The sequence below is a fragment of the Candidatus Saccharibacteria bacterium genome (assembly GCA_016432585.1).
Classification (GTDB): domain Bacteria; phylum Patescibacteriota; class Saccharimonadia; order Saccharimonadales; family Saccharimonadaceae.
Genome location: CP066696.1, coordinates 515192 through 627329, shown reverse-complemented (window position 1 = coordinate 627329; position 112138 = coordinate 515192). Strand labels below are relative to the sequence as shown.

General features: G+C 49.0%; 126 protein-coding genes, 2 tRNA genes and 1 other annotated feature (2 of these 129 cut by a window edge). Of the genes, 60 read left to right on the top strand and 68 right to left on the bottom strand.

The genetic code is table 11. From position 1 onward, the window contains the following. Positions 1–5 carry the 5' portion of a hypothetical protein gene (locus HZB75_03435; protein ID QQG50561.1) on the bottom strand. The gene continues 1228 nt to the left of window position 1, outside the view, so the window shows 5 of its 1233 coding nt (coding positions 1–5); it begins with the start codon at positions 3–5; its stop codon lies beyond the left edge, outside the window. 563 nt (positions 6–568) lie between these two features. Here HZB75_03435 and HZB75_03430 point away from each other — a divergent pair. Beyond that, on the top strand, positions 569–796 hold the full coding sequence (locus tag HZB75_03430) for a hypothetical protein (protein QQG50560.1): 228 nt from the start codon (positions 569–571) through the stop codon (positions 794–796). Between the two features lie 120 nt (positions 797–916). On the opposite strand, the gene HZB75_03425 is transcribed toward HZB75_03430, so the two are convergent. Next, positions 917–4198, bottom strand: a complete 3282-nt coding sequence (locus tag HZB75_03425; GenBank protein QQG50559.1) for an ATP-dependent helicase — start codon at positions 4196–4198, stop codon at positions 917–919. 126 nt (positions 4199–4324) lie between these two features. On the opposite strand from HZB75_03425, the gene HZB75_03420 reads away from it, so the two are divergent. Beyond that, entirely contained in the window at positions 4325–4477 is a 153-nt protein-coding gene (locus HZB75_03420; GenBank protein ID QQG50558.1) for a hypothetical protein, read from the top strand. Positions 4478–4654: 177 nt separating this feature from the next. Here HZB75_03420 and HZB75_03415 read toward each other — a convergent pair whose 3' ends face one another. Further along, positions 4655–4813, bottom strand: a complete 159-nt coding sequence (locus tag HZB75_03415; GenBank protein QQG50557.1) for a hypothetical protein — start codon at positions 4811–4813, stop codon at positions 4655–4657. 300 nt (positions 4814–5113) lie between these two features. Between HZB75_03415 and HZB75_03410 the strand changes: the two genes are divergently transcribed. Further along, complete coding sequence (locus tag HZB75_03410; protein ID QQG50556.1) at positions 5114–5602, top strand: hypothetical protein; 489 nt, start codon at positions 5114–5116, stop codon at positions 5600–5602. On the opposite strand, the gene HZB75_03405 is transcribed toward HZB75_03410, so the two are convergent. Genes HZB75_03405 through HZB75_03395 form a run of 3 tightly spaced genes read right to left on the bottom strand, consistent with a single transcriptional unit; the run spans position 5599 to position 10054 of the window. Next, entirely contained in the window at positions 5599–6462 is an 864-nt protein-coding gene (locus HZB75_03405) for a hypothetical protein (GenBank protein QQG50555.1), read from the bottom strand. The genes HZB75_03410 and HZB75_03405 overlap by 4 nt on opposite strands. Positions 6463–6473: 11 nt before the next feature. Next, positions 6474–7769, bottom strand: coding sequence for a class I SAM-dependent RNA methyltransferase (locus HZB75_03400; protein ID QQG50554.1), 1296 nt, complete (start codon positions 7767–7769; stop codon positions 6474–6476). Between the two features lie 56 nt (positions 7770–7825). Further along, on the bottom strand, positions 7826–10054 hold the full coding sequence (locus tag HZB75_03395) for an excinuclease ABC subunit UvrA (protein QQG50553.1): 2229 nt from the start codon (positions 10052–10054) through the stop codon (positions 7826–7828). A gap of 115 nt (positions 10055–10169) precedes the next feature. On the opposite strand from HZB75_03395, the gene HZB75_03390 reads away from it, so the two are divergent. Both HZB75_03390 and HZB75_03385 read left to right on the top strand, forming a co-directional pair. Then, positions 10170–10244: transfer RNA gene (locus HZB75_03390), tRNA-Gln, on the top strand. A 501-nt stretch (positions 10245–10745) separates the two neighbouring features. Then, positions 10746–13058: an SGNH/GDSL hydrolase family protein gene (locus tag HZB75_03385; protein ID QQG50552.1), complete on the top strand. Its 2313-nt coding sequence runs from the start codon at positions 10746–10748 to the stop codon at positions 13056–13058. Positions 13059–13711: 653 nt separating this feature from the next. On the opposite strand, the gene HZB75_03380 is transcribed toward HZB75_03385, so the two are convergent. Continuing rightward, positions 13712–13975: a hypothetical protein gene (locus tag HZB75_03380; GenBank protein QQG50551.1), complete on the bottom strand. Its 264-nt coding sequence runs from the start codon at positions 13973–13975 to the stop codon at positions 13712–13714. Positions 13976–14200: 225 nt separating this feature from the next. On the opposite strand from HZB75_03380, the gene HZB75_03375 reads away from it, so the two are divergent. From HZB75_03375 to HZB75_03355, 5 genes are all read left to right on the top strand, one after another. Continuing rightward, entirely contained in the window at positions 14201–14533 is a 333-nt protein-coding gene (locus tag HZB75_03375; protein ID QQG50550.1) for a hypothetical protein, read from the top strand. Beyond that, complete coding sequence (locus tag HZB75_03370; protein QQG50549.1) at positions 14533–16128, top strand: hypothetical protein; 1596 nt, start codon at positions 14533–14535, stop codon at positions 16126–16128. The genes HZB75_03375 and HZB75_03370 overlap by 1 nt, the downstream gene beginning before the upstream one ends. A gap of 38 nt (positions 16129–16166) precedes the next feature. After that, positions 16167–16463 (top strand): hypothetical protein, encoded by a 297-nt coding sequence (locus HZB75_03365; GenBank protein QQG50548.1) that lies wholly within the window; start codon positions 16167–16169, stop codon positions 16461–16463. A gap of 40 nt (positions 16464–16503) precedes the next feature. Then, positions 16504–17181: an AraC family transcriptional regulator gene (locus HZB75_03360; GenBank protein QQG50547.1), complete on the top strand. Its 678-nt coding sequence runs from the start codon at positions 16504–16506 to the stop codon at positions 17179–17181. 77 nt (positions 17182–17258) lie between these two features. Continuing rightward, the gene (locus HZB75_03355) at positions 17259–17624 is read left to right on the top strand and encodes a VOC family protein (protein QQG50546.1); all 366 of its coding nucleotides are present in this window, start codon (positions 17259–17261) and stop codon (positions 17622–17624) included. Positions 17625–17634: 10 nt separating this feature from the next. Here HZB75_03355 and HZB75_03350 read toward each other — a convergent pair whose 3' ends face one another. Then, positions 17635–18204 carry a dihydrofolate reductase family protein gene (locus HZB75_03350; protein ID QQG50545.1) on the bottom strand — a complete coding sequence of 190 codons (570 nt, stop codon included), beginning with the start codon at positions 18202–18204 and terminating at the stop codon, positions 17635–17637. A gap of 93 nt (positions 18205–18297) precedes the next feature. Between HZB75_03350 and HZB75_03345 the strand changes: the two genes are divergently transcribed. Genes HZB75_03345 through HZB75_03335 form a run of 3 tightly spaced genes read left to right on the top strand, consistent with a single transcriptional unit; the run spans position 18298 to position 20667 of the window. After that, positions 18298–18951, top strand: a complete 654-nt coding sequence (locus tag HZB75_03345) for a TetR family transcriptional regulator (protein QQG50544.1) — start codon at positions 18298–18300, stop codon at positions 18949–18951. Continuing rightward, positions 18948–19919, top strand: coding sequence for an ATP-binding cassette domain-containing protein (locus tag HZB75_03340; protein QQG50543.1), 972 nt, complete (start codon positions 18948–18950; stop codon positions 19917–19919). Before HZB75_03345 ends, HZB75_03340 begins: the two co-directional genes overlap by 4 nt. A 22-nt stretch (positions 19920–19941) precedes the next feature. Then, the gene (locus HZB75_03335; protein QQG51364.1) at positions 19942–20667 is read left to right on the top strand and encodes an ABC transporter permease; all 726 of its coding nucleotides are present in this window, start codon (positions 19942–19944) and stop codon (positions 20665–20667) included. A 22-nt stretch (positions 20668–20689) separates the two neighbouring features. Here HZB75_03335 and HZB75_03330 read toward each other — a convergent pair whose 3' ends face one another. Further along, complete coding sequence (locus HZB75_03330) at positions 20690–21520, bottom strand: SDR family oxidoreductase (GenBank protein ID QQG50542.1); 831 nt, start codon at positions 21518–21520, stop codon at positions 20690–20692. Positions 21521–21619: 99 nt separating this feature from the next. Here HZB75_03330 and HZB75_03325 point away from each other — a divergent pair, with 99 nt between their 5' ends. The 4 genes from HZB75_03325 (at position 21620) to HZB75_03310 (ending at position 24798) form a co-directional block, all read left to right on the top strand. Further along, a complete protein-coding gene (locus HZB75_03325) occupies positions 21620–22114 on the top strand; it encodes an isoprenylcysteine carboxylmethyltransferase family protein (GenBank protein QQG50541.1) in 495 nt (164 codons plus the stop codon). Between the two features lie 104 nt (positions 22115–22218). Further along, positions 22219–23094 (top strand): hypothetical protein, encoded by an 876-nt coding sequence (locus HZB75_03320; GenBank protein ID QQG50540.1) that lies wholly within the window; start codon positions 22219–22221, stop codon positions 23092–23094. Between the two features lie 17 nt (positions 23095–23111). Next, the gene (locus HZB75_03315; protein QQG50539.1) at positions 23112–24041 is read left to right on the top strand and encodes a hypothetical protein; all 930 of its coding nucleotides are present in this window, start codon (positions 23112–23114) and stop codon (positions 24039–24041) included. A 94-nt stretch (positions 24042–24135) separates the two neighbouring features. Next, positions 24136–24798 (top strand): SDR family NAD(P)-dependent oxidoreductase, encoded by a 663-nt coding sequence (locus tag HZB75_03310; protein ID QQG50538.1) that lies wholly within the window; start codon positions 24136–24138, stop codon positions 24796–24798. Here HZB75_03310 and HZB75_03305 read toward each other — a convergent pair. The 3 genes from HZB75_03305 to HZB75_03295 form a co-directional block, all read right to left on the bottom strand. After that, positions 24795–25148, bottom strand: a complete 354-nt coding sequence (locus HZB75_03305; protein ID QQG50537.1) for a DUF2200 domain-containing protein — start codon at positions 25146–25148, stop codon at positions 24795–24797. The genes HZB75_03310 and HZB75_03305 overlap by 4 nt on opposite strands. 129 nt (positions 25149–25277) lie before the next feature. Then, the gene (locus HZB75_03300) at positions 25278–25823 is read right to left on the bottom strand and encodes a hypothetical protein (GenBank protein QQG50536.1); all 546 of its coding nucleotides are present in this window, start codon (positions 25821–25823) and stop codon (positions 25278–25280) included. A 96-nt stretch (positions 25824–25919) separates the two neighbouring features. Beyond that, positions 25920–26135, bottom strand: a complete 216-nt coding sequence (locus HZB75_03295; GenBank protein QQG50535.1) for a hypothetical protein — start codon at positions 26133–26135, stop codon at positions 25920–25922. 65 nt (positions 26136–26200) lie between these two features. Between HZB75_03295 and HZB75_03290 the strand changes: the two genes are divergently transcribed. The 3 genes from HZB75_03290 to HZB75_03280 all read left to right on the top strand — a co-directional run bounded on the left by HZB75_03290 (position 26201) and on the right by HZB75_03280 (position 28968). Further along, positions 26201–26371: a hypothetical protein gene (locus tag HZB75_03290; GenBank protein QQG50534.1), complete on the top strand. Its 171-nt coding sequence runs from the start codon at positions 26201–26203 to the stop codon at positions 26369–26371. Positions 26372–26373: 2 nt separating this feature from the next. Beyond that, positions 26374–27624 (top strand): FAD-dependent oxidoreductase, encoded by a 1251-nt coding sequence (locus HZB75_03285; GenBank protein QQG50533.1) that lies wholly within the window; start codon positions 26374–26376, stop codon positions 27622–27624. 129 nt (positions 27625–27753) lie between these two features. Then, entirely contained in the window at positions 27754–28968 is a 1215-nt protein-coding gene (locus tag HZB75_03280; protein ID QQG50532.1) for an MFS transporter, read from the top strand. Positions 28969–29083: 115 nt separating this feature from the next. Here HZB75_03280 and HZB75_03275 read toward each other — a convergent pair whose 3' ends face one another. After that, positions 29084–29545, bottom strand: a complete 462-nt coding sequence (locus tag HZB75_03275; protein ID QQG50531.1) for a hypothetical protein — start codon at positions 29543–29545, stop codon at positions 29084–29086. Positions 29546–29625: 80 nt separating this feature from the next. Between HZB75_03275 and HZB75_03270 the strand changes: the two genes are divergently transcribed. Next, the gene (locus HZB75_03270; GenBank protein QQG50530.1) at positions 29626–30078 is read left to right on the top strand and encodes an NUDIX hydrolase; all 453 of its coding nucleotides are present in this window, start codon (positions 29626–29628) and stop codon (positions 30076–30078) included. Here the strand turns inward: HZB75_03270 and HZB75_03265 are convergent. Both HZB75_03265 and HZB75_03260 read right to left on the bottom strand, forming a co-directional pair. Continuing rightward, positions 30075–30350 (bottom strand): DUF2277 domain-containing protein, encoded by a 276-nt coding sequence (locus HZB75_03265; GenBank protein ID QQG50529.1) that lies wholly within the window; start codon positions 30348–30350, stop codon positions 30075–30077. The two genes, HZB75_03270 and HZB75_03265, sit on opposite strands and share 4 nt — an antisense overlap. An 8-nt stretch (positions 30351–30358) precedes the next feature. After that, on the bottom strand, positions 30359–31087 hold the full coding sequence (locus tag HZB75_03260; GenBank protein QQG50528.1) for a VIT family protein: 729 nt from the start codon (positions 31085–31087) through the stop codon (positions 30359–30361). A 74-nt stretch (positions 31088–31161) separates the two neighbouring features. Between HZB75_03260 and HZB75_03255 the strand changes: the two genes are divergently transcribed. From HZB75_03255 to HZB75_03225, 7 genes are all read left to right on the top strand, one after another. Further along, positions 31162–31815, top strand: a complete 654-nt coding sequence (locus HZB75_03255; GenBank protein ID QQG50527.1) for a hypothetical protein — start codon at positions 31162–31164, stop codon at positions 31813–31815. A gap of 34 nt (positions 31816–31849) precedes the next feature. Further along, the gene (locus HZB75_03250) at positions 31850–32704 is read left to right on the top strand and encodes a hypothetical protein (protein QQG50526.1); all 855 of its coding nucleotides are present in this window, start codon (positions 31850–31852) and stop codon (positions 32702–32704) included. A 1-nt stretch (position 32705) separates the two neighbouring features. Further along, positions 32706–33488, top strand: a complete 783-nt coding sequence (locus HZB75_03245) for a YaaA family protein (protein ID QQG50525.1) — start codon at positions 32706–32708, stop codon at positions 33486–33488. An 85-nt stretch (positions 33489–33573) separates the two neighbouring features. Then, positions 33574–34059: a hypothetical protein gene (locus tag HZB75_03240; protein QQG50524.1), complete on the top strand. Its 486-nt coding sequence runs from the start codon at positions 33574–33576 to the stop codon at positions 34057–34059. A 175-nt stretch (positions 34060–34234) separates the two neighbouring features. Then, positions 34235–34738, top strand: a complete 504-nt coding sequence (locus HZB75_03235; GenBank protein ID QQG50523.1) for a hypothetical protein — start codon at positions 34235–34237, stop codon at positions 34736–34738. A 57-nt stretch (positions 34739–34795) separates the two neighbouring features. After that, positions 34796–35602, top strand: coding sequence for a hypothetical protein (locus HZB75_03230; protein ID QQG50522.1), 807 nt, complete (start codon positions 34796–34798; stop codon positions 35600–35602). A 57-nt stretch (positions 35603–35659) separates the two neighbouring features. After that, positions 35660–36778 (top strand): cation:proton antiporter, encoded by a 1119-nt coding sequence (locus HZB75_03225; GenBank protein ID QQG50521.1) that lies wholly within the window; start codon positions 35660–35662, stop codon positions 36776–36778. On the opposite strand, the gene HZB75_03220 is transcribed toward HZB75_03225, so the two are convergent. After that, a complete protein-coding gene (locus tag HZB75_03220) occupies positions 36770–38119 on the bottom strand; it encodes an FAD-binding oxidoreductase (protein QQG50520.1) in 1350 nt (449 codons plus the stop codon). The two genes, HZB75_03225 and HZB75_03220, sit on opposite strands and share 9 nt — an antisense overlap. A 237-nt stretch (positions 38120–38356) precedes the next feature. On the opposite strand from HZB75_03220, the gene HZB75_03215 reads away from it, so the two are divergent. After that, positions 38357–38611: a hypothetical protein gene (locus HZB75_03215; GenBank protein QQG50519.1), complete on the top strand. Its 255-nt coding sequence runs from the start codon at positions 38357–38359 to the stop codon at positions 38609–38611. A gap of 422 nt (positions 38612–39033) precedes the next feature. After that, positions 39034–41364, top strand: a complete 2331-nt coding sequence (locus tag HZB75_03210) for an HAD-IC family P-type ATPase (GenBank protein QQG50518.1) — start codon at positions 39034–39036, stop codon at positions 41362–41364. On the opposite strand, the gene HZB75_03205 is transcribed toward HZB75_03210, so the two are convergent. The 7 genes from HZB75_03205 to HZB75_03175 all read right to left on the bottom strand — a co-directional run bounded on the left by HZB75_03205 (position 41361) and on the right by HZB75_03175 (position 48666). Continuing rightward, positions 41361–43886 (bottom strand): cation-transporting P-type ATPase, encoded by a 2526-nt coding sequence (locus HZB75_03205; protein ID QQG50517.1) that lies wholly within the window; start codon positions 43884–43886, stop codon positions 41361–41363. The genes HZB75_03210 and HZB75_03205 overlap by 4 nt on opposite strands. Before the next feature lie 98 nt (positions 43887–43984). After that, positions 43985–44452 (bottom strand): GreA/GreB family elongation factor, encoded by a 468-nt coding sequence (locus HZB75_03200; protein ID QQG50516.1) that lies wholly within the window; start codon positions 44450–44452, stop codon positions 43985–43987. Between the two features lie 111 nt (positions 44453–44563). Next, the gene (locus HZB75_03195; protein ID QQG50515.1) at positions 44564–45238 is read right to left on the bottom strand and encodes an ABC transporter ATP-binding protein; all 675 of its coding nucleotides are present in this window, start codon (positions 45236–45238) and stop codon (positions 44564–44566) included. Positions 45239–45246: 8 nt separating this feature from the next. Continuing rightward, positions 45247–46572: an ABC transporter permease gene (locus tag HZB75_03190; GenBank protein ID QQG50514.1), complete on the bottom strand. Its 1326-nt coding sequence runs from the start codon at positions 46570–46572 to the stop codon at positions 45247–45249. A gap of 41 nt (positions 46573–46613) precedes the next feature. After that, on the bottom strand, positions 46614–47621 hold the full coding sequence (locus tag HZB75_03185; GenBank protein ID QQG50513.1) for a hypothetical protein: 1008 nt from the start codon (positions 47619–47621) through the stop codon (positions 46614–46616). A gap of 8 nt (positions 47622–47629) precedes the next feature. Then, on the bottom strand, positions 47630–48307 hold the full coding sequence (locus HZB75_03180; GenBank protein ID QQG50512.1) for a response regulator transcription factor: 678 nt from the start codon (positions 48305–48307) through the stop codon (positions 47630–47632). Between the two features lie 35 nt (positions 48308–48342). Continuing rightward, a complete protein-coding gene (locus HZB75_03175; GenBank protein QQG50511.1) occupies positions 48343–48666 on the bottom strand; it encodes a helix-turn-helix transcriptional regulator in 324 nt (107 codons plus the stop codon). Positions 48667–48770: 104 nt separating this feature from the next. On the opposite strand from HZB75_03175, the gene HZB75_03170 reads away from it, so the two are divergent. Further along, positions 48771–48917 carry a hypothetical protein gene (locus HZB75_03170; GenBank protein ID QQG50510.1) on the top strand — a complete coding sequence of 49 codons (147 nt, stop codon included), beginning with the start codon at positions 48771–48773 and terminating at the stop codon, positions 48915–48917. On the opposite strand, the gene HZB75_03165 is transcribed toward HZB75_03170, so the two are convergent. Genes HZB75_03165 through HZB75_03155 form a run of 3 tightly spaced genes read right to left on the bottom strand, consistent with a single transcriptional unit; the run spans position 48914 to position 51546 of the window. Continuing rightward, a complete protein-coding gene (locus tag HZB75_03165) occupies positions 48914–50128 on the bottom strand; it encodes an ABC transporter permease (protein ID QQG50509.1) in 1215 nt (404 codons plus the stop codon). The genes HZB75_03170 and HZB75_03165 overlap by 4 nt on opposite strands. Then, entirely contained in the window at positions 50128–51000 is an 873-nt protein-coding gene (locus tag HZB75_03160; GenBank protein QQG51363.1) for an ATP-binding cassette domain-containing protein, read from the bottom strand. Before HZB75_03160 ends, HZB75_03165 begins: the two co-directional genes overlap by 1 nt. A 51-nt stretch (positions 51001–51051) precedes the next feature. Beyond that, a complete protein-coding gene (locus HZB75_03155; GenBank protein ID QQG50508.1) occupies positions 51052–51546 on the bottom strand; it encodes a YajQ family cyclic di-GMP-binding protein in 495 nt (164 codons plus the stop codon). Between the two features lie 20 nt (positions 51547–51566). Between HZB75_03155 and HZB75_03150 the strand changes: the two genes are divergently transcribed. From HZB75_03150 to HZB75_03135, 4 genes are all read left to right on the top strand, one after another. After that, a complete protein-coding gene (locus HZB75_03150) occupies positions 51567–52103 on the top strand; it encodes a phosphatase PAP2 family protein (protein QQG50507.1) in 537 nt (178 codons plus the stop codon). Continuing rightward, a complete protein-coding gene (locus tag HZB75_03145) occupies positions 52100–52948 on the top strand; it encodes a hypothetical protein (GenBank protein ID QQG50506.1) in 849 nt (282 codons plus the stop codon). The genes HZB75_03150 and HZB75_03145 overlap by 4 nt, the downstream gene beginning before the upstream one ends. Positions 52949–53019: 71 nt before the next feature. Beyond that, positions 53020–53520 (top strand): hypothetical protein, encoded by a 501-nt coding sequence (locus HZB75_03140; protein QQG50505.1) that lies wholly within the window; start codon positions 53020–53022, stop codon positions 53518–53520. Between the two features lie 121 nt (positions 53521–53641). Continuing rightward, positions 53642–54778 (top strand): AI-2E family transporter, encoded by a 1137-nt coding sequence (locus HZB75_03135; protein ID QQG50504.1) that lies wholly within the window; start codon positions 53642–53644, stop codon positions 54776–54778. Positions 54779–54781: 3 nt separating this feature from the next. On the opposite strand, the gene HZB75_03130 is transcribed toward HZB75_03135, so the two are convergent. The 16 genes from HZB75_03130 to HZB75_03055 all read right to left on the bottom strand — a co-directional run bounded on the left by HZB75_03130 (position 54782) and on the right by HZB75_03055 (position 69706). Continuing rightward, positions 54782–56233, bottom strand: a complete 1452-nt coding sequence (locus HZB75_03130) for a cysteine--tRNA ligase (protein QQG50503.1) — start codon at positions 56231–56233, stop codon at positions 54782–54784. After that, positions 56214–57215, bottom strand: coding sequence for a DHH family phosphoesterase (locus HZB75_03125; protein ID QQG50502.1), 1002 nt, complete (start codon positions 57213–57215; stop codon positions 56214–56216). The genes HZB75_03130 and HZB75_03125 overlap by 20 nt, the downstream gene beginning before the upstream one ends. Continuing rightward, on the bottom strand, positions 57215–57829 hold the full coding sequence (gene recR / locus HZB75_03120) for a recombination protein RecR (GenBank protein QQG50501.1): 615 nt from the start codon (positions 57827–57829) through the stop codon (positions 57215–57217). The genes HZB75_03125 and recR overlap by 1 nt, the downstream gene beginning before the upstream one ends. Before the next feature lie 11 nt (positions 57830–57840). After that, the gene (locus HZB75_03115) at positions 57841–58131 is read right to left on the bottom strand and encodes a YbaB/EbfC family nucleoid-associated protein (GenBank protein QQG50500.1); all 291 of its coding nucleotides are present in this window, start codon (positions 58129–58131) and stop codon (positions 57841–57843) included. A 38-nt stretch (positions 58132–58169) separates the two neighbouring features. After that, positions 58170–59630 carry a glycosyltransferase family 39 protein gene (locus HZB75_03110; GenBank protein QQG50499.1) on the bottom strand — a complete coding sequence of 487 codons (1461 nt, stop codon included), beginning with the start codon at positions 59628–59630 and terminating at the stop codon, positions 58170–58172. A gap of 24 nt (positions 59631–59654) precedes the next feature. Next, entirely contained in the window at positions 59655–61004 is a 1350-nt protein-coding gene (gene dnaB, locus HZB75_03105; protein QQG50498.1) for a replicative DNA helicase, read from the bottom strand. Positions 61005–61020: 16 nt separating this feature from the next. Further along, entirely contained in the window at positions 61021–62478 is a 1458-nt protein-coding gene (gene dnaX, locus HZB75_03100) for a DNA polymerase III subunit gamma/tau (GenBank protein QQG50497.1), read from the bottom strand. 79 nt (positions 62479–62557) lie between these two features. Continuing rightward, entirely contained in the window at positions 62558–63439 is an 882-nt protein-coding gene (locus HZB75_03095) for a DUF2797 domain-containing protein (protein QQG50496.1), read from the bottom strand. A 5-nt stretch (positions 63440–63444) separates the two neighbouring features. Continuing rightward, a complete protein-coding gene (locus HZB75_03090) occupies positions 63445–63960 on the bottom strand; it encodes a hypothetical protein (GenBank protein ID QQG50495.1) in 516 nt (171 codons plus the stop codon). 81 nt (positions 63961–64041) lie between these two features. Then, positions 64042–64548, bottom strand: coding sequence for a prepilin-type N-terminal cleavage/methylation domain-containing protein (locus HZB75_03085; GenBank protein ID QQG50494.1), 507 nt, complete (start codon positions 64546–64548; stop codon positions 64042–64044). Between the two features lie 91 nt (positions 64549–64639). Then, positions 64640–66172: a threonine ammonia-lyase, biosynthetic gene (gene ilvA, locus HZB75_03080; protein ID QQG51362.1), complete on the bottom strand. Its 1533-nt coding sequence runs from the start codon at positions 66170–66172 to the stop codon at positions 64640–64642. A gap of 11 nt (positions 66173–66183) precedes the next feature. Next, complete coding sequence (locus tag HZB75_03075) at positions 66184–66552, bottom strand: RidA family protein (GenBank protein QQG50493.1); 369 nt, start codon at positions 66550–66552, stop codon at positions 66184–66186. Positions 66553–66556: 4 nt separating this feature from the next. Beyond that, positions 66557–66805 carry an acetolactate synthase small subunit gene (gene ilvN, locus HZB75_03070; GenBank protein QQG50492.1) on the bottom strand — a complete coding sequence of 83 codons (249 nt, stop codon included), beginning with the start codon at positions 66803–66805 and terminating at the stop codon, positions 66557–66559. Beyond that, positions 66805–68535: a biosynthetic-type acetolactate synthase large subunit gene (gene ilvB / locus HZB75_03065; protein QQG50491.1), complete on the bottom strand. Its 1731-nt coding sequence runs from the start codon at positions 68533–68535 to the stop codon at positions 66805–66807. Before ilvB ends, ilvN begins: the two co-directional genes overlap by 1 nt. Before the next feature lie 245 nt (positions 68536–68780). Next, on the bottom strand, positions 68781–69152 hold the full coding sequence (gene rplL / locus HZB75_03060; GenBank protein QQG50490.1) for a 50S ribosomal protein L7/L12: 372 nt from the start codon (positions 69150–69152) through the stop codon (positions 68781–68783). Positions 69153–69181: 29 nt separating this feature from the next. Continuing rightward, positions 69182–69706: a 50S ribosomal protein L10 gene (locus tag HZB75_03055; GenBank protein ID QQG51361.1), complete on the bottom strand. Its 525-nt coding sequence runs from the start codon at positions 69704–69706 to the stop codon at positions 69182–69184. A gap of 61 nt (positions 69707–69767) precedes the next feature. Continuing rightward, positions 69768–69900 (bottom strand) — a sequence feature (ribosomal protein L10 leader region). 88 nt (positions 69901–69988) lie between these two features. Between HZB75_03055 and HZB75_03050 the strand changes: the two genes are divergently transcribed. Beyond that, the gene (locus HZB75_03050; protein QQG50489.1) at positions 69989–70888 is read left to right on the top strand and encodes a hypothetical protein; all 900 of its coding nucleotides are present in this window, start codon (positions 69989–69991) and stop codon (positions 70886–70888) included. Here the strand turns inward: HZB75_03050 and tmk are convergent. Together tmk and HZB75_03040 are read right to left on the bottom strand one after the other, a co-directional pair. Continuing rightward, positions 70881–71552, bottom strand: coding sequence for a dTMP kinase (tmk, locus tag HZB75_03045; protein ID QQG50488.1), 672 nt, complete (start codon positions 71550–71552; stop codon positions 70881–70883). The two genes, HZB75_03050 and tmk, sit on opposite strands and share 8 nt — an antisense overlap. Continuing rightward, positions 71552–72271, bottom strand: coding sequence for a deoxycytidine triphosphate deaminase (locus tag HZB75_03040; protein QQG50487.1), 720 nt, complete (start codon positions 72269–72271; stop codon positions 71552–71554). Before HZB75_03040 ends, tmk begins: the two co-directional genes overlap by 1 nt. Before the next feature lie 108 nt (positions 72272–72379). Here HZB75_03040 and HZB75_03035 point away from each other — a divergent pair, with 108 nt between their 5' ends. Continuing rightward, positions 72380–72871, top strand: coding sequence for a dihydrofolate reductase (locus tag HZB75_03035; protein ID QQG50486.1), 492 nt, complete (start codon positions 72380–72382; stop codon positions 72869–72871). Here HZB75_03035 and thyA read toward each other — a convergent pair. Further along, a complete protein-coding gene (gene thyA, locus HZB75_03030) occupies positions 72868–73785 on the bottom strand; it encodes a thymidylate synthase (GenBank protein QQG50485.1) in 918 nt (305 codons plus the stop codon). The two genes, HZB75_03035 and thyA, sit on opposite strands and share 4 nt — an antisense overlap. Positions 73786–73905: 120 nt before the next feature. Beyond that, positions 73906–74880 (bottom strand): 50S ribosomal protein L1, encoded by a 975-nt coding sequence (gene rplA, locus HZB75_03025; GenBank protein QQG50484.1) that lies wholly within the window; start codon positions 74878–74880, stop codon positions 73906–73908. A 161-nt stretch (positions 74881–75041) separates the two neighbouring features. Here rplA and HZB75_03020 point away from each other — a divergent pair, with 161 nt between their 5' ends. Together HZB75_03020 and HZB75_03015 are read left to right on the top strand one after the other, a co-directional pair. Continuing rightward, complete coding sequence (locus HZB75_03020) at positions 75042–75395, top strand: hypothetical protein (protein QQG50483.1); 354 nt, start codon at positions 75042–75044, stop codon at positions 75393–75395. Positions 75396–75530: 135 nt separating this feature from the next. Next, entirely contained in the window at positions 75531–75833 is a 303-nt protein-coding gene (locus HZB75_03015) for a hypothetical protein (GenBank protein ID QQG50482.1), read from the top strand. Between the two features lie 106 nt (positions 75834–75939). On the opposite strand, the gene HZB75_03010 is transcribed toward HZB75_03015, so the two are convergent. From HZB75_03010 to HZB75_02980, 7 genes are all read right to left on the bottom strand, one after another. After that, the gene (locus tag HZB75_03010; GenBank protein ID QQG50481.1) at positions 75940–76194 is read right to left on the bottom strand and encodes a hypothetical protein; all 255 of its coding nucleotides are present in this window, start codon (positions 76192–76194) and stop codon (positions 75940–75942) included. 314 nt (positions 76195–76508) lie between these two features. Beyond that, positions 76509–77039 (bottom strand): NUDIX domain-containing protein, encoded by a 531-nt coding sequence (locus HZB75_03005; GenBank protein QQG50480.1) that lies wholly within the window; start codon positions 77037–77039, stop codon positions 76509–76511. 9 nt (positions 77040–77048) lie between these two features. Then, a complete protein-coding gene (locus HZB75_03000; GenBank protein QQG50479.1) occupies positions 77049–77555 on the bottom strand; it encodes a prepilin-type N-terminal cleavage/methylation domain-containing protein in 507 nt (168 codons plus the stop codon). Continuing rightward, on the bottom strand, positions 77552–80005 hold the full coding sequence (gene ligD, locus HZB75_02995; GenBank protein ID QQG50478.1) for a DNA ligase D: 2454 nt from the start codon (positions 80003–80005) through the stop codon (positions 77552–77554). The genes HZB75_03000 and ligD overlap by 4 nt, the downstream gene beginning before the upstream one ends. A gap of 3 nt (positions 80006–80008) precedes the next feature. Next, positions 80009–80773 carry a Ku protein gene (locus HZB75_02990; GenBank protein QQG50477.1) on the bottom strand — a complete coding sequence of 255 codons (765 nt, stop codon included), beginning with the start codon at positions 80771–80773 and terminating at the stop codon, positions 80009–80011. Positions 80774–80867: 94 nt separating this feature from the next. Next, entirely contained in the window at positions 80868–81293 is a 426-nt protein-coding gene (locus HZB75_02985; GenBank protein QQG50476.1) for a 50S ribosomal protein L11, read from the bottom strand. 185 nt (positions 81294–81478) lie between these two features. Further along, a complete protein-coding gene (locus HZB75_02980; GenBank protein QQG50475.1) occupies positions 81479–81955 on the bottom strand; it encodes a hypothetical protein in 477 nt (158 codons plus the stop codon). A gap of 155 nt (positions 81956–82110) precedes the next feature. Here HZB75_02980 and eno point away from each other — a divergent pair, with 155 nt between their 5' ends. Continuing rightward, complete coding sequence (gene eno / locus HZB75_02975; GenBank protein ID QQG50474.1) at positions 82111–83400, top strand: phosphopyruvate hydratase; 1290 nt, start codon at positions 82111–82113, stop codon at positions 83398–83400. Next, a complete protein-coding gene (locus HZB75_02970; protein QQG51360.1) occupies positions 83397–84026 on the top strand; it encodes a 2,3-diphosphoglycerate-dependent phosphoglycerate mutase in 630 nt (209 codons plus the stop codon). Before eno ends, HZB75_02970 begins: the two co-directional genes overlap by 4 nt. A 73-nt stretch (positions 84027–84099) precedes the next feature. Here HZB75_02970 and HZB75_02965 read toward each other — a convergent pair whose 3' ends face one another. From HZB75_02965 to secE, 3 genes are all read right to left on the bottom strand, one after another. Continuing rightward, a complete protein-coding gene (locus tag HZB75_02965) occupies positions 84100–84366 on the bottom strand; it encodes a hypothetical protein (GenBank protein ID QQG50473.1) in 267 nt (88 codons plus the stop codon). A gap of 105 nt (positions 84367–84471) precedes the next feature. Next, positions 84472–85017, bottom strand: a complete 546-nt coding sequence (gene nusG / locus HZB75_02960; GenBank protein QQG50472.1) for a transcription termination/antitermination protein NusG — start codon at positions 85015–85017, stop codon at positions 84472–84474. 7 nt (positions 85018–85024) lie between these two features. Beyond that, positions 85025–85369 carry a preprotein translocase subunit SecE gene (secE, locus tag HZB75_02955; protein QQG50471.1) on the bottom strand — a complete coding sequence of 115 codons (345 nt, stop codon included), beginning with the start codon at positions 85367–85369 and terminating at the stop codon, positions 85025–85027. A gap of 110 nt (positions 85370–85479) precedes the next feature. On the opposite strand from secE, the gene HZB75_02950 reads away from it, so the two are divergent. Then, complete coding sequence (locus HZB75_02950; protein ID QQG50470.1) at positions 85480–86610, top strand: glycosyltransferase family 2 protein; 1131 nt, start codon at positions 85480–85482, stop codon at positions 86608–86610. Positions 86611–86644: 34 nt separating this feature from the next. On the opposite strand, the gene HZB75_02945 is transcribed toward HZB75_02950, so the two are convergent. The 3 genes from HZB75_02945 to HZB75_02935 are packed head-to-tail and all read right to left on the bottom strand — an operon-like array spanning position 86645 to position 89602. Next, positions 86645–88276 carry a hypothetical protein gene (locus tag HZB75_02945; protein ID QQG50469.1) on the bottom strand — a complete coding sequence of 544 codons (1632 nt, stop codon included), beginning with the start codon at positions 88274–88276 and terminating at the stop codon, positions 86645–86647. Between the two features lie 34 nt (positions 88277–88310). After that, positions 88311–89006: a M48 family metallopeptidase gene (locus tag HZB75_02940; protein ID QQG50468.1), complete on the bottom strand. Its 696-nt coding sequence runs from the start codon at positions 89004–89006 to the stop codon at positions 88311–88313. A gap of 8 nt (positions 89007–89014) precedes the next feature. Beyond that, complete coding sequence (locus HZB75_02935; GenBank protein ID QQG50467.1) at positions 89015–89602, bottom strand: AAA family ATPase; 588 nt, start codon at positions 89600–89602, stop codon at positions 89015–89017. Between the two features lie 141 nt (positions 89603–89743). Between HZB75_02935 and HZB75_02930 the strand changes: the two genes are divergently transcribed. Together HZB75_02930 and HZB75_02925 are read left to right on the top strand one after the other, a co-directional pair. Further along, positions 89744–91087: a PKD domain-containing protein gene (locus tag HZB75_02930; GenBank protein ID QQG50466.1), complete on the top strand. Its 1344-nt coding sequence runs from the start codon at positions 89744–89746 to the stop codon at positions 91085–91087. A gap of 65 nt (positions 91088–91152) precedes the next feature. Continuing rightward, a complete protein-coding gene (locus tag HZB75_02925) occupies positions 91153–92214 on the top strand; it encodes a DUF475 domain-containing protein (GenBank protein QQG50465.1) in 1062 nt (353 codons plus the stop codon). A gap of 23 nt (positions 92215–92237) precedes the next feature. Here the strand turns inward: HZB75_02925 and HZB75_02920 are convergent, their stop codons facing one another. Both HZB75_02920 and HZB75_02915 read right to left on the bottom strand, forming a co-directional pair. After that, positions 92238–92795, bottom strand: a complete 558-nt coding sequence (locus HZB75_02920; protein ID QQG50464.1) for an NUDIX domain-containing protein — start codon at positions 92793–92795, stop codon at positions 92238–92240. Further along, a complete protein-coding gene (locus HZB75_02915; GenBank protein QQG51359.1) occupies positions 92795–93133 on the bottom strand; it encodes a nucleotide pyrophosphohydrolase in 339 nt (112 codons plus the stop codon). The genes HZB75_02920 and HZB75_02915 overlap by 1 nt, the downstream gene beginning before the upstream one ends. A gap of 144 nt (positions 93134–93277) precedes the next feature. On the opposite strand from HZB75_02915, the gene HZB75_02910 reads away from it, so the two are divergent. The 8 genes from HZB75_02910 (at position 93278) to HZB75_02875 (ending at position 97339) form a co-directional block, all read left to right on the top strand. Continuing rightward, positions 93278–93353: transfer RNA gene (locus HZB75_02910), tRNA-Trp, on the top strand. A gap of 60 nt (positions 93354–93413) precedes the next feature. Further along, positions 93414–93866, top strand: coding sequence for an NUDIX domain-containing protein (locus HZB75_02905; protein QQG50463.1), 453 nt, complete (start codon positions 93414–93416; stop codon positions 93864–93866). A gap of 29 nt (positions 93867–93895) precedes the next feature. Continuing rightward, positions 93896–94426, top strand: coding sequence for a histidine phosphatase family protein (locus HZB75_02900; protein ID QQG50462.1), 531 nt, complete (start codon positions 93896–93898; stop codon positions 94424–94426). 21 nt (positions 94427–94447) lie between these two features. Next, on the top strand, positions 94448–94852 hold the full coding sequence (locus tag HZB75_02895) for an NUDIX domain-containing protein (protein QQG50461.1): 405 nt from the start codon (positions 94448–94450) through the stop codon (positions 94850–94852). Positions 94853–94896: 44 nt separating this feature from the next. Next, positions 94897–95640: an alpha/beta hydrolase gene (locus HZB75_02890; protein ID QQG50460.1), complete on the top strand. Its 744-nt coding sequence runs from the start codon at positions 94897–94899 to the stop codon at positions 95638–95640. A gap of 31 nt (positions 95641–95671) precedes the next feature. After that, complete coding sequence (locus HZB75_02885; GenBank protein QQG50459.1) at positions 95672–96280, top strand: Pr6Pr family membrane protein; 609 nt, start codon at positions 95672–95674, stop codon at positions 96278–96280. After that, positions 96277–96819, top strand: a complete 543-nt coding sequence (locus tag HZB75_02880; protein ID QQG50458.1) for an AAA family ATPase — start codon at positions 96277–96279, stop codon at positions 96817–96819. Before HZB75_02885 ends, HZB75_02880 begins: the two co-directional genes overlap by 4 nt. A gap of 34 nt (positions 96820–96853) precedes the next feature. Then, entirely contained in the window at positions 96854–97339 is a 486-nt protein-coding gene (locus HZB75_02875; GenBank protein ID QQG50457.1) for an NUDIX domain-containing protein, read from the top strand. A 55-nt stretch (positions 97340–97394) separates the two neighbouring features. Here HZB75_02875 and HZB75_02870 read toward each other — a convergent pair whose 3' ends face one another. Continuing rightward, positions 97395–97808, bottom strand: coding sequence for a hypothetical protein (locus HZB75_02870; GenBank protein ID QQG50456.1), 414 nt, complete (start codon positions 97806–97808; stop codon positions 97395–97397). A gap of 91 nt (positions 97809–97899) precedes the next feature. Between HZB75_02870 and HZB75_02865 the strand changes: the two genes are divergently transcribed. From HZB75_02865 to HZB75_02845, 5 genes are all read left to right on the top strand, one after another. Beyond that, positions 97900–98547: a hypothetical protein gene (locus HZB75_02865; GenBank protein ID QQG50455.1), complete on the top strand. Its 648-nt coding sequence runs from the start codon at positions 97900–97902 to the stop codon at positions 98545–98547. A 23-nt stretch (positions 98548–98570) separates the two neighbouring features. After that, complete coding sequence (locus HZB75_02860) at positions 98571–99080, top strand: hypothetical protein (GenBank protein ID QQG50454.1); 510 nt, start codon at positions 98571–98573, stop codon at positions 99078–99080. Between the two features lies 1 nt (position 99081). After that, positions 99082–99378 (top strand): hypothetical protein, encoded by a 297-nt coding sequence (locus HZB75_02855; GenBank protein ID QQG50453.1) that lies wholly within the window; start codon positions 99082–99084, stop codon positions 99376–99378. A 69-nt stretch (positions 99379–99447) separates the two neighbouring features. Beyond that, positions 99448–100344 (top strand): ABC transporter ATP-binding protein, encoded by an 897-nt coding sequence (locus HZB75_02850; GenBank protein ID QQG50452.1) that lies wholly within the window; start codon positions 99448–99450, stop codon positions 100342–100344. Between the two features lie 3 nt (positions 100345–100347). Then, positions 100348–101976, top strand: coding sequence for an anibiotic ABC transporter (locus HZB75_02845; protein ID QQG50451.1), 1629 nt, complete (start codon positions 100348–100350; stop codon positions 101974–101976). Between the two features lie 119 nt (positions 101977–102095). On the opposite strand, the gene HZB75_02840 is transcribed toward HZB75_02845, so the two are convergent. Next, positions 102096–102314, bottom strand: coding sequence for a hypothetical protein (locus tag HZB75_02840; GenBank protein ID QQG50450.1), 219 nt, complete (start codon positions 102312–102314; stop codon positions 102096–102098). Between the two features lie 112 nt (positions 102315–102426). Between HZB75_02840 and HZB75_02835 the strand changes: the two genes are divergently transcribed. Beyond that, positions 102427–103005, top strand: coding sequence for a YdeI/OmpD-associated family protein (locus tag HZB75_02835; GenBank protein QQG50449.1), 579 nt, complete (start codon positions 102427–102429; stop codon positions 103003–103005). Between the two features lie 52 nt (positions 103006–103057). On the opposite strand, the gene HZB75_02830 is transcribed toward HZB75_02835, so the two are convergent. From HZB75_02830 to HZB75_02810, 5 genes are all read right to left on the bottom strand, one after another. After that, entirely contained in the window at positions 103058–104221 is a 1164-nt protein-coding gene (locus tag HZB75_02830) for a quinone-dependent dihydroorotate dehydrogenase (GenBank protein QQG50448.1), read from the bottom strand. 64 nt (positions 104222–104285) lie between these two features. Further along, positions 104286–105224: a mechanosensitive ion channel gene (locus HZB75_02825; protein QQG50447.1), complete on the bottom strand. Its 939-nt coding sequence runs from the start codon at positions 105222–105224 to the stop codon at positions 104286–104288. Positions 105225–105278: 54 nt separating this feature from the next. Beyond that, the gene (locus HZB75_02820) at positions 105279–107273 is read right to left on the bottom strand and encodes a hypothetical protein (protein QQG50446.1); all 1995 of its coding nucleotides are present in this window, start codon (positions 107271–107273) and stop codon (positions 105279–105281) included. A gap of 2 nt (positions 107274–107275) precedes the next feature. Next, a complete protein-coding gene (locus HZB75_02815; GenBank protein QQG50445.1) occupies positions 107276–108001 on the bottom strand; it encodes an HlyD family efflux transporter periplasmic adaptor subunit in 726 nt (241 codons plus the stop codon). Between the two features lies 1 nt (position 108002). Beyond that, positions 108003–109643: a glycosyltransferase gene (locus HZB75_02810; protein ID QQG50444.1), complete on the bottom strand. Its 1641-nt coding sequence runs from the start codon at positions 109641–109643 to the stop codon at positions 108003–108005. 310 nt (positions 109644–109953) lie between these two features. Between HZB75_02810 and HZB75_02805 the strand changes: the two genes are divergently transcribed. Both HZB75_02805 and HZB75_02800 read left to right on the top strand, forming a co-directional pair. Next, positions 109954–111105, top strand: coding sequence for a glycosyltransferase family 4 protein (locus tag HZB75_02805; GenBank protein ID QQG50443.1), 1152 nt, complete (start codon positions 109954–109956; stop codon positions 111103–111105). Then, positions 111102–112138 carry the 5' portion of a glycoside hydrolase family 57 protein gene (locus HZB75_02800; GenBank protein ID QQG50442.1) on the top strand. The gene runs 193 nt beyond the window's last position, so 1037 of the gene's 1230 nt are visible here — the first part of the coding sequence; its start codon is at positions 111102–111104; the stop codon falls past the right edge of the window. Before HZB75_02805 ends, HZB75_02800 begins: the two co-directional genes overlap by 4 nt.

The window sequence follows — 112138 nt, the reverse complement described above, 5'->3', positions numbered from 1 at the left end:
ATCATATCACACCATAAGCACCTAGGGCATTCGTTCGCTTTCCTCCGAGACAACATCTCGAGGAGGAAAGCGAACGCCGCCGCGGTTGCCTATTTGGGATTGACTTTGCATTTGACGATTGTGCATTTGGCCCCTCGGCAAGTCTGGCACTTGCTGAAGGTGGTGTATCGTTTTTGACAGCAGGGACATAGCTTTACCTCCGGATCGGGTAACCGCGATCCAGACGTGGACTCACTCATGTCTCCTCCTCGGTTTTCGGTCGTTCGTGAGGGGGCAGCGCCCTTGTGGCGGCTCGCCCCATTTCGTCATCGCGCTTGCACACTTCTCGGACGATCTCGCGATCCTCCTCGTTGCCAACGCCATGGCGCACGGCGGAAATAGCCGCCCATATCTGGTTGTCGTTTGATTTTGGCATGCTCTTCCCCTATCCAAGGTCCGCTTGCGGCACTCCAAAAAAGGAGCATACTTGTTAGTATACGCCGACCATGTGTATATACAACGTCTCCCGCTATTCACAATGTCGTATTATGAACAATGAGAGACGGACAGGAATAGTCCGATTTTGCGAATGGACAGGGGTGTCCAGACGTCTCAAGCACCGCTAGGTGCGGGTGGCGCAGCTCGGCTTGTGGCCGGTGTTGCTGCACGCGTTGCACGTCAGGGCGCCTGCGATTCCCCGGTGGGTGTTGTCGCAGCACCACTGGCAGTCGGATGTCAGCTTCTTGCTGGCATCGACATTAGCCGGCTTCGTGCGCGGTTTCGCGGACATGCCGCTCACCGTCCTCTCGAAATGTAGCGCACGCAATGAGTATGCGTACTATTCCTGTCGGGCCCGTGAGTATTCGCTCGACCGAAGTCAAAAAAAGCTCAGAGCACTATCTATAATAGAATAAAATCTAGTATTAGTCAATAAGCTCTATGATTCGAGAAGATCAGCTTCAAACTGTAGCATACCTTTGTATGACGGCTCGTAGTGGCTTGTATCCGGGAGGTCGAGAGTAATGATATGTTGCCAGATTTTTTGAATAAGTAGTGCGAACTGATCAAGATCGTCGCTACTAAACTGCGCTTCGAGTGCAATGATTTCGCCGGATTGTGTTGGCTCGACAAATTGCAAAATCCCCTTTTCGTGCGTGTATTTATTGAAATCACGCGAATGTTTAATAAGAAGGTTGTAGAACATGAGCTGCTGTTTGTACTTGTGAAGTTTAATTTTTTCGTAGTCGGTTTTGCCGGTCCAGCTACGAAGCGGTTTGCCTGTTTTGTAGTCGGTAACGATAATCGAATCACCGTTAAAATCAACAAGGTCAAGTGAGCCCGTGAGGTGCGCTTCGCCTAGGAACACGCCTTGGTTTGCAAAACTTAGCTCGGTTTTTTGGGTAGGTGCGAACTCTTTTAGCTTGGCATCGAGGAACACCGATAATGTGTCGCTGCCCTTTTGTGAATAGGTTTGGAAGTCTTTGTCGTCGAGCCGCTGCGCTTTTAAGTTCTCTTCGAAATCATGAAGAATGTCTTCTATTGGCCGGTGTTTGCCGGTGGCGGTAAGATGCGAATGTGCCTGCTGAAGCGTAGCGTGAATTGCCGAACCGTACGCGGCGCTTGGGCTAATCGCCTGCGGAAAACGCAAAAGATTATTCATAAGGAACGCTTCTGGTCCGCCGCGCGACACATCAAGAAAATTGTTTAAGTGGGTGCTGCTAAGTTTGTAGTTTTCGAGGACTGGCGCCAAAAGCTCGCGCATCGTGGGCTTAATCGGCGAAACAAGTGGCTGATACCAGGCGATTTCGGCGTCGTGCACGAGTGTTTCGATAGACGAATGAAGATGTGGCTCTGAAGCAATCCATAGGTCGCCTGTTAAAAAACTACCGCGAAGCGTCGATTTATTACTGCTGTCGGTAAGGCTATAGCTTATAACAAGCCGTGCGCGGGCACGTGTCATGGCAACAAAGAACAGGCGCAGGCGCTCGTCGAACGTATCGCCCGACGGTGCCAGTGGAAGGTTTTCGGGGTAGCCAATAAGCCGGCTACGTGTGCGAACGCGCTCGCCCCAGGCGTTATCGACAGCACCCACGATATACACCGTATCAAATTCGAGCCCCTTCGATTTATGAGCGGTCATAAGTGTTACGGCGTCGGTTGCGTGGGTCGATCGCGGGCGAACACTGGTAATAGTGCTGCCTAGGCGCCGGTGCATTCGAATAAATTCAAGGAAAGACTGAATCGTTGGAACGTCTTTTGGCCGGTACTCGCGCAGCTTTGTGCGAATTGTTCGTAGGGCTTCGAGATACGACAGATAGGCATCGGGCTCCTCGGCGATTGTATCCGTATTGAAAAAATATTCGTAGAGGGGCGATATAAACGTGGCGGTCTCGGGCTCTTTTGCGGTAAGACGTGGTGACCCAATAATAACATCGAGCATTTGTTCGAGTGGAGTGTGCGCGAGCATTTGCGATGAAGCTACGAGCCATGCATGCAGCGGAAGGAGGTCTGGCGTGACGGCCATAATTTCCATCCAGGTTTGGTGATTTTGCTGGGAGCGCAGGCTTAGCCGCCAAATCTCTTGAGGGTCAAGTTTAAACGCTGGGTGCGCGAGCATTTGTGGCAACATGCTGTTTGCGTCGGCGTGGCGTTGTTCGTAAAGTGCCACCAGCGTGCCGGCGACATGCTCGATAAGCATGATAATATCCATATCAAGCAGATTGTCGCGGCGCTCGTAATTGACACGGATCCCCTTTTCGGCAAAGTACGGCAGTAGTGCGATAATCTCGTGATGTCGTCGAGCAAGAACAGCGATCGATCCGGCGGATTCGCCATCTTTTAATGCGGCCTCGATACTGCTAGCAAGCCAAGCTCGTTCATCGTTTATCGCGGGTAGCTCTACCAGCTCAACGCTTCCCTGCTCCATGCGGTGTGGGGTAAGTTGTTTGTTGAGTTCGGGAATATGGTTTTCGAGGCGGTCCTGGCCAAGCGTAATAACGCTTCGGGCATGTTCAAGGATAACGCCGCTTGAGCGGTAGTTATCGGTAAGCGTAATAAGCTCGGTCTCGCCAAAGGTGTCACGGAACGTGCTAATATTACCCACATTGGCACCCTGAAAGCTGTAAATCGCTTGGTCGTCGTCGCCAACAACAAGAATATTAGGCCTTCCGTTATTTGCCTCGTTGCTTGTAAGGTCGAACAAAATACGCATTTGCGCCATGTTGGTGTCCTGAAATTCGTCCACCATAATGTACTGGAACTTTTCTTGCAGGTTGAAGCGAAGCTCGGGAAAAACCTCCATGGCATGAACGACGCGCAAAATCATATCGTCGAAATCGTACAGTTCGGCCTCTTGCATGCGTGAAAGATATTGATAATAAATATAACTAACGGCACGAAGTTTCTGGCTGCGACTGCGAGATTTTAGAACAAAGTTTCCCTGCTCATCTTTTTTCATCCAGGTGTTGCGCCAGGCGGTAATTGGTTTTGTCGAATTGGTTGCTTCGCTGGCTGCTATCGCCTCTTCGAGGGCGTCGGCGAGTATGCGCGACAGTAGCGAAATGCCGGGCAGTGTTATTTCGTCGCCACAGGTACGTGCCTGGTCGACAATAGGAATAAGCAGTGGCACAGTGCTTTTTGAAAGCCGGCCGGCAAAAACCTGGGCAAGCAGTGGCTCGACCGTATCGATAACGTGGTCGTTAGCATCAAGAACTGCCAGTAATTCGTCGCTGGTAAGACCACTTCGTTTTAGCTCGGATATAACAGTGAGCGTATCGCCGATATGGGTATATTCGCCGTTCATTTTGCTGGCGAGTGGATTGCTATACTCTAACTCGTCGAAAATCGCGCGAAGTATTTCGTGGCTGCTAAGTTCATCGGCCGCTCTAAAATTGGCGCCGTGATAAAAAAATTCGCCATTTTGATTGATGATTTCTGTACCAAAACTGTGGAATGTATGGATCGCCACTTTGTAAGCGTCGGCTCCAATGATTTTAGTAAGACGCTGGCGCATGGCAGTTGCGCCGCTTTCGGTAAACGTAAGGCACAGAATGTTACTTGGCAGAACGTCGGTTTTTTTAAGAATATTTGCCGCGCGCATGCTGAGTAGCTCGGTTTTGCCGGTTCCTGGCCCGGCAATTACCATAACAGGCCCGTCGATATGATCGACTGCTTGTTTTTGCGCCGGGTTTAGTTTGTTGTAGCGCGTCGTAAAATCCATTATCTCTATTGTAGCGTAAAGTCGTCACTTTAGGTTATAGAGATAGGCGTATGTTTGGCTGCTTGCTTTTCGCCCTAACGGGGCTCATCGGCACGACGATTGTATTCGTGGAAGCAGGCATGGCAAGTGAAAGAAGTAAGAAGACAAGAAGAGGTAGCCAGCGGCTACTGCCACTTGAACACTCATTCTTTTGCTCATCATGCCTGCTCGGCGCTAGGGCTCGACGCTGCCGAGCTTACGACATATTCTGTCGTAGGCACCGTCGTTGGTCGCCCTTAGCGAGACGCGAACGAAGTCGCCGCGGTCGGGAATGGTGACCGGGCCATGTTCGACGTTCTGGAAGTGAATCGGTCCGACCTGAGCGATTGCCGCTCGGATCTCGTCCTCGCTTGTGTTTGGTGGTAGGAAGAGACTGTACTGCTTCATAGTTCGCCTCTCTGAGTTGGCGGGGTGATGTCAGTGGGTCTCGGTGACGGTTGTCACTACCCAGCTCTGCGACTTCCTGTCGTAGGTCTTGGTGACCGACACGAATCCCGGCAGGGACTCGGCGTTGGTGACTGCCTGGTCGGCGTCCTCGCTGGAGAACCCGGAGTTGACGTCGATGTTCTTGACCAAGGTCGTTTCCTTTCGGTATCGTCCCGGCGGGTTGCCGGCTCCTCATGGAGATTGCATGATGAAAATCACACATGACGAACGACGAACATATTGGATATGTGCGCGGTTCGTCTTGCGTGAATCTTCTTTTTTCTTATCACTTGTCAAGGTGTGATTTGGAAATCAATATTCAACAAATCAGATCTATATAATACCACATATGCTTATATATTGCAATAGACGTCTCGTAAATAACACAGATTTGCATATTATGTAATAACATGGTGTCAAAGTGTTACTAAAGTGGTACAATAAGGATATATGCAAGAAGAAGTCTACGATGACATGGCGCTTGAGCGTATATCAAAAGAGCGTTTTGGCCTGGAAGTTGAAATAAGCCAGGTTATTTTGCGGGATATCGAGATCAGCCGCACGACATCTGCTACGGTGTTTCTTACGAAGAAAAAACAGCTTTTGGTATATATTAGTGGCAATTCACGACTGCTTCTTGGTGATATCAAAAAACTTATTGCTCGCATGGGGTTAAAGGCGGAGCTTTATCTGCCGCCAAAAGGACAGCCCGATTATTTTGATGCGGTAGGGCGCGAAAAATTCCGCGATGTTTTTCCGGGCCGTTCGCATATTAGCGACGACGATATTTTGTTTTATCGAACACTCGCGCCGTACAACCCTGCCCTTGTCCTTATTAGCGAAGTGAAAAACGGCGAAATCTATAAATACGACAGCGACTCGCACAGTGGTTGGCGAGTTGCCGCTAAATTTGCGTACCGTCGTATAAAAACAAGCTAGGCTAAAACGTTCGAGCCTACGCCAAGACCGTGGCGCGATGCTGCGCTGTCGCTTTTGTGAAAACCATCGTCGCTCCACTGCACGACAAGTTCGATAAATCGATCACCGTCTTTGCCTGAGCTGCCAATAACGAGTGCCGAAGTGTTTTTTGGTACGTCGGCAAGCCTGCGAACGCAAACGGCAGACTGTCCATCGGCGAGCGTCACAGTCTTGCCTTCTTCGAAATCAATATCCGAGGCGCGAAGTGTTGTTTTTGCATTTCCAAATGCATCAATACACCAGACCATACCGTTTGAATTGTCAAATGTTTCAACTGGGGCGGTCGTTGCGGGAACGTCGCGGCCACTGGTAAGCCAATACGCGGCAAGCGGCAAAAATTCGTAGCTGCGGAACTGTGTTTGACTGACATGAGTCGCCTGTTCCTGGGTGAGCTCACCCCACTCCACGGCAGCTTTCATGACCGTTGGAATATCCATTAGCTGCACATCGCTTACCAGCCCGCGGGCTTTTGCGAGGCCAAGGCTACGGCCGGCGTAGGTGCTAACAACCAGCGTTCCGTTAATACGAAAATAGCAAAACGGCGTGCCGTTATCCCACTTCTTTTTAACCGCATCGCCACGTGGCGCAACATTTACCAAAATAACCGATTCGAGGTTTTTGTCGCTACGGGATTTTGGCAAGTTAGTAAGCGCGTCGAGCTGATCGATAAGATTACCAGCGGCTTCAATATCTGGTGCTTCGCGGCCAACGCCAAGGAATGTTGGCTGAATGCCAAATAAGCTCGAAAAACGCAATTGTTGGCGCGCGCGAGCATTGTCGTCGGCGCAATCGGTAATAATTGCTGCGGTAGTAATGTTCATAGATTCCTCCGTTACTTTAAATCAAGCACAATAAGATGTTCGATATGTGGTGTACGCGGGAAAAAGTTGTAGCCACGGTGCGCGCGAATGCCGTATTTTTCGGCGAGGCGTGCGACGTCGCGTGCCTGAGTAACCGGGTTACAGCTAAGGTAGATGATTCGGGCTGGCTGCGCTTCAAGTAGTTTTTTAACCACGTCTTCGTGCAGGCCTGCGCGTGGCGGGTCCACGATAATCGTCGCGTCGGCAGTGATGTTTTCGAGTACTTGCTCGCTTGGTGCAAGAATCGCTTTTGCCGCGTTTTCGCGTTGCAGCGCAGTAATGTTACGCTCCATTTCGCGGACCGCGTGTTCGTTGATTTCTACCATAGTGATATTGTCGCCGCCAATCGTAAGGCCAATCGTGCCAACGCCGCTATACAAATCGACGGTTGGTTTGCTTGGCTCTACCCACTCTTTCATATCAAGAAGCGCCTGCTCGTATACAGGGATATTAATCTGGAAAAACCCTTCTACGGCATACGTAAACGGAACATCTAAAATCGTGTCGGTAAGCGTTACGGTTCCCCAGCTTTGCATGCGGTGTGTAATAACGCTCGCCGGGCTTTTTGGGTTGCTAAAGATAAGCTCGAAGCCTGCAATGCCCAGCGATTTTAGCTCGTCTTCGGTAAATACGGCAAATTCTTCGTCTTTTACGTATAGTTGGGCAACGGTATTGCCGTTTTGATCGCAGCGGATGATAACGGTTTTAAGCGTAAATGCCTGAGTGCCGCGTGCGCGCAAAACGTCGCGAACAGCATGTGCAGCAGTGTTGATTGCAGGGTTTGCTAGGCTCGTGCCGTCTACCGGTAGTTTACCGTGCGTGCCACGCCTAAAAAACGCAAGATCCAGCTGTGCGGATTCTTTATCCCACCACCAGCTGAATTCGATTTTATTGCGATAGGCAAGCTCGCGGCCGTCGGTATAGACATCGATAGGTTCGGGTACAACAATATCGTGAAGTTCAAATGCTTCCTCGATAAGCGCTGCTTTGTAGTGCTGCTCGGCGTCAAAGGTCATGATTTGCCACGGGCTGGTAGAAAGATAACTTTCGCCGTCGACTGGTTCGACACGCTGGGCGCTGGGTTCGTGTACTTCGGTAACGATACCTTCAATAAAGCTCGACTTCTTTTTCGTAACAAGAATATCTACCTTCTCGCCAGGTAGTCCGCCCCATACCAGGGCTTTCTTGCCGTAGTCGAGCTGCCCAAGGGTCTGCCCGCCGCCAATGATTTTATCTAGGGTGAGCGTTTTAATAAGTGGTTGTTTCATATCTATTCAGTATATGCAATTTATTGTATAAGTGAAAGCTACAAAACTGTAAGCTACTAGATATACTTTGCGGTAATTGAACGCTCGATCTTTTTAAGGTCGCTTGGCGTGCCTTCAAACACTACCTCTCCACCACCCGATCCAGCCTCGGGACCGATGTCGATAATCCAATCTGCCTGACGAATAACATCGATATTATGCTCGATAACGACCACGGTGTTGCCACTATCGACAAGACGGTTCAAAATCGCCAGCAGGTGTGCGATATCAGAGGTGTGAAGCCCTGTCGTTGGCTCGTCGAGCACATAGATACTGCCCTCTTTGTGAAGCTCGCCGGCGAGTTTTATACGCTGGCACTCACCGCCCGAAAGCGTGCTAAGCGGCTGTCCGAGCGTAAGGTAGTCGAGTCCGACATCGTGAAGTGCCTGTAGCTGCTTGCTTACCTCACGGTTTTCAAAAAAGTCTACGGCGTCACTAATCGTCATGTCCAGAACGTCGGTAATATTTTTGCCGTTTAGCGTGTAGCCGAGTACTTCTTCTTTAAATCGCTTGCCTTCGCAAATCTCGCAGAGCACCTTTGCCTCTTCAACATACGCAAGCTCAACGGCGACATAGCCTGTTCCCTGGCAGTTTTCGCATGCGCCCTTAGAGTTGAAGCTAAACAGGCTTGCGTCGACATTGTTTGCTTTTGCAAAACTTTTGCGAATCGCATCCATCACGCCGGTGTATGTAAGAACATTCGACCTGCTAGAGGCGGATACTGGCGCTTGATCGATAACGATTGAATCTGGGTAGTTGCGCACGAAAGTCTGGTTGATAAGCGAGCTTTTACCCGACCCGGCCACGCCAGTTACGGCGGTAAGAACTCCTTTTGGAATATCAACGCTGACGTTTTTCAGGTTGTTCGTGGTGGCGCCGCTAATAGAAAGCGCGCCTTTGCCGGTGCGGACATCTGTTTTAATTGGCAGTTCATTGTTAAGTGCTGTGCCGGTAAGAGTCGAAGATTTTAGGAGGTCGGCGTAGCTTCCCTCGAACATAATTTGCCCACCGCCCGATCCTGCCTTTGGCCCAACATCAACAACGTGATCGGCAACTTTAATAACATCTGGGTCGTGTTCGACCACAATAACCGTATTGCCTAGATCTCGTAATTTTTTAAGTAGTTCGTTTAAGCGGTGAACGTCGCGTGGGTGCAGACCGACACTTGGTTCATCGAAAATATACATAACGTCGCTAAGCGTGCCGTTGAGGTACTTCACAATTTTGATACGCTGCGATTCACCGCCCGAAAGCGTATCGGTGGCGCGGTCGAGGCTTAGGTAATCGAGGCCGATATCCACCAAATGCTCTAGGCGCTCAAGTAGCATTGCTTTTAGATTTGCAACGCGCGGTTCATCGATTGCCCGTATCGTTTCGATAAGTGTATCTACCTGCATGGCAGACAGGTCGGCGATATTGTAACCGTTAATTTTGCTAGCAAGCGCCTCTTGGCTAAGGCGCGCGCCGTGGCAAAGCGTACACATTCCCATGCTAAGGTATGGTTTTACCGCTTTTTGCGTGCGCTCCGAAAGCGTTGTAAGATCGCGCATGATATATTTATGCGCAAATCTGTCGGCGATCCCTTCCATTGTTAGGTTCATGCCGGCCATTTTTACCTTTTGCGGTTTGCCGTGCAGCAGCTCGTTCATCTCGGCTTCGGTAAAGTCACTTAGTTTTTTGTCGTTGTCGAACACGCCAGACTCTACAATAACTTTCCAGTACCAGCCGTCGACCGCATAGTCGGGCATTTTTATCGCCCCTTCGTTAAGCGATTTTGAATAGTCGAGCGCGGCGTCGGTATCAAGCGCCATTTGGCGGCCAAGTCCCTTACATTCCGGGCACATGCCCTGCGGGTTGTTAAACGAAAACAGATAGACATGTTCGAGGTTTGGCTGTCCAATCCTTGCAAATAGCCGTCGCAAAATAGAGGCAATGTCAGTTACGGTGCCAACGGTCGAGCTAGACCCACCACCAAGTTTGCGCTGGTCAACAATAACCGGCATATTAAGGTTTTCAATTCTGTCGGCCTCGGGCTGCTTTACCTTAGGTAAAAACGTGCGGATAAACATACTAAAGTTTTCATTTAGCAGGCGCTGAGCTTCGGCGGCGACCGTATCGAATACGATCGAAGACTTGCCCGATCCCGAAACACCGGTAAAGATGGTAATTTTGCGTTTTGGTATGCGAAGCGACACGTTTTTAAGGTTGTTTTCGCGCGCGCCAACGATCTCTATAAATTCTTCCATCTTCGCTCCTTTTTTATTCGGGGTATCAAATAATAATATCGCAGCTTGGCGCATATGACTACCCTCGCCAGCCTATGGATTTAATAGATGAGAATATGGTATACTAGCAAAGCTTTGGGGTGTCGCCAAGTGGTAAGGCACATGGTTTTGGTCCATGCATTCGGGGGTTCGAATCCCTCCACCCCAGCCAAGAAAAGAGTCGAGCATTTGCTCGGCTTTTTTCTTGATTTGTGGCTGAGGTTTTGAATCCCCGGTTTTGCTAAAGCAAAACGACGCGGGGTTCGGCGAAGTGAGCAAAATGAAGAAAAGCAGCGCTAGCTATTTTTCTGAATGCGCGAACGGAGGAGGCTTTAGCCGATATCCCTCCTGCTTGTAAAAAAGATAGTCGTCTGTGTTGGGTGAGGTCCTTTATGGAATCCCTCCACCCCAGCCAAGAAATCATTACAGATATAAAAATGCTTGAAAGATAGCATTTTTTTATTTCTCATAAATCCAATCCAGCTGTTATGTGGGCTCGAATCCTTATCGCGGATCATGCACCTCTATACAAAAAATGGATATAATGGTATAAGTAATACGACTCTTCAGTCGCAACAGGACGAACAGGATGGGTGTGCCGTAAGGCGCTCCTTTTTTTGTTTGTCTCGCTCATCAACAATTCGGTTCAACAAGCGAAAGATGGTGGAACGTCATGCAAAAGTCACGACGCACACCAGTACTGCTGAGTCTCCTCAGCTTGCTGGCGTCGCTGATGATCCTGATCCCTTCGGGGGTCGCCAACGCGGCGGAATCGATCCCGACCCTGCAGTGGCCTTCGGTCACTATCGGGGCGACGGACGGCTCTCCCGTGACGAGTCCCAACGGTGACATTACCGTACCCTGCCAGCCTGGAAGTTCTGGAAGTGACCTGGTCACCTACGGCGCTACCGGGCAGCTGGTGCGCCAGATCGACCGAACCACGGTCGTCGACGGCGTCCCGAACTGCATCACTGCGCCGACCGCCGACAAGAACGGTCACGTCTACGGACGGCCGTACGGCAAGGTCGGTAGCACGTGGAAGTTCGGGGCAAACCTGCTGGCGTACAACGGCAACACGCTGAAGTGGAAATACCCACTGGCGTGTAGCTCGGGCGTACCGTCCTACGAGGTCGGTGCCAACGGCAACATCTACTCGACCGCAAGGATGAGTGATGGATCGGTGCATCTCATCGGGCTCAGCCCGGAGGTCGCGGTCGGCCAGACGGAGCCCACCAAGGTTCTGGACATCTCTATCCCGACGAACTGCACCACGATTCTCCGTACCTACAAGGACGGCGTCGTGGTGCACGCTCAGTCGGGTGGACACGCTCTGTACTACAGCTACGGCGGCAAGTTCCTGGGGCAGGCCACTATCGGCTCGCTCTGGGATGAGAAGATCGACGCCGAAGGGCGTCTCTTCGTCGCATCCGTGATGTCCTCGGGCGGTGTGCAGGGTTACGGGGTCTCAAGGTACGATCCCAACAAGGGAGACGTGCGCTGGACGGCCGCCGCTTCAACAACTGGAGCAGCAGTCAATGACATCACGCTGTCACCCCTCCCTGGAGGGGCTGTGGCGGCACTCATCACCGAGCAGAAGATGCTCAGTGGTGGGTTGCCGGCCTCACCGACGGTGTGGGTCAAGACTCTGGTGGTGATCAACGCCGCCGGAGTAAAGGTGTACTCGGAACAACTTGAGAACACCTACGCTGGCGGCACGTTCGGCAACGGCTACCTCGCCTCCGAGAGTGGAGGTAAGGTGGTGGTAACTCGGGAGCTAGCGGTCAATACCGGCCTCAGTAACCCGACAACCGTTCCCGGTGTCGCTGTTCGGGTCTTCGACCCGTCAAGCAACACCTGGACGTACAGTCAGGGCATCATCGGTGATCTGACCAAGTCCGGCGGTCCGAGCGGCTACAAGCTCGAATCCATGGACCTGATCGCCTCGCAACCGGTAAACAACACCCTCTATGTGAGGGCGGAATGCACCAACAACTGCGACGGCAGCAAGAAGCTGTTCGCTGTTGCTGTGACGGGCATGGGCACGAGCTATCCTCAAGGGGATATTCTCGTCGCCAACACTCCGGCGCAACCAGCGCCGGGAGCCTACGTGGCACTTGGCGACTCCTACTCTTCCGGAGAGGGAGTCGAGCCTTTCGAGGACGGTAGCGATACCTCAGCGGACAAGTGTCATCGAAGCGAGCTGGCCTACGCCAAGTTGGTCAGCCGCAATCCAAAGGTCAAGGCTGACCTGACAACGGGAGAGTTCGCGGCATGTTCCGGTGCGAAGACTGAGCATGTTCAGCTCACACCTACGCCCAACGACCCACCCACCTACAACACGGAGCCGCTTCAAGTCACGAACCTGAATGTCAACACGAAGGTCGTGACGATCACGATCGGCGGGAACAACATCGGGTTCGTGGACTTCGGAACGGCGTGCGCCAACCCGACCAGTACCTGTCGAATCGGCAGTAGTGCTCATACCACGGCTGTCGGCAAGATCAACAACGAGCTGCCGTCCGAACTCGAGGATACCTACAGGAAGATTCTCGACGAGGCTCCGGCGGCCCAGGTCTACGTGCTGGACTACCCGCAGGTGGCTCCGATCAAGACGACCGGTGATCCGCAAGACCCTCGATGCTCGTACTTGTACGACAGCGGGTACGACTCGACGGGTACAATCCCGATGTACTGGGCCGACGCTCAAGCGGCTCGCGATGTCGTGACCAAGTTGGACGACAAGATTGCAGACGTCGTCGACACAGTCCGTGGGATCAATACGGACTACTCCCAGCGGCTTCACTACGTGTCTGTCAATGAGAACGGTTCCCCGTTCGATGGACATACTGTGTGTGCTGATCCTGAAAGTTCCTACTTCCACAACCTCGATCAGTGGGCTGGGCATCCGGCCTACACGCTTCACCCGAACGAATATGGTCAGCAGGCCTACGCAGATATTGCAGTGGCTGCGATGCTGACGCCGTAAGACTGAATGACTGAAGAGTCAAAACCCTCAGCTCCAGTTCCGCCAACCAGGTGGAGCTGAGCTGAGGGTTTCTTCATATCATTTTATGTTTTTTCCTATCTAACCCCTAAGGCCGTGGATAGAGATACCGGTAAAAACAATAAGCCAAAAGGCAATAAAGAATAGTAAACCGGCAGCAACTAGTGTTATGCCAAATTTAGCTTCTCGTGACATTTTATTCTCATATATAAAACCTATTGGGAGTATAAATGCTCCGGTGATGATGGGACTGTAAAGTATAAAATTAGCCAATGCCACTCCATCCGCGCAGCTAGTGGGGCTAATTGCGCACGGCAGGTCGCTTAGCCATGTCGTAATTGCAAGAAGCAGAGCCCAACCAAAAGTCAGAATGCTGCCTGCAGTAATTAAGATTGATCTAAGATGCTTTGGTTGTACCGTTGCTTTAGGCTTGTTTATCATAATATTAATACTAGCATCTAAGAGTACGCCATCCAAATACCCTTGAGTAGGAAGAATACGCGCAGATGATTAAAAATGCTATTAAAGGGGTGGGCTGTTTTATGGACTTTGGTGTAAAAGAGGAAACACCCCGGCCACACTACAGGCACGAGGTGTCTCTTGTAGTATGGTGCGGGGTGGAAGCGCGGGCAGCGCTAGATGAAGTTGAGTGGATTGGGGAAGATCGCGTTGCAGAGGACGTCGAACTGTTCGGGCGTCAGGCGTTGACCGTGGGCGTATGTCTGCAGGTCCTCACCCAGTGCATCGACCACTTCCTGAAGGTTGTCGCTCTTTCGCAGAGCGGCAGCGCGATCGATGTCGATCACACCAGCCTCCAGGGCGATCCGAACGCAGTGGTCGCGGAAGCCGCGAGTAAGCACCGTGGCAGCGATCTCCAGTCGGCTCTCTTCTGAACTCATACGAGACTCTCCCGATACGGGGTGTCGGCTTACAGTGTTCATTTTATTTATAACATACTCTAACATATATGTCAATAGAGGTGCTTGCGCACATTGATTGTGGTTGAGGGCTATCCAGCGCTAGCCTGATCCGGAGGGGGTGTGTTCTTGAAACTGGGCGGTTTTTAAATCCATTAGCGTTTTTGCTATACTATCTTTATAGCGTTTAAGTAGAAAGGTAGCATCGTGGCACGATTACCCGAACCAGGCGGTGACGACGGGCAATGGGGGCTCCTTCTTAACGAGTACTTAAGCGTATCGCATAATCCTAGTGGAACACTTAAGGCTGACAGTATTTCGAGTGCCGCTCCCGATGCCTCGTCTTCAACAAAGGGCGTCGTGCAACTTGCTAGTTCCAGCGAAGCTATTGCTGGAACGGATACAACAAAGGCGGTGACTGCTGCCGGGGTGAACGCAGCCATAACTGCGGTTGCGAATCCAATTATTTTCGTTGATGCATTAAGCGAAATTCCTCCGGGAACTCCGGTTGATACGCTGGTAATCGTAAGGGCGGCCTAATGGCGGCGCCATCGGTAGTCGGTTCTTTTACATCTTTCATCGGTGTAACGTCTGCTGGTGTTGCCTTAGTTTCAATTCCCCGCCCTTCTGGTGTCGTAGACGGCGATTATATTGTCGTTTTTGTGCGTAATCAAAGCTCTACGGCATCCGCCGAGCCGTCAAGCCCTGGGTTCGATCACTTAGGAACGGCGTTTCTGGCGAATAATACATCGTTTAGGGTGAACGGATACTATGGTCATGCAGTAACGGACGCCTCGTCTGAGCCTGCTAACTACGTGTTCTCGGTTACTACTACGACCGGAACTAATCGGTGTATAGTCTTGGCATTTATTGTTCGCGGAGTGGATCTTGTGAACCCAGTGGCTGGTTTTTACGATAGTTATAGTGGAAATGCAGTACTAAATGGAGCTTCGGCGACAATTGGCCGAGAGGTTGGATCTTATACGGCTGCCGACCCTCCGGTGCTTGCTCTTTTTGCGGCCGGATCGGAGTTTACGGCAAATAATGACCATATCCCTCTCACGTATCCGACGGGATATACAGAAGCCGCGCAAGCGGTGACATCGGCAAATATTACTGTATCAAGGACATATACTTGGGTGGGTGCTCAAGAGGTGGCTGCATCGCCAGTGGGCGCAGTAAGTATGACTTGGGGTTCCCCAACAGCAGCTGTTGCTCAGGGTATTGCGCTACGAGGGGGTGTCGATCCGCCAGATCCAACTGGAGCGGGATATCCCGAGGCCGATGGCAACGGGGCTGAAACGCGCCTCTACTATACGTCTATAGATGGTCCGCGCACTCCTGCGAACGTTATTCCGGTTCGACGTGGATTTAACTCTGTAGCCGAGATGCTCGCAACCCCTGGGTTTACGTGGGCGCATCGAGGCGGGTCTGCTTCATATCCCGAAATGTCACTCTTTGCCTATACTCAGGCGGTTGTGCGGGGCTACGGTGTGTTGGAAGTTTCGTTAGCCCGAACAAGTGATGGCGTGTGGTTTGGTCTTCACGATATCTCAACCGATCGAACCTCGGGCGGAACCTATGGAAATGCCTCGAGTCAAACATGGGCACAAATTCAAGCGCAGCAAAACCTTATTGGACCTGGCGATCCACAGCCGTATATGCGTTGGGAAGAAATTGTCGCCGCCTACGGAAGCACTCATATTTTTGTTATAGACCCAAAATACACTCTTGGTTCGTACCGAACTGAATTTTTAAACATGGTCTCTAACGACTTGGCCTCTGAAAGAGTGATTATTAAATATAGCGGCGGCGGTTCAGGTGCAACAGCACTATCTACAGCCGCCCAGGCTCTGGGTTTTGAAACGTGGGGCTACTTCTATGCGGAGGATGCGTCGGCTGCCCAAGGAGGCAACGGCAATCTTCAAACCTGGGGTCCTTATTGGACACTTATTGGCATGGTCCGTAGCGCATCGCAGGCTATTTGGAATGAAGCGATTGCACTTGGAAAGCCTGTTATTGGACATGTTATTACCGACCAAGCGACCTACGACGAAGCAATATCGAAGGGCGCTGCAGGGGTTCATGTAAGTGGAGCCTCAGTCGTAGAGCCAGTATCTTGGTGGACGCAGTAGTTACTCCTCTCGATCCGTAATGCTTTATACTAAATGTCATGACAAAACCAAATACAGCTAACAATAGTCTTAAGTACGAGGCACTGACGATCAGTATTACTATCATGGCATTGGCTGTATTGCTTATTGGGTGGGTTGCAATAATTAGCAAAAATGCACTGTACCTAGTGTATGCTCTTCCGTACTCTGTAGCTATAGGATGTTCTTATGCTGTTTTGAAGAATAAGATCAAATCAGAAGTATTAAGGCGGATTATCATCCTTTTGGATATTATTGGCGTGGGGTCGGTACTCTATTTCCTTTGGATATATATTACGTTCGTGAATACCTTTTAGTAGATAAGCCCCTGAACATACTTTCGTATAGAATAGATACATGACCCAAAAACACACCAGCCGGTTGTCGGCGAGCCCTTTAATTGCCCGCGTGTGGCATACGCAAAACATTACCGATGGCGTGTATATTGCAACGCCCGATTGCGCGTGGGATTTGCTTGCCCTGCAATTGCAAGATGGCACCCGGATGATGATGCTCGCGGGACAACAGACGAAGTATTTGCCTGTGCCCTACGCTGCTGGCACAAGCGCTGTAGTTATTTCTTTTACGGCAAGTGCGTACTTGGCGGGATTTAAGGGTGATGAATTGGTCGATGCGACAATTATGTTGCCAAACGATACTGCGGGGCGTTTTATTTTGCTGGATCATGCATTTGAGTTTCCCGAATACGACACGGCAGAAAAACTTGTAGAGGCAATGGTTTCTGCGGGGATTTTGAAGCAAGATGATGTAGTGGCTTCGGTACTCGAAGGCCGCCCCAAAGCTATGTCGAGTCGCACGATGCAGCGGCATTTCCACGAGGTGACGGGCATTAGTCGTAAGGCGCTGGGCAAAATACGGCGAGCGCAAGACGCAGTGGCAATGCTACAGGCCGGAACGGTAACCGCCGAAGTGGCGGCCGAGGTGGGCTATACTGATCAGTCCCACCTTACCAAAGATCTCAAAAAGATCATGGGCGCGGGATCGTCGGCCACCGGCTATATTCACAAGTTATAGATTGTCGTTTTTTTACAAAACTCACCCTTGCTGTGCGTGTTTAAATACATGTATCAACAAAGCAAAGGAGAAACAATATGAAAATGAAATTAGAACTTGTACCAGTGCCGGTGACAAATGTAGATAAAGCAATCGATTTTTATACGAACAAAGTAGGCTTTAATCTTGATCACGACCACCGCGTTAGCGAATCTGTGCGGTTTGTGCAGCTAACGCCAGAGGGTTCGGCTTGTTCGATTGTTATCGGCGAAGGCGTTACCGAGATGAAGCCGGGTAGCCAACAGGGTCTTCAGGTGGTTGTCGACGACACGCAGGCGGTCTACGATGAGCTGAAAAAGAACGGTGTCGAGGCTTCAGAGGTACAAACCATGCCATGGGGAATCTTTACCTTTTTCAGTGATCCAGATGGAAATACGTGGTCGGTACAGCAGCTTATTAAATAGTCGTGCTCTTTTAAATCTTGCCTAAAACAATATGCGTTGCCTGCGGGCTTTGGCTAGCACCCAGGTTTTTAAACTCTACGCGCTGGTCGCTTAAGTGATCAAAAAGATAGAGGCCTTGTTTTAGCAAAACCGGTGCAACGTGCAGATAGATTTCGTCGTACCATCCGTTTTCGATACAAGCTGCAACCGTACTGCCGCCACCCATAACCCAAATATCCTTTTCGCCTGCGGTCTTTTTTGCCTGGGCGATGGTATCTTCTAGGCCGGTGGTTATATAGGTAAAGCCCTCTTTTTCTGTGTTTGGCAGCGCGTAGGTGTCAACGAAAGCCGGAATATCAAATGGTGTCTTGCCTTCCCATGCGTCGTCTATTGCAATAGCGTAGGTGCGACCACCAACAACGACAGCCCCTGCGTTGTCGTGTACTGCCGCTAATACCGCGTCGTCGACGCTGGTTTTGGCGCTAAAAAGCCAGTCGTGCAAACGCTCGCCACCCTCGCCTAGCGGGTTTTCGATACTAATATTTGGACCGGCAACAAACCCGTCGAGTGACATGGTGATTTCAAGGATAATTTTGCTCATATAATATTACTTTATCACGCGCGTAAATTTTGGACACCAATCGTTTAACAATAAAATCTTGTATATATTGAACGCATATGTTATATTTTGGTCATGCATTCAAAAAATAATACAGATGACCAATCTGCGCCAGTGCGTAGTTTTATTGAACAAGCGCGTCGCGCCCAGATTGTCGAGGCGACGATTGAGGTTTTGGCTGACTACGGCTATATCAACCTTTCGTTTAATCGAATTGCCAAGCACGCAAAAATCAGCCCAAGCCTGATATCGTATCATTTTAAAGATAAAAAAGAGCTTCTGTACGAAGTTTTAATGACTATTTCGATGGATCGCATTCAGCATGTGCAGGCGGTTGTTGATGCCGCACCAACCGCGGCCGACAAGCTGCGAGTGGCGATAGAAGCCGACCTGGCACATATGGGTACGCACCCGAAGCGTTTTCCGGCAATCGTTGAAATATCGTTTAATTCCCGCGACGCTAACGGTCGCATAACCTACATGGCCGACGAAAACGACGAGCCGCAGGCCGATCCTGCGACGAAACTTCTTGAGGATATTATGTCCGCGGGTCAAAAAAGCGGCGAATTTGGCGAGTTCGACGTAGAACATGCCGCGCTTATTATTGATGCCGCGCGCGATAACTTTTTGGCACTTTTGCCACTGCGACCCAACGCCGATCTGGAACGATTTAGTAATAACCTTGTAGAAACGGCGCTTATGATTGTGAAAAAAGGAGACAAAAAATGAACGGTGAATTGGCAATCGAAGCCAAAGGCATAACAAAATTCTACGGCAAACGAACGATACTAAAAGACATTAATTTGCGCGTTAAAAAAGGATCGGTCTTTGCGGTCCTTGGACCAAACGGTGCCGGAAAAACGACAGCCGTGCGGATACTTAGCACGCTCACGAAGCTTGATAGCGGCGAAGTGTATGTGGCAGGTCACGCACTTGCCCTGGAAGTTGGCGCTATTCGATCAAAGATCAGCCTTACGGGCCAATATGCGGCAGTCGACGAAAAACTGACGGGTCGTGAAAACATGTCCATGATTGGCGAGCTGTGCGGTATTAATAAAAAAGAGACGAAAGAGCGCACTCAGCAGCTCCTCGCGCAGTTTGATCTGCTGGATGATGCAGATAAAATATCTGGTACGTATTCTGGCGGCATGCGTCGTAAGCTCGACCTAGCGATGAGCCTTATTAACTCGCCCGAGATAATCTTTTTAGACGAACCTACGACGGGTCTCGACCCTAGAAGTCGCCGCGCAATGTGGGAGATTATTGGTGGGCTTCGCAAAAAAGGCGTGACTATCTTTTTGACGACGCAATACCTGGAAGAGGCCGATCAACTTGCTGATACGATTATCGTTATTGATGATGGTGTTGTGGTTGCCGAGGGTACGCCCGAAGAGCTAAAGCGTCGCGTTGGGGATCGCTCGCTGCAACTGACATTTGCAACCCAAAAAGAGGCCGAAGTGGCAGCTAGCTTGTTCAAGCCTGGCGATGTATTGTCGAAAAAAGGCGGAGTGACGGTTAGTATTAAGACCGACGGTAGTGTTGCTCACACTAAAAAAGTGATGGACACCTTGCATGCCGCCGGATCAAACCCTAGCGACATGACATTTCACGCGCCATCGCTCGACGAAGTATTTTTTGCTCTTACTGGCAACAACGATAAAAAGAAGGATGACAGCCATGAAAACGAAGCTATTTAAAGGTACGCGAAATTCTTGGACAATGATAAAGCGATCGATTAAGCACGATCTTCGTAGTGTCGATGCATTGGCGATGTCAATAATTCTTCCTGTCATGCTCCTCGTTCTTTTTACCACGATTTTTGGTGGCGCAATCAACACGGGTACTGAATATATAAACTACGTTGTTCCTGGCGTTTTTATGGTGTGCCTGAGTTTTGGCACGGCGGGCACGGCCGTTAGTGTGTGCGATGACAATATGAAAGGAATTATCGATCGCTTTCGTTCGATGCCAATCAATAGCTCATCTGTTTTAACAGGGCATGTTGTTGCAAGTATGATACGCAATACATTTGCCATGATTGTCGTTTCCCTTTTGGCGATTGCCCTTGGTTTTCGGCCCACTGCAGATTTTGCTGATTGGCTAGGCGTTTTTGGAATTCTTTGGCTGTTAATGTTGGCCTTAACGTGGGCGGCAGCGGCATTTGGCTTGTTTGTAAAAAACATCGAAGCGGCCGGATCGTTTATGTTTACAACGATGCTATTCCCCTACCTTAGCAGCAGCTTCGTGCTTATTTCGACATTGCCAGACTGGCTTGAGGGTTTTGCCCGCGAACAGCCTATCAATCACGCTGTCGAGGCAATCCGTGCGCTTCTTTTGAACGGCACTGTAGGAGACCACGCATGGATTACTGCTATTTGGTGTCTGGGTATCACTGCCGTTATGTATGCGATTGCGCGCATGTTGTTTCAGCGCCAGACTGCGTAAGGCTGAGGTTGTGTTACGCTCCTCATTCTCGGCTGATGTGATTGAAAAATGCTGCATCAGGGTCGTTAAGTACGCTTCGCTTTGACGGTCTAAGCTCAACCGGTAGGGCGACCTTACTGAAGCCACCGTCGACTAGGCGGTTGTCGCCAGTTGTATACTTAGCAAAACAGAGGTTGATGATTTCGTGCGCTACTTCTTCTGGACGTCCCCTCCTGCCGAGAGGCGTGTTGTGGTTGATGGCGCGGATTCGCTCTTCGCCAGCCGACTCCGCCGATCCCATGCCCTCTGTAGCTATGGCGCCCGGTGATACTGCATTAACACGAATCCCAAACGGACCCCCAGCCACAGCAAAAGCCTTGACCATGCCAAGAATGGTGTTTTTCTGTATATTGTAGACACTAGGCGCTCCTTCTACGATAAGTGCCTGTGTAGATGCTACAAACGTAATACAGCCGCCATGTTTCTGCATATGGTTCATTATACGTCGGGTAAGATGGAACGGCCCCTGCACGTTTACCTGTTCCATGTTTGCAATACCCTGTTCAGACATCTCCATGATATGGCCGTCAAGTACTTCGATGCCAACATTATTTATAAGTATGTCGATCTTTTTATTGGAATCGATGGCCTCGTGATATGCGCGGTCGATATCTTGTTTATTGCCCATATCGCAATGTATGAAGTGGATGTTTGTGCCCTGTGCGGCGACCATTTGTCCGGCCTCATCATCGATGTCAAAAATAATTACAGTGGCCTCTGCTTGCGCGAGTTGTTCGGCGGTAGCTCGCCCAATGCCGTTTGCGCCACCTGTTACAATTGCTGTTTTGCCTCTAAGAGATAATATAATGGCCATTCAACGTCTCCTTCTACGTCGTAGTTATAATTGCACAGTGCAGAACTTTGCACAATACCGATTATGCTGGTATATTTTGGTATACTAACGACATGATTAATGAGTACTATCAAGGGATACATCGCAGCTTATATTATGAAAAATAAACCGCTAAATACACTTCCCGACCTTACGCTTTTTGCATCAATAATCATCGCTCTTCTTTTGGGCAAGTTATTTCCCGATACTCAGCTGTCGGCTGCTACGGTCAGTTCTGTCGTAGGCGCGGTCCTTATCGTTGGGAGTTTAGGCCTTAGCATGGCAATTCTCGCGTTCATGATACGGCGTGGCGGCTCGACCGATGTGGTCAAAACTTCCAAATTACTTATTACAGACAAGTATTTTCGTTTGAGCCGCAACCCGCTTTACCTGGTTGAGCTTCTATTCGTTGTCGGCGTGGCTACTTTTGCTGGTTCGCCGGTTTCGTTTATCGGACCAGCTATTTATTTTTTGGTGCTAAACTTTGTTGTTATTCCGCACGAAGAACGAGAGCTTGAAAAAGTGTTTGGCAACAAGTACTTGCAGTATAAACAATCGACCCGAAGGTGGCTTTAGGTGGCTTCTGTCGGCTGGACTGTCTAGACAAAATAAGAGTAATATGATAAAAAACACTAGTACGCTACCGGTAACCCGCCGGTAGTTGTTTGTACATTAGACGCATGCGTGTGTCTGTGATTGAGGAGGTGAAATACGTGGCTCCGCGAAAGCTGCCCGGCACTGCACTTCGCCACGCGTCGCTTAGCGATCCAGGGCGCAGTGCCCTGTCTCGTCGCGACCTTGTACGGCTTGCCGCGTCCCGGCGAGAGTGCATTGTGCGCGTTACCGGAGGGGCCGCTCTTATGAGCGAAACCGAAGGTGACGGCGTTGGTCTTCTTCTCGCCAATGCGCTAGGAGGATCAGCATGTGACGCCGCAGTGATTGCTGGCGCCACCATGACCATCAACCGTCCAACGCCAGGCCTATGTCTGGCGTGCGACGAACACCGAGTTCACTGCCCTGACCACGGTTTCGGACACATTACGCCCCGGCCGGGGGTCATGGATACACTCATGCAACTCTCGGCTATGGGCGCGCCTGCCCGAACCATCGGCATTGTTCCTACTATCGGTGACCTGTCGCTTTACGGCGGGTTTATGATGGTGAGTAACACGCCAGGGCACGGCTCGTACACGGTGGTCGATGGACGCTGTCCAGTTTGTCTTCTGCTTCAGTTCTCGACCGACAGGCCGGGACTGACGTGGGACGACGAATGGCGAGTGTCGATCGACTACATGGAACTGCTTCGAAACGAGGCGCAGTATTCGTCGCTTCACCTTGCCTTCAATGGAGGAAGAGTGACGCGCAACGAATGCCTGCACGTGGCTGCACTCCCCCCGGGTGACAGTCCGTGGCAGCTGCTCCTCGTGGAAGATTCTGGTCGGACTGCCACCGAGTTGGCGAACGATCGGGACTTCCGCAGTACGTATCCTCACGTGGTCTCGTGCAGCAAGCGCGAGCTCGTGACCGTCGTCCGTCAAATGGGCTTTGCGCCCTAAGTGAAGTGGAGAAAGCGATGACTATTCGCTACGACGAGTTCTTTGTCCCGGGCGAGGCCCGGGACACTCGGCTCGTTTCGAGTGTCAGCGGCCGCAACGTGGCCCTGGTGGTCAGCGACGTGAACGAGGAGGTTCCCGCTCCGGTCGTCCTTCGTACCATGAAGGGCGTCGAGGGCAACCTCAACGTCGCCGGTGCAACGACTATCCGCACAGAGGCCGAACGCCTGGCGCTGTTCGACCTGGTGGTCCGCCTGTTCGGTGGCAATCCGGCGGAGCCGTTCCGGCTCAACCAGATCGCCCTCGGCAGCGGCGGTACGCGAGTCCTGGACGGAACCAATCCCCTCACCGGTTCGATGACCGCAGTAGAGGCGCCAGGCCTGGCGTACGCCATCGCCCGGCGCCTCTACCCGGATCAGCCGGAGTTGTGGCCCCGCACCTGGGGCCACACTCCCCGTACCAACGAAACCCTCGGCTATGGCGGGGAGCATTCCAGCTTCCAGCTCGCCGAGGATCTCGACAAGAGCGCCATTCCCAATCCGCTGCTACACCTCCTCTGGATTCTTCAGAAAGGTGCCAGCACTCCGGCGGGCTGGAATGGCGATCTGCCCAAGTACATCGAACTGCTCCGGCTGTTCGCCGATTCCGGCGTCGGCCGGTCGGGGATGCTGGTGCTGAGTGGGGGTGGAGTCACTGCAGAAGAAGTGCTGCTCGCGCTCCGCGACGACATCCCGGTGCTCGGCGCTGTGGGCAGTGGTCGCGCGGCGGATGATCTCGTTCATCTGAAGAACGGCAACCTCGACTCGGTCGCCGAAGACGGGATCCGCAAGCACTACCAGACGATCCTCGACGAGGGGCTCGACCTGAGCCTCGTTCGACTCTTCAACACCGCCAGCCCCCGCGAGGGACAGCAGTGGCTCGAGGAGATGGGCTTCGGGGTCAGGCTCTGATCACAAGACCAGCACGCGTCTACGTTCGCGCCGGAATGGGAGAGTTTCTCATTCCGGCGCGACACCGACTTTCGGATTTTGCTATACTTATAGAATGAATACGCTTATTATTGGTGGAACTTCGGGTTTAGGTTTAGAATTAGCGAAAGATATGCAAATTTCGGGTGACGATGTGTACGTAACAGGAAGGCGCAAGCTGGATGAGCCGTCGCTTCATTACGAATCTTTTGATCTCTCTGCCCCAGATTTACCTCAACGACTCAACGATTTTATAACAAAAATGCCAGAGATCACTACCCTAGTGTATGCGGCCGGTTACTTTCAGGAAGGCAGTGTGACCGATCTAACTGAAAAGCAAATAGAAGAAATGATAGACGTCGGTGGTCGTGGTCTCATTTATGCGGTGCAAGCCGTGCTAGCAAAGCAAGGCAAGCTGAGGGAACTTATTACTATTACGTCTACGTCGCAGTGGACGCCTCGCAAGCTAGAGCCCATATATAATTTTGCAAAAGCAGGAGCTGCTCATTTTAGTAATGCTATGGCCGAGGATGGTCGCATCGCTAAGGTATTAGTAGCTGGCCCTGCCGGAATGGATACGGCATTTTGGGAAGGTACCGACCATGACGTTAGCAGTATGCTTGACCCCGCATGGGTGGCGGGGGAAGTAATGAAGCTTCGCGGTGACGACTATAGGTATCGTTTTGCTAAAATAATGCGTGAGCCAGCTAGGGTCGAAATAGTGGAGACAAGGGCCTAGCTGTCGGTTCGAAGGATCTTTTCGATCGCCTTTCCCCGTGCGAGTTCGTCGATAAGCTTATCGAGGTAGCGAATTTCGCGCATCGTTGGCTCTTCGATATCCTCTACGCGAACGCCACAAATTACACCTTTAATTAACGTGCGCGCGGGGTTGAGTTTGGGCGCCTCTGCGAAAAAAGTTTCGAGATCGGTCTGTTTTTCAAGCTGTTTCGCAAGCGTTTTTTGCGTATGGCCGGTCAGCCAAAAGATAATTGTGTCGACCTCTTCTTTGGTATGCCCTTTATTCTCGGCTTTAGTTATATAAAGCGGATAAATACGAGCGAAACTGATACTGTAAATTCGAGGCTTCATACTGAATTTAATTCTAGCATGAAATAGCCCAGCCGGTAGCCGGCAGGGCGTATTCCAGTCAAAAAGTAGATTTGTCAATGGTCGATCGGCCGGCCCGGGAGCGAGCGCTCCGCGGGCCAGCCAGTCGACCTACGAGGCCATTCGGGTGGCGGCGAGTTCGGCGATCTTCACCAGTGCGTCCTGGCTCACGTTGGGGCCGAGGTACGACACGAAGGTGATCAGGCCGTTATCGGGCCGCACCATGACGACGTTGCCACCCTCTCGGATGATGGTGTCCCAGCCGTCGCCCACGGTGATGTGGGATTCGGCGTGCTGGTCCTGCCACTGAGTGGCGGTCTCTGACTCCTTGATCCGGTAGATCTCGAGGACCTTGAACTCGTCATCCTCGGCCACGTAGTAGCGGCAGAGGTATTCACCCGGAAGCGGTTCGTCCTCCAGGAGCGGCTTGCTGTCGGTGCGGATGATCGCCTGCCCGAGAAGGGGCTGAACATCTGCGATCGGCAGAAGCTCGCAGACCGGGGTCGTGTTGAGCGGCTTCTTCTGCGGAGCTTCCGCGGAAGTTGTGGCCGAGCTGGCGCTGCTGCCGTCGCTCGTGTTCCCGCCGCATGCGCTGACGGGTGTGGACAGCAGAAGCGCAGCGACCAATGCCACTGTCGCCCTCTTGATGGAAAGCATGAGATCCCTCTCGTCGGTGGCCTCTGTAGGCCGTGTCTGCACGGTATGTGCATAGTAACTATACAATAATCAAATAATATTTACAATAAGGCGACTTTATTGATTGGTAAATGTATCGCCACCAGGAACCGAACATCGTTCAGGGTAGCTATCCTGAATAGGATATCCTGCTGCTGCACATTCATCGAAGCTGCGTATTTTACTAGGTACCGGGTTGCCAGTGAATACTTGTATGGCTGCATACCCTACAAGCGCAATGGCTACTATTGCAAAAACTATTGATAAAAACTTTCGTAAAGTGCTTGTTGTCATGTCGTTATTCTAGCATGTAGTAAATCGCTACCAAAGTACATAAGCGACATGGTATACTAGCGCTTATGTTGACAATATTTGCTCATGCGGGTCACTCGCATTCAATGAATGATTTTGATCACTGTCTTCCGGTAATGATCGGCGCTGGCATCGTTATTGTGGTGCTTGTCGCTGTTATTGTCTATTTTTTGATTGCTTGGCAGCCAAAAGCCAAAACTAAAAACAAGAAAAAATAATCATGCTATACGACGTTATTATTGTTGGAGCTGGTGCGGCGGGCCTCGCGGCAGCGCAAGAATTACGCAAGCAAAACATAACGAATGTCTTGGTTATTGATGCCCAAGACTATGTTGGCGGGCGAATTAAAACATGGTACGGCTGGGGTATGCCTATCGAGATTGGCGCCGAATTTATTCATGGTGATCACACAGCAACATGGCAGTATGTTGAGGAGCTTAACCTCGCTACTATTCGGGCAGATGGCGCGGTGCGCTTGGTTGATAAAAATGGTCACAGTATGTCAGCTGAACAAAAGCAAGCGTACGACGCTATCATGGAATCATTGGCGCAAAGTGGCGCGAAAGGAATCTCGGTAGCAGATCATATCGCCGCAAATAAAGACATAGCGCCTATCATAAAACAGCTTGCCGAGATCTCGGTTGGCGATTACGAAGGTGGTGATGCCGCCAGCCTAGATAGCGGCGCGTTTGCCGATATGTTGCGTGAAACCAAAGACAATGGCGAAAACTTTATTCCCGTAGGTGGCTATCAGCCTATTGTGAAGCGCCTGGCAAAAAATCTTCTTGTCCGTCTTCAGGCAGTAGTGAAAGCGATCGATTACCATGAACAGGGTGTTGCGATTACCCTGACAAATGGCGAAGTGTTGTATGCGAAAAAATGCATAGTTACTGTCTCTCTTGGGGTTTTGAAAAGTGGCGACATCACCTTTTCTCCCGCGTTGCCAGCAAAATTTCAGCAGAGTGTTAAAAAGCTTGGTATGGGAAACGCCATGAAGTTAATTCTTCGGTTTCGTGATGCGGAACTTGCGCGCGAACTATTTAATTACGCCGATGGCGAAAGCGCCGCGCTACAAACAATCACCAACTGGTGGTCGAGCGCCGCCGATCCACATGTTCTTGTGGGCTACTGCGGTGGCAGCAGAGCCGCGGCGGTTTTAATGATGGACCCGCAGGATCTTATTGCAAACATAATGGCCGATCTTGGCGCTATCGTTGGCCGAGACCTGCAAGATGATATCGTGGCGTATAAAATTGCGCGCTGGGACAACAACCCATTTACCAAGGGTGCTTATAGTAATCACCCTGTCGGCGCTTCGCTAAGTGACCACACCGCACTAACAGAGCCAATCAGCGAGCGCTTGTTCTTTGCCGGCGAAGCCACTGCTTTAAACGGTAATTATGCAACGGTTCATGGTGCAATAGAGAGCGGTTGGCGTGCGGCCAAAGACGTGGTTAAAACTCTCGAGTAATCCTACTAGAAAAATATTTATTGCTGTGAATACTACAGTATTCAGTTTTATATCGACGCACTATACTATGAACAAGCTTTGAGAGGCTGAAACAAAAAAATACTTAAAACAAAAACGGAGGTTTTTTAAATGTTCCTTAAAATACGTAACAAAACAGGTGCCCCGCTTGATCGGACGGCGCGTCTGTATCTTGCGGTGAAGTTTTTTAGCACGCTCTATTTCACCTATCCAATATTTTACGAGTACGCGTCGCAGGCAATCACACCAGTCCAGGTTGGACTATTCTTTAGTACTATAGGGGTCTTTGGGCTGATTGCTGAAATCCCAACAAGTATAATTGCCGATAAATACAGTCGAAAATTTTGTGCACTCGCGGGCATGTCGCTGCTGCTTGTTGCGCCGTTGATTGTATTTTTCGGGCACGATTTTTCGGCGTATATGCTGGCAGCTCTGTTCTATGGTCTTGGTCGCGCGTTTTTGAGTGGCACGCTCGAGGCGATGGTGTATGATCACGCCAATGTCACCAAAGCGGCATACCGAAGAGTGAATGCTTACGAAATAACCTACGGACAAGCCGGAATTCTCGCAAGTGCGGCGGTTGGCGGCATGTTGTTTTCGTTTAATGCCGCCCTTCCCTTTATGGTCGAGGCTTTCACTGGGTTTCTTTGCGTCGTTCTTATCTTTTTTATGCAAGAACGCTACAAGGACGGCCACGTAAAATCAACGGCGACACATAGGCAACATTTTTTTCGAAGTGTCAGCTATCTTATGGAAACCACTTTTCTTCGCGTGATTGTGCTTATGGGCGTTATCTTTTCTGTCATGCTGGGAATGTGTATTCAGTTTGTAAACGAAGCGGCTATGATCGAGTATGGCTTCGAGGCTACAACGCGTGGGTTTATCGTTTCGGGTGCGGGAATTGTGGTGCTGGCTATATTGAACCTATTTTTATTGAAAATACTCAAAACTGATATCGCGCGCGTTGCGTACATGGGGTTTGGCGCTGTGCTTACCTACGGAATTCTTAGTGTTCCTATAGTGCCACTTTTTCTCGTAGGGTATATTTTTTGGTGCTGTCTTAATGCGACAAGCTCGTTTCTTCGAGTGATCATTCAAGATCAGATACCCGCCTCACATCGTTCTACGATCCTAAGCAACTTTAAGACACTTGCGATTTTAGTAGGACTCGGTGCAAGCACGGCGACGGGCTTGTTGGTTCAGCGGGCGGGTACACCCCGAGGCGCCTATATGGTTTTTGCCGCCATCGCACTCGCTATTCTTTTGCCCTGTACGTATTGGCTTATCCGGCATCTTAAGAACGAGTCGACGGGAGTCATTGCCTAGAGGAAACTGTAAAATCTCCAAGATATGACGAAAGCCCCTGGAGCGCAGGGACTTTCGTCGACTTGCGCCCCTAGAGGCTTGTAGTGCACTTGCTAGCGAGAAGGCCGTGAGGCGATCAGCCTTCGGCGGCGCATTTCTCGGGCGTCTGAACGGCGGCCTTCGTGAACTCCACGATGTTGCCGAAGTTCGTCGGCGTGTTCCAGCGCTCGCCCTTGACGGTGACGTCGTAGGTGACCGGGCCGTTCTTGATCTCGCGCATCATCTGCCCGTAGTCGTTGGCGGTGTCCCGGCGCTTGACGCCGAACCAGCTGTCCGCCATCTTGTACGTGTCGTTCGACGCGTAGATCCGGTACTCGTGACCGTCGCTCGTCTTGCTGTCCTCCATGTCGCAGACCGTGATGGTCTCGGTGTGGAGGCCCTGCTTGGGACCGGTGTACCAGTAGATGGTCCACGACAGGCCCGCCAGCAGGACGAGAGCGAGCAGCAGAGCGCCGATCGGTCCGAGCGAGGAGTTGGAGCTCCGGTTGCTGTAGCGACCGTAGGACATGGCGTTCCTTCCGTCGGTGACTTTCGTCATTGCGTGCAATCTAGTGCTCGAATATAATACTACATCTAAGTTTATATGTCAATAGCTGGAGTGTGTAGTATACTAGCCACATGTCTGAAAAAACTTCTCTAGGTATTATCAATCATAAAACTTCAACGCGAAAAACTGATTATCTGTATAGGATCTCGATAAAGGGCTATGTGCGTAATAGTATTGGCGAGGTCCTTGTCGTAAAGGAATCTGGGCGCGATTGGTGGGATTTACCGGGCGGCGGTATGGATCATAGCGAGAACATTCGCTTGGCGATCGCTCGAGAAATGAAAGAAGAGGTAAATCTTGAAGGTGATTTTACGTACAAAATACTTCATGTCGATGAACCGGCGTACCTAAAGGCGCACGATTTTTGGCAGGTCCGATTGATATTTGCAGTAAAGCCAGAGCTGATGCAATTTAGCGCTGGTGAAGATGGCGACGAGGTAGCATTTATTGATCCTATGACTTTTGAAAAGTCGGAGTCGGAGGTTGAGCGTCGAATCTATCGTTACGCGAAACTTATGAACTAGGCTCCGGTTCCAAAACGCTTTTCGTTCCGTTCTTTTGCCTTGTGTGCTTCTTCTTCCCTGTTTTTAGGATCGGCATTCGTCTCTAGTGAATCGAGTAGTTTTTTGCATGCTGCTGCGACATCTGCGATTCCTTGATTAAAGGCGGCTTCGTTTACCTGCGACGGCTCGTGAAAGCCACTCACCTTGCGTACGAACTGCAAGGCAGATGCGTGAATTTCCTCGTCGGTTGCGGGTGGGTCAAAATTGAAAAGTGGTTTTATATTTCGGCACATAGCTTCTCCTAAATTGTGAGCCCTACGAGATTACCAATGCCATATGTTACAATCATGGCAATCATGCCACCGGCAACCACCCGAAGCGTAGCGCGGGTTTTGCTTGCGCCGCCAACATAGGCGCTAAGACTACCTGTTAGCATGAGGGCAAAAATAACAGCTACGAACGCCAGTGGAACCCGAAGTGGTTCGGGCGGAATAACGACCGCGGCAATAGGAATCGCGGCGCCGGCAAGAAACGAGAGCGCCGATGCAACTGCTGCATGCCAAGGGCTAGTAAGATTGTCTGGATCGAGCCCATGCTCGGCGTCGAGGTGAGCGCCGATTGCGTCGTGATCTGAGAGTTCTTTTGCAACCAGTGCTGCAGTTTGCTGCGAAAGTCCCTTTTCTTCGTAGATTTTTGCAAGTTCTTTTTGTTCTTCGTCGGGAAAATGCGCATGCTCTTCGCGCTCCTGGGCGATTAGCGCCCTTTCAGTATCGCGCTGACTACTAACCGAAACGTACTCGCCCGCCGCCATAGATAGCGCGCCCGCAACAACGCCGGCAATACCCGACATAAGAATAACTGTTTGCGAATTGGTAGCCCCCGCAACACCCACAACAAGTCCGGCAATCGAGACAATACCGTCGTTTGCGCCAAGCACCGCGGCACGCAGCTGGTTCATTTTATTGTTTGGAGTTGCATGATGCTCTGGATATTGGCGAGGTTTTGAAGTATCGGTTTTTGTCAGTTTCATATCATTAGTATAGCATTTCTGGCGGGTCTTTTGCCGACTGGCAAATGCTCGGCCGGCACTATATACTGGCATGTATGACCTACTTTATTACTCGCCGCGAACTCATTCACGCGCAAATAGCTCTTTTTGCTTCAATCTTGCTGCAACTTGCCGTATGGCAAATTAATGGTGAGCTTTTGGTTGGGCTGCAGTACCTACTGCTTCCTATCGAGGTTGCTCTTGTTCTTTTGATCGGCTTTACGGTTAACCGCCACAAAACCTATCGTCATTTTATGCAGCGCTTATCGGTGCTGACGCTTCTTGCGCTGATGTCGATTGGCAACGCGAGTTCGTTGATTCTCGTACTTCAAATGCTGGTTGTGACGCACGCAACTATTAGCGGCATCGAGCTTCTAGGTGCGGCAATCGCAATTTTTATGACGAATATCATAGTGTTTGCGCTGTGGTATTGGGAGATTGATGCGCCTGGCCTGTCGCGAAAGCGCTGGTCTAAAAGTGATAAGGATTTCCAGTTTCCTCAACAAGATATGAAAAGCGAGTTTCCTGGCTGGCGGCCCCAGTTTTTTGACTATTTCTACCTTTCGCTGTCAAATGCCGTCAACTTTGCCCCGGCAGACGCAAAGCCGTTAACGCACGCGGCTAAGATTCTTATGGGGTCGCAGGCGCTTATCTCGGTATTAACGCTGGCGCTTGTGGTGGCAAGATCGGTAAGTATTTTAGGTTCATAGTTTTCGCTACTTAAGGCCGTGGTATGATAGCTGTATGAATAAAGCGTTAGTGACTTCTAGCAAGGTGAAGAAAATTATCGTTAGTGTGATTTTTGCTCTTTATCTCATGCAGCTCGTGGCTAATGTTGGGCTGGCATCACAGTATTCTTTTTATCAGTATGCATCGCAAGGTGTTGCTGTAGGGTTGTATATTTCAATCGTATTTACTCCGCTTGTCTTTTTGATTGCCTATATGGCGCTTCGCCGTCGCGTGACACCCCGGTTCGAGCTTTTTTATCAATCTGCGCTATGGTCACTAGTCAGCTTATTCCTACTTTCGTTCGTTATTGTTTTGCTACGTTATCTCGTTGAGCCGTATGTTGATATGAGCGCGTGGCGGGAGTTTGCATCGCCAAGCGTAACGATAGCTATAATACTTGGACTACTTGGCTATTACTTACGAGGCGGTCATACGCAAGCGCTGCTGAATAAAATCATAGTGTCTACGGCGCTACTCTACCTTGCTACGCTAGCAATTCGGCCGTTTTTGGCGATATACCGAGCGTTTATGTATGTCAATTCTGGTGGGTCCGATATTATCTTCGACCTAATATTCGCAACGTTCCCTATGGTGTACCATAACTTTGCGCCACTTGTTTTTATCCTACTTCTCACACTGATTGGTTATGTGCTTGTTAGGGTTGGAAGCGTGCGTCGTCGCTCTTTCAATATAATAGTTAGTTGTGCTATTGCTGTGCTTACGGCTGAAACAATACAGCAATTTGGCAATTTTTTTATCTCGGATTCAAATAATAACCCGTTTTATATAAGCATTCATGTAGTGTCGTACGCTATTGCGACGGGCGTATTCCTCTCTTCTGTGAGATTCCTGCAAAAATCTAAGGACTAGTATGTATATTCTTATTCACTCATCGAAAACAATGCGGCCGCCAGGAACAGGATTGGCCATTTCTGAACGTCCGGCGCTTGCAACAAAAACGCACGAGCTAGCCCAATATCTGAAGTCTCTGACGCCCGCCCAGATTGCGAAAACGATGAAGATATCGAATAAGTTGGCAATCATCACACACGAGCTTGCCGCCGGCTGGACGGATGATGCTGCACGCCAGCGCGCAGCGGTCGATAGTTTTCTGGGTGATATCTACAGTGGACTTCAGGTTGCGAGTTGGACGAACGAGGATCGTCGCTATGCAAACAAGACGCTTCGCATTCTTTCGGGACTATATGGCATCTTGCGGCCTCTCGATGGTATTTATCCGTATCGCCTAGAAATGGGGTACCGGCTTCCGGGTGATCGTTTTAAAAACCTTTACGACTTTTGGGGCAGTTCTGTAGCAGAGACAATCCCAGGAGACGAGACGATTATTAATTTGGCGGCGGTCGAGTACTCTAAACCTGTGACAAAATACCACGATCCACAACTTGTTGTGACGCCCGAATTTTTAACGGTTAATCCAAAAACGCATGAACCAGGCTTTGTGGTGGTTCATACAAAGATTGCTCGTGGCGCATTTGCCTCGTGGTTGATTCGAAACCGTATCACAAAGCCTGTTGATATTTTGAAATTCGATGAACTTAATTATCGATACGATAAAAAGCTCAGTACTCCAGCGCGACCCGTTTTCGTTTGCGAAACGTTCGGCGGCATTGGCTTAAGTGTTCGTTTAAGCTAGCCCGACATCTGTTACGGATTGACTTTATTCTAGAAATATGCTATTATAGTAAAGGAAGTATCACCTACGAACCCTGGAGGTTCCGTTGCACCTTGACACACTCGACCTTAACGGCGCATCGCGCCAGATCGGTCTGATGCTCGTTGTTCTTGTAGTCTCTTGGGTCGCCTCGATGCGGATTGCCGAGGGGCGCACCAAGCGCTACACGCACCTCTATCAGATCTATCCGATCGTTTTTCTTTCGGGTCTCATGATGCTGGTCGCCTACGGAGTGCGTACCCCTTGCCGCCCCGATTACTACATCGGGTGCGGCGTCAACATGGGGACGTACCTGGGCTTCGGCCTTGCTGGCGCCATGCTGATCTTTGGCCTCGTAATGGCGCTGGCATGGAAGATCCCCGTGGGCTGGCTTGTTGCTGGAATCGCCGTGTACTACGGCGAGTACATGCAGCAGTTCTACCACGTGCTGACTCCGTGGCCGCGCCTCGGAATCATCTTCGTCGCTGCGTGTGCCGCAGTTCCGTGGGTGGTCTCGGTGTTTCGCTGGGTCCGCGCGGCATGCCGGCCGTAGCAGTAACAAAGACGCGCCTGGGCCGGATTATTTTTCCGGTTCAGGCTGGTGGCATGGGTGATACTTCCAGCTACCATGTATTTTAAAGCAACTCCCTTTTGGGAGTTTTTTGTTATGCGGAGTATCACAGAAAATCTAGAAATAGCAGACTATACTACATAAAAAAGGAGGATATATGAGAATGCCACCAACATACACTAGTAGTAACGAAACCGGTTGTTGCCCTGTTCCGAACGTAGACGCCTGGGATAATAAGGAAGTGACATTCGAGAATAAACTCTTTGTTCGTATGTACACGCGAAGCTTTTTATTTGTGCCGCTGAATATGGGTAAGGTTATGGCAAAACTTCAGGAACTCGCTAGCGCTACTGGTACAGCGCTGCCTATGGAAGACGGCATGATTCTTAGCAGAGATGTATCCCCCTGGAAGGCCGAGCAGTTATATGGTGTTAGTAAGTCCATAGAAGGTGCTGACATGGTGACGCTTAGCGGTTCGTACGTCACGAAAGTTTTTAATGGTCCATATAAAAACGCCGCCAGATGGCACGCAGAAATGCAAGATCTTGTCGTGGAGCATGGTAGTAAGGCAACTGATATCTACTTTTTCTATACAACTTGTCCAAAATGTGCCAAGCATTACGGCAATAATTACGTTATAGGTTTTGCAAAACTCTCATAATTTAACATCTTAGCCTATGGTCGTATGCTATGCTGAAGGAACGAAAGTTTTTTAGGCATGACAAATTATATTTTAGAAAACAGAGCAGTTATTGCGGGCATAAAACGTGCGTGCGAAAAATATGGCATACGCTATAGCGCCTTCTCAGACGAATGGATTATTCGATTAACCCTGGGTGATGCGCGCCAGTTTGTTCTTGGCTATAACTTTGACTGCAATGGCCAGGCCTCCGCTGCAATCGCCCGAGACAAAGCAGCAACGCATGATCTATTAAAAGAAAACGGGGTTGCCAGTATGCGGCACGAATTACTTAGTACGCCCGATTCCCCACTTCCCAACAAGAGATTGGTCGACGAAATGATAAAGCGGCACGAGAGTATTGTTATTAAGCCTGTGCTTGGGAGTCGCGGCGAAAACGTTGCGCGTTTTTGGTCGGCAGACGACGCAATGCGCTACATGGAGAGTTCGAATATACCCTCGTGGGCGATTGCCCCGTACGAGGCGATTGTGTCTGAGACACGTCTTATTGTACTAGACGGTGTGGTGAGCATTGCCTATGAAAAAACAAACCCTCGCGAAATCGGAGGGCTTAAAATGTACAACTTACACCTTGGGGCAGACGCAAAAAAACTTTCCATCTCTGATCTTGATGCTGATATGGTTGCTATAGCGAGGGCCGCAATGGATGCGATTGGACTGCGCCTTGGTGCCGTGGATATTATTAAGACTGCTGAAGGCGAAATGAGTGTTATAGAGATAAACAGTGGGTTCTCGCTCGAACATTATGTCAAACAGTCCGCTGAATACCGCGAAGAAGTCGAGCTCTTTTACGAAAATCTGACATGTCGGCTGTTTAATTTCTAAAGCCATTACTAGCATTTACGGCGGCGTAGTGTAGGTGTATGATATGAAGAACGCGCTATGTTTGATCGATTAAAATTCATGACATTTCTTGTTATTGCCGCTTTGGCGGGGCTTATTCTTGCCGTTGTATTTGGTTGGCAGGGGCTTGAGCATTCGCCATGGTATATTTTGGTGGCAAGTGCCCTTCTATGCTTTGGTCTGTATATGGCGGTATACGGTATCGACCGCCAAGAGGCAAAGCGTCACTGGCGAATCGTCCTTATTGCGGTGACGTTTGGTGTGCTTTGTAAATATTTGATTATTTTTGGCGCGACATATTTAGTGACTCAAAGTTGGCAGTATGCAGTACTAAGTATGGCGCTGGCGCAGATTGACCCGCTGTCTGTTGCGGCCCTGAGCAGCGACAAGCGTATGACAAAGCGCACGCGAACTATCTTGAATATGTGGGCGTCGTTCGACGATCCTATGACGGCAATTGCAACGCCACTTTTGCTTGGTGCCGCTGCAACATTGGCGCACCAAAAAATAGCCGAGGGATCGAGCTGGGTTGACGTTCTTGTGAGTATTACACCATTTGCGGGAACGCTTCTTATGGTCGGCTTGCTTGCGCTTTATCGTCGCATGAAATCAAAAAACGTTCATGCAATTCTGCAGGAAAAACTAGATAATCACGAGTCTGGCAAAAACGTTATCTCGGGCTTAACTGCCATTATCGCGATTCCTATGCGCCTTTACAGTATGGCCGCACTTGCCGGATGGTTCGTTCGCCCGTCTTGGCTAGGCGCTGGCCGCCGCGCCGAGTTTGCGCTTAACATTGCACTGTATAGCGCGACGTTTTTGCTTGGTATTTTACTGGCCGGAGGTGTCGATATTGTCGGCGGCATAACGCTGGGTGTTGCAACATACGGGTCGCAAATAGTAGTGGCGTGGCTTGTTATGTGGGCGGCGTTACTGGTAAGTAAAAAAGAGAATCACTCAAAAAGCAAATTATCGCGCCGCGATACGTGGCATCTGGCGCTTAGCCAGCAAAACGGTATTACGGCAATTGTTTTAGCGCTCAACCTAGAGCCTGTCATTAACGGTAGCGTTGCGGTAGTGTCGCTTGCGATCGTAACAGTGAATGCCCTCAACGCCGTTTGTAACGGTCTTTTCGACCGCTATAGCAAACTAGCGTAGTTCGCTATCTGGCGCGATATTGTAGTTTCGGTGGAAGATATTTTCAGGGTCGTACTGACGCTTTAGCGCGACAAGCTTATTGAATGTTGCTGGAGGATAGGCTGCTGTCGATTCGACTGACGTCCACTCATTGAAGAAATTGATATAGGCGCCTTGGCCAAATTTGGCAATTGCGCGCCACGGCTCCAGTGCGGAATCAATTTCGGATTGCGATGCTGCAGGGCTCATAAAAACAGGAGCAATAATAAGCGCTTCGCTTGCGCGGTGGGCAAATGCTGTTGCGTCTTTACTTACCCTATTCATGGCGCCACCGACACTTCGTATTTGCAGCATTTGCGTGTCGTTTTTTACGATAGTGTCAATAAGCTCATCGCTGAAATCGCTAATCAGCGCGTCATTAACAAGAACCTGGAAGCCTTGGGGTGGATGTGCATCTTCGAGCACTTCGGCATAGGGCTTTTTCTGTATGTCGTCGCTAAGAACGGTGCCGAAATCTTTTAAGGCTGCAATCACCTTTGTTGCCTCTTCTTGATTATCGCTAGCGTAACACGCAAGCAAAACAAGCGCGGCTGGCTGCCCGCCAAATGCCGGCATGCTTGGCATTGGCATGATCATTGTCGATAGGTCTTCGGACGCTGTTCGCATGTAATCGCGCCATTTTTTTAGTATTTCGCCGCGTTCGGCAAAATCGTAAACGATCGACCCGGCGTATACCTCGCCTATAGGGTGAGCCTCGAACTCAAAGCTTGTAACGATACCAAAATTACCGCCACCGCCACGGATTCCCCAAAATAGATCTGGGTTTGTAGTTTTGCTTGCCTGCAAGATTTCACCAGATGCTGTAACGACAGTGGCGCCAACGAGGCTGTCGATCGTGAGACCGTACTTACGAACCATCCATCCGATACCTCCGGCTGTGGCAAGCCCACCAACGCCAACCGTATTCGTATCGCCCGATGAAATTGCCAGGCCAAGTTTTTGCAGTTGGTCGGCTGTAGGTCCCCAGTGCGCGCCGCCTTCTATGCGAACAGTATTTTTTGCAGTATCGATAACTTCTACTTTGTTCAAATGCATAAGGTCGATAATAATACCACTGTCGTTTGTGCTGTGGCCTGCACCGCTATGCCCACCGCTGCGAACCGAAATAACAAGGGTATGCTCTTTCGCAAATTTCACACTCTCGGCAACGGCGACGTCGGTTCGGGGCCTTACGACAATTGCAGGTGCTCCTTTTGCCATGAATACCGTGCTCGCGCTTTCGTATTCTGGGCTTTCTGGCAGGATAATATCACCATCGAAATGTGATTGGAACGCGTGAACTGAAGATGTGTCGAATGTCATAGACTAATAATAACAACCATGAAGTTATATGAAAATCTATGATTTTGATCACGCTTGTGGTAAATAGGGGCTCTAAAAAACAAACTGCCGGGTTCCCATGGTGGTGGGAACCCGGCGGGCCGCTTCCGGTGAGGTTGTCACTCGGTGGGCGGGGTCGTCTCCAGATCTTCTGAAGGCGGTGCGGATGCTGTCGGCTGGTCCGTTGGAACCGGCGGCGTACTCGCGGGCGGCTGCGTAGTGGCAGACGCCGTTGGTGTTGGCATGGACGGTTCGGAGGAAGGGGCGGTGGGCGGATTGCTGGGCGTTGCGGATGGCGTTTCGGGTGTTGCTGCCGGCGGTGTGGCCGGAATGTCAACGACCGGAACGATACCGTCGCCGTTTTGCGTGGGCGCAGGATCTTGCGTTGGCACGGTGCGCGGCGTGGTCTTGGTGGGTGTCGGCGAAGCCTTGGGAGTGTTCTTGGGCTTCGGTGACGCGCTGGCGGTTGCCTGAGGCTGGTCGCCAGCGAACGGCGTGGCCGGGACGCTGAGCTGGCCTGCTTGGTACGCGATCAGTACCCCGCTGATGCTCAGAAGGCCGAACGCGGCAACCAACAGCAGGCGCGCGAACCATCCGAAGAGTGGCGGCGGAGTTCCCTGGTAGGGAGGCTCCGGCGGGTCTGCGGGAAGGCCGCGAGGGCTGAGTGCTACCGGCAACTCCACTGTGTCCGTCTGCAGCGCGGGCAACGGCATGGTGTCTGTAATGCGCGGCAGGGGTTGAGTAGGAGTGTCGTCGGGCGTGAGCATGAGGATTTTCCTCCGAATTGTCGCGGTCAGGTGCGAGGACATGCGAATGCACTTATATACATTATAACACAAAACGAGAAATATTGCAATACAGAACCGATGAGCGCCGGTTTGCTATACTGAAAGAAGATGAAAGATTTTCTTATTATATTGCGCCGCAATTTCGTGTCTCCTATTGTGATTGCAATTCTGACACTCGCGACAATTCTTTTGCTTTTGGGTGAGTTTCGTGACGCATGGTTTATCTCGGTTGTTATTGTTCTTAATACCCTTTTTGCGATTGTTCAGGAGGTTCGTGCGCAGCGGGCTCTTAAAAAACTTGAACTAATGAGCGCGCCTCATGCAAGGCGTAAACTGGCCGACGGCACCTTTGAGGAGATTATGTATGATCAGTTGATCGTTGGTGACATTATTGAGTTGCGATCGGGTGATGACGTGCCGGCGGATTGTCTTTTACTCGAAAGCCGTGGGCTCGAAGTAGACGAAAGTATGCTGACTGGTGAGTCGGCGTCGGTAGAAAAAGAAAAAGATATGCAGGTTTTGGCGGCAAGTGCCGTTGTTGCGGGTGCTGCCCTAGCGAAAGTAACGGCTGTTGGCGACAACACAAAAGCCGGTCAAATGACAGCCTCATTAAAACGCTATACCCCGCAGCTCACTCCGCTTCAGCGAGCGATTAACCGTGCAATCACAATACTTACGTATGGTGCGCTTGGCCTTGCGGCGCTTATTTTTATTGTGTATTTTGCGTCGGGTAAAGATGCCATACTGATATTTAAGACCATTACATCGGCAGCGGTAACTGTTGTTCCCGAAGGGTTGTTACTGGCAAGCTCCCTGCTACTTGCGTTTGGATCATTGCGGCTAGCCCAGGCCAAAGTTTTGCCGCAAAAGCTTGCCGCGATAGAGGCAATGGCACTGCTTTCGGTGCTTTGTGTCGATAAAACAGGTACGCTAACGAGTGATGAAATAACGTTCGATTCACTAGATTTGTTTACTGCAAAAAGCGACGCCGAGCGCGCGAAGTGGAATGATATTGTTGGTGTGGTCGCGGCGGGGACGTCTGGCGGCAATGCAACGGGCGATGCACTTATAGCTGCCTTGCCTGCGCCCAAAGGCTACACTGTTAAAGCGACGCTTGCCTTTTCGTCTGAACGAAAAATGAGCGGCGTACGGTTTGTTTTAAATGGCGAAACGCACACTGTTTTAATAGGAGCACCCGAGTTTTTATCGAAGCTCGCACCGCTTACCGCGCGACACAAAAAACAAATAGAGTTGCTAGCGCAAGAAGGTCGCCGAGTGCTGCTTGTGGCTTCGTTTAGCGACCATAAGACACCATTTAAGGAGCTTGCGTCTGGCTCCGGAACTGCGGTTGGCCTTGCAATTCTTAATAATCCTCTGCGTGCGGGTGTCGAAAAGACAGTCGCATATCTTCAGGATAACGACGTGAGTATTCGCGTTATTAGCGGTGATAATCCGCAAACGGTACGTTATATCGCTGCCAAGGCCGGTATTCGCGACAGTGCGGCGGTTATGACAGGCGCCGAGCTTGCCGAACTTTCTGATAAACAATGGAATGCGAAAGTGCTCGCCACCACTATTTTTGCGCGGGTATTGCCAGAGCAAAAAGAGCGCCTTATCGCCACGTTTAAAGAAAGTGGTAAGTTTACGGGTATGGTTGGCGATGGCGTCAACGATGCGCTTGCACTTAAAAAAGCAGATCTTGGCGTTGCTATGTATGCAGGCGTGGCGGCGAGCAGGCGCGTGGCCGATATTGTGCTGCTAGATAACTCGTTTGCGTCGCTGCCACTTGGTATGAAACTAGGCAATCGTATTATGCAGGCGATTGAAATTATTGCCGTGCTGTTCTTTCATAAAATTATATTTGGCGTGGTGTTGTTGCTTGCGACGCTGGCGCTCGGTATGGTGTATCCGTTCCAGCCTCGCCATGTAACATTTATGAATATCTTTCTTGTGACGATGCCGACGGTTATGTGGACACTATTTCCTCCCCGACCGCATCACCGTGTGCAGCCGCAACATTTTTGGCGTGATACGTTACTGGCGGTTGCACCAATCGCTGCTGTTTCGGGAGTTGCAGTTACCTTTATTTACTGGGCGATGACTCAACTGTACCCAAACAACCCTGCCGAAGTAGCGACAACGACAGTGATTGTTGCAACGTTCTTTGGTGTCTTTCTGGTGTTTTTGGCATCGAAAATGCTGGCCGTTATGTACGATGCGCCTGCCCGAACAGCACGGCTTTTGTATGTTGCTGCAGCGACAGTTGTTGCGCTTGCAAGCTTTGGATGGGGTTTCGCGCGTGATTTCTTCGACTTTACAAGCCCTAGCTGGACATATGCATGGCCAGCTTTATTTGTTGTTGCGATTGCTGCTATTTTGCAATATGTTTTGGCCGTTCGAGCCGGTGCAAAATTGCGCCAAGCTCATTACAATATTTAACGATTCGTTCGATTAAGATATTTTCGACCGATAAACTTGTGAATTTCTACAAAAAGAATCGGCACAATAAACGCGATTGCGCCAGTAACTGCAAGATCGTTTATTGCAACCGGTGATACATGAAGGAATTGCCCAAGCGGGCCGAACAGAACGAGCATTTGAAGCGTGATAGCGATTGAAAGGCCGGCAACGAATTTGCCGTTAAATGTTCTGATACGGACGAAAATTGACTCTTCATCGCTGCGGGCGTTAAATGCGTTTGCCCACTGCATAGTAACAAGCGCACTAAACGCGATCGTGCGACCGTATTCGTGACCAAACTGCGCACTAAAGAATGCGTACATGCTGATAGTGAGCATGGCCATGGTGAGCGCAACAAGGATCATGCGTGAGATAAGAAACTTGCTAAGGATTGGCGCGTTAGGCTGCGCGGGCTTTTTTGTCATGTTGGTTTTTTCGCCTGGTTCGAGTCCAAGAGGAATAACCAAAGCCGTGTCGGTAACAAGGTTGACCCAAAGGATTTGCACAGGAACGAGCGGAATCGGTAGCCCGATAGCGAGCGAGCCGATCATGGTAATTACCTCGCCAGCGTTTGTAGAGAGCAGATAAAACAGCATTCGGCGTATGTTAGCAAAAATCGTTCTTCCCTCGTGCATGGCATCGACAATACTTTTGAAGTTGTCGTTTAGAAGGATGATGTCGCCTGCGTCTTTGGCGATTCCTGCCCCGCTGCCCATAGCAACGCCCACATGTGCGTTAGCAAGTGCTGGAACATCGTTAACACCATCACCTGTCATTGCGGTAATATTGTTCTTTTTGAGCAGTTCAAGAATACGATACTTATGTTCGGGGACAACGCGCGAGAAAACGCGGGTGTTCTCGATAATTTTTTCGAGCTGTTCGTCGCTCATAACATTCATGCGTCGGCTATCAAACACTTGGTCACGGCTTGTTACCATGCCAAGCTGCTTGCCAATATGGTACGCCGTTTCAAAATGATCGCCAGTAATCATACGAACGGTGACGCCCGCGCGCAGAGCGGCCTGGATTGATTTTTTCGCCTCGGGACGTAGAATATCGGCAATGGCAACGTAGCCGTCGAATTCGAGAGGGTGCCTGCCCTTTAGGTCGTCGAAGTCCTCAATTGGCTTTGAAAGATCGCTATGCGCGACGGCGACAACGCGGTAGCCGCTTGCTGTCAGCTTGTGAAGTTCGGCACTTGCGATTTCACGCTCATTTTCAGTAAGATCACAGCGAGCAAGTACATGCTCGGGCGCACCTTTAATTGCCAGGTGATAATCGCTGCCGTTATGCCATACATTGCCGCTCATAGCGACAGATTGATCAAATGGAAGCGTGGCAAACGGCTGGTATGCGGGCTCTTTAGTGCCCTTTTCTTCTGCAAAATTTGCAAGAGCTGTGTCGAGTGGGTCGTGTGTTTTGTGTGATGAATGATTAACAGCGTACGCGATAGAACGAATGAATTTGCGCGTGTCTTTATGAAACTGCCATGTTTCTTGCACGGTAAGTTGGTTTTTTGTCAGTGTTCCTGTTTTGTCGGTGGCGATGGTAGTAATAACACCGATTGTTTCGATAGAGCGCATGGTACGGATAAGCGCTTTTTTTGCAGCCATGCGGCGCATTCCCAGAACAAGAACGACGGATATGGCCACTGGCAGGCTTTCTGGAACGGCGCTAACCGAAAGCGCCAACACGAACTTTAGACTCTCGGTAAGTTCCATTCCGCGTGCGAGAGCAAGCATAAAAGCGACAGTTGCAACTGCGCCGACAACAGCGATGATTTGTGTTAGAAGTTTGTCGATTTTTTTCTGGACAGGGCTTTCGGTCGCCGAATCTTTCGTGAGGGCCGCCAGCTGGCCAAACTCGGTGTCGTTGCCGGTGGTGGTAACAATCGCTATAGCGGTGCCCGCGACGACAAACGAACCCTGGAAGAGCATATTGCTTTGCTCGTAGACTTCCTTCCCCTCGCCGAGTGGCTCGGACTGCTTGTCGATTGGTAGCGATTCGCCGGTAAGCTGCGATTCATCGACCCGCAACGAGCGAGATTCGATGATTCGGGCGTCAGCTGGAATCTTTTCACCTTCGGTGAGCGTGATAATATCGCCAGGTACGAGGAGGCTGGAGTCTATCTCGGTTTCTTTGCCGTCGCGAAGAACATCGACCGCCTGGGCTTCGTGCTTTCGCAGTGATCGCAAAATCCGCTCCGTTGAAAAGCGCTGAATATAATAAATAGTTGCGCTTGCCGCCATGATTGTGCCGATAATACCCGCATCGAGATAGTCTTTGTGCCAAACACTGATAAGCGCTGCAATAAAAAGAACGAGCATAAAAACGTTAGCAAATGGCTCGATAAGCTTTCGCCATAGGGGCTCGCCGGTGATTTTTATGGCGTTTGGCCCGTAAATACGCAGCCGCTCTTTTGCTTCGCTGATAGCAAGGCCACTGGCCGACGTTTTTAGTTCGCTATATGTTTCGCGAACGGTTTTTGTGTAGTAAAGCATTAGTAGTATTATAACAAACCTTGGGGCTGTTTATGTGTATGGATAGAGAAAGAAAAAAGGACGGAGCTTTCCGTCCCTTTTTCCCATGTGTCGAATCGTCAGGTGATACTTACGAGCTGGAGTTTGTTGGTTCGTACCCCGGCCGACCATTCAACGATATCTTGTATTTGTTTGCCTAGAAGACTTTGCCCGAGGGGGCTGACAGCTGATATTCGGCCATCGCTAGGGTTGGCCTCGATACTCTCGACGATTGTGTAGCGGACGATGCGGCCGCTTGTATCGAGAAGATCAACAACCGACCCTATTGCAACCTTGAGGGCGTCACGCTTGCGCGGGAATAGCTTGGCGGCCGCGAGGGTTGCCTTTTTGTCGGCTAGCTCGCTTTCGACGATCTCTAGCGTGGCTAGGTGTTCGGCTCGTGCGAGGCGTTCATCGTGGCTATCCGTCTTGTCCAGTTCGCGCAGCTTAGCTCTTGTGTCGTGCGCGTCACGCTCGAGCCGGGCAACTTCTTTCTTTAGTTCCTTCATGCCTTTTTTGCTAAGAAAAATTGTTTTTCCAGAGTTCATACTATTCCTCCTTTTTCGTGTTGTGCAGTATATTGTTCCACTGCAGTGATAGTATGAAATATTATGCTGAGCTATTTCTTAAAAATAGGCAATGTTGCTAAAAGCACGACGCTATTTATTGGCGACAAGCTTGCCATCTTTTAGCGTGAAGGTTCTGTCGGTTCTACCTGCTATATCAAGGTCGTGAGTAACGGCGATGATAGTCGTATTTTTTGTTCGAGAAAGGCTGTGAAGAAGATCAAAGATCTTTCTCCCTGTCTCGCTATCTAGGTTACCGGTTGGCTCGTCGGCGAGTATGATTGCCGGTTCGTTAGCGAGTGCCCTAGCGATCGATACACGCTGTTGCTGGCCGCCGCTAAGACGTGCTGGTTTTCGGAGCTGTTCGGATGCCTCGAGGCCGACGCTTTCAAGAAGATCCTCGGCGCGGCTGCGTCGATTCTTGGCCGATACCCCGCCAAATTCGAGTGCTAACATAACGTTTTCAAGCGCACTAAGATTTGGTATGAGGTTGTAGTGCTGAAACACGAACCCGATTTTTTTAGCTCGATAACTGGTTTGTTTCGCGCCGGAAAGCTTTGTAATATCGACGTCGTCTACTTCTATTTTGCCACTTGTTGGGGCGTCGAGCGCGCCAAGCAGACTAAGAAGTGTTGATTTGCCGCTTCCGCTTTTGCCGATAATTGAAACGAACTGGCCGGTTTCGAGCGCAAAGTTTATATCCTCTATAGCGTGCACTGTGCCCTGTGCTGCTTCGAATGATTTTGTAAGATTTGTAACTGTTAACATAGTAGCTCCTATTCTGTCCTCAGTACTTCGGCGGGGCGAATACGTGCAATAGACCATGCAGGCACCGCGCTTCCGACGATAGCGATAAGAATGATAATTCCTGCGCTAGCGGCAAAAGTTTCAGGCGTGAGGCTGCTAGTGACATTAGTGACATTTGTTTGTAATTGCGAGCCGACAGACTTAAAGACTGCACCGCCTGCGCCACGTGGCGGTCCCTGCTGGGTTGAATCGTCACTGCTGCTTACGAGCGATTGTGTCATAGGCCCGCTGGCTGCTATGCCAATACCGAGGCCAATAATTCCACCGATAACAGTAAGGGTGAGTGCTTCGGATACGAACTGGCCAATAACCTTGCGGTTTGTGCCGCCAATTGCTTTTATAACGCCAATCTCGCGGCGGCGTTCGCGAACAATCATGATCATAGAAAGTAACACAATCACCGATCCGGCAATGGCCGCGCCAATAACACCAGCAAGTGCTAGGTTCGCGATGCTTTCAAGTGGTTTTATGCTGTTTTCTGCCTGTTCCTGCTGACTGGTGATATCTGCCTTGTCGCCTAGTGCTGTTTTAAGATCAGTAACGGCGGTCGCGACGTTGTCGCTACTGTCGGCTGTCGCGGTAACACTACTTACGGCACCTGCTTGGTCGGTGATTGTTTGGAGTGTCGCAAGTGGTATAATCAATCCGCTGTCCTGGAACTCGTTATCGGTTGTGTAAATACCCTTAACGGTAAATGTTTTGTCGTGCATGGTGAATGTTTCACCAACCGTCAATCCGTTCTTTTCGGCGAGTTTGCTTCCGATAAGTGCGGTATAGTCAGACGATGAGCCATCGATCGTCTCGCCACTGGTTATTTTGTCGCTCGCGACGGTTGCGGATGGATCTGTCGTTCCGGTAACGGCAGTGCGTGGTGTCATGACTTTTACGTCTGGCATAGCAGCTCCGCCCGATGGCGCGTTGCTCGAATCGAATCGCTGGAAGCGCTTTCCTAGGTTGCCGAGTTCAAGCGACGGCGTAAGGTTCGTGTCGTCCTCGCCAAGCTGGTCGGTCAGCGATGCGACCACGCTGTCGATGTGTGCGGTCTCTTTAATCTTGGTAACTTGATCGGCGGTTAGCGCATCGCCACCGCCCATGCCACCCATAAAGCCAGCCGGGTTAATGGTAATTTGCGTTGCGGTACTCGACTTTACCTCGTCGATTTTTGCGTTAACACTGGTGCGTGCAACCAGCATTGCGAGGACAAGCCCTGTGCTGATTGCAAGCATCGCGAGTATCGCCACCGATCTAACGGGGCTGCGGAATGCATTGCGCATTCCCCTTGTGATGACATTCATGTAGTCTCCTTGGTTAGTTTACTACTTGAAGATAACAGGGGTTACTGATTAATTGCTTGGCTTTTGCTGAGATTTGGCAGTAAAACGCGAAAAGTTGTTGGTTGGTTGACGCCACTTGAAACGGTGAGCTCGCCGCTGTGAAGCTCGACGATTTTTTTAGCAAGCGAAAGCCCAAGGCCATAGCCCTTCTTTTCGCCGCCAGTCCGTGAAGAATCGGCGCGATAAAACCGATCAAATATATGCGGAAGAACCTCCTCGGAAATGCCCGGGCCGTCATTTGTAATTTCAAAGCCGGACATTTGTTTGGTGCTTACAAGCTGGACCCGCACAAGCGATTTCTCGGGACTATATTTTACGGCGTTGTCGAGCAGAATCGTGAGAAGCTCCTCGATACTCGCCTTATTGGCAATAATTGTGTGAGTCTTTTTGCCAGTCAGGCTAATGCGCTTGCCTGTTTTATCGAGGCGATCAATAACAGGCTGCACAATCGCATCGAGCGCTATTTTTTCGCGCTTAATATTTTCGTGATCGAGCTGGGAAATCTGAAGAAGTGTTTGGGATAATTTTGTCAGCTTATCTACTTCTTCGAGATTGCTTTCAAGCAGTTCGCGCATTTCTTCGTTTGTCAGTTTTGGATCCCGAAGCGCAACTTCGAGCTCGGTTTTCATGCTCGCAAGCGGCGTGCGAAGCTCGTGCGAGGCGTCGCTTGTAAAGCGCGATTGTGCCTCGTGGGCTTCTTCGATTGGCGTGAGAGTTCGGCGCGCAAGATAGTAGCTGCCGATACCACCGGCAAGCCAAATAGCCAAATTGGTTATCATGAGTGACGTAACGAGGCTTACTTCGGCTTCGTGGATTTGGTTATCGCGGAACTGGTTAAAATTGAACCGGTCGTCATTTATGATAATGCGCGATGATTTTTGTAGAAAGTCGAGCCTTGTACGAACTTCTGACGTAGAGATTGAATAAATAATAACGCTAAACAACAAACTTATAATAACCAGTATCGATAAATACCAGGCTGTTAGTTTGAATGTTGCCGAGCGAAACATGAAAGCGGCTAAGCCTTTGCCTGTAGTTTATAGCCAAAGCCACGGACTGTATGGATAAGCTGCTCGCTAAATGGTTGGTCGATTTTTGCGCGAAGATACTTTATATATACCTCGACAGTGTTCGGCAAGATATCCGCGTCGTAATCCCAAACGTGCGATATGATCAGTTCTTTTGGAAGTGGTCGGCCTTGGTTGCGAAGAAGATATTCGAGGAGCGCGAACTCTTTTCCGGTTAGTTGAATTTGCGTGTCACCTCGCTTTACCTCGAAAGTAACGGTGTTAAGGGATAAATCACCTGCCGTAAGTGTTGTGGACTGCTGCTCTTTTGGCCGGCGCAGTAGTGCCCGTACTCGCGCTAAAAGCTCTTCTAGCGCGAAGGGCTTTACTAAATAATCGTCGGCGCCGTTATCGAGGCCATCGGTACGGTCTTTAATACCAGCAAGCGCTGTAAGAAAAATAACTGGCGTGTGAATTTTTGCTTCACGCATGGCTTTTACGATAGCAATCCCATCGTAGGCTCCTGGCAACATTCGGTCGATAATTGCCACATCGTAAGGTTCGGTCGTTGCCATTGCATGGCCTTCATCGCCATCGAAAGCAACATCAACAGCATAGCTTTCTTGCTCGAGTGCCTTTTTTAGCGCTCGTGCGATTTTATGTTCATCTTCAATTAACAATATTCTCATGGTAGTTAGTATAGCGTGGCTATCTGAGGAGAGTCTTAAGAATTGGCAAGATCATATTTTTCACCCCATTTTTGCATATCTAGCAATATTGGTAGCAAATCTTGTCCTTTTTGAGTCAGTTGGTATTCACAGCGACTACTAGAACCGGGTATTACACGCTCGACGATATTGTTTTCCTCTAGGTACGCGAGTCGCGACGAAAGGGTGCGTGGGTTGATACCGCCGGTAAGCTCTTGTAGCTGGCAAAAACGAACAACCTTTTCGTTTATAAAGTATCGCAAGAGATGTGGCGTCCACTTGTCGCCTAAAATATTAGTAGCCGCTTCGACACAGCCCACGGTTTGAGTCGCCGTTTCCATATGTAATACTATACATTCTCTAGTAACTTTGGTCAATTTGTTTTCGACCATACCCCGCGTATGCGTATATTGTTCATGCTTATCGCTTGCGCTACACTGAGGCTATGGTTAAAAAAACTCGGGCTACGCCTGCAAAAAAGCACATGACAAAGGAAAACTTCTATCCAAATAAAATGGGTCTTCTTGTGGCGGCGGTTGCCGTTACGCTTTTGGTGCTTATTTGCGCAATGACGATTTCTGGCCGCTACTAGCTTTTACGGCGCATTACTTCTTGCATGCTTAGTTTGCGGCTGTATTCAAGCGCGCCAAACCTAAAGATGCGTACGCCAATTGAAATAACGACTACTGTTGTCACGGCTAAAATGGAAAGCGATATAAGTGCTTCGGTGACACTTAGGTTCCCTACTGCGTTTCTAAGGAGTAATGGGATTGGTGCGGTGAGTGGAAAATAGCTGAGTATCTGCACGACAATTGATTCTGGCGAACTAATAAATAGCGGCGCTGCGTAGAGTGGCCCGAAAACAAGCGCCATTGCGGCACCAAAGAAACTACCCGCTTCCTTTGCGGTTGGCATTGCAGCGCCAAGCGTCATAAGGATTCCGGTAAACATAAAGAAGCTGACGGCGAATATGACGGCGCCTAGCGTAATGCGGATAGGATCGAGCGGAATTGCCGCAAGGTCAAACTGAGGTAACGACAGCTGATCGCGGAACAAGAAGTAGCCGATAATAACCGGTAGTAAAATCACCAGCATCTGTATGAGTGCCAACGCTATGAGCGACAGCAGCTTGCCTACAAGAAGTGTCGTTGGTTTGATCGTTGCAAGGATCATTTCGATCACGCGGTTTTCTTTCTCTTCGGTGATGCTCGTGAGGATCTGATTGCCAAATGTCGCGATCATAAAGTAGAACAACACGAGGAAAATACCCGGTGCGATAAGCTTCATGAAGCCTTGGTCAATCTCGCCTTCCGATGTATAGGTGACGGAATTGAATTTTATCTTGTCTTGTAACGCCGTTTGGACACTTGGGGTAGCCTGCGCTGCCGCGGATTGCTTTAGTAGTTCGCGGGCAAAATCTTGGTAGCGGTTATTCTTGAACAACCCTACATCTTGGCCATACGTTTCAACGCTATCTTTGCTGATATCCTTTGGGTAATAAAAATAGCCATCGAGCTTACCTGTTTTAACCGCGGCTTCACCTTCCTCTTTCGTCTCGATTGTTTTTGCGCCAATAGCTGCTAGCGTCTCTTTGGGAATAATCCCAGATTTATCGGTAACGCCGATTGCAAACTGCTCTGTTGCGAGCTTTTCTGCCTGATCGTTTGTTGTTTTGTTAGAGAAATAAATAATCACACCAACGAGCCCTACGATAAGGGGTACGGCAAATGCTGCAATCCAAAAACTTTTCTTTTTCAGGGTGCGGACTATTTCGAATCGTATGACTGTACCAAGATTGTGCATTAGTTTGTCTCCTTTGCGGTGTCGCCATATACCGTTACGAAAATATCATCGAGCGATGGGCGCTTTAGCTCGAACTTAGTGCAAGCGACGCCTGCCGTAGTAAGCGAGCGCTGAATTGCTAAAAGGTCAGCGACTGGCTCGAGAAGCGTCGTGTGCCCTTCTTTGCGAATGTATTTATATAGCTTGTCGTTTTTTGGAACGGGGTTGTCTGAGATGATTTCCAGCATTTTGCCGCCAAACTCATCTTTTACTTCGTCGACGGTACCGTAAAGCCGACTTTCGCCATCTTTTAGTAGAAGAATACGATCGCACAGGCGCTCGACTTCTTCCATTTGGTGGGTGACAAATATAACCGTCGCACCCTCTGCTTGGTGCTCCTCGATAATGTCCATGAGTAGTCGGCGGTTGACTGGATCGAAGCCTTTAGCAGGCTCGTCGAGAATAAGCAGCTGGGGGTCGCCCATAACGGCAATACCCACCTGGATTTTTTGTTGCATACCGCCCGAAAGTTTATCGAGATTTGTGGACGCCTCGTTTTCTAGGTTGACGCGCTTTAAAAAGTTCATCGACCAACTACGCGCTTCATTGCGGGATAGGCCTTTTAGCTGACCAAAATACGTCATTATGTCGATAACTTTTTCTTTTTTGTAGAGGCCACGTTCTTCCGGAAGATACCCAAGGCGCACGCCGCCATCTACACGATACGGCTCGCCGTTTATAAGAAGCTCGCCGCCGGTCGGCATATAAATACCAAGAAGTGCGCGGATTGTCGTGGTTTTGCCCGACCCGTTACTACCAAGAAGCCCAAACGTTTCGCCTTTATTTATAGTAAGAGAAAGATCTTTGATGACGGTCTTTTTGCCGAAATCCATGCGAAAGTGATCGATTGTAATAAGTGGAGTGTTGCTCATATAACCTCGTATCTAGCGGTAATTAATGTAATGCAGTGGAAAGTCGAACTCGGTAGTATTTAGAAGTGCGATAACGTTTTGCAGCTCATCTTTGCTAGCGCTTGTCACGCGTACGCTGTCACCCTGGATTTGCGCCTTCACTTTTGGAGCCTGTTCGCGGAGTAACTTGGTGATTTGTTTTGAATCGTCTTGTGTAAGGCCCTGCTTAAAAGGGATTTCCCATGTTGTTTTTAGGTTACTTTCAACAGGCGTTTTAGAAAGATCTAGCACCTTCGCGCTTTGTTCGCGTGCGGCAAGCTTTTTGCGCACGATATCAAGGACGGCGTCGCATTGCCATTGTCCTGCACCGGTGATTTTAAAACCTGTCTTGTCGGGCATCCACTCAATTGCTGCGGGGGTACCTTTAAAGTCATAACGGTTTCCTATTTCGCGCTCGGTCCCGGCAAAGACGTTGTTCATCTCTGCCTTATCGAAGTCGCTAACGATATCAAAAGAAAAACTTGGCATATATCCATTATACTAGAAACATGAGACCTTTGTTGCATAAGTTTGACGAGCGTATTAAGAAGATTGTTGATCGTTGGCCGGCGAACGCCAGGTTTGTTATGCAATTTGCGACAACGATTGGCCAGCCGGTATTTACTGTTGGTATTTCTGTGTTTGCTATTGGGCTGGGTTGGAATGGCGCCAACTCTGCGCTAATGTATTCGGGAATTATTGCCCTAACGGTATTAGTGCTAAGTACGATCATAAAACTTCTTTTAAAGCGCAGCCGGCCTTTGACGGAATATGTTACAAGAATGTGGATGAAAACATATAGCTTGCCAAGTGGTCACGCCGTTGGCGCGATCGCTTCGTACGGGCTAGTGGGATATGTTGTTTCGCGCCCTCTTGTTGGAATAGAGGCTATCGCTTCCCTGCTATTTTTCACCCTTATTATTGCGATGATAGGTATTTCTCGTATTTATCTTGGAGCGCATTACGCAACCGACGTCGTGGCGGGTTGGTTACTTGGCGGTGTTGCGCTCGTTATTATTGTTGGTGTCTTGCAGCCTACGTTATGAAAGTAGTCGTTGTTTATAATATGAAATCTGGCGGCAATAAGTCGCTGAATGATTTAAAGAAAGCTTGCGACGCAGCGGAGATTGATGTTGAAAAGTACATTGCCGTTAGCGCAAAGCTTCGCGCAAATCTAAAACCATATATCAAAAAGAATGCGGTTATCGTAGGTATAGGCGGCGACGGAACCTTGAGTGCAGTTGCGGGAATGCTAGCTGGTACCGAGGCTATTTTTGCTCCAATTGCGGGCGGCACACTCAACCATTTTACAAAAGACCTTGGCGTTGATCAGGATCTCGAGAGTGCTCTGGGTAATGTAGCAAAAAAACGTCTTCATGTTATTGATACGGCGGTTTGTAATGGACGGGTGTTTATAAATAATTCTAGTATAGGAGTGTACCCCTCGTCATTACAGGTGCGTGAGCGGTTTGAGGGATATATCGGCAAGTGGCTAGCGGCGATCATGGCAGGCTTCCATGCGTTTTTTAGCCTAAGGACATACAGGGTAAAAATTAACAACGAGATGATTAATACGCCCTTTGTATTTATTGGCAACGGAGTATACGACATTAGTACGCCTGGTATTGCCCAGCGCACAGATATAAAACACGGCACTCTGAGTGTGTTTGTTGCCAAGACTGTATCACGCTGGAAGCTGCTAAAAATTGCCCTTCTTGCAGTTATTGGCCGGGCGGCGATGCTCGATGAATTCGACGTCTTTACGACCAAAAGCCTTACGATATCATCGCGCCGAGCTAGGCTTTCTGTGTCGACTGATGGCGAATTGGGTCATGAGCCGACGCCTTTAAAATACGAAATTCAGCCCAAGTCGCTGCGCGTTTATTATTGATAGTCATGATGTTTCAAATGTGCTATAACTATAGTTCGTAGCCCCTCAGCTACCCATTCAGGAGGTGTAATGTGGACCGTTCGACCCCGGTACTCGAAAGACCTTCTTTCGACTCCGTAACGGCACTACTGATGGCGGATGTCGATATCGAAGGCGGCACCGCCAACTCCGAGCAGATCGAGGCGACAGCACGGCACATTCTGTCGCTTCATGTCCCGGGAACGCCCGAGGTGTGGTTTCTTGCGGGCGGCGAGAAGTGCAAGATCACTGCGCGCGCTCTCGCAAGAAAACTCGGATCAGGTGTGTCCGTTCTCGACTACAGCAACGAAGGCACGCTCGACTTTCGCTTCAGGCGAGAAGGTCTGCTCAAGCTGCCGTTTCATCCGCCGATCACCGGGCCGATCGTTCTCGTGACGCACTATCGTCATGCTCAGCGCATTCTCGAAAGTGCGGGTGCGAAGCGGTCTGAAGACCGCATACTGTTGAAGACGCGGGTGTACCCGGTGCAGGTCGACGACCGTCAGCGGATCCATCGCTCATCGCTTCTCGTCGATGCTCCCGAGCTCGGCTGATGTCGCGTGGGCAACGCTAGAGGGCTGCAAGACGCCCCGGTACCCTGCGGTACTGGGGCAAGCTCCCTGAAAACGCTTGTCAGGCGGCGATATAGAAGAATAATGCTATAATAACGACATTATGAAAGTACGAATTGATATCGACACGAAAACATTTGTGCGCTTTTGGCTAGTGGTGATTGGTTTTGCGTTTGCAATCCTTGCCGTTTACAGTGCGCGGACTGCCCTAATACTTCTTGGCATTGCATTCTTTCTTGCCATGGCGCTCAATGCTCCAGTTAGCTACCTAGCAAAACATATGCCAGGCAAAAGTCGCGTTGCAGGTACGGCAACGGCCTTCGTGTTGGTTATCGCCGTTCTTGGCGTATTTGCATTTTTGGTAGCTCCGCCAATCGTGCAGCAAACGGTAAAATTTGCCGAAACAGTTCCAGGGCTCGTAGAAGGTGCAACCAGCCAATGGCACGGTTTTAACGATCTTGTCGATAAGTATCACCTTCAGCCACAGGTCGATGCCGCTTTTGCGTCGATTAAAGACAATACTATCGGTTGGGCGACGCAGGCTAGTGGTAATATTCTTGATGGAATTGGCTCGCTGGCGTCGATCGTTGTTTCAACCTTCCTTGTTCTTGTTCTTTCATTCCTTATGCTTATCGAAGGTCCAATGTGGCTCAAGCGTATCTGGGGTGTTTATAACGACCAAGATCGTATGGAAGCTCATCGAAACCTTGTTCACCGGATGTACAATGTCGTTACGGGATATGTCACGGGCCAACTGACGGTATCTATGATTGGCGCTACGACGGCGGGAATTGTCGTGTTTATCCTTAGCCTTGTATTCCCTGCCGTGCCGAGTAACCTGGCATTGCCAACGGTAGCTATCGCGTTCACGCTTTCATTGATTCCAATGTTTGGTGCAACGATCGCTGGAGTTTTGATTTCGATCCTTTTGGCATTCAACGACGTTTCGGCGGGAATTGCCTTTGCCGTGTTCTTTATTGTCTACCAACAGATAGAAAACAACTTTATCTCGCCAACGATTCAAGCGCGCAAGCTTGAGCTTTCGGCACTTACTGTTCTTGGATCAGTAACAATCGGGTTGTATGTATTTGGTCTTGCCGGAGGTATTATTTCGATTCCTATCGCCGGTTGTATTAAGGTATTGCTCGAGGATTACCTAGAGCGCGCCAAAAAGAACCGCGAAAAAAGCGAACGTCCAATCGCAAAACTTGTTAAAAAATTACAGCAAGACGACGCTTAAAAACTAAGCGTCGTATTCCCAGATTGTCCCGCTAGAGGTATCGCGTACTGCGATACCTTGTTTTTTAAGCTCGTCTCGAAGGCGGTCGGATTCTTGCCAGTTCTTTTCGTCTCGGGCGCGCTGCCTTTCGAGGATAGTTTGTTTTTGCTCGTCGCTAATATCGGGCGTACTCGATTTTAGCTGAAGTCCCAGAAGATCGTCGATGGCGTCGAGGAGCTGATCGAGCCCGTGTTGGTGAATAATATTTAGCGATTTATCATCGAGTTCGCTGAATGCTTGGTCGACAACGCGAAGAGCTTCGGGCGTGTTGAGGTTGCTATTTAGCGCTTCTTTCATTGCTCCGATTGCGGCAACGAGCGTAATTTCGTCTTTTTTATCGTAGTCGATTGTGTCGTAGATTTGCCAGCGCAGGCTTGCGATGTTTTTCCAGTGTGCAAGCCGGTTTTTGGCGGCGGCTAGGTTCTCGAACGTAAAATTACCCTCGTTACTATACTGGCCTTGCAGCACAAACATACGGTAATCAAGCGCGGAAAAACCTTTTTCTGCCAATGTCTGTAGGGTGTAGCCGTTTTCCAGACTTTTGCTGATCTTTGTGCCGTTTACCTTGATATGGTTGTTGTGTAACCATATGTGTGCGAACTGAAGCCCGCTCGCAGCTTCGGACTGAGCGATCTCGTTTGTATGATGTACGGGAATGTGGTCGATCCCGCCAGTGTGAATATCGATTGTTGGCCCTAAAATACTCATAGCCATCGCCGAACATTCAAGATGCCAGCCCGGAAAGCCCATCTTTTTGTCGCTAGATTCAACATCTAAAAGATCAGTCGGCGTTTCCCACTGCATATCGCGTGTTTCGCCGCTTGGCGTAAATTTCCAAAGTGCGAAATCACTCGGGTTTCGCTTTTCGGCATTAAACTCTACTCGTGCGCCAGCTTTTTGCGCCTCAAGGTCGAGCCCGGCAAAATCTGCATAGGTGGGAAACATGCTTGTGTCGAAGTAAATCCCGTCGTCTATTTGATACGTAAAGCCCTTTTCTTTTAGAATGCGGACTAAATCGAGCTGCTGCGGAATAAAATCTGTCGCTTTCGTAAGATGTTCGGGCGCAATAAGGCCAAGTTTTTCCATGCCCTCGACAAAATCTTCGGCATAAAACTCGGCAACTTCCCAGGCTGTCTTACCCTCGCGCTGCGCACCTTTTTCGAGCTTGTCCTGACCTTCATCGGCGTCACTTGTAAGGTGTCCGACGTCGGTAATATTCATGACCCGCTCTACCTTGTAGCCGTTAGCAATAAGGGTTCGCACAAGAATATCCCAGTAGATAAACGAGGCCCAGTTACCTACGTGTAGGTAATCGTAGACGGTCGGGCCGCAGGTGTAAAGCGATACTAGCTCGCTATTGATAGGGGTGAAATCCTCTAGCTTTCGCGTGAGTGTGTTATGAAGCTTTAGTGTCATCTGCGTGGGCCTTTAGCGCCTTGTCGGCGGCAATTACAAGTTCTGGTACAATCTTATCGTACTGCTCGTAGGCGCGGAACCCAGCGGCGTATTTGTGTCCGCCACCACCAAAATAACCCGCAACTTCTTCAGCAATCGGCAAATTGCCACGCAACTTTCCGGTGATTTTACCATCTGGGTAGGTTTTAATCGCCACGCCGAGTTCGACACCTTCTACGAGGCGCATTTCATCGAGCACAAGAACGCTCGGATTGTATTGGTCGCTATATGCCTGAATTTCTTCCCATGGGATATGGATAAGCGCCAGTTTGCCATCTAGTAGGTATTCGATACGGCTCAAAAGCAAGCCTTTGTAGGCAAGGATTTCGGGCGATTTCTTCATGAATTCGCGACGCCTGCCTTCGATAGCCGATGGCGACGCGCCAAGTTCGACTAATTTACCGGCGACAAAAAAGCTTGCTGGCGTGACATTTTGGGTTGATAACCCAAGGCTATCTGAAAGAATGGCCACTAGCATGTTTTCGGCCGCCTGCGCGTTGATTTGCCAGTTATTGTGGGTTGCGAGGCCATAGAGTACTTCGCTAGTCGCTACGGCTTCTTCGACGGCTAATGCAGTGTGGTCGAAGCTGAGTGTTGATTTTGTTGTGTGGTGATCGATAACAAGTACGGGGTGCGATTCGAGAAAATGACGAATACCAGGAGTTTCAAGAACTTTTGTAATAAGAACATCGGCGCTCGTATCAACGATAATTGCAAGATCGGCCTTGTCGTCGAAATCGCCAACTACCCTATCCCAGCCGGTAATGTAACGCATGTACTTTGGAATTTCAACAGGGCAATAAAGCGTAATATCCTTGCCTAGGTCGCCAAGAATTTCCTCGAGTGCCAAGCTGCTTCCCAAGCTGTCGCCGTCTGGGTTTTCCGCCTGAATGATGATTATTCTTTTTGCTTCATTGATAAGCCTGCTTGCTTCGTCGTACATTATAAAATCCTTCTTCCTTCAAGTGCGTGAGAGAGTGTAATTTGATCGGCATACTCTAGATCAACGCCTACTGGAATGCCACGCGCCAGTCGGCTCATTTTAATTTCGTAGCCCTGCTCCTGTAGGTATCGCTGAAGGAATAGGGCTGTCGATTCACCTTCTACGCTGGCGTTCGTAGCAATGATTATCTCCTCGACAGAATCTTCGCTGAGTCGCTTTAGTAGCTCGGGAATATGAAGCTGCTCGGGACCGATACCGTCGATTGGCGAGATTGCCCCACCCAACACATGGTAAGTGCCATGAAACTGGCCGGTTCGTTCGAGCGCGATAATATCAAGAGGTTCCTCGACAACGGCAATAACATGCTTGTCGCGAGACGTGTCGCTGTAAAGTGGTGAGACGTCTTGGTCGGCGTCGATTAATGCAAACGTTACCGGGCACGTTTTAACACCACTGTGTAGTTCGGCAATTGTTCGCGCAAGTTTTGCAGCTGTGTTGGTGTCGCTACGCAACAAAAAATACGCATAACGCTCGGCAGTCCGGGCACCAACGCCCGGAAGCCGACCAAGTTCATCAATAGCACGTGTGAGTGCCGCTGGAAGAAGCTGCGACAAAGTGTGTCCCCTTAAAGTCCAAGATTACCGAGACCACCCATAAGTGGTTTCATTTTTTCTGCGGCAACTTCTTGTGCTTTCGCAAGTCCATCGCGAACGGCGATTTCAATCCAGTGCTCAAGTTCTGCAATATCATCAAGATCAACCATTGCTGGGTCGATCTTAACACTCTTGATCTTTAGTTCGCCGTTAATCTGAACGACAACCGCGCCATCACCTGCTTCGACTTCGATAATTTCTTTTGCAAGATCTTTCTGCGCTTTACGCAGTTGGTTCAACATTTTCATTTGGTCAAATGCCATTATTTTGCTCCTCCGTCATTTTACTTATCCAGTATACGTTATTTTGCACCAGTTTTATAGATGTAAAATCGATCAGAATCACCTGTCATGCTGTCGGTGAGAATAGTTTGTGGTGGCTGTGGAAGAGCTTGGGGCTGAGTTTTTCTAGATGCAATAACGAGTGGAGCCGGCGCCTCTGGGATGGACGAAACGACGGATACTTTTTCGTGGTGCTTGGCGATCACCTCGTAGAATGGCTTCTCGTCTTCTGAGGCCACAAGCATGGTTGGTTCACGATCTTTTTTGTTCAATTCATCTGTAATGATACGAAGATCCTGCGAGAAGTTACTAGCGGTTTGAGGTGCGTAAAGGTAGCCATAAACATAGCGGTCGATGCCCGAAAATATAAGGCCACCGATAAGGACCGCTAGAGGGATAAGCCCTGCTATTCGGGCGTACGGATTACGAGGAAAGAGCTTATACCAATTATTCAAAAGCGTACTGATTCCCATCGCCATTAACAAGAAGACTGGAACAAATGTCACACTAACGAGATTTGGGTTGAGTACGAGCACAGGAAGCAACAGGACGATCCACGTCACTGTGATATAGCTGCGGGCTGTATATTTGGTGGTGGCAAGCCGCAAAATACCCAAAAGAATGAGAATCATTGAACCCAGGCTGTAGATTGGACTCATGAGCGCACTACTGTTTGGAGTTAAGAAGTCGATGTACTGTTTAATAAGCTGAATAGCATTTGCGCCAATATTTGACATTGTTTGTGGAATACCAAGAAGTGTTAATCCAATAGATTGATCTTTCCATATCGCATACATAAGAGGAATCGTAATGACAAGTGCGCTAGCCCCGGCAATAAGTAGTTTTGTTTTTGAAAGACGCCGCACGATAAACCGCAGATGCGGATGAAGGATGATGGCGCTGAGGAGTGCAATAAGAATGTGGATACTAAGAGGGGTGTAGAGGCTGAGGGCTGCAATAGCAAACAGACTGATTTTCCAAAGGCCGCTAAACTTGGCTTTGCGAGAGACCTTAAGTGCCGCTACCAAAAGCCAAGTGGAAAGCAGCAGGTACATAATATTCTCGGTACCGCTTTGGGCGACAAATAGAAATTGACCTGTGGTAATAACAAGAATGGTCGTAATAATAGCAACATTCGCACGAAACCACATGCGAAGTAGCATAAGAATTCCTGCGGCCGTTACAAGACCGAGAAGTAGTGACGGCAGTTTAATCGCAAGCAGTGTAAGACCAAAAAGTTCAATACTTGCCCGCTGTAAAAGATGGTATGGCAAGTTAATAATGGCCGTTGGATCAAAACTGTCGAGCGAGAAAGATAGTGCGTTGCTTGTCACGACAGATTGTTGCTCGGCAACACTCAGCCCGCCGGGTATGTACAGGCCGGCAACAGCAAGTAATCCGGCGATAGTAAGCCCAATCAGCCCGTAGCCAAGGACGTAGCGCCAGCGGTAAAGCGTGTAATCTGTTACTTGTGTGCCCATAAATTACTTACGATTATAGCACGATTATTGGTCGTGGCGTTTATCTAACGACATAAATCGCAGGCGCTCAGGGTGGAAGTAGAGCTCTACCTTGCCAACGGGGCCGTTACGATGCTTTGCAATGATAAGGTCGGTGATATTTTCGCGCTCAGTCTCGGGGTTGTAATATGCTTCGCGGTAAATAAACATAACGATGTCGGCATCCTGCTCGATCGATCCCGATTCGCGCAGGTCGGCAAGCTGTGGAATTTGCGGGCTTCGGTTTTCGACGGATCGACTAAGCTGACTCAGTGCGATAACGGGCACATTAAGCTCGCGGGCAATAAGTTTAAGGCCACGCGAAATCTCGCTCACCTCTTGCACGCGGTTGCCGTTGTCGCGGCCACTTCCCTGCATAAGCTGAAGGTAGTCGATAATAATAAGACCAAGTGGCGCATCGTGCGCGGCGCGACGAGCCTTTGTGCGCATTTCGAGCACAGAAAGACCTGGTGTGTCGTCGAGGTAAATTGGCGCTTCGGCCATTTCTCCCATGGCCTCGCTCAGTTTACTAAAGTCGTCGTCGCTAAGGTTACCCGTGCGGATATTCCAGGCGTCGACACCGCTGGCGTCGGCAAGCATACGGTCAACCAACTGTTCCTTGCTCATCTCGAGGCTAAAGAACAACACCGATTGCTTGGCAACGGTCGCAACGTTATACGCGAGGTTCGTTACGAGGGTTGTCTTACCCATGGCAGGACGCGCAGCAAGGATAATAAGGTCGCTCCGCTGCAGACCTGCTGTCATGTTGTCGAGATCGCGCCAGCCCGTACGCACGCCACGAAGCGCCCCTTTATTGCGATGAAGCTCTTCCATGCGGTCAAAGCTATCGGTAAGAATCGTTTCGATGCTCGTAAGGTCTTGCTTGAGTGATTGGTCGCTCACGCTAAATAATTCGGCCTCGGCCTTTTCTAACAGTTCTTGGGTTGTCGTGTCCTCATCAAACCCAAGCTCTGATATCTCGGAACTTGCCTTAATAAGGCGCCGGCGAACGGCCTTTTGCGCTACCATTTCTGCGTACGCTTCGGCGTGAGCGGCGGTTGGAACATAATTTGTTAGCTCCGTAAGGTACGCGGCGCCGCCAACAAGATCTAGTTCGTCTTTTTTCTTTAGCTCATCGGTAAGTGTTAGTAGGTCGACGGGGCGGTGATGCTCGAATAGTCGCATCATGCCGCCAAAAATTGCGGCGTGACGTTTGTCGTAAAAGTCTTTTGGGGTGACGTGTTCTGATATATCGGCAAGCGTTTCTTCGTCAATTAAAACCGCACCGAGCAAACTTTTCTCGGCGTCGATATTTTGTGGTGGAATTTTTCCGGCGGGCACTTCTCTTGCAGACATAAAAACTTTAAACGCGCTACTCGGCGACGTTCACCTCTTCTCCTCCACCCATAATAGCAGCAACAGCCGCTGCAGTGCTATCTTTTGGCGGTGGTGGCGTTCCTATTGTTTCGATTGTCATGCCGCCAGCGCCTGTTTCGGCGAGGGCCTTAAAAAGATTGCCTCTATGTTTGGCGTCGTCGAGCTTCTTTTTGTAGAAGGCGTTTCCGGTGTAAAGAACCAGTGTGTCATCGCTTCGTTCATAGCTGCACTTTGAGAGAACGCTATATATTGCAACGAAGTTTTGATGTGCATACTCAAGGAGTTGCTCCCAATTTAGATCATTGCCCGTTCCCATTGGTGTCGGGGCGTCTTGTTTGGCGGGCGTCTGTTTTTGGGTGGCCGGTGCCGCTGGTTTAGCTGGCGATTTGTGGCTTATCGGGGTTTGCGAAACAATTTTTGGAGCCGGCTTTGTCGCCTGTTTTTCAAGTTCGGCAATTGGTGCGCTTACTTCGAGCGGCGGCGCTGCTAGTGCGGCGACCTTTGGCCTGACAGTATGTGCCGCTAGTACGGTAAGGAGCTTAATGTTCGGCTGTGATGATTTCGCAACTTCAAGCAGCTGATCAAGAAGCGTAATGAACTGAGGCTTTTCGGCGATAGTGGAACGCACTGTCTGAATCAACTGACTTACAAGAACACTTGGCTGAATGCCGCTTTTGTCGCTTTCGTCGAGCAGGTCAACGATCACTTTAAGGTCCTTGGCTTCGTAGGCGGCTAAAAGTTTATCGACATGGTCGGCGGGAGCCAGACCGAGAGAATCTTCAACTAACTTTCGTGTAATTCCCTCTTTACTATCTGCTAGGCTGCGAAGTTGGTCGAGTAAGCTAATGCTGTCGCGAAAACTACCGTCTCCGCGCGTGGCGATAAGTTCAAGTGCGCCGTCGTCGATTTTGATTTTTTCTCCGGTAGCGATGTGCCGAAGGTGGTCGATCGCGTCTTTTTGCGAAATTGCGCGAAGGCTAAAACGCTGGGTGCGGCTAATAATTGTAGCGGGCAGCTTATCGACATCGGTGGTTGCTAAAATAAATACGGCATGTTCTGGCGGTTCTTCAAGCGTTTTTAGAAGTGCGTTGAATGCCGCTTTGGAAAGCATGTGAACCTCGTCGATAATATACACCTTTTTGGTTGCCGAAACAGGGGCGATTTGCACTTTTTCGCGAAGGTCGCGGACATCCTCGACGCCATTATTGCTTGCGGCATCTATTTCTATAATGTCAAGATGAGTCGCCGTTTCGTCGTACGGTAATTTGTTTATTTCGTAGGCTAGGATTCTTGCAATTGAGGTTTTGCCAACGCCACGTGGTCCGGTAAGCAAGTAGGCATGAGCAACGCGCCCTTGTTCGAGGCTGCGCGCTAAAACATTAGTAACATGGGACTGCCCCATGACTTCGCTCAGCGATTTACTGCGATATTTACGATACAACGCCTTGGACATTGTGTTTGTTTCCCCTCACTTTTTCTACTGTCTATTGTACGCTGTTTTGCGTGCAATGTGTGTTGTCGTTTTTAAAAAGTTAGAATAGGGATATTTGCCGTGCGGGCATTGGGATTGTCGTTTCACTTTCTGAAATGGTAACTGGATACCCCACTAACTTTTTAAGGGGAAGAAAAACAGGCGTGTCTTGATGATCGCAGAACAATACAGAGCCAAGCATGCCAGTGACTTTTCCAGAAACGAAGCTGTGTTCGGTGCAGTCGTAGGCATCGCTGAGGGCGGGTTTTCCGCTTGGAAAAAATATGTCGTCGAGGTGAAGAATATTGTCTTGTTGAAACTTCGATCCGATTGTTTTTTCGATTCCGTCCTTGACGGTTAAAAGCTCGGTCGCTGCGGCTTTGGTGTCGTATGGTTGTGAAAGCGAGGCGATCTTTTTACGCAGTTGAATAGTCTCGGCTATTCCTGGTAGTGCGGCAATTTTGGCTTCGTACTGGCGTGCGATATGCGCGCTTGGAAACGTTTCGAGAATAATTGCCGACCTCGCACCTTGTTCGAGAAGGCGCGAATTGCCCCTGGCTGCGTGTGAGATTCCCACCTTTACCGTACCTTGCCCAAAGTGTGCAAGGTACAAAAGGTGTGGCTCAAGGTTTCTTGCCTCTTGCTGGTCGGATACGCTTGTGGCATTGTAAAATGCCGGGTTGAATCCGGTGCGCTTTTGACACGCCGAACACTGTTCGTATTTACTTTCAACTGTTTGATTGTCTGGGCATGTAAACCGCTCGCCGGTCGTTATATCCCGCCATCCCACGCAAAACCGACTGCTTGTATCAAACCGCAGCGTTAGTGTTTTGCCCAGGGGCGATATGTCTATGTATTCGCCATCCTTTTGTAAAGAAATGCAAGGCGTTTGACTCCGGTCGAATCCCACGTTTGTCAGCAGATACGTTCCCACCTCTGCCATGAGTACTAAAGAGCTGCTTCAACAGCCGCCCAGGTTGCTTCTGGGTTGTCTTCTGGAACAATAATGGTAACTTGGTCGCCTTCGTTAATACGGAAGTAGGTAACGCTTGCAAGAAGAATACGGTATTCGCGGCCGTTTGCCTCAACGTAGTACGCGCCGTCGTGCTGCACAAGCGTGCCAATGATTTGGCGGCGTGCAGTTGGACCAATTTGCTTGTAGATAAATCCACCGTCGTCAGCAATCGTCAGTTTAAGAATATCGCCCTCGACAAGCTTTGATTTACTTGCATAGTTTGCAGGAACTGGGTAACTTTTTCCGTCGGGGCCAATCATAATTTGGCCATCAAACACACCTTCGACTACTTTGCCACTTACGTCTTCTTGGCTGTTTCGAGGAGTGACAACATTGCCATCATCGCCAACAATACTAATAAGCAGCTCTTTCGCCGCTGCTAGGTTCGTCTCTGCTTCTTGTATCAGCGAGCGGAGCCGCTTTACTTGTTTTTCTGGTAGGTCAGACATGGTAACTCGCAATTTCCTTTTGTCTATTTTTGTAGTGATATCTCTCTTATATATACCAGCCACTGCCCCTAAAGTCAATGTTTATCCGGTATGGACCCAGTCCTGCCACGTGTTAACGTTGTACATGCCATTCGACACAAGCCCCATGCCTAAGGTTGAGCAAAGTGTCGAGGTAAAACTGGCTGCGGTAAGGCTGTGTGTGGCGAGACCTTCTTCTGTCATGACAAAAATTGTTCCCGCCTTACTACGTGCGATAAGCTTGTACTGCTGATAGGCTTCGGTGCCCGTGTTAGCAATACAGTAAATCATATTGTAGTTAAGGGTGGTGTCGTAATTTTGTTTCGACGCCATGATTTCCAGGGTTTCTAGCTGCTCTTTAGTGCGCGGAAATTGTTTGTCTGGGTTGGCATCGTTGGCGCGAACTCTGTACGATTCGAGCTCGCCTGCAATACTGTCTAGGTCTGATCGCACAGAAACATCGATAGCTTTATTTTGTGTGCCGTTGTACGACACCACAACGATCGTTGCAATGATGCCGATAACCGCAATAGCAACGAGTAGTTCGATAACTGTGAAGCCTTTTCGCATACAATCCTTATATTACGGTTATGGTTTTCTTGCTGTTATTCTAACAGGTGCGTGCACACGGCACAACAAAGCTCTTGTTTTCCACACAGTTTTAAGAGGTATGCGCAAAAACGTTGTTATTTTTATATTCTTGTCTAAGAAACGTTTCGATTCCTGTATTTGTGTCGACTCTTGTCCATTCTCGCCCCGTTGAGCCTAGCTTTTTTTCAAGCATTTCGCGGTTTTTTGCCTCGAACCCAATCAGTACCGAGCCCGTGTCGCTGGCTGCGCTCCGATAATGAAACAGGCTTATATTCCATGTGTCGCCCATCGTCTCAAGAAAATCTGCCAATGCACCTGGGCGCTCGGGAAACGTTACTTCGTAGATATGTTCGTGCGACTTTGCTACGAGTTGCCCGCCTATCATGTGGCGAATATGTGCTTTTACGAGATCGTCATCCGAAAGGTCATCATGCTTGTAATGTTTTTCTGTAAGCCTATTGGTTAGCTGGCGTCGATCTTCAGCTCCAGCGACAGAAACTCCTACAAGAATGCGCGCTGCTTCGCTGTCGTTTTTGCGGTAGCTAAATTCGGTAATACTCCGCGTGCCGATTATTTGTGAGCAAAACGCACGGAGCGCCCCGGGTTTCTCTGGCAGTTCAACCGAAACGATCACTTCTTTGCCCGACCCAGTAAGTGTTCGTTCGGCAACTTGCTGGAGGCGTTCGAATGTCATGTTTGCTCCAGAGCATATTGCAACTGCAACCGAATCTTTTGGTAAATCATATGACTGAATGCCTGCAATTGCTAGGGCGCCTGCTGGTTCAACGATACTTCTAGTATCCTCGAAGATACGTTTAATCCCTACACAAATTTGATCGGTCGAAACGGTAATAAAATCATCCACCTTATCTCGTGCAATAGGATATGTATTTTCGCCAACTTGCTTTACGGCGACGCCATCGGCAAAGATTCCGACATGCGAAAGAGTCACACGCTTTTTCTGCATAATACTTGCTTGCATGGCGTTGCTATCTTCGGGCTCCACGCCAATAAGTTTGATGTCTGGGCGAACGCTTTTTATGTAGGTAGCGATACCGGCGATAAGTCCCCCGCCACCTACTGGAACAAATATATGCGTGCACGACGGAAGCTGCTCTACAATTTCGCGCCCAATTGTTCCTTGCCCTGCAATAACAAGTGGATCATCGAACGGATGTATGTAGGTGCGCCCAGTTTCTTTGATCCTTTTTTTGCAGTACTCGGCTGCGTCCGAATAACTGTCGCCCTCAAGTTCGACTGTCGCGCCAAAACTTTTGACAGCCTCAACCTTAATAGCTGGGGTGGTGCGAGGCATAATAATCAGCGCGCTTATGCCGAGTTTTTGAGCAGCCAGCGCAACGCCCTGTGCATGGTTTCCGGCACTTGCAGTAATAACACCAAGCGATTGTTCATGTTTGCTAAGTTGTACGATTTTATTGTACGCACCGCGTAGCTTAAAACTATGGACGGGCTGTAAATCTTCGCGCTTTAAATAGACTTCCCTTGCCGATTCGACGCTGAGTTTTTCAGCTTTTTGCAACGGCGATTTAATAGCGACGTCGTAGACTCTTGCGGTGAGAACGGCTTTTATTGCTTCGTCTATAACAATAGGGCTCATGCAACCTCCTTTTTGCGGGCAATCGCCTCGATTTCAACCAGTAACGGCGTGTCGCCGAGCCGTGGAAGTTCCTTAACACCTACCGTACTACGTGCGGGTCGCGGTGCTGGAAAGGTGTTTTCGTAAACGGCATTCATTTCTTGAAACGTTGACATGTCAGTAAGAAAAACGGTCGTTTTTACGACATCGCCAAGACCCGCTCCTTCGTTCGCGAGGAGAGTTTCCATATTTTTTAACACTTGTTTTGTTTGCTCGGTGACCGTTTGACCGACATGATTTGTTTTTGGGTCTATGCCAATTTGTCCCGATATGAATAGCATGTTGTTCGCGCTAACGATTGGCGTATATGGTCCGTAGGCTGTCATTTTATTATCCTTCCGTGATTGCAGTAATGTCGATTAATTTTTGTAGCTGCATGGTAATTTGATGAATCGTTTCGCGCTTGCCAAATGCGGTAATAGTCATGCGCGATTCATTCGATCCAGCAATTGGCGACACATGAAGCGATTCGATATTGTGGCCGCGTCTATTAAAAATCTGTGCGCAGCGTACGAGTACTCCGGGGCTGTTGTGGGCGGTAATAATAAGTGTGTATGTGTGATCGGTTTCGTGCTTCATTAGGTGCTCCCTGTTGGTTTTTCTAGTTGCGTTTCGGGCGGGCTAATAATCATATCGCCATAGCCTTTGCCCGGCGGAATCATCGGGTAGACATTATCGGTTTTAGCCACTTCGCAGTTAATAACAATTGGCCCGTCGCTGTAGGCAAAAGCCTCTTCGATTTTTTTGTCGACTTCACTGGGGTGTTCGATTGAAATTGCTTTTATGTCGTAGCTCTCGGCCAATTTTACGAAGTCTGGGTTGCCAATCATATTGACGCCACTAAGATGGTTATCGTAAAAGAGCTCTTGCCATTGGCGTACCATGCCAAGGTAGTGGTTATTCATAATAACTATTTTTATAGGCAGCTTATGAATGGCTGCGGTGGCGAGTTCGTACGATGTCATCTGAAATCCACCGTCGCCCACAAAAGTAACAACTTGCTCGTGGGGTCTAGCGAACTGCGCGCCAATTGCACTTGGAAGTCCAAATCCCATGGTTCCCGCACCACCCGAGCTTATCCAGTGGTTAGCGCTGGCTACTTTATAAAACTGCGCTGCCCACATTTGGTGCTGTCCCACATCGGTGGTGACAATTGCCCGCCCCTTGGTGTGGCGCATGATACTGTCAATAATGTGCTGCTGCGAAAGCCCCGCTGTGTCGCTGTAGGTTAGTGGGAATTGCTTTTTGTTTTGTGCAATCCGCGCTTTCCAATTGCTATGCTCGCCAGTAATGCCTGTATGAATCAACGTGTTTAAAAAGTCGCTTGCACTTGCCTGCACGGCAAGATCGGGCGTGATAATTTTGCCAAGTTCTGCGACGTCGATATCGACATGGATAATTGTTTTACCTTTGCTAAAATTTGCTGCGTCACCAATAATACGATCGTCGAACCGCGAACCGATAGCAAAAATAACATCCGATTCCTCGATAGCTTTGTTGGCGTAGGCCGTGCCGTGCATGCCCAGCATGCCAAGCGAAAGATCGCTGGTTTCGTCGATAATGCCTTTGCCCAGTAGTGTCGTTGTGACGGGAATATCAAACTGCTGTGCAGTGTCCTTAAGTAGCTTTTGAGCCCCGTCAATAAGCACGCCATGTCCGGCAAGAATTACGGGGCGCTTGGCTTTTACAAGAAGATTTGCCACAGTTGCGGCCGGCTTGCTTAGGTTGGTATTTTGCTGCGTCTTTGTTTGAGCTGGTGTTTCAACTGAGCCACTAAAGTCACCAGCACTAACGTTCTTTGGGATGTCGATAAGCACTGGCCCTGGCCGGCCGCTGGTCGCTATTTCGAATGCTTCGTGGACTACTTTCGGAATGTCGTTTGTGGAAAGAACAAGGTAGTTATGCTTCACAACAGGCATGCTAAGGTTGAACGTATCCGCCTCTTGAAACGCGTCGAGCCCCAGCATAGAGGTAATTTGCTGCCCGCTAATAACGATAATCGGCACGCTGTCCATGTGCGCGGTCATGAGGCCGGTAATGATATTGCCAACTCCCGGGCCACTTGTTACAAGCACCACGCCCGGTTTGCCGCTTGCCCTGGCGTAGCCGTCGGCCATATGTGCAGCGCCCTGTTCGTGCCTGGTGGCAATTAATTTAATCGAGGTGTTAGTGGTGATAATAGCGTCAAAAATAGGAATCGCCGCTCCGCCGGAATAGCCAAAAATATATTCAACGCCTTGATTTTCGAGACATCGTATCAGTGCTTCGGCTCCGTTTGTGGGTGGGGCTGTGCTTTTTTGCGTGGGCATAGAGTGTCTCCTTTCTGTAAAAAACAAAAATCCCGGCGCGGGGCCGGGATGCTCTGTTTCGATTATTTTGTGATGAGCAAATCAGCGCCGCTTGTGTGGCAAAGTGAGGACGCTGAGAATGATAATTTGTTGTGAAACGCTCATTAAGAGCAACTATACGCCCTTGCGCTGTGATTTGCAAATAAAAAACCGCCACTGGGTGACGGCTTTCTATGATAGGTTAACAAATGATCGAATGATTGAAATTAGCTAAGTTCGACGGTTGCGCCAGCTTCTTCAAGCTGCTTTTTAGCTGCTTCAGCTTCGTCTTTAGAGACTTTTTCCTTGATGACACCTGGTTCGTCAACAAGAGCTTTAGCTTCACCAAGACCAAGGCCGGTAATTTCTTTAACTGCTTTAATAACAGCAACTTTTTGAGCACCTGCGTCCTTTAGGGTAACAGTAAATTCGCTCTTTGCGTCTTCTGCAGCACCAGCTTCAGCTGGAGCAGCAACAGCAACGGCAGCTGCAGCAGCTGGCTCGATGCCATATTCATCCTTAAGGATAGTTTTAAGGTCGTTAACCTCAAGTACGGTAAGCTTTACAAGCTCTTCCGCAAGTTTCTTAATATCAGCCATGATAGACTCCTTTATATTCGTAATTTAATTTAACTGGTTGCTTTAGCTTCAACACCATCGAGCAACGCGTGTAGGTTGCCAGATAGTGCGTTTGTAACGTCGTGTACGGGTGAAAGCAGTTGCGATACAACCTGGCCAATAAGTTGGTTTTTGCTAGGAAGCCCAGCAAGCGCCTTAACCTCATCGGCACTCAGAAGCGCACCTTCGCCTGAAAATGCACCAGCGAATACAAGTGCTGGGTGTGTTTTTGCAAACGCATCCAAAACCTGTGCTGGAGCAACTTCGTCTTCCGAGCTGATTGCGTAAAGCAATTGGCCCGTTAGTGGCGATGTGTCGGTATCTTTGTACGTATCAATCGAGCCAAGGGCGACACGGACAAGGCGGTTTTTAACAACCTTGATAGTAACGCCTGCTTCGCGGGCTTTGCCGCGGAGCTCTTGGACATCGGCAACGCTCAAACCTTGGTACTGTGCGAACACAGTCATTTTTGAAGCGCTGAGTGTCTCACTCATTTCTGCAACCAAAGTTTGCTTTTTATCGCGTGAAATTGCCATAAAAATCCTTTCTTTGATTGATGTTTTCATTCGACCAAATTGTTAACGTGCTGGTAATGAGAGGCCAAAGAAAAAAGTCTTTGATTCTCGCATTACCAAAGACTTATACATGATGATGAAATGTTTATTTACATCCTCGGTAGCAAATTAAGTGTTTCCACGGCTACTGTCTCTGGTAATGTCTACGTGTAGTATAACAAACGACGTGTTAAAATGTCAACGGTTTAGTTTTTATAGAGAGAACAGGCATAGCTATTGCTATATGTTCGATAATATGACATAATGATAGGTCCGATGCGCGAAAACCGGCAACCACACTTAATCAAACAGCGAGACCGCCTTACGTACGGTGCTGTTCCGCTTGAACCATGGACAGCGGCCGAAGAAACGGGTCGTTGGCTGCGAAAGCGCCGCGAGACATACCTCGCTGCTTCTGTTCTTCGAATTCACGACGCCTCGCAAGCGGCACTTATGGGCGCGATTGAACAAGGCTGGGTAGAATCGCCAGACTTAGCTAAGCAACTTCATGGCGTTATCGAAACTTCTCTTTACGATTCGCAGAGTCGTCGCATGGATCTTAACCCCGGCAAACTAGAACACGGCATGGTCGACGAAGATGACCCTCGCTATGAAAAAGCAAAAAACGGAACCGCCACTCCTGGCGAGCTTATCTCGTTATTGGTTGATTACCCGAAATTAAATTCCCTAGAGGTTGCTAAATTAACGCACCCGCTCGATACTGGTGCTACTGCCGAAATGGATAGCGAAGTTATGTACACGCTCGCCTACATGGGTTTTGAGTTTATTGACGAGCCTGGGCGATACAAGACAAAAACGAAGCGCCTTGATATTCCGGCGATTACTGTCTTACGAAAGCGGGATATCGGACGGCTAGAAACCGAAAGCGGTGCCGTGCAAGTGGTTCGGCGTCAGGCGTTCTTGGTTCGTGGAGACGATGAGGCGTGCAGGGAGAACGACGTGTATCTTCGTCGCAAAGTAGCAAACGAAGGACGGCACGACGAGGTTTTCGACAAGATTGAGGCTAGTCTGTCGTGTGTCGGTCGTATTCCAGAAGGTGTTGTCCGTGAGCGAAAGTGGTTTCAGCCTCTTGCGACCTCGTATTATGCAAAACTTGTGGATGCAGCTGGCGGGTCCTTCTCGGAAACTTCTGACCCTAAGTAAGGCGAAGCCGGCTTAGTATCTGTTCGTGGATAGCGTTGATTGGTCGCAACTTTTCGTCTTCCATACAATCCACAAGCCAAAAATCCTCTGGAAACTGCTGGCAGATTTCGCGGTAGGTCCGAGTTGAGCGCTCAAGATGATGCGGATCGGCTTCATGGATGTCGCCCTTCACACTGTTCTTTTCTTGATCTCGTTGCGTCATTAGCTTGATTGAAATATCCGCGGGAATGCTGAGGACAATATTAAGGTCTGGTTTAGGAATCCCAAGAATGCCGTATTCGATATCGTAAAGCCAAGAAAAATAATCGGTTCGTTCCTTTTCTGAGGCGAGCTTGTGTCCTTGGTGTGCCATGTTTGAGCCAATATAGCGATCGCACAGAACGATTTTACCTTCGGCCAATTCATCACGAATACCTTGTCCTGCTTGGAATCTGTCGAGCGCATAAAAAAGTGATGGTTTGTAGGCGCCCAGTTCTTCCCCGCTGCCATAGGCGCCACGAAGATATTCTTTCACAAAATACGAAGAAGGTTCTTCGTATCGTGGAAAATGATGTGAGGTGAATGGAATATTATGCGACGTAAGATAGTCGACGAGTAGTTTGAACTGTGTGCTCTTTCCTGAACCGTCACTGCCCTCAATAACGATAAATTGCCCGCGCGTCACTATTTAAGTCCTTCCGGAAGTCCATCGATAACAGGCGGAGTCTTGCGCGTGTCTTTGTAGGCGCGTGGTAGCATTTGCTCGGGCGACCACGTACGAATAAGTTCGCTAAGATTATCAGTGTGCTGGTATTTCCCGCTCATGCCGCCACGGCCGTCGCTGTAGTCGCCATCGACGGGTCCGGTCTTGTGAAAAATAAGCTGGCCGACACGCTCGCCCACTGGCAAAACAACAGATTCGTGCATATTGAGATTGTAGATTTCGAGTGTAATACGATTGATGTAGCCCGGATCAATCCATCCCGCGTCAAAGCAGATAGCGACACCATTTCGCCCCCAGCTGCTGCGTGAGCGTACCTCGCTGGCGCCACCGCTGGCACGAATTCCAACAAATTCGTGCGTGTGAGCTAGGATGCGCTCGCCCGGGCGAAGCACGATAATTGGGTGATCTTCGGGAATATTTGCAAAGAGTTTATAACCGTTTTTTTCGCACCATTCTTTGTGCGGAATTGCCTCGAGCGGCCCTTTGAAATAGCGGGCAACATCATCGGCATCGAACGGATTATAAAGCCGCGAATCTTCTTGGTATTCCTGTTTGTAAAAATAGTAACCTAATGTAAAATCGAGGCTCGCCTCGCTTACATGCGCCTCGTTATAGGGCACCGACACAATAGTACCATCAGCAATGGCAGCTTTAATTTCAGTATTACTGTACACACTCATACGACCTCCCCAGGACTATATGTTTGTTTTGTTTATTCTTGAAGCAAGTATGTCACGTCTTTTGATTATCCGCAAGCATTATGCGGCTACATTTGCTATCATGAGTATATGAAGAGTATTTTGGTGGCCTACGATAAAAACTATGGCATTGGTGCGAATAACGATTTGCTATGGATGCGCGACCTTCCTGCGGACTTAGCGCATTTTAAGGCTTTGACCATGGATAACGCTATCATTATGGGGTGGAACACATATGAGTCAATTGGCCGTGCTCTGCCTGGTCGCCAAAATATTGTTATGAGCCGCTCGCCGCGCGAGGTTGCCGAAGGTGTCGTGTTAGTGGATAGTCTCGAGGCGGCGTACGCGGCGGTGCAGCCTGGTAAAGAAGCGTTTATTATAGGCGGCGGGCAGGTCTACGAGCAGGCGCTAGGTACTGCCGATCGTATTTATGCAACCGAAGTTTTGGCAACGTTTCCCAGTGCTACGGTATTCTTTCCGGCTATCGATACAACCATCTGGCAAGAAACAGAGCGCGCTCACCACGAGGCCGATGAGCGCAATAAATATCCGTTTGATTTTGTAACCTACGTCCGTCGCTAAACGGCGATTGGCGCTTTAATACCTGGGTGCGGATCGTACCCTTCGAGCGTGAAATCATCGATCGTGAAGTCGAAAATCGAAGTGACCTTCGGATTAAGAATCATTTTTGGCAGTGGTCTAGGCTCCCGCGAAAGCTGCAAGTCAACTTGTTCTATGTGGTTGCTGTAGATATGCGCGTCGCCAAAGGTATGTACGAACTCACCGGGCTTTAGGCCTGTTACCTGCGCAATCATCATCGTAAGGAGCGCATACGATGCGATGTTGAACGGCACGCCCAAAAAGATATCGGCGCTGCGCTGGTAAAGCTGGCAGCTGAGCTTGCCGTCTTGCACGTAAAACTGAAAGAGTGTGTGGCATGGCGGAAGCCCGGCTTTTGCCATTTCTTGAATATCGGCAACATTCCAGGCCGAAACGATAATTCTGCGTGAATCAGGGTTGTTTTTAATCGTGTCGATAACTTGGGTGATTTGGTCGATCTCGCCGCCCTTGCCATCTGGCCAGTGACGCCACTGATGTCCGTAGACTGGCCCTAGTTCGCCGTATTGTTTGGCGAACGCATGGTCGGTTTTAATTTTTTCGATAAAATCAGCTAACTTGGCGTTCCACTGCTCGCTTCCGGATTCTGGCACTGTCTGACCCGTGGATTCCAAATACGCCTTAAACGGCCACTCATTCCAGATATTGACGTTGTTTTGTACCAGGTATTCGATATTACTGTTACCCTGCAAAAACCACAAAAGTTCGTGAATAATGCCGCGCAGGAATAGCTTCTTTGTTGTAACGGCTGGAAATCCCTCATTCAGATCAAAACGTATCTGACGGCCAAATGCACTAATTGTACCCGTGCCTGTTCGATCGGATCTTTCGATTCCATTGGTTTTGATATCTTGTAGCAAGTCCAAATATTGCCGCATACACCCCTCTCCTATGATTATGCTTATAGTATGACACACTACATATAGCGATATTGTTGTGGTTTTTGGAAAATTAAAACCCCGCGACACTGCGGGGTTTTAACTTATTGAACGAGCGTACTAGTTAACGACGTTTTCAACCTTGATACCAGGACCCATAGTGGTGCTGATACTTGTCGATTTAACGTAGGCGCCTTTTAGGCCGCTTGGCTTTTGTGACTGAAGGCTGTCGAAGAACGCTTTTGCGTTGCCGGCAAGCTTTTCAGCGCCAAATGATACTTTACCGATTGAAAGGTGAACAATCGCCTGCTTGTCAACGCGGTACTCTACCTTACCAGCTTTAGCTTCGGTAACTGCCTTAGCAACGTCGGTTGCAACGGTGCCAGATTTAGGGTTTGGCATAAGGCCACGTGGACCAAGTGCGCGGGCGTACTTACCAAGCTTTGGCATGTACTGAGGTGTTGCGATAAGAATATCGAAGTTCATTTCACCCTTTTCAAGAAGCTTAATAAACTCGTCGTCGCCAACGATATCAGCGCCAGCTTTGGTTGCTGCTGCGTGGTCTGCCTCTGGAGCAAATACGGCAACGCGGATAGTTTTACCAGTACCGTTTGGAAGTGAAACGGTTGTACGGATGTTCTGGTCGGCCTGGCGTGGGTCGACGCCTAGGCGAACGTGAACTTCAACAGACGCGTCGAACTTGACAGGGCTAGTTTTAGTAGCGATCTCAAGTGCTTCAGCAAGGCTGTATACTTTGCCCGCTTCAACGTTTACGGCTACCTTACGGTAGTTTTTGCCGCGGCGCTCTGCGCGTGGACGAGTGACAGGCTTAGGACCTTTTTTCGTGTTAGCTTCGGCCTCTTCAGACTGTGGAGCGGTGTCGCCAGCTTCTTTGCGAGCTTCTTTTTCCGCTTTTGCCTCTGCTTCGGCAAGCGCTTTTTCACTGCGCTTGCCGGCCTTGGCAACGGTCTTCTCTTCTTTTACTGGTGCGCCAGCAGCTTCGATCGCAGCTTCGATCTCGGCAATAGTGTTTTTGTCGCTAACTTCGAGCTTTAGCTCGGCAGCTTTTTCTAGTAGTTCGGCTTTCTTGGCCATACTAAAAATCCTTTCTGTGGTGCAAGCGGCGTTTCACAGCCTCCCAACATTGATTGTTATGGGGTAATTATAGCACTTTTGGCTAGAAAAGTACATATATTGACAGGGATGTGTTGCGCATGCACTATTTATAAGTCAGTTACCTATGTGGAGGTGTTGTTATGCGTGGCCAAGAGCCTATTACTCTCGACGAGCTCGCCGAGGCGTTGCGGAGCTTCGCTCGTGGTGTGCCAATGTTCCATGTCGAGATCGGCATGCCCGCCCCGAAATGGGGCGCTGCCCACAGTGTTCGCCTGCTGAACACACAGGGGCGTCCCGCCAGCAATACGTTCTACGTGACCGATGCGATCGACGTACGGAATGTTCTGGGGACAGTGTGGCTGGCGCTGCACACGGCATCGGGCGATGGAATTCCCTCGCATGTCTACCGGCACATCGAAACTGTTTCTGATGTCGGCGAGTTCGCTCGCCTGACATGCCAGAACGGCACGCTTCGAATTTCCCAGTTGGACTGACGCGAAGCCGGCGGCGTATGGGCAGGTGATCTGCTCTGCGTCGCCGGTGTAGACCCTAAAATGGCTCTACAGTTTTGTCATAAAAAATGATATCATCGTTCTGTTTGCGTAGTTCTGGCGAAACGGAGGAATGGCATGGCTGTGCTTAATCCGTACGATCTCATTGCGTTCTTACAACGCATGAGAGCCTACGGGCAGACCTTCACGGTCAAAGTGACGCGGCGGAGGCCTCGGGGTCACCGCATCGAGTTACTCAACGGCGACGTGCACGAGATCGCCGAGACGGAAGTCGGGCTGAACGACATGCTCGACATCCTCTGGATCTGCTACGGCAACGGCGGCAGGCGGATGGCGCGTGCGCTTCGACACAAGATCACTACCGGCCTGAGCGTCGGGGAGGTCATTCTGCACCGCAGGAACGACACTCTAGAGGAGTGAACACTACGCCGACGGCGCATGGCACGCTGGCGATTAAGTTCGCCGCGTGCCATGCGCGAGCGATACGCATTAAAAAAAGGAGCCAGTTTGGGCTCCTTTTTGCTACTCACCTGCTGATACTCAGCAGCGTCCAGCTTCCGCCGTGGTTGTCGCTCCGTAGGTGAAACCTGCGAGCACCGTCGCTCATAGTAAGAAGTTGCACAATTTGCTTGCCGTTTTGGATGGCAGCGTGCAGGCCTTCTCCTATGAAATCGTACGATGCGCCACCGAATTCGATTCGGCGTGGGTAGGCGCGCAGATCTGGCGCAAAACCCATTGCAGTAACGTCGACTGGACTGTTGATAGTAGTGATGTTTTTCATATTCTTTACTCCGTAGATAGATAGTTTTTTGTAAATAAAAAACTGACAACAAGAAAGGCGCGTCAGCTGCGGAATTATGAGTAAACTTTCAAGGAGACAAATACGGCACCGCCCGGCCAATTTGCTGTAACACCTGAAGAAAGTAGTTGAATATGTAGTTTTGCAGGGACGCTTAGCAACTGCCAGTGTGTATGCAAACTGAAATTGTATATAGGTCTGTACGTAAAAAGGTTCTCCACCAGTACTCACATGACCTTCTATAGTATAGCGCGCCTATCAGCTGAGGCGTCAATGGCATAAGCAGTTTTTACAACTTATTTAAACGTGTTTGGTGTCACAGTTTCCCAATTCGGCAGGATCGTGTCGAACATGTAAAAAATTCCCTCCCGGACGTTTTCGAGGATTTGCTCTTGAGGCAGTGCGGCGATCTCGCTGCGGGTAAAAAGCTGAATATCACTCGACTCGCCTTCGCCTGGTATACCGGCAGGTTCTTGGTTTGTGGTGATAACGTAAGCGCTGTCGGTATGGTAATGGTCGTTTGCGACAAGGTGGGTGCTATGAATTGCGGGCGTTGGGTGGACGGCTGAATCGGTAAGGAACTCAAGGCGCAGTTGGGGCTGAAGCAGTTGAACCTGGGTTATGTCGTAGCCCGATTCCTCGCGAAGTTCATGTGCAACGGCTTGCCAGGGTGTTTCGTTTAGCTCGATATGACCGCCAAACTGCATGTATTTGCCAAGTTTTTTATGAAGATGGAGCATGATTTTAGGTTCGTCGAAATCTGTCCTAAACAAGTACATGCTTGCTGTGTGGTCGTGCTGACCGGGAAGTGTGTGAATATGTGCCATAGCTTTAGTCTACCACCAGCCACCAGAGTTTGTTTTGTATCCCCATGCCAAGCCATTATATCCTTCGGTTGTGGCGAGAAGTGGATTATTCTGTGTTTCGATTGTCGGGAGGCCGGCGGCTCTAAACCGGATAAGCTGGTAGTCGGTTCCATTAGATTGGTAGAGGTACGTATCATTTGCAGCGAGTTCTGTCGGCATTTGAGGCAAAGTTGCGGCATATTGTGGTGAAAGCCCGGGAATAAAGCTATTGCCCGTCACTTGATCCCATCCGCACCATCCGTTAGTGCAGCCTGGTTGGCCTACTGTCGAGGGATACGAGCCGTTATCGACATGATACAGGCTAAGGGCTTTTGTGATTGATTTAAGATCCGACTGTGAGCGCGAAAAGCTAGCTCTTGCCTGCATGCTGTTATAGGTAACGAGAACAAGCGCGGCGAGTATGGCAATAACAACGACGACGATCAAAAGTTCGACGATCGTAAAACCTCGGAATTGATTAGCGCGTTTGTGGATCATTTGTTATTTTTCTCTAGCTTGGTAAGTATTTTGGATATATCAACACCTTTTTCCATGACAGGCGCCCATAAATCCCCTACCTTTTTTAGGCGGGCGGGCATGTTTTTTATCGTAAAGTCCGTTGGTTTTAGTTTTGGCGTTACCTCGCTCCAGTCAAGCGGCGTAGATACGCTGGCGTCGGGGGTCGGCCGGATAGAATATGGTGCGGCAAGCGTTTGCCCTTCTCGGTTTTGCAAAAAGTCGAGGTAGATTTTGTGTCGGCGCTTTTTTGGCAGACGCTCTACACTGGTGAGCTTTGGCTGCCGTTTGTTGATTTCGAGCGCCAGTAAATGCGCAAAGTTTTTTGCTTGTTCGTGAGTGTATTTCGCGGCGAGTGGGATAAAGATGTGAATGCCGGTTTTTCCAGAAGTTTTGGCGTAGCAGGCAACGCCCCATTCGTCGCATACTTTTTTGGTTTCAAGCGCAACCGTAACGACGTCCTTAAATGTGACACCTTCTGGGTCGAGGTCGATAACAAGCCAGTCTGGCTTATCGAGATGCTGAATACGCGAGTTCCATGGGTTTATTTCTATTGATCCTAGTTGCACGGCGTAAAGCAGCGTCTCAAGTTTGCCGCCTACCATCCAATGCAAGTTTTTGTTGTTTGACCCCGAAAAAATATCTGCACTTGGCACCCAATCGGGCAAATGTTCCATGTTTTTTTGAAAGAATCCTTCGTCTTTAATCCCGTTTGGCTGACGCAGCAGCGAAAGCGGCCTGTCTTTGAGGTACGGGAGGATATAGGGCGCCACTGCCTTGTAATAGTCGATCATGTCGCCTTTGGTGTATTTGTGCTTTGGAAAAAATACTTTGTCGAGATGTGTAAACTCTAGCGTGGGTTTTGGCATAGCTTTCTCCTTTATCGGCGCTAAGGCCACCGCTTTTTCGTGGTGGACTGCCTCTGGTTTTTTATCTTCACGGAGTCCTTCAAATACTGGTTGCCGCATACGGCCGTCGCTTGTCCATTCACTAAAGCTCATTTCGCACACTACTTTTGGTTTTACCCAATGAACAGGAGCGTTTGGTTTTGGCTCTGTTGTAAACGGTGAGGTTTTTCGCTCTAGCTTACTAAGCTTTTGTAGTAGTAGCTTCCGGGCTTCGTCCGGAATGCCACCGCCTGAATGCCCAACATAAACAAACTCACCGTTCTTATAGAGCCCTACCAAAAGCGAGCCAAGGTATTTACGCCCTCCACGAGGCTCGGTGTAACCGCCAATAACGACTTCTTGGCGAAGGTGCGTCTTGATTTTTAGCCAAGCGGCGCCCCGGTTGTTTTCGCGGTAAGGGCTATCGGCCTTTTTTGCTACCATCCCCTCTAGGTGGTGCGCTTTTATCTGGCCAAATAGCTTAACGCCCTTGTCTTCGATATGGTCGCTATAGCGGATAATCGATTTCGCCGGCAGTATCGATTTGAGCAGTTTTTTTCGTTCAATAAGCGGCATATCCCGAACGTCACGGCCATCGTACCAAAGAATGTCAAATGCACAGTAGACCAAAAAACCTGTAGGATTCTTGCGCCAGTTTTGCAACTGTTCAAAATGAGGTATGCCACTTGCGTCGGTAACGATTATCTCACCGTCGAGAATAACGTCATGTTCAAGTAGCCGTAACGCTTCGGCTATTGGCGGATACTGAGTGCTGAAGTCGTTATCAGCGCGCGAATACAGCTCGATTTCGTCGTTGTGCTTGCTGGCAATCGCACGGTAGCCATCCCACTTCATTTCAAACAACCAGCCGTCTTTATCGAACGGTTCGTCGACCAGCGTGCAGAGCATTGGTTTTACTCGCCAAGGAGTTTTTATTGCCGGGTACTGCGCAAGTTCCATTGTTACCGGTCGTTTTGGCGCGCCAAGGTCGTCTACCTTTTTACCACTTTTTACCGACTCGTCTTTTTTTGTGATATCTTCGGTTGTGGCAAAATCGTCACCCTTTTTAATAAGAAGCCATGCTTTTGGATCGTCCCCCTGCATTTTTATGAGAGCAAATTCACCATTTAGTTTTTTGCCGTGCAAAAAGAATGTCAGGTGGCCCGCCTTTAGTTCTTTGCGGAGTGTCGCTTCGTCGTCTGGTCCGTCGTGGTAGGGTTCGTACGTTCCGGCGTCCCATATAATAACGTTGCCTCCGCCATATTCACCCTCGGGGATAACGCCTTCAAATTTGCGGTATTCGTACGGGTGATCCTCTACCTGAACGGCCAAATGTCGGTCGTGCGGGTTCATAGATGGACCCTTTGGTACCGCCCAGCTTTTTAATACGCCGTCTAACTCTAGCCGAAAGTCATAATGAAGCTGAGAGGCATGGTGTTCCTGCACGACAAACGCAAGTTTTTTGCTGTGCGACTTTTTAACTTCCCCCTTTGGCTCGGGGGTCTTCTTAAAGTGGCGCTTGGAAAAGTACTTGCGCAGGCCCATGTGCTATTCCTTTAGGCTGGCTTTTAGCGCGGCCATAAGATCTTTCGAGGTGCCCTCGGCGTGTTTTGCCGAATGCTTTGCGGGCTTTTTACCCTTTGTTTTTGCTTCGATAAGATCTTCAAGCTCTTCGGTGAACGTATCTTTGTAGTCTTCGGGAATAAAACGCTTTGTTTCCTGCGAGATAAACTTCAGGGCAACTTTTACTTCTTCTTTTGTTACGGCATCTTCGCGTGGAAATTTAAGATCCGTTGCTTCACGAAGATCGGTTGGAAATCGCATTTGATTAAGAACGAGTGCGCGGCCAACGGGTTTAACAACACCCAGGTGTTCACGCTGGCGAATAACAAACTTGGCGAGCGCCACTTTGCCAGATTGGTCGAGCGCTGCGTGGAGTAGCGCGTAGGCCTTATCGCCGCCCTTTACAGGCTCTAGATAGTAAGGATGCTCAAAATAGCGGATATCGATATCGTTTTCGTCAACGAAATGTTGAATATCTATCGTTTCGGTTTTTTCGCTGTCTAGACTGTCCATGTCCTTTTTGGTGAGGACGACGTAATCGCCGTCGCGGTATTCATAGCCTTTTACTATGTCGTTCCACGGCACTTCCTCGCCGTCTTTTCGGCAAATCCGGGCATAGCGAATTGGTGAATGATCGTCTTTGTGGAGCATATCAAGATCGATACCCTCGTGCGGATTAACTCCGCTATAAAGACGAACAGGAATATTAACAAGCCCAAAACTGATTGATCCACTCCATAAAGCACGCATGTATTTATAATACCAAACGCGGTTTGAATGTGCTAATGCTAGCAAACAAAAAACGCAGGTTTTACGCCTGCGTTTTTTGTTGTCAGTTGCCCTATTATTCGGCGATTTCAACGCCCATCGAACGTGCAGTACCGGCGATTGTTTTAACGCGGCCTTCCATGTCGATTGCGTTTAGCTGGTCTTTTTTCTCCTCGGCGATAGCTTCAAGCTGTGCGCGAGTGATTTTACCAACTTTTTCGCTGTGCGGCTTGCCGCTTCCCTTTTTGATACCGATAGCGGCGCGGATAGCGTCGTCTACTGGCTGGCCAAGAGATTTCCATGCGAATGTTCGGTCTTCGAAGACCTGAATGTGAACGATAACGTCCTTACCCATGTCACCCTTAGTAGCTTCGTTGAACGGGTTAATGAAATCCATCATGTTCAAGCCCCACTGACCAAGTGTTGAACCCACTGGAGGACCTGCAGTTGCGCGGCCAGCTGGGATTCGGAGTTTTAGGTTACCGATTACTTTTTTTGCCATTGAATTATTTTCCTTCTTTTGTACTCGTATTACCGAGTGCGTAACGGTATGATTGTAGCGTAAAAACGCTTAAATTACAAGGGTGGGATTCTTGGGGTACTAAAAATCCCTCGTACTCGAGGGGGCAATCTCGGCCCAGTACTCCGCACGGGGTGTGCGGAGTACTGGGCCTAAGAAAGATGGCGTTACACCCAGGTACCGTGGCGAGTGCCGCAGTAGCCCGGGGTGCACAGGATGTCGTAGTCCCCGACCTCGGAGGTGTACTGCGGTCCGTAGCAGTCGGGGCACATCGCGTCGATGACACTCATGCCCGGGTCCGAACGAAGGGTGTCACGGTTGGTGCGGTAGCTCTCGGACTTACGCCGCGCCTTCCAGCCGACCTTGTTTGCACCCTTGCGAGTGGCGGCCGTGCCGTGGTCCTGTCGGACCTGGTACTTCTTCCCGTGGCGACGCATCGAGCGGGCCTTCGGGTTGGTGCGTCGGTGACCGGTGCTGTTCTCGGGGCCGAAGAACATGATCAGCTTCAGCTCGAAAGCCATCTGCTTCTCGTACTCGTCGTCTCCTCCGGCCCAGGCCGCCAACAAGGCGAACAGGGCGGAGTCGTCGAGAGCGGCCTCGATCTCATCGGTGGAACCGGCGTAGATAGCAGCGTCCTGAGACAAGGTGCTTGCTCCATCTCTCGGTCGTCAACATCGGTAGTTGACGAACTGAACATATAATAACATAATATACAATTTAAATCAACTACATCGTATTAGCTTTCGCTGTACGTACAGTAGGTGTACTATGGTGTATGCAAGTAATGGAGGAATCTTATATGGATATTGCACGAATTCACGCCCGACAAATTATCGACTCTCGCGGTAACCCAACGGTTGAAGCTGACGTTATTTTAAGCGACGGTACATTGGGTCGTGCTGCGGTGCCATCGGGCGCATCGACCGGCAGTAACGAGGCCGTAGAGCTTCGTGATGGCGGCAAAGATTTTGGCGGCAAGGCAGTTATGAAAGCTGTTACTAATGTTAATACCACAATTGCGCAGGCTCTTGTAGGACTTGACGCGACAGATCAGCGAATGATCGACCAAAAGCTTATCGATTTGGATGGCACGCCGAATAAGGGTAACTTGGGCGCAAATGCAATTCTTGCGGTGTCATTAGCTGTTGCCAAGGCTGCAGCTACTGCGCAAAAAGCGCCACTTTACAAATACTTCCGAAGCCTCTCTTCCGAGTCGCCAAACCTTTCTCTTCCTGTCCCTATGATGAATATCATCAACGGCGGTAAGCACGCAGCAGGATCTACCGACATTCAAGAGTTTATGATCATGCCTGTTGGCGCGGCGACATTTTCTGATGCTATTCGTATGGGCGCCGAGATCTTTCATGCGCTTGCCAAGGTGTTAAAAGAAAAGGGCTACGGCACGACTGTTGGCGACGAAGGTGGATATGCGCCACACGTTAAAAACGGCAACGCGGAGGCACTAGAGCTTATTAGCATTGCTGTCGATAGGGCTGGCTACAAGTTGGGCGAAGACGTTGTGTTGGCGCTTGACGTTGCCGCCAGCGAACTTTACGAAAACGGCAAGTATACGCTGGCTACCGAAAACCGTAGCCTCACGTCCGATGAAATGGTCGACTGGCTGGTTGAACTTGCGGGTAAATACCCTATTGCGTCGATCGAAGACGGTCTTGCCGAGGACGACTGGGCGGCATGGACGAAGCTTGTCGAACGTCTGGGTGATACGGTACAAGTAGTAGGCGATGATCTTTTGGTGACAAACGTCAGCTTCTTAAAGCGTGGCATTACCGAAAAAGCAGCGAACTCAATCCTTATCAAGCTCAACCAAATCGGAACGCTAAGCGAAACGATTGATGCCGTAAAAATGGCGCACGATGCGGGTTGGACGGCGGTTATCTCACATCGTTCTGGCGAAACCGAGGATACGACGATTGCTCACCTTGTTGTTGGGCTTGCGACAGGCCAAATAAAAACCGGATCAATGAGTCGAACTGACCGCGTAGCGAAATACAACGAACTGCTTCGGATTGAAGAAGAGTTGGCTGGGGGCGCAGTATACGCTGGTCAGAGCGCGCTAGGGGTTAAATAATGGCCTACCTAGTACTTGTTCGTCATGGTCAGTCCGAATGGAACCTCCTCGGTCAGTGGACTGGCCTTACAGATGTAGAACTTACCGATGAGGGCCGCGCCGAAGCTCGCCGTGCGGGCAAAACACTAGAAGACATCAATCTTCACAAGGCGTACACCTCGCAGCTGCGGCGGGCTAAACACACGCTCGACGAAATCGTTGAGCACCTTGATCGCCACGACCTAGAACGAGCCGAGCATGCCGAGCTAAATGAGCGCGACTACGGCGAACTGACCGGCAAGAACAAATGGCAGGTTAAAGAAGAGTATGGCGAAGAAAAGTTTATGCAGTGGCGCCGTAGTTGGGATCATCCTGTTCCTGGCGGTGAAACGCTAAAAGACGTTTCGGGGCGAGTGTTGCCTTTTTATGAAGAGCATATCCTTCGCGATCTTAAGGATGGCCGCAATGTTATTGTAGCTGCGCATGGCAATTCGCTTCGTGCACTCATGAAACATCTCGAGAAAATTGAAGACGACAAATCTCACGAGGTGGAGATTATGACAGGTGAAGTCTTGGTATACGAGATTAGCGAAGACGGCGACCTAATAAAAAAAGAAATTCGCTTAACGAACAGTAATAAAGTTTAAAAAGTGAACAGGCCGGGTCTTCTTGCTCATCGAGCCCCGTGGGGGAGGCTCGGGCAAGAAGACCCGTTTTCGTTCAGCGCTCGGGCAGTATTGCTGCGAACTCCGGAAGGAGATCCATTCGCTCGAGGTACGCTCGGGTTGTGCCGAAATCCGTGAGGATGACCAGCACGTTGGATCCGGTAAGCTTCACGCTCACCAAACTCTTGCCATCGAGTGCTCCCAGGATTTCTTCCAGAAGCTCATCTGCAGTTGCCGGTGTCGGGTCAACGACGATTCGTTGATAGACAACAGCACGGCCTTCGTTAGTTGTAGGCCACTGGCCTACTTCGATGCGGCGCATAGCCACTCCCCTTGCTCGTGTCTGAACAAAGAAAATATAGCATATTTATGACAAAAGCACAAAAAAATACGCTCGTGTGAGCGTATTTTTGTTTACAGAAAGCTACTAAACTTTTCGTACTTGTAGCGCGTCGAGCTCTACAGGAGTGTCACGGCCGAACATGCTGACCATAACTTTGATCTTGCCTTTTTGCGTGTCGATTTCTGAAATCGCGCCATCAAAACCTTTGAATGGACCATCGGTGATTGAAACAACCTCGCCTTCCTTGAAGTCGATCTGGTGCTTTGGATCATCAACGCCCATGCGCTTTTTGATCTTGCTGATTTCGTTGTCGGAAACAGGAGTTGGTTCGGTGCCGCTACCAACAAATCCAGTAACGCCTGGAGTGTTACGAACAATGTACCATGTTTCGTCGGTAAGTTTCATTTCAACAAGAGCATAGCCTTGGAAGATCTTCTTCTCTACGACTTTGCGTTTGCCGTTTTTGATTTCGATCTGCTTTTCTTTTGGCACCATGACATCGAAAATCTTGTCGGCCATGTCGACGGCATTAATGCGCTGGCGAATACTATCGGCAACTTTTTCTTCGTAGCCGCTGTAAGTGTGAATGGCGTACCATTGGCGCGTTGAGTCGTATCGGTTTTGTGACATAATTCCTTTATCCTAAGATTAATTCAAATAAGTATTTAAACAATGCATCAAGCAGCAAAATGAGAACAACGAAGAATGCAGTAAATACAAGCATTGCTCCGGTGAGGCTCCATGTCGCTTTGCGGTTTGGCCAACGTACTTGTCGAAGTTCGTACCACGCGCCCTTGAAGTAGTCGCCAGTTGCACGCAGTGGGTTGCGGCGCGCAGGCTTATCTGCGACAACGGGTGTTGGATCTGCCTTGACCGTCGGTTTTTTGGCTGGTTTCGCAGAAGCATCGGTTGCTTTAATACGAGTCACTTTTGTTGTGGCTGCCTTTGTTTTGGTCGTTGGTTTTTTATCCTTGGTTGCCAAAGCGTTTGCTCTCCCAAATTAAATAGTCTGCTCGTAGGCAGACTGTCAAGTACCACTATAGTCTGCTACCGTGGTTTCGTCAAGCATGGTACTATATTCGTATAGTGTTTATGTCTATAGTTATTTTTGTTTCGACAGTTCTTACTGCGCTACTAATAGCGATGTCCATTCGACTGCATCGTGCTTTTGGGCGTTACAAAATCAAAAAACGTTACTCTGCTGCAATTACGGCGCCTAGCGTCACGGTGTGTATTCCTGCCCGAAACGAAACTCACGCAATGGCACAGTGTATCGAGCGCGTTCTTGCAAGCGATTATAAAAAGCTCGAGATTATCGTGCTCGACGACAGCTCATCGGACGATACGTCGATCTTGATCCGCTCGTTTGCGCATGCCGGTGTTCGTTTTATTGCCGGAGAATCTTTGCCAGAAGGTTGGCTAGGAAAAAACTATGCACTCGAGACACTTGCGCGTGAAGCAAGCGGAACCTACGTTATGTTTATTGATGTCGATACAGCCATAAAGCCAACGACTATCAGTGAAATCGTGGGATATGCCATGACCGAGAGCGCCGAGATGGTGTCTGTTATTCCTGCCCGCAACGATTCTTGGCGTGTGAGCGTTCTTTTTGGACATCTGCGATATTTTTGGGAACTGCTACTTGCTCGGCCTTCCTCGCCCGCTGTGTCTGGTGCGTTTTGGATGATAAAGCGAGAAGCACTTATGGATCGGCTTGGTGGTTTTTCGCCTTTTAAGCTAAATATTTCGCCAGAAACTACCTTTGCCAGCAAGCTTCGCCCGGCATACCGATGCTTGCTCTCGACAGCAGAGCTGGGCGTTACCTACGAGAAAAAATGGTCATCGCAGGTTGAAACAAGCCGCCGACTCGCCTTTCCTATGACTGGCGGAACGTGGTGGCAAGGCGCGCTTGGTTTACTTGCCCTTACGACATTAAACCTACCAACATTCACGGTTTTAAGCAGTGTGTTTTATGGTTGGACCATTGTGCAGATTGCTGGACTTTGGTTCACGTTTGCATTCATGGGGCTCTATGCTAGCTATACGCAGCGTATTTGGCGAACGAGGTGGTGGCTTGGTGGCTTTATGTGGCCGGCTGTTATTCTTCAGGAACTTGTATTATTTGTGGTTAGTATATGGGGATACGCAACGCATACGATTACGTGGAAAGATCGTCCAGTTACTGTTGGCGCCACGGTTGCAAGCCCTATCATTAAGCAGTAGACTGTCGCTGTCTAGTGCTTATACAACAATTTGTCTATCGCTTTTTAGGCGCTACTGGTAGTGTAAAGCTAAATGACGAACCATGGTTGAGACGGCTGCGCAGTTCGATTCTTGTGCCAAGCTTGCGGGATAGTTTTGCGGCAACGTATAGTCCAAGGCCTGTTCCGCCTGTTTCGCGGGTACGGTAATCTTCAGATCGGTAGAACTTATTAAAGACTTTCGCTTGGTCGCTTTTGCTAATACCAATACCGGTGTCTTTTACCTCGAACGTTATCGAATCATCTTTGCGGCTAACATGAAGGGTGATACCACCTTCTTTCGTGTATTTAACGGAGTTGGTAATGAAGTTCTGCAAAAGCTCTTTAAGGTAGAGGCGGCTTGCAACGATTGACCCTAGGTGGGTACTAAGATCGAGATCGAAATGGAGATTCTTTGCCTGAGCCTGAGGTGCGTACTCGTTATACAGATCATTGATAAGATTCCGGACATCGATCTCTTCGGGTGCGTCGGCAACTCCCCGCTCGGCCCGAGAAAGCGTACTAAGGTCGTTGACCATTTTAGATAGGAATATAACTTGGTCGTGGGCAGTGGCGATGCCTTCTTTTAGAATATTCTGGGCAATATCTGGACGTTCCATCATAACCTGAACATTACTAATCGTTCCCTCGGCAATGGTAATTGGTGTTCGCAGTTCGTGGCTTACGACGCTGATAAACTCGTCACGCTCTTCTTCAAGGCTTTTTGCCTTGGTAATATCGCGCATAATAAGGATAAACCCGTCTTGAATTTGCGCGCGCTTGGTTTGGCCATAATTACTGTGAATAGGTGAATACGTTAATTCAATACGGAGTGTTTCATCTGCGATAGTCATGGTGATATCGTCGCGCACAACAACGCTTCGTGATTTTTTAAGTTCCGAGAACAAATTAATAGGCTTACTGTCCTTATCATAAAGCGTCAAAATTTCGCCAATAAAATGACCGTTCAAACTCGTGTTGGTATCGAGTAAGTTAAGGCTTGCGGCATTATAGACGCGAACGATACCGTTTTGGTCGGTACTAAGAACGGCATCGGCCAAATTATTAACAATTGTAAGGATTCGATCTCGCTGCAGTGTTTCAAGGGCTTTGCTGCGGGTTAGCTCCATGCCATCAACCTCTTGAACTCTACTTATCGCAATGGCAACTAGCCCGACAATAAGGACTGACACAGCCGCGACATTGTTTGTGAGCAGTGTTGTGCCGCTATCGAGGTGAAGAAGACTATCTATGAGTACAGTCAAAAGCAGTGCAACGACACTAAGCGCAAGACCTATCTTCGAAAAATATGAGTACGATGCCAGCAGTAAAAGCACCCATGTTGCGGCAAAGGGCGTTGCAAAACCAGAGATGACGATTATATATAACGCGGCAAGCACATGATAAACGGCGAACCGGAGACCCGATGCGCGCCAAGACATGGCAGGGCGAACAAACTGCACAAATGCAAGTATTGTCCATGGAATCATCATCGACCATAATACTATGTCACCCTGGTAATGTGAGCGGTCAGCGATGCCTATTTCGATAAGAACACCGTAAATAGTAAGGAGGATAGGCATCATCAAGCCAGCGAAGCGCATAATTTGCGCTGTGCGTTCGTTGATTACCACCCCTTTTTCGCGCATAACTACGCTTAGTATATAACGAAGCGTTAGCTTTTTAAATAGAGGGGCTCTCTTTTTTTAGCGCACGCCGGTGAATTTTATAGTCGGGATCGGCAGATTCAACAAGACTCCAAAATTCTTGCGAGTGATTCATATGAACAGTATGACTTAGCTCGTGTATCAGTACGTAGTCAATCTGCTCGAACGGCAGCTTCATAAGGGCGATATTAAGACTAATAGTGCCGTTGCTACTACAACTTCCCCATCGGCCGCTAGCATGCGAAAAGCGAACCTTTTGATACATAAGGTCGTTTTTTTCAGCAAGAAACGCAAGGCGCTTAGGAAGATAACTCTTTGCTTCGATACGAAGTGCTTCTATAACAACGTCGCGAACAATTCGCACCACTTTAGGGTCTCGAAGGGTTGTTGCTGCTGGCAACTGAACGATTATTTGCCTGCCGTGGCGCTTTGCCTCGGCGGTATCGCGTGATGTCGCACGAACGATAAGCGAATGGCTTTTGCCGATCTGCATACCGTCTTCAAATACCATGTCCTCGTGCTGTTCGGCAAGCATTGCCCGAATCTGTTCGCGCGATGAGCGAACGAGCCTTTTTACCAAGAAAGCTGGGGCGTATAACGGCAGAGATGCTCGCAGGCGACCATCTGGTGCAACGCGAATACGAACGTGCGAGGCGCGTGCGCTTCGCCGCAAAGTGATTGTGCCAAATTCTTCATCGCTTACCGTGGCCAAGAGGACTCCTATCGGATAGTAATATTGCGTCGACCGCCCGATGATTCGGCGCGGACTGGAGGTGTTGGGTGCGTGGATATTTGTGCACGCGGAGTAGATAATTTTTTGAGTACGACCTTTGCCTGGGTTGCGTAGGTGTGCTTGCCGCTTATAACCACAGGCTTTTCAATCGCAAGTGGAGGTGAGAATCGTTTAACGGCCTTATCGTAATCTTCTGCCGAAACTTTAATCTTTTTCAACTTGGCATCTTTTATGAATCGGTTTTTTGCCGTAATAGGATCGGTTTGAACCCATACGATAAGTGCTTCGTAACCGTTTGCTCGTGCTTTGCGTGCCAGTTCAAGTCTTTCGGCTCGCGTGTCGGACATTCCTTCGATAATAATAGGCTGTTGAGTTTTTAGTAATTCATCTAGTTGGTGTTGCGCTAGTGAGTCGACGACATCGGTATCGTTTTTAGTCAACGAGACTATCTTTTCGCGGCTAACATAAGGAGCGCGAAACGTTTCAGCGAATTTTTCAGCAAAAAAAGTTCGGCCGCTACCCGGAACGCCCACCATGATAATCAAATGCGGTTTGCTGAGACTCAATGATTTCATATATGACAGTATAGCAAGATTATGAACAAATATATATGCTAGTGACGAAATGACAACGATAAGAAAGTTGACATTTATGTAAGTCTATGCTAATATAAGCACAAACTAAAAGGTCTGTGGAGGACCTACGGAGGAGTGCAAGTGAAGAAATTTTATATGTCATTGACAGGATTGGCCGTTGCATTAAGCGGAATTCTGTTTTTCACGTACATGGGAGCGACTTCGAACGCCGCTCTACCCCGCGACTGCGAGAGTAACTCGATCATCTACTGTGGTGGTATTACACCCAGCGAGCTGGCTGATCGCTATAACGCAAACAAAACCGGCGACCTAGATAATATCTACAAGGCGTACGGTTTAAGCGCATACGACATGACTCATGCCGGTACAGTTGCCAAAATGGGAGCAGTACACAAAGACGGCCGCGTGACCGTTGGCGATAAAACAGTCGCAACCGACGCTCGCAGTATCGGTCGTCACTTCAAATCTGGCAGTACGACCAAAATGATCGACGGACAGAAATATTACGAGCGAGCGCCTGCGAACTCATTTGCAAGCAACTCAATCGTCGCGTATGTTTTCTTCGACGCGAACGGTGATTTTAAAGCAGCAGTGCTTACCTCTTGTGGTAACCCTGTGACTGCTAAAAAGCCTGTCTACAAATGTGACAGCCTAACAAAAGACAAGATTTCACGAAACGAGTACAGCTTTACGTCTAAGGCAACAGCCAAAGACGGCGCATCAATCGTTAGCTACAACTACGACTTTGGTGATGGCAAAATGACTAACGGTGCCGGTGCCTCGATCAAGCACACCTACGACAAAGCTGGTACATATACGGTAAAAATGTCTGTAAACATAAAGGTTCATGGAACGGCAAAAACTATTACCGGACCACAGTGTGAAGTAAAGGTTGTCGTAGAGGAACCTGCCTATAGTTGTGATCTGCTAACCTACAAAAAGATTAGCCGTACCGAGTACGAATTTACCGGAAAAGCTACTGCCGAAAACGGTGCGACAATTGTTGACTATACATTTGATTACGGTGACGCATCAAGCGAAACAGTAACAAACCCAACTAACGTTCCTCACACCTACGCAAACGCTGGCAACTATACAATTAAAATGTCGGTAAAAGTAAAGGTTGATGGACAAGAAAAGACCGTTACTGGTCCGAAATGTGAAGTAAAAGTAACCGTTACTCCACCAGAAGAGTGTAAGCCTGGTATTCCAGTTGGCGACAAGCGCTGTGAAACTCCAGAAGAATGTAAGCCAGGAATCCCTGTAGGTGACGCACGCTGTGAAGAGTGTAAGCCTGGTATTCCAAAAGGCGACAAGCGCTGTGAAACAACGCCTGCCGAACTTCCAAAGACTGGTCCTGCCGACTTTATCGGTGGCGCACTAGGCCTTGGGTCAATGGTCGCAGCTGGCTACTACTACTTTGCTAGTCGCCGCAGCCTACTCTCTGAGCTGCTCAACCGTTAAATAGATTTCTATTTACAAAAAATCCTCCCTTAGCTGGGAGGATTTTTGTTGTATACTTAGGATATATGTCAGGTCTTCTTCACCCACACTCACCGTTCCGTATTTTTGCCATATCTGGAATCATAAGTATCACAGTGCTTTCACTGGTGTACTTCAACTTGGGGTGGCAGGCGGCGTTCGTTGCCCTTATGCTCGTTATTATCGAGCTGACGTTTAGCTTTGATAACGCGATTATCAACGCCCGCGTGCTTATGAAAATGAGTCCGTTCTGGCAAAAAATGTTCATGACCGTGGGTATTTTTATTGCGGTGTTCGGTATGCGAATCGTCTTCCCTATTTTAATTGTTATGTTCAGTTCGGGTCTTCCATGGGATCAAGTGATTGGCCTTGCGTTTAACGACCCCGATCATTATGCCGAGGTGCTTCACGACGCCCACCCAAGTATCGCCTCGTTCGGCGGCATGTTCCTTCTTATGCTCGCGCTTCACTTCTTCTTCGATGTGACTCGTGAGGTGCAGTGGTTCTCTAAAATCGAAAAGCCGATGCAGGCGATTGGCCGCAAGTGGCTGCACGCTTTAGTATGTACAATGCTTCTTCTATTGATTGTTCTTCACCCTGCAAACGAGCACCCACAAGAGGTCTTAACCGCGGGTCTTATAGGTATCGGTATGTACCTGCTTATTCACGGCGCGTCAGAACTGTTCACTATGCAGCACGCTAAGGCAGAGAAAAAGGCTGGCCGCAAGATTTTGCAGCAAACTGGCATGGCTGCGTTCGCATCGTTTATCTACCTAGAAGTACTCGATGCAAGCTTTAGTTTTGATGGCGTTATTGGCGCGTTTGCGGTAACGAAAGACGTTATTCTTATTGCCGCTGGTCTTGGTATCGGTGCCCTTTGGGTGCGCTCGCTGACGCTCTTTATCGTGAGGCGCGAGGTGCTTAATACGTATCGGTACCTCGAACATGCCGCCCACTACGTTATTGCGGCGCTTGCGTGTACGCTACTACTTGGGCTATTCTGGGAGATTCCCGAAACGATGGTTGGTGTTCTGGGTATGGGTATGATTGCTCTCGCTATTTCTCACTCGATTCGTGAAAACAAAAAAGATGCCGCTGCGTCGCAGTAGCATCTTGCTGTTTGTATTTTGGGCTATTGTAGATCGACGGAGATCTTTTCGATAAAACGGTGAAGATGCGGGTCGAACTGGTTAAGGGGTGTGGCGAGAATCTCATCAATATCCCACCATTTTACATCAGCAAATCTATCTTCCTCTATTATTAGCGGCGTCGACTCGCTTGCCTGTAAAACATACCATAGCGATACGTCGGTGTGCTCGCCCTGACCGTTCGTTTTTGTAACAGTAACGAGCCGTGGTGTCGGTTCGTTGAGAAAGACTGCGTCGATCCCTAGTTCTTCCTGGCATTCACGTCGCACTGTCTCTGCTGGATCTTCATCTGGGTCGACATGTCCGCCGGCAGGAAGCCAAAGCTTTGCAAGTAGATGATCTTGCAGGAGCATTTTATTCGCTACAGGATCAACAATCGCAAAATAACTAACAAGGTGCTTTGGTGGAACATCGGGTTTTTGAATACGATAAAGCGGCTCGTCGCCATCGATCCACAACAGCGCATCGCGAATATGACTCGCCTCTAGCTCGTCGTGGGGCGTAATCGACTCAATAATATTCCGGATTTCTGCGCGGGTCATTACAGTACCGTGTCCTTTTTGAATTCCTTTTTGGCTTTTAGCCAGGCTTCTTTGCGCTCATCGGCGCTAGCTTCGGCAAAGTGCTCTACCGGATATTTTTTCGATGATTTGTCGAGTTTTTTCATAATCGATTTTGTAATATCAATGTCGTAATGGTTGGCAAACTGAATTGCGTAGATAAATACATCGGCTAGCTCTTCGGCAATCTCGTCGGTGTTGCCGATTGAGTCTTCTTGCCATTGAAAATGTTCCAGCAGCTCATTTGCTTCTAGTGCTATCGAAATAGCAAGACCACGCGGAGGATTGTTGTCCCAGTGGCGATCTGTAATATGCTTCATGACAGCGCGTGACGCGTCTTCGAACGTGGCGGCTGGTTGATTGATGTCGTTATTCATATACCTAGCATACCGCGACTACCCGATTTTATTTGTTGTGTTTTATGTTCTCTTGGGGTCGCGCTGTGGTATAATAAGCAGGTATTAAGGGGCATAGCTCAGTTGGTAGAGCACTGGTCTCCAAAACCAGGTGTCGTAGGTTCGAGTCCTGCTGCCCCTGCCAAGATATTATGAATAGAGAAAGACTTCTTCGGAAGTCTTTTTTGTTTGGTATAGTTAGTTTATGAAAGAAGAGAATCTCGATCTCATTGACCATCATTATGCAGGCGTATTAGTAGTTACGGAAGATGGGAGGCTCATTGGACAACAGCGAGACGATAAGCCTGGTATTGATAACCCAGGGAGAGTTAGTACGTTCGGCGGTACTGTTGAACAAGGCGAAAATCCACGATATGCGGCGTGGCGTGAGTTGGTAAAAGAGGAGACGAATCTAATGCTTGATGAAGACTCACTCGTGTTATTCCTCGAAGATAAGGCATGGCGCAAGCTGACAAAAGAATGGGAAGCGCGACATTTTTATTATGTAAAAATAAGTACTGAACAACTTGATAATCTAGAAGTGTATGAAGGTCAAGGATGGGCTGAGATTAATGGCGCTGACGACCCAAAGCTTGTAGACTTATGGCGAACAGTGGTCGGTAAGTTCATTGAACTGGACGTTAATACTGACGTCTGATCTCTAGAGAAATGCGCTATTATAGTGACATGAAGTTAGTAATTATCCGACATGCCGAATCAAACAAAATGGCGGGTTTAGCGGGCGAACCCGATGCCCCAAGTCCTAAGGGGCGCTTGCAGCTACAAAAGCTTGTTGAAGTGTGCCGTCAAGAGAACGTAGAGGCTATTTTTCACTCTCCGCAGTCACGGGCGGTGTTCGCGGCAGAGGCCCTTTCTGTTGCTCTGAGTGTCCCATCGGTATCTCAGCCTGGTCTTGAAGAGCGTAGCTTTGGCGACTGGGATAATTGGGAATGGCCGCTTATTTCGGCTGAATTAGACAAGCTCACAAATGAAGAACGCTATACATTCGTGCCGCCAAATGGCGAATCTTGGCAACAAATGGAAGAGCGAATTCGTGCCGCGCTTGGGCAAATAAGTGCGAAACAATATGGTTCGGTTGCGATTGTAACGCACTGGGGGCCGATTCGCGTGTTGCTGCCGATGATTAAGGGCGAATCTAAAGAGTCAACCCTCGATTTGCACGTTGAGCCGGGTGAATCTTTTGTTGTAGATTATTAAACTTAAAGCGAGCAGAATCTCATGAATAGCATTCACAAAGCTGGTGGAATAATTTTAAAGGACAGGCGTCTGCTTGTAACGAGGTCGTTTGGCAAGGATATTTTTATTGCTCCTGGCGGTAAACTCGAGGCGAACGAATCGCCGGAACAAGCGCTGAAGCGTGAAATGTTAGAAGAATTGGCAATTACGATCGTGCCCGACACACTCGAGCACATTGGAACATTTCATGCCGAAGCGGCCGGAAGAGCTGGCGTGCAACTACGTATGGACGTGTATGTTATCAACGATTATGAAGGTGAGTTATCGCCATCAAGTGAAGTCGAAGAGCTTATGTGGATTAACACCCGAACGACAGGAGTAGCAATAGGTTCTATCTTTGAACATAATGTCATGCCTCTTTTAAAGCAGAATAATCTAATTGATTAGGTCGAGTTCTGTCGCTTTCGGGTGCTTGTTGGTACACTTGGTATGTGCAAGTGAAACGCGACTTTCTAAGCTATAAAGAATACGGTACCGGTGATGACGTTATTGTATGTATTCATGGATTTTTATCATCTTCTCACTACTGGGATAAAATAACCCCGGGTTTGGTTGCTGCGGGATATAGAGTGATTCTAATTGATCTACTTGGATTTGGTACTGCGGCAAAGCCGCGAGATATCGATTACAGTTACGATGACCAGGTTGAACACATTAATAAAATTGTTAGCAACCTGCAGTTTAAAAACATGACGATAATCGGCCACTCTATGGGTGCGCTAGTGGCGGCTCGCTATGCGGCGCTATTCCCAGCTAAGGTGATATCGCTTGTTCTGCTTCATCCGCCTATGTATACGAGCGCGAAAGAAGCTAAAGAGACGCTACTGCGCACCAGCATGATTTATCGGCACCTACTGAAGTCAAGGTTCAGAAACATTACGTGGGTGTTTGTTCGCGTAATCGCACCCAGTCTTATAGCGCGTCATACTCATTATGCAAGAGAAAGGTCGCTGCAAAACGTAATTGTTAAGGCGGAGTTATTTGCGGATATTGAAGCGCTAAAAATGAAAACACTTATTCTTGTTGGCCGCAAAGACCGACCGGTTTACCGGCGCAATCTCGTGAATATTTCGCAACCGCTGGTAAAGATTTTGCTCGAGAATGTAGGACACCACTCACCTATTTGGCGGCCTATGTTTGTTCAGAGTCTTATTTTGAACTTTATTAAACCCTAATAAACGTGAACAGTTTGCTATTATAAAAACAATGAAGTTTTTAAACACTCGTCGTTTACGATTTATATTTGGCTTACTGGGCTTGTCGGCTATCGCTACCGAGATAATCGTTCTTGTAAACCAAGGTGTATTTAACCCTTCTAACTTTTTTAGCTTTTTTACGATACAAAGTAATATAATCGCTGCGCTTCTTTTGCTTTATCTGGCCCTAACAAATGCTGCATCTTATAAAATCCAGGTAATAAGGGGCGCGACGGCTCTTTATATGCTTATGACGGGTGTGATATTTGCGCTGTTGCTGTCGGGGCTGACAGATGTTCGGTTGACTGCCGTGCCGTGGGATAACACAGTACTGCATTACATCATGCCTATTGTTGTGGTGTTAGATTGGGTGCTGAATCCTCCTAAAAACAAGTTGCCCGCGAAGGTAGTGTGGGCTTGGGTTGTTTTTCCGTTTGCCTATGTTGCCTATACGCTAGTGCGAGGAAGTATAGTGTCGTGGTATCCGTACCCCTTTCTTAACCCGCAAGCGAGTTCGTATGCTGAAGTTGGTGCAGTGTCGGTTGTCATTGCAGTATTGGTTGTAGCGGCCGGTTTTGTTTTGCGCTCGGTGCAACTAGGTAAGAAAAAACGCACATGAACAAACCTATAATTATTTATATTAGTGGGTCGCCAGGTGCCGGCAAAACCACGCTTGCAAAGCTCATATCTGAACAATTGTATATACCCCATGTTTCGAGTGACCTAGTGCATGGAGGAATAGAACTCACACAGTCAAATCATGATAGAAAAGCCGCGATTGCTAACGCGTTCGTACCGTTAATGATTTCTATGGCGCAAAAACAGATAAGTTTTGTTGTCGACCACGTATTACAAAAGGATATGGGCAAGGCCGATATTATTGACAAGCTTGTTCCGCACGCGAGAATTATTTATATTCACGTCTATTGTGCCGATCCTATCGCTCGCTATATTCACAGGATTGAATCGAGCGACCTGCCTAACATAGAAAAACGACGGGCGGCGCTTCTTGAGCGCGCCGTTTTTCATAAAGAGAACCTTTCGCGTACGGCTGATGTGTTGGATCTATCGGTTCCTACATTAGTAGTTGCTACCGAAAGCGGATATAACCCGGCGATAAATGATATTCTGGCATTTATTCAAATGCATAATAACTAGGCTCGGTGATACCTCTATGGTGTACAATGCGAACATGAACGATGGATATATAGATGATGCTATTCTTAGGGCTCAAAGGGGCGTTGGTTTTGTTGGTATTACGACATGTTTTATATGCTATGACAGTCAAGGTCGGATTTTTATGGCCAAAAGGAGTAGCCAGGCGCGAGACGAACAGGGCCGCTGGGATATTGGTGGGGGCGGGCTGGATTGGGGTTTAACGGCCGAGGCTAATGTTGTCAAAGAGATTCAAGAAGAGTATTCGGCGACGCCTAGCAGTGTTGAATTTCTTGGCTACAGAGATGTTTTTCGCACACTGCCAGATGGAACGTCGACGCACTGGCTAGCGCTTGATTTTGCGGCATTGGTTAGTCCCGAGGACGTCGTTATTAATGAGCCCGATAAGTTTGATGATTCAGGGTGGTTTACACTAGGCACACTTCCCTCCCCGCTCCACTCGCAAATAATAAATACATTTAACGCTAATGAAGCTCATTTAAAGAACATACTCAGTAGCTAGTGTCTTATGGGCGGGCTTGTCTATAGCCCGCCCCGTCGCCCTATTTAGGGGATGCTCACACAGAGCCGAGCAGCCGGAGGGCGTCTGTCCACGAGATGTTCTTCGCCAGAAGCTCGAGGGGAACTTGCAGCGAATTCTTGGCGGGCAGCCGATCGGGCGGGCTTGCGAACACACCAGCGATCCGGTAGCTGTTGCCGTCGAGCAGGATCAGAACGAATCTGGATCCCCGGCTTGTCTGCACGTCCAGCCCGGCGTACTGCCGTTGAATGGAGTGGCGTTGAATGCCCTCTCCCATGTACGACGTGGGCGACGGCCATCCTTTTGCTGTCAGCATCCGCGCAAGACGCTCGTTGTTCGCGATGACTCCGCGGATGAACTCCTCGTTGGTCACCGGCGGACTGTCGGCAGACGGGTAGAAGAGTGCCAGTGTTGCCGTTGCCGTGAGCCGTAGTGCCAATCTGCGGTGCATTGTTTCCCCCTTGAAATTGGAGCGAACTGGGATATTATATACTGTTTATAACAAATCTACCATAGCTGTGAGTGCATGATATAGTGAAGATATGCATCACGACAAAGATCCCTTTCGTCATTACGAGGGGCATGAAAATGAAATTTATGTAGGTGCCCCCGGAGACCTTGATAATCAGGTGCGGGGGTTTATTGAACGTTTTGATTTTCATGATCACCCAGATCTTTACGAGGCGTCGCTTGCAATTATAGATGGACTGATGAATGATGATCCCGACGCCGACCGCCTTAAGCTGGCATGGCAAGAGTTTGCTCAAATTGCCGAAGGTATAGTTGAGGCTACAGAAGTCACAGCCGATAATCCAGACGCATATACGAAGGCTCAGATTGAAGCGATGTTATATAAAGCGCTTTTGTTTCAGACTGCCGGAAAAACAGAGAGGTACTTAGAGGAGCTTGATCGTGCCGAGGTGTATGCGCTGAACAATAGGTACGATGGTCTTAGCGTAGCCATTGATCGCGAAATTGCTACATGGCCTGAAACGGTGGCGGTGTCTCCGGAAATGATTGTTGTTATGTTGAGGGGCCGAATTGCCGATGAAAACCGTGAGTTTTTGCGTGATCTTGCCGAACAGGGCGCTGACCTAGAGGATATGATTGGGCATGCTTACAGTGCGCTGCTTGAGGAGGGTGAAGATCCTGAATCCGTGCTGGCAGAGCTTGGTATCCTTCAGGGGTAAATTAACTTTGCTACAATAGGTGTATGAAAACACGACAGAAAAACAATGCCGAAAAAGAATTCATTGCCGATCTTTTAAAAGAGCGTATCTACGCAACGCTTGCCCTGCTGGCTGTCCTTATTAGCATAGATAGCGATCACGTGTCCCCTATCAATGCAGGTTTTATTATTGTGGGCACAATCGTATCGCTATGGGCTGCGAGTATTGTGGCAACGCAAATGTCTCGCCGGATGGTTTTTAAGGATGAACTTGATCATTCGGAAGAGGTGAACCACCAAATCCGTCGCCATGCGCCAATGCTTGCTTCCCTCGTTTTTCCGCTGATTATGATTAGTCTTTCGGCTGTCGGGGCGGTGACGCTAAGCGCCGCGATAGACATTTCAATTCTAAGTTCGATGGCGCTTTTGATTGGGTGGTCGATCGGCTCGGCCCGATCTTTGGGCTCAAATCGTATTCCTATGCTTGTTCTTGTTGCGGTAGAGCTTGCAATTGGACTGGGTGTTGTTGGACTAAAGCTGGTAGTAGGACATTAATATGGCGAGCCAAGTTCAAGAAGAGGCTTTGAAGCGCCGATCCACGAAAAGTATTGATTCCCTTATGACTTTGGCGTCGGTCATTCACCCGCTTACGGCAATTCCGCAGGTATATTCTATCTACGTAACCCAAGACGTATCGGGGGTTTCGCTGTGGACATGGCTTGGGTTTATGCTACTTGGTCTTGTATTTTTAACGTATAGTATCGTGCATAAAATAAAGCCACTTATTCTTAACCAGATTCTGTGGTTTATCGTAGATTTCCTTGTGGTGATCGGCATTATTATTTATTCGTAAAACAACCCCAGGTCTAGTATTGAGCTTACGCTAAAGCTATAATGTAGGCATAAATGAGGGTAAAGCTACATGTCTGATACGGTTGCAATTGAAATTAAAAATTTAGTTAAAGAGTTTGGCCAAGTAAAAGCATTAAACAAACTGAATCTCAAGGTTAATACCGGTGAGGTTCATGGGTTTTTAGGGCCAAATGGCGCAGGAAAATCAACGACTATACGTATAATGCTAGGGCTTCTACGTAAAAATGCCGGCGAAGTAACGCTGCTTGGTGGCGATCCGTGGCGTGACGCGGTGCAGCTTCATAAACGGCTAGCGTATGTACCTGGCGACGTCGATCTTTGGCCGAATCTTTCTGGTGGCGAGGCGATTGATCTACTCGGCCGGCTTCGTGGAGGATTAGACGCAAAGCGTCGCGCAGAGCTTCTCGAGCAATTTGATTTAGACCCAACGAAAAAGTGTGGGACGTACTCTAAGGGAAACCGTCAAAAAGTGGCAATTATTGCTGCCCTGGCATCGGATGTAGAGCTGTATTTACTCGACGAGCCAACATCGGGTCTCGACCCTCTTATGCAGGCTGTTTTTAACGAGCGCGTTTTACAACTTAAAAATGCAGGTAAAACAATTCTGCTTTCAAGTCATATTCTTGGTGAGGTTGACACGCTATGCGACGAAGTGACTATTATCAAAAAAGGTGAAACGATCGTATCCGACAAGCTGTCGTCGCTTCGTCACCTTTCGTACGCGACCGTATCTGTCGTCACCAAAAGCCCGATAAAGGGGCTCGATGCACTTGCCGACGTAACAGAAGTTTCGGTCAAGGGCGACCGCACAACGTTTAAGGTACGCAATGGCGGTCTTGGCGAGGCACTGACGCTGGTGGCGAAGTTTGGCATGCATAGTATTCATAGTGCTGAACCGTCGCTGGAAGAGCTGTTTATGCATCACTATGCAGCAAAGGAGTTGTAGTAGATGTCGGTATTTACAGGTACAGGCAGGCTGTTCGGCGCTGCACTTCGACGTGACCGAATAAAACTACTGGTTTGGATAGTGGGTATCGCTGCTATTCTTATTCCATCGACGCTAAGCGTTAAGGCGGTCTACGAGACGCCCGAAGAGATTATGGGGTATGTTGCAGCCTCGGCGGTGAGTGTTGCCGCCCGGGCATTTAACGGCCCTGTTCTTGGTGCTACTCAAGAATCTATTATGCTCACAGAAACATTCACATTCTTTACCCTGTTTGTAGCGTTTATGAGTACGCTTTTAGTGGTTCGCCATACCAGGGCTGAGGAAGAGGCTGGGCGCACCGAACTAATCGGGAGCGCGTCTGTTGGGCTATACGCGCCGCTTGCCGCTGCCCTTAGTCTGGCATTTTTGGCAAATCTGCTGATTGTAGGTGTCGTTACGACTGCCTATATGGTCTGTGGTCTGGCTTTTGATAGCTCTCTTCTTGCCGGTCTTGCTATGGGGGCGATGGGTATGGTGTTTGCCGGTATCGCTGCGATCGTGGCGCAATTAACACAGACATCGCGGGCAGCGAACGCGATCGCTGGGGGTTCGGTAGGCTTCTTCTTTTTGCTACGTGCCGTGGGTGATGCTTTTGGCGAAGTTCAGCCCGGGGGATTAGAAGTTAAGAGTGGTCTTGCGACGATGTTCTCCCCAATGGGTCTTGCACGCGAAGTCCAGCCATTTATTCGAGATAATGTCTGGCCGCTTGTAGTGCTTGCTGTCACCTTGTTTGTTGCTATAGGCTGCGCACTGTTTCTCCGCTCACGTCGCGATCTTGGATCTGGTCTGTTTCCTGCGCGTCGCGGGCCGGCATCGGCTAAAGCCAGCTTGTCGAGCGCTTTTGGCCTAGCATTTCGCCAGCAGCGCGGCCTAATTATAGGGTGGTCTATCGGTGTTGCCGTTCTTGCCGTGGCGCTTGGTTCTATGGCGCAAGAAGTTGCCAAGATGACTTCAAGCAGTAAGGATATGGCAGAGATGATCGCTCTTTTGGGCGGTAGCGAAAATCTTACCAACGCCTACCTAGCCTTCTCTATGTCGTTATTCGGCGTAATGGCTGTGGGTTATGCAGTTCAAGCCATGCAAAAAATTCGCTCAGAGGAAGCCGAGGGACGCTTAGAGTTGGTTTTGGCAGGTAGCGTCAGGCGTCAGTCGTGGATACTTAGCCATATGGTTATTACGGGGATTGGCGGCACGATTCTTGTTTTAATCGCGGGAATCGCAGCTGGTGTGACTCACGGTATTATGTCGAACGATCTTGAAACTCAGGCGTTTGCACTGATTCAGGCAGGCTTGGTTCAGATTCCGCTCGTACTACTGTTTGTGGCGATCGTCGCTTTTCTGTTTGCGGTACTTCCAGCGATAAGCAACGCACTTGCCTGGACATTCTTTGCTGGAAGTTACGCAATAATGCAGTTGGGCGCATTGCTAAAATTACCCGAATGGGCTATTAACCTCTCGCCGTTTACACATATCCCCGCCATACCGGCCGAAGAAATGACCTGGAGTCCTATTTTGTGGATACTTGCGGTCTCTGCGGGTGCTGCGATTATGGCGGTTGGTCTGTTCCGTCGCCGCAATATTACGACAACCTAAATATGCTAAAAAATGAAGAAACCCCGCTGGCAGCGAGGCTTCTTCACTAATGCGAAAGAGCCTCAAGCTGTTATTTGCGGGGTTGCAGAACGCTGGGTGCGTCTGCTAGGAGGAAGGACTTACCGCGCGCCGCGCAGGTCGAGCGAGACGGTGAAGCCGCTGTCGTTGTAGCTGGCGGTGATGTCGCGCACCTTCTGGTGCATGGCGGGCGGGAACGTGCCCGTCACCGAGATGACGCTGCCGCTGGCAGTAACGTCGATGTCGCTCACGCCGTTCAGGGCCCCGAGCTTCCGCTCGATGCCGTCCGCGACGTCGTGAACCGACGGTTCAGGCTTCATAGTGCCACTCCTCGTAACGATGAGACATGCTGGACGCACGTCTCGTTATATCTTTTATAGCATATAAAGACCTGTTTGTAAATAGGTCTGCGAGGTGTGATATCATTAAAAAATGGATAAGCAAAGCCACGATAAGTCGATACTATTTTCAACTGATAAAGATTGGGAGATATGGCTGTCGCAACATCATGCACAAGTAGATGGTGTTTGGATGAAAGTGGCTAAAAAAGGAGCTGAGGCTAAAAGTATTGCTATTGGCGACGCGCTCGATATCGCACTTTGCTACGGATGGATTGATGGCCAGCGCCGCGCCTATGATGACACTTACTACTTGCAAAAATACACGCCGCGTCGTCCAAAAAGCCTGTGGTCAAAGGTAAACATTGCAAAGGTCGAGGCGCTTATAGCGGGCGGGCGCATGCAAAAGCCAGGTTTTGAGGCTATCGAGGCGGCTAAGGCGGATGGTCGCTGGCAAGCCGCTTACGCATCGCAGCGCACGGCAACGATGCCACCCGAGCTTGAGGCGGCATTAAAGAGAAGTCCGAAGGCGAAAGCATTCTATGATACCTTGAATAAAACAAATAAATACGCTGTAATTTGGCGACTCTTAACAGCAAAAACCGAAAAAACCAAAAGCGCTCGACTGCAAAAAATGATAGATATGCTAGAAGATGGAAAAGCCTTCCATTAAATTGTCGGCCGCATTTGTTCAGCCCGCTTTTGCTTTACGTCACCTAGCCTAATTAGGTTTGATTCTTTGCTGCGGCACCAGGCCCGATTGAAACCGCTACGCCTACTGCTTCGCCAATATTTGTGAGCCCATCCTTTTTTAGCAGAGCAACGAGTTCTTCGTTTATCTGCCCTACCATTTGGGGGCCTTCAAAAATCATGCCTGTGATAAGTTCTACTAGATTTGCGCCATACTTTATCTTTTCGTATGCGTCGGCTGCATTAAACACTCCACCTACGCCAATGATAATAAAATGATCGCCGTATGCTTGCCGTGTCCGAAAAATAAGATTGTTAGCGATCGCCGCACTTGCTGCGCCACTGATCTTCCCTTTTACGCTACCAGGCAATGGGTCTTTTAGCTCTATTTGCTCGCGGTAAACAAGGTTCGAAATAGTAAGGCCCGCAATGGAGTGTTTTGCGGCCACATCGGCTAGCTTTTTAAATTCTTTCCACGGTAGATGAGCCGGCATTTTTATAAATACTGGAGCACTCAGTCTAATTGCGTCGACGGCCGTTAAAAGTTTTTCTAGAAGTTCGGGTGTGGTAAATGGCTGACCACCATAGGTGTTTGGACAAGAAATATTGAGGGTGTAGATATCACCTAATTTCGCTCGTTTGAGTGCCTTTAGACTGCCAATATAATCGGCAATCGCCGCCGTCTCAGAGCAAGCGTCGGGTGAATTTGTTTTTGCAACAGATATGTTGAGTGGAAAATCAGTAAATGTATTGACCAGATATGCAGCTAGCCGACTAATAATTCTATCAACCCCTTGATTAGCTAGTCCGGCATTTACAACGAGGCCTTTTGTTTTTGGCAATCGGTGAAACCACGGACCGGGGTTGCCGGCACATTCGTGCAGCGTTAAAGACCCGCCCTCCATAAAGCCGAAGCCCACTGATTTAAGAAGCGGAGGCAGCTGAAAGTTTTTATCGAAGCCGGCTGACAGACCGATCGGGTTGCTAAAAGTAATTCCGTGAATAGTTTGAGAAAGTGCCTTTGGGTTTTGGTACGCCCAAGCGCCGCGCAGTATGTGGTTTGTTAGTTTACTTCGTTGAATAACCGAACCTGTGCGAATGAGGCGACGATGAACACCATCCGGGTGAAGCTTGAAAAGCAACGGTTTGGCGGCATGTTGATATAACTGCTTGGTGGCGTGACTGAGAACGTGGTGCATGTACGCCTAGTTATAGTGCGTGACGTCGTTTCGCGCAATGACCTGCGTCACAATCTGCGCTAAGTTAGTCCTTTTTAAGACGAACGGCTCGTTTAAAGCGTCGGTCTGCCACCGAATCTGCATAGCGCGCGATCGGCTCTTGCGTAAATAGTCGATCGGGCTTCTTTTTGTCTTCGTCGACATCTTTTATTGCATTAATAAAATAGTTTTCAATAAGCCATTCACGACCCGGAGGTGTTTCGCCAACGACGGTAATGCGCCACAGGTCATCGTCCCAGCGTTCCGCGTATTTAATACGAAGTGGCCGCGCAAGGAGTGTTGGGCCAGTAGGAATCGTGCCGATGATTTTCTCGATAGCCTTTTCAGCTTTTGCTCTGTCGCGAGTGAACACATCGACAGCAATCGTACGAACGCCCCGCGGTGTGACATGAACTGCCATGATTTGTTGGTTATGCACCCACACTACTTCACCGCTCAGGCTTCGCAGGCGTGTTGAACGTAGCGTAAAGCGTTCAACAACGCCAGATACATCGCCAAATGGTTCGATCTTGATAAAATCACCAACATTAAACCACTTTTCGGCAATCATGGTGGCGCCCGCCGTGACGTCGCGAAGTAATATACCTACCGTTTGACCGGCGATAACAACGAACACCGTTCCGGCACCGATAGCGGCGATACTAATACTGTCGCCCGGGCTAAAAATTCTCCACGCAATAAGACCAACCACAATAACCAGTCCGACACGCACCAAAGCTATAGTGATGCTTAGATAAGTTTCTACTTGCCTGTAGCGTATGATCTGCTCTTCGTTCGACTCGTTGTCGGTGCGGGTTGCGACAATCTGAGCAATGCGGACAATACCCTTGGCTATAAACTTGCTAAGCCAGTACACAACAACAATTGAGGCGATAAGAATAAGCACAGACCGGTACGAATTAGGTTGCGTAAAGAACTTTTGGATTTCCAGTGAGAATGCATCGAGTTGTTCTTGTAATGGCATAGTATATTCATTTTATCGTAAGCATTACAAAAACGATATAGTGGTATTTGCTAATTAACCTTGACTCATCACCCATGCATACATATAACTGCGCGAATTAGCACCATCAATAAATTCATCGGGCAGTGACGATACGTTTTTTATACCTATCGACTTGTCTTTGAGAGAATTGTACATCAAAATGTAATCACCAAACTGAATATTATAGTTTGCGGTTTGACCCACCGCCTCGCTGACATGAGTTTGAATACGATCGTCGTACGCGGAAAGATATACGGAGGTGGGATTCATTGGGATTAAGAGGATACCTAGCATGGCTGACGGGCTGGCGCTAAAGAACGTTGCGTAGTCACGCTTTCCTCCCCAGTTTAAGGGAATGATAGAGTGGTTGTAGTTGGCGTAAGGCGCTTTTCTTGTATCAATACTAAACCAGTACTCTTTTGCGGCGTGCACTTCGGTACTTAGCATCCACTTTGCTTGAGTGGCAAGCTCTGTGTTGTTAGTTTGCTGCGCCCATAAGACGGTAGCCGTCCAGGCGTGTATGGCTTCGGATGTAGACTCTTGGTTATTGCCGTCATCGAACGGTGCGCTGCCAGATGCCCATGAATGGCCAAAATAAGGATCGAAAATGCGACGTTGTGGCAGCTGTTCGTCGGTGCGGTAGTTGGCGACATCGGCCACGAGGAGATTGATCATAGGTGTGTATTCGTCCTTGAAGTCGGGGTCGTATTTTGCAAGAATGGCGGCGGCATAAATAAAATAGCCATAGTGAAAATGATGATCGTTAAACTCTTGTGATCCAAAGGAGGCCGTTTCGCCCACTATGCCGTGAACCTTTGTATCGTAGTAAAAGTATTTATTTGCTCGGGCGGTACTGGCGGCAAGCCACGTCGTCAGCTCGTTGTATAGCTTCTCCTGAATAGAAGAGGCAATGTTCTCTTCGCCTAATTGTTTAGCAAGATCAAAAAGCTGCGCACTCCGGTATAGCGCTTTGCCGCCAAAATATGTATCCGTGAAGTCACCTAGCTTCGTGCTATTTATGTCACGACGAAGTGTATCAATAAGAAGCGTTTTCTCCGCGCTATCAATACGATGTAGATCGAGTGATGTGGCGACTGGCGTTTCTGGCACCGAAAACGAAATCTTATTCATGTCGTAAAAACGCTGTTTGCCATAGAGCGTCTCGAGGCTAAAAAGTGTGGGATCGCTAAGGGTTTGATGAGGTAGCAACCCGAATACTGACGGCTGATGATTGTGCGTGTCGAGCGAGATGGTTGTTTGATAAGTATTACCCGATTGTTGATAGGAGACGTCCGTGCCGGTAACTCGGTTGCCTGCGCGTCGCGAGAGTGGGTCGTCCGACGAAGTGCCGGGTAGACCATAAAATGTTGCTAAGCTTCCCGAAGGCAGTGTTGCCTCTGTTTTATCACTGCTCGAATCGAGAGTTGCTCCGTCGAACACTGCTGAAACAAGCTTCGATGTCGATGTCGTAGTGACGACGGTTTGTGACTGAGAAGTGAAGCCACTCCCGGACTTTAATACCAGTTTGGTATTGTTTATTGCATGGAAATATATATATGGCGACCCGGCTGTAATGGTTACTGTTCCAATTGGCGTCGTGTCGTTTCGATACGTTAGGTCAACACTCAGTTCGTCGTATCGTGTCACTTGATAGTTTGTCGCTCCAGGAATTTCAGCGGTCATTTGTAACTGTCGTGATGCGAACAATGTGTTTGGAGATGAAGTTACGGTAGGTAGGCTGATCGCAAAGAAAGATTCACTTGGGGTGAATGCGAGTGGAGTGGAAAACACGGTCTTTGGTATCTTTTGAAGAGCCAGTCCACTAAACCATTTATTGGTCGGCGGAATAAGGCCGTCTGCTAAATGGCTCGTGTCGATTCCGCTCGCGTCTTTTTGTGGAAGAGTTGCTATAAGCGCCGTATCGGTAAACGACTGCACCGAAGCTGGCCAGGATTTAAATATTAGGTACGCAATACTACCAGTAGCGCTAACGACCAAAAAAAGAATGATGAGCCGAATGTGCTTCATGGCTATCCGCTCGTTGGGCGAAATAGCGATTGAACCGCTTCACTAATCCGGCTGTACCAGGTTGTTGTGTCCAGAAAAAGAACAGTCTCGACGGGTGTGCCAATAGAAAACGCCACTCGGTTAATATCGGCATTTGTTACGCGCGCACGAATAGTTGTCATAACCTCCTTATCGACTGTTTCAAGCGATATATCGTATACGACACCTTCAAGGGTTTTGTTGTCGGGTAGGGTTATTGCGATCTTGCTGTTTTTATTAATACGAGCGTAATCTGGTGCCGATAATTTATAGGTTGCACTTACGTAGAGCCCATTCTCGACATTCACAATTGCAAGGTCGCTGTTGGCGGGAACGAACGCACCTTGGCGATAGTTAATAGTTTGCACTTGCCCATTTGCCGCTGCCGATACAAGAACTCGACCGTCATTTGTCGCGGTGTAAAGAAGCGACGATTTGGCAACTTCGTTGTTTCGGATTGCCTCGGCGAGGGTTGAGCTGCGGATTTCGAACAAAGGATCACCCTTTTTTATGTAATTACCTTCATCGATAAATTGTTTTTCTACGATACCCGAGTAGTCGATTCCTACGGTAAAAGTATCAGAACTAAGCTGAGCGTCGACAGAGGCCACCCGGGACATCGAGTAGTCAAGGTAAACGAACAATGTGGCGCAGAGGAGACTCACGAACATTATGCCGGTAAAAAAGGTTAATCGGTTGGCTGGCTTCATATTATGCTTTCTTTGTTATATATTTTAGGGTTGCTGGCTTGCGGCGCATTTGTGATGATTCGCGGAGGGCTGCCAATATAAAGTAGCCGAACACGAACGTATTAAGGACGCACCAGGCGATCGAGATCGAGAATTCTTGCGTGTACATACTTTTCCAAATACCCACGACGGTTGTGAGAAGTAAGAAAATAAAGATGTACGTTTGCATGCGGATATAGTTGAATGGCGAATCATAAGAGTCGACACGGTTAGTTGCCTGCCAGGCCTCATCTTTGCCGCGAAGCACGTTAAAGAACGCCTTAATATAAATAGGAAAAGATGCCGCCGATAGTATGAGTGTCTCGGCTTTAAAGCCGCCCATTGTATAAATTGATAAGATAATTTGTGTTACATAAAAACCCGAATACAGAAGGATCCATTGGTAGAGCGGGATATCGATCGCTATAGGCGTGATATTAAAATATATTTGCAGGGCGGGTAGTAAAAGTAACGTCGAAACCGCGAACCCATTAAAATAAAACGCAGTCGTGCCAAGATACTGAATACGCTGGTCTGCGGTGAGTTTTTTGTTGAATAGCGGATTATGCTGCAAAAATATCTCAAAACTGCCCGTCGCCCAACGAAGTTGTTGTTTCGAGTAAGCTTTGATTGTTTCGGGCGTTTTACCAACGGCAAGAACCTTATTAATATAAACCGACTTAAACCCATGCTCGTGCAGGGTCATGGAAGTCCAAATATCTTCCGATTTTGATTCAAAGTAGATGCCGCCGATAAGCTCGATGGCGCTACGACGAAAAATAACATTTGTCCCTACGCAAAATGCTGCATTAAAACGGTTCTTTCCCACCTGTACTAGCGAGTAGAAAACATGCTGCATAAAGCTAGCGGCTGTTGATACGAAATTCGTTTGGTTGCTATAGTACTGCGGCGTTTGTACGAACGCAACAAGGTCATCTTCAAAGAATGGTAGTGTTTCGTAAAGAAAATATTTATCCGCTACAAAATCTGCATCTAAAATAACAAAAAACTTGCCTGTCGTATGAGACAGCGCGTAGTTGATATTACCCGCCTTCGCGTGTGTGTTTTGCGGACGCCGAATATAACGCACGCCGATATTTTCAGCCATACTTTTAACATCATCAGACTTACCGTCGTCGAGAATATATGTCATGTGTTTACCGTACATGTCGCGCGCGGCTATTGCGGTTTCGCGAACCTCATCGATGTCTTCACCATAGACCGGGATAAAAACGTCAACCGAGACAGGCTTTTCCTGTATGAATAGTTGCTTCATCCGTGATGTTGCTATCGGGAGGCTCGACAGCTGCTTAGCTGCTACTTTGCTACTAGCGCCAAACAAGCGATCTTGAGCATGATGGTAATTAAAGTGACGTGGATTGAACCGTCCGCTGAGAATTGTCCAAAAAGATATAATACCGTGAGTGATAAGGAACAGCTCAGCCAGAATTACCATACAATAAGGTAAAAGATCGCCACGGTAGGCAGGCTGCAGAAGAAATATCATGTAGATAATTGCGCCAACGGTTGCCGAGGCAAGAATGAACGTCACTGTTGGTGACGTAAGTTGCTTCTCTAGAGAAAGGGCATCGGACTGAATGGTATTTGCGGTTGGCTGTTTCATAAATGTGCGGTTCTGTAAATGATTTAAATCACAGTTTCGTAGAATTTGTTGTGATTATAACATACCAACAGAGAATATACAATTAATTTTCATGATAATTGGCGCGATACTTTTTATGTTTATGTAACTTTCTGACATCTATTAAACCTAGGCATAAGCATTGTCAAAGACGCCTATCCTGAGTATACTGGTGGCAGTAAGGAGTACGAAAAGCAAAGACAACTTTGCTGTTAGCGTTATGAACATATTGATGCTCGGGTGGGAGCTCCCTCCTCACAACAGTGGCGGACTAGGCGTCGCATGTCACCAAATGGCCAAAGCATTGGCTATTGAAGGCATGTCGATTGATTTTGTTGTTCCCTACGAGGCGCATCATCCAGATTCTGACTTTATGACAATTCATGCCGCCACAAAGCTCGAGCCTTTAGCAAAATACGGGCTTATGGGCGCGTACGACAGTAAATATCTTCGCCAGCTTGGCCTCGATGAAGTAGACAGTAACGACTTAAATGACCTTCGCGGTGTTCAAAAACGCTATGTGCAGTATGTCGAACAGCTGGTAAAAACCGTCCACCCTGATACAATTCACGCTCACGATTGGCTTACTATGGAAGCCGGTATGCGAGCCAAAGAGCTCACCGGCGCGCCGCTTGTTGTTCATGTACATGCAACCGAGTTTGATCGCTCAGGCGAACTTTCGGGCAACCCAATCGTGCACGATATAGAGTACCAAGGCCTTATGATGGCCGATCGTATCATTGCAGTGAGTAATATCACTAAAAATATCATTATACATAAGTACAATATACCTGCAGACAAAATAGAAGTGGTGTATAACGCAATCGATATTGCGAGCATGGGAACTTATGATTACGATTTTAGCACGTACAAGTACCTCGAATCTCTTAAGGAAGAGGGATATACAGTGGTCGTAGCAGTAACAAGATTTACGATTCAAAAAGGCCTTACTCATTTTATACGAGGTGCTGCTCGTGCGTGTGAACGTATTGATAAGCTGGTGTTTTTGCTGGCTGGCGACGGCGAACAGCGCGACGAGCTGATTGAGCTGAGTGCCGAACTAGGCATATCCGACAAGATTTTCTTTACAGGGTTTGTTCGCGGCAAGCAGTGGCGCGATGCCTACAATATTGCAGACGTTTTTGTGATGAGTTCGGTAAGTGAGCCATTCGGACTAACGGCGCTCGAGGCAGCACACCACGATACGGCACTTATTATCACCAAGCAATCGGGTGTCGGCGAGATCCTTCATAACATTTTTCGCTACGACTTTTGGGATACTGATGTTTTGGCCGACCAGCTGGTTGGAATTGCCACTTCCCCATCGCTTGCCCGCGCGCTAAAAGACAACGTAAAGCACGAGTACGCGCAGATTTCATGGAACGATGTGGCGCATCAGTGTATCGATACCTACGGCAAAGTAAGAGTTAAGGTTGCTGCATGAGCAAACGCGGCATTGTTCTTTATATGCATGTTCACCAGCCGTGGCGTGTGCGCAAATATAGTATTTTTGATACTTCAGAGCACCATGATTACTTTGATGAATCCGATACATCGACCGATAGGAATAACGAAAAAGTTCTTCGCAAGGTAGCCGATAAGTCGTATCGCCCTATGAACGCGCTACTCGAAAAGTTGCTCAATACTCATCCTGAATTCCGCGTATCACTAAGTATTACAGGCACATTTATGGAGCAAGCCGAAAAATGGGCGCCAGATGTCCTAGAGAGTTTTAGGCGTCTTGTCGATACTGGTCGTGTCGAAATCGTTTCCGAAACGTACTATCACAGCCTCGCCTTCTTTTATAGTCTCGAGGAGTTTGAACGACAGGTTCGTATGCACCGCGATAAGGTTCGCGAATTGTTTGGTGTAGAGACGAGTGTATTCCGTAACACTGAGCTTTCGTATAACGACAGCTTGGCTAAATGGGCAGATGAATACGGTTTTAAAGGTATTATGGCAGAAGGCTGGGATCCGATTCTTGAGTGGCGTAGCCCTAACCATGTCTACAAGCCGGTTGGTACCGATAACATTAGTCTTCTTCTTAAAAACTATCGCCTTAGTGACGACCTTGCCTTTCGCTTTAGCAACCAGGCATGGGAACAGTGGCCACTCACCGCCGATACCTACAACTCGTGGATGAATGACTCAATCTCATCTAGCCCGCTCATAAACCTCTTTATGGACTATGAGACATTCGGCGAGCATCAATGGCAAGACACGGGAATTTTTGATTTCTTCGAGCATTTTATCGGAAAGTGGCTGTCTAACTCTGAAAATACATTCTATACGGTTTCCGAGGCAATCGATACGCATAAACCCGAGGGTGAAATAAGCATGCCGCACACCGTAACGTGGGCAGACACCGAGCGTGACCTCACGGCCTGGCTGGGTAACGACATGCAACAGGAGGCGCTGCGACACTTGTACGCGCTCGAAGACGATATTGTTCGCAGTGGTGACGCCGAATTGATCGC

Excerpts from the sequence above, each read along its gene's own strand:
- HZB75_03225 (QQG50521.1), top strand. The coding sequence starts at position 35,660 with ATGTTTGATCGATTAAAATTCATGACATTTCTTGTTATTGCCGCTTTG.
- HZB75_03095 (QQG50496.1), bottom strand. The coding sequence starts at position 63,439 with ATGGCAGAGGTGGGAACGTATCTGCTGACAAACGTGGGATTCGACCGG.
- HZB75_02900 (QQG50462.1), top strand. The coding sequence starts at position 93,896 with ATGAAGTTAGTAATTATCCGACATGCCGAATCAAACAAAATGGCGGGT.
- thyA (QQG50485.1), bottom strand. The coding sequence starts at position 73,785 with ATGCGGCAATATTTGGACTTGCTACAAGATATCAAAACCAATGGAATC.
- HZB75_02915 (QQG51359.1), bottom strand. The coding sequence starts at position 93,133 with ATGAAGCATATTACAGATCGCCACTGGGACAACAATCCTCCGCGTGGT.
- HZB75_02870 (QQG50456.1), bottom strand. The coding sequence starts at position 97,808 with ATGCACCGCAGATTGGCACTACGGCTCACGGCAACGGCAACACTGGCA.
- HZB75_02945 (QQG50469.1), bottom strand. The coding sequence starts at position 88,276 with ATGCGCGAAAAAGGGGTGGTAATCAACGAACGCACAGCGCAAATTATG.
- HZB75_03130 (QQG50503.1), bottom strand. The coding sequence starts at position 56,233 with ATGACACTAAAGCTTCATAACACACTCACGCGAAAGCTAGAGGATTTC.
- HZB75_02825 (QQG50447.1), bottom strand. The coding sequence starts at position 105,224 with ATGCCATTACAAGAACAACTCGATGCATTCTCACTGGAAATCCAAAAG.
- HZB75_03110 (QQG50499.1), bottom strand. The coding sequence starts at position 59,630 with ATGGGCACACAAGTAACAGATTACACGCTTTACCGCTGGCGCTACGTC.
- HZB75_02860 (QQG50454.1), top strand. The coding sequence starts at position 98,571 with ATGAAAACACGACAGAAAAACAATGCCGAAAAAGAATTCATTGCCGAT.
- HZB75_03015 (QQG50482.1), top strand. The coding sequence starts at position 75,531 with ATGGCTGTGCTTAATCCGTACGATCTCATTGCGTTCTTACAACGCATG.
- HZB75_02990 (QQG50477.1), bottom strand. The coding sequence starts at position 80,773 with ATGCGTGCTTTATGGAGTGGATCAATCAGTTTTGGGCTTGTTAATATT.
- HZB75_03055 (QQG51361.1), bottom strand. The coding sequence starts at position 69,706 with ATGGCAATTTCACGCGATAAAAAGCAAACTTTGGTTGCAGAAATGAGT.
- nusG (QQG50472.1), bottom strand. The coding sequence starts at position 85,017 with ATGTCACAAAACCGATACGACTCAACGCGCCAATGGTACGCCATTCAC.
- HZB75_03155 (QQG50508.1), bottom strand. The coding sequence starts at position 51,546 with ATGCCAAGTTTTTCTTTTGATATCGTTAGCGACTTCGATAAGGCAGAG.
- HZB75_03360 (QQG50547.1), top strand. The coding sequence starts at position 16,504 with ATGACCCAAAAACACACCAGCCGGTTGTCGGCGAGCCCTTTAATTGCC.
- HZB75_02885 (QQG50459.1), top strand. The coding sequence starts at position 95,672 with ATGAAGTTTTTAAACACTCGTCGTTTACGATTTATATTTGGCTTACTG.
- dnaX (QQG50497.1), bottom strand. The coding sequence starts at position 62,478 with ATGTCCAAGGCGTTGTATCGTAAATATCGCAGTAAATCGCTGAGCGAA.
- HZB75_03290 (QQG50534.1), top strand. The coding sequence starts at position 26,201 with ATGTTGACAATATTTGCTCATGCGGGTCACTCGCATTCAATGAATGAT.
- HZB75_03425 (QQG50559.1), bottom strand. The coding sequence starts at position 4,198 with ATGGATTTTACGACGCGCTACAACAAACTAAACCCGGCGCAAAAACAA.
- HZB75_03285 (QQG50533.1), top strand. The coding sequence starts at position 26,374 with ATGCTATACGACGTTATTATTGTTGGAGCTGGTGCGGCGGGCCTCGCG.
- HZB75_02965 (QQG50473.1), bottom strand. The coding sequence starts at position 84,366 with ATGCGCCGCATCGAAGTAGGCCAGTGGCCTACAACTAACGAAGGCCGT.
- HZB75_03050 (QQG50489.1), top strand. The coding sequence starts at position 69,989 with ATGATAGGTCCGATGCGCGAAAACCGGCAACCACACTTAATCAAACAG.
- HZB75_03305 (QQG50537.1), bottom strand. The coding sequence starts at position 25,148 with ATGAAGCCTCGAATTTACAGTATCAGTTTCGCTCGTATTTATCCGCTT.
- HZB75_03355 (QQG50546.1), top strand. The coding sequence starts at position 17,259 with ATGAAAATGAAATTAGAACTTGTACCAGTGCCGGTGACAAATGTAGAT.
- dnaB (QQG50498.1), bottom strand. The coding sequence starts at position 61,004 with ATGTCTGCAAGAGAAGTGCCCGCCGGAAAAATTCCACCACAAAATATC.
- HZB75_03430 (QQG50560.1), top strand. The coding sequence starts at position 569 with ATGGACAGGGGTGTCCAGACGTCTCAAGCACCGCTAGGTGCGGGTGGC.
- HZB75_03020 (QQG50483.1), top strand. The coding sequence starts at position 75,042 with ATGCGTGGCCAAGAGCCTATTACTCTCGACGAGCTCGCCGAGGCGTTG.
- HZB75_02845 (QQG50451.1), top strand. The coding sequence starts at position 100,348 with ATGTCGGTATTTACAGGTACAGGCAGGCTGTTCGGCGCTGCACTTCGA.
- HZB75_03090 (QQG50495.1), bottom strand. The coding sequence starts at position 63,960 with ATGTCTGACCTACCAGAAAAACAAGTAAAGCGGCTCCGCTCGCTGATA.
- HZB75_03075 (QQG50493.1), bottom strand. The coding sequence starts at position 66,552 with ATGACAGCCTACGGACCATATACGCCAATCGTTAGCGCGAACAACATG.
- HZB75_03320 (QQG50540.1), top strand. The coding sequence starts at position 22,219 with ATGCGTGTGTCTGTGATTGAGGAGGTGAAATACGTGGCTCCGCGAAAG.
- HZB75_03250 (QQG50526.1), top strand. The coding sequence starts at position 31,850 with ATGAATAAAGCGTTAGTGACTTCTAGCAAGGTGAAGAAAATTATCGTT.
- HZB75_03200 (QQG50516.1), bottom strand. The coding sequence starts at position 44,452 with ATGAACTCTGGAAAAACAATTTTTCTTAGCAAAAAAGGCATGAAGGAA.
- HZB75_03340 (QQG50543.1), top strand. The coding sequence starts at position 18,948 with ATGAACGGTGAATTGGCAATCGAAGCCAAAGGCATAACAAAATTCTAC.
- HZB75_03185 (QQG50513.1), bottom strand. The coding sequence starts at position 47,621 with ATGTTTCGCTCGGCAACATTCAAACTAACAGCCTGGTATTTATCGATA.
- HZB75_03385 (QQG50552.1), top strand. The coding sequence starts at position 10,746 with ATGCAAAAGTCACGACGCACACCAGTACTGCTGAGTCTCCTCAGCTTG.
- HZB75_03145 (QQG50506.1), top strand. The coding sequence starts at position 52,100 with ATGAAAGTAGTCGTTGTTTATAATATGAAATCTGGCGGCAATAAGTCG.
- rplA (QQG50484.1), bottom strand. The coding sequence starts at position 74,880 with ATGGCCAAGAAAGCCGAACTACTAGAAAAAGCTGCCGAGCTAAAGCTC.
- HZB75_03220 (QQG50520.1), bottom strand. The coding sequence starts at position 38,119 with ATGACATTCGACACATCTTCAGTTCACGCGTTCCAATCACATTTCGAT.
- HZB75_03335 (QQG51364.1), top strand. The coding sequence starts at position 19,942 with ATGATAAAGCGATCGATTAAGCACGATCTTCGTAGTGTCGATGCATTG.
- HZB75_02865 (QQG50455.1), top strand. The coding sequence starts at position 97,900 with ATGCATCACGACAAAGATCCCTTTCGTCATTACGAGGGGCATGAAAAT.
- HZB75_03265 (QQG50529.1), bottom strand. The coding sequence starts at position 30,350 with ATGTGCCGAAATATAAAACCACTTTTCAATTTTGACCCACCCGCAACC.
- HZB75_03160 (QQG51363.1), bottom strand. The coding sequence starts at position 51,000 with ATGGATTTCGGCAAAAAGACCGTCATCAAAGATCTTTCTCTTACTATA.
- HZB75_03180 (QQG50512.1), bottom strand. The coding sequence starts at position 48,307 with ATGAGAATATTGTTAATTGAAGATGAACATAAAATCGCACGAGCGCTA.
- HZB75_02850 (QQG50452.1), top strand. The coding sequence starts at position 99,448 with ATGTCTGATACGGTTGCAATTGAAATTAAAAATTTAGTTAAAGAGTTT.
- HZB75_03085 (QQG50494.1), bottom strand. The coding sequence starts at position 64,548 with ATGCGAAAAGGCTTCACAGTTATCGAACTACTCGTTGCTATTGCGGTT.
- HZB75_03230 (QQG50522.1), top strand. The coding sequence starts at position 34,796 with ATGACAAATTATATTTTAGAAAACAGAGCAGTTATTGCGGGCATAAAA.
- HZB75_03280 (QQG50532.1), top strand. The coding sequence starts at position 27,754 with ATGTTCCTTAAAATACGTAACAAAACAGGTGCCCCGCTTGATCGGACG.
- ilvB (QQG50491.1), bottom strand. The coding sequence starts at position 68,535 with ATGCCCACGCAAAAAAGCACAGCCCCACCCACAAACGGAGCCGAAGCA.
- HZB75_03170 (QQG50510.1), top strand. The coding sequence starts at position 48,771 with ATGGTTAAAAAAACTCGGGCTACGCCTGCAAAAAAGCACATGACAAAG.
- HZB75_03195 (QQG50515.1), bottom strand. The coding sequence starts at position 45,238 with ATGTTAACAGTTACAAATCTTACAAAATCATTCGAAGCAGCACAGGGC.
- HZB75_02950 (QQG50470.1), top strand. The coding sequence starts at position 85,480 with ATGTCTATAGTTATTTTTGTTTCGACAGTTCTTACTGCGCTACTAATA.
- HZB75_03295 (QQG50535.1), bottom strand. The coding sequence starts at position 26,135 with ATGACAACAAGCACTTTACGAAAGTTTTTATCAATAGTTTTTGCAATA.
- HZB75_03380 (QQG50551.1), bottom strand. The coding sequence starts at position 13,975 with ATGAGTTCAGAAGAGAGCCGACTGGAGATCGCTGCCACGGTGCTTACT.
- HZB75_03135 (QQG50504.1), top strand. The coding sequence starts at position 53,642 with ATGAAAGTACGAATTGATATCGACACGAAAACATTTGTGCGCTTTTGG.
- HZB75_03210 (QQG50518.1), top strand. The coding sequence starts at position 39,034 with ATGAAAGATTTTCTTATTATATTGCGCCGCAATTTCGTGTCTCCTATT.
- HZB75_03325 (QQG50541.1), top strand. The coding sequence starts at position 21,620 with ATGAGTACTATCAAGGGATACATCGCAGCTTATATTATGAAAAATAAA.
- HZB75_03245 (QQG50525.1), top strand. The coding sequence starts at position 32,706 with ATGTATATTCTTATTCACTCATCGAAAACAATGCGGCCGCCAGGAACA.
- HZB75_03395 (QQG50553.1), bottom strand. The coding sequence starts at position 10,054 with ATGGAAGAATTTATAGAGATCGTTGGCGCGCGCGAAAACAACCTTAAA.
- HZB75_03350 (QQG50545.1), bottom strand. The coding sequence starts at position 18,204 with ATGAGCAAAATTATCCTTGAAATCACCATGTCACTCGACGGGTTTGTT.
- HZB75_02985 (QQG50476.1), bottom strand. The coding sequence starts at position 81,293 with ATGGCAAAAAAAGTAATCGGTAACCTAAAACTCCGAATCCCAGCTGGC.
- HZB75_03260 (QQG50528.1), bottom strand. The coding sequence starts at position 31,087 with ATGAAACTGACAAAAACCGATACTTCAAAACCTCGCCAATATCCAGAG.
- HZB75_02810 (QQG50444.1), bottom strand. The coding sequence starts at position 109,643 with ATGAAACAGCCAACCGCAAATACCATTCAGTCCGATGCCCTTTCTCTA.
- HZB75_02875 (QQG50457.1), top strand. The coding sequence starts at position 96,854 with ATGAACGATGGATATATAGATGATGCTATTCTTAGGGCTCAAAGGGGC.
- ilvN (QQG50492.1), bottom strand. The coding sequence starts at position 66,805 with ATGAAGCACGAAACCGATCACACATACACACTTATTATTACCGCCCAC.
- HZB75_03300 (QQG50536.1), bottom strand. The coding sequence starts at position 25,823 with ATGCTTTCCATCAAGAGGGCGACAGTGGCATTGGTCGCTGCGCTTCTG.
- HZB75_02840 (QQG50450.1), bottom strand. The coding sequence starts at position 102,314 with ATGAAGCCTGAACCGTCGGTTCACGACGTCGCGGACGGCATCGAGCGG.
- HZB75_03005 (QQG50480.1), bottom strand. The coding sequence starts at position 77,039 with ATGGCACATATTCACACACTTCCCGGTCAGCACGACCACACAGCAAGC.
- HZB75_02880 (QQG50458.1), top strand. The coding sequence starts at position 96,277 with ATGAACAAACCTATAATTATTTATATTAGTGGGTCGCCAGGTGCCGGC.
- eno (QQG50474.1), top strand. The coding sequence starts at position 82,111 with ATGGATATTGCACGAATTCACGCCCGACAAATTATCGACTCTCGCGGT.
- HZB75_03275 (QQG50531.1), bottom strand. The coding sequence starts at position 29,545 with ATGACGAAAGTCACCGACGGAAGGAACGCCATGTCCTACGGTCGCTAC.
- HZB75_03410 (QQG50556.1), top strand. The coding sequence starts at position 5,114 with ATGCAAGAAGAAGTCTACGATGACATGGCGCTTGAGCGTATATCAAAA.
- HZB75_03190 (QQG50514.1), bottom strand. The coding sequence starts at position 46,572 with ATGAATGTCATCACAAGGGGAATGCGCAATGCATTCCGCAGCCCCGTT.
- HZB75_03010 (QQG50481.1), bottom strand. The coding sequence starts at position 76,194 with ATGAAAAACATCACTACTATCAACAGTCCAGTCGACGTTACTGCAATG.
- HZB75_03235 (QQG50523.1), top strand. The coding sequence starts at position 34,235 with ATGAGAATGCCACCAACATACACTAGTAGTAACGAAACCGGTTGTTGC.
- ligD (QQG50478.1), bottom strand. The coding sequence starts at position 80,005 with ATGGGCCTGCGCAAGTACTTTTCCAAGCGCCACTTTAAGAAGACCCCC.
- HZB75_02855 (QQG50453.1), top strand. The coding sequence starts at position 99,082 with ATGGCGAGCCAAGTTCAAGAAGAGGCTTTGAAGCGCCGATCCACGAAA.
- HZB75_03035 (QQG50486.1), top strand. The coding sequence starts at position 72,380 with ATGAAGAGTATTTTGGTGGCCTACGATAAAAACTATGGCATTGGTGCG.
- HZB75_03405 (QQG50555.1), bottom strand. The coding sequence starts at position 6,462 with ATGAACATTACTACCGCAGCAATTATTACCGATTGCGCCGACGACAAT.
- HZB75_03040 (QQG50487.1), bottom strand. The coding sequence starts at position 72,271 with ATGAGTGTGTACAGTAATACTGAAATTAAAGCTGCCATTGCTGATGGT.
- HZB75_02895 (QQG50461.1), top strand. The coding sequence starts at position 94,448 with ATGAATAGCATTCACAAAGCTGGTGGAATAATTTTAAAGGACAGGCGT.
- HZB75_03115 (QQG50500.1), bottom strand. The coding sequence starts at position 58,131 with ATGGCATTTGACCAAATGAAAATGTTGAACCAACTGCGTAAAGCGCAG.
- HZB75_03270 (QQG50530.1), top strand. The coding sequence starts at position 29,626 with ATGTCTGAAAAAACTTCTCTAGGTATTATCAATCATAAAACTTCAACG.
- HZB75_03205 (QQG50517.1), bottom strand. The coding sequence starts at position 43,886 with ATGCTTTACTACACAAAAACCGTTCGCGAAACATATAGCGAACTAAAA.
- HZB75_03330 (QQG50542.1), bottom strand. The coding sequence starts at position 21,520 with ATGGCCATTATATTATCTCTTAGAGGCAAAACAGCAATTGTAACAGGT.
- HZB75_03310 (QQG50538.1), top strand. The coding sequence starts at position 24,136 with ATGAATACGCTTATTATTGGTGGAACTTCGGGTTTAGGTTTAGAATTA.
- HZB75_02815 (QQG50445.1), bottom strand. The coding sequence starts at position 108,001 with ATGAAGCCAGCCAACCGATTAACCTTTTTTACCGGCATAATGTTCGTG.
- HZB75_03370 (QQG50549.1), top strand. The coding sequence starts at position 14,533 with ATGGCGGCGCCATCGGTAGTCGGTTCTTTTACATCTTTCATCGGTGTA.
- HZB75_03255 (QQG50527.1), top strand. The coding sequence starts at position 31,162 with ATGACCTACTTTATTACTCGCCGCGAACTCATTCACGCGCAAATAGCT.
- HZB75_03315 (QQG50539.1), top strand. The coding sequence starts at position 23,112 with ATGACTATTCGCTACGACGAGTTCTTTGTCCCGGGCGAGGCCCGGGAC.
- HZB75_03150 (QQG50507.1), top strand. The coding sequence starts at position 51,567 with ATGAGACCTTTGTTGCATAAGTTTGACGAGCGTATTAAGAAGATTGTT.
- HZB75_03175 (QQG50511.1), bottom strand. The coding sequence starts at position 48,666 with ATGGAAACGGCGACTCAAACCGTGGGCTGTGTCGAAGCGGCTACTAAT.
- HZB75_02935 (QQG50467.1), bottom strand. The coding sequence starts at position 89,602 with ATGAAATCATTGAGTCTCAGCAAACCGCATTTGATTATCATGGTGGGC.
- HZB75_02835 (QQG50449.1), top strand. The coding sequence starts at position 102,427 with ATGGATAAGCAAAGCCACGATAAGTCGATACTATTTTCAACTGATAAA.
- HZB75_02830 (QQG50448.1), bottom strand. The coding sequence starts at position 104,221 with ATGCACCACGTTCTCAGTCACGCCACCAAGCAGTTATATCAACATGCC.
- HZB75_03125 (QQG50502.1), bottom strand. The coding sequence starts at position 57,215 with ATGTACGACGAAGCAAGCAGGCTTATCAATGAAGCAAAAAGAATAATC.
- HZB75_02805 (QQG50443.1), top strand. The coding sequence starts at position 109,954 with ATGGCCAAAGCATTGGCTATTGAAGGCATGTCGATTGATTTTGTTGTT.
- rplL (QQG50490.1), bottom strand. The coding sequence starts at position 69,152 with ATGGCTGATATTAAGAAACTTGCGGAAGAGCTTGTAAAGCTTACCGTA.
- HZB75_03365 (QQG50548.1), top strand. The coding sequence starts at position 16,167 with ATGACAAAACCAAATACAGCTAACAATAGTCTTAAGTACGAGGCACTG.
- HZB75_02905 (QQG50463.1), top strand. The coding sequence starts at position 93,414 with ATGAAAGAAGAGAATCTCGATCTCATTGACCATCATTATGCAGGCGTA.
- HZB75_02820 (QQG50446.1), bottom strand. The coding sequence starts at position 107,273 with ATGAAGCACATTCGGCTCATCATTCTTTTTTTGGTCGTTAGCGCTACT.
- HZB75_03400 (QQG50554.1), bottom strand. The coding sequence starts at position 7,769 with ATGAAACAACCACTTATTAAAACGCTCACCCTAGATAAAATCATTGGC.
- HZB75_03345 (QQG50544.1), top strand. The coding sequence starts at position 18,298 with ATGCATTCAAAAAATAATACAGATGACCAATCTGCGCCAGTGCGTAGT.
- HZB75_03000 (QQG50479.1), bottom strand. The coding sequence starts at position 77,555 with ATGATCCACAAACGCGCTAATCAATTCCGAGGTTTTACGATCGTCGAA.
- HZB75_02920 (QQG50464.1), bottom strand. The coding sequence starts at position 92,795 with ATGACCCGCGCAGAAATCCGGAATATTATTGAGTCGATTACGCCCCAC.
- HZB75_02925 (QQG50465.1), top strand. The coding sequence starts at position 91,153 with ATGTCAGGTCTTCTTCACCCACACTCACCGTTCCGTATTTTTGCCATA.
- HZB75_03165 (QQG50509.1), bottom strand. The coding sequence starts at position 50,128 with ATGCACAATCTTGGTACAGTCATACGATTCGAAATAGTCCGCACCCTG.